Source organism: Limnobacter alexandrii, assembly GCF_005871185.1.
GTDB lineage: Bacteria > Pseudomonadota > Gammaproteobacteria > Burkholderiales > Burkholderiaceae_B > Limnobacter > Limnobacter alexandrii.
The window spans coordinates 346029-461371 of record NZ_SWKN01000007.1; the positions used below are offsets into that span (position 1 = coordinate 346029).

At 52.2% G+C, this 115343-nt stretch carries 114 protein-coding genes, 5 tRNA genes and 1 other RNA gene (1 of these 120 only partly in view); 57 read left to right on the forward strand and 63 right to left on the reverse strand.

The window, feature by feature from the left end; genetic code table 11:
- Positions 1–3 precede the first annotated feature (3 nt).
- The gene (locus FCS97_RS08940; protein WP_138518097.1) at positions 4–1056 is read left to right on the forward strand and encodes an ABC transporter ATP-binding protein; all 1053 of its coding nucleotides are present in this window, start codon (positions 4–6) and stop codon (positions 1054–1056) included.
- A gap of 3 nt (positions 1057–1059) precedes the next feature.
- On the opposite strand, the gene FCS97_RS08945 is transcribed toward FCS97_RS08940, so the two are convergent.
- The 7 genes from FCS97_RS08945 to FCS97_RS08975 all read right to left on the reverse strand — a co-directional run bounded on the left by FCS97_RS08945 (position 1060) and on the right by FCS97_RS08975 (position 9554).
- A complete protein-coding gene (locus FCS97_RS08945; RefSeq protein WP_138518098.1) occupies positions 1060–1893 on the reverse strand; it encodes a hypothetical protein in 834 nt (277 codons plus the stop codon).
- A 94-nt stretch (positions 1894–1987) separates the two neighbouring features.
- Positions 1988–3421 (reverse strand): hypothetical protein, encoded by a 1434-nt coding sequence (locus tag FCS97_RS08950; protein ID WP_138518099.1) that lies wholly within the window; start codon positions 3419–3421, stop codon positions 1988–1990.
- A gap of 133 nt (positions 3422–3554) precedes the next feature.
- Positions 3555–5249 (reverse strand): TolC family protein, encoded by a 1695-nt coding sequence (locus tag FCS97_RS08955; RefSeq protein WP_138518100.1) that lies wholly within the window; start codon positions 5247–5249, stop codon positions 3555–3557.
- An 8-nt stretch (positions 5250–5257) separates the two neighbouring features.
- Positions 5258–6595 carry an HlyD family type I secretion periplasmic adaptor subunit gene (locus tag FCS97_RS08960; RefSeq protein ID WP_171035241.1) on the reverse strand — a complete coding sequence of 446 codons (1338 nt, stop codon included), beginning with the start codon at positions 6593–6595 and terminating at the stop codon, positions 5258–5260.
- Positions 6596–6615: 20 nt separating this feature from the next.
- Positions 6616–8544: a peptidase domain-containing ABC transporter gene (locus FCS97_RS08965; protein ID WP_138518102.1), complete on the reverse strand. Its 1929-nt coding sequence runs from the start codon at positions 8542–8544 to the stop codon at positions 6616–6618.
- A 14-nt stretch (positions 8545–8558) separates the two neighbouring features.
- Positions 8559–8975 (reverse strand): hypothetical protein, encoded by a 417-nt coding sequence (locus tag FCS97_RS08970; RefSeq protein ID WP_138518103.1) that lies wholly within the window; start codon positions 8973–8975, stop codon positions 8559–8561.
- A gap of 9 nt (positions 8976–8984) precedes the next feature.
- Positions 8985–9554 carry an RNA polymerase sigma factor gene (locus FCS97_RS08975; RefSeq protein WP_138518104.1) on the reverse strand — a complete coding sequence of 190 codons (570 nt, stop codon included), beginning with the start codon at positions 9552–9554 and terminating at the stop codon, positions 8985–8987.
- A 486-nt stretch (positions 9555–10040) separates the two neighbouring features.
- On the opposite strand from FCS97_RS08975, the gene FCS97_RS16785 reads away from it, so the two are divergent.
- The 9 genes from FCS97_RS16785 (at position 10041) to FCS97_RS09020 (ending at position 17023) form a co-directional block, all read left to right on the forward strand.
- The gene (locus tag FCS97_RS16785; protein ID WP_171035242.1) at positions 10041–10727 is read left to right on the forward strand and encodes a response regulator transcription factor; all 687 of its coding nucleotides are present in this window, start codon (positions 10041–10043) and stop codon (positions 10725–10727) included.
- Between the two features lie 115 nt (positions 10728–10842).
- Positions 10843–11547, forward strand: a complete 705-nt coding sequence (gene queC / locus FCS97_RS08985; protein WP_138518106.1) for a 7-cyano-7-deazaguanine synthase QueC — start codon at positions 10843–10845, stop codon at positions 11545–11547.
- A gap of 163 nt (positions 11548–11710) precedes the next feature.
- A tRNA-Gly gene (locus FCS97_RS08990) sits at positions 11711–11786 on the forward strand.
- Between the two features lie 66 nt (positions 11787–11852).
- Positions 11853–11926: transfer RNA gene (locus tag FCS97_RS08995), tRNA-Cys, on the forward strand.
- A gap of 16 nt (positions 11927–11942) precedes the next feature.
- A tRNA-Leu gene (locus FCS97_RS09000) sits at positions 11943–12035 on the forward strand.
- A gap of 76 nt (positions 12036–12111) precedes the next feature.
- The gene (metG, locus tag FCS97_RS09005) at positions 12112–14187 is read left to right on the forward strand and encodes a methionine--tRNA ligase (RefSeq protein ID WP_138518107.1); all 2076 of its coding nucleotides are present in this window, start codon (positions 12112–12114) and stop codon (positions 14185–14187) included.
- 10 nt (positions 14188–14197) lie between these two features.
- Positions 14198–15904 (forward strand): SulP family inorganic anion transporter, encoded by a 1707-nt coding sequence (locus FCS97_RS09010; protein ID WP_138518108.1) that lies wholly within the window; start codon positions 14198–14200, stop codon positions 15902–15904.
- A 45-nt stretch (positions 15905–15949) separates the two neighbouring features.
- Positions 15950–16132, forward strand: a complete 183-nt coding sequence (locus tag FCS97_RS09015; protein WP_138518109.1) for a DUF3460 family protein — start codon at positions 15950–15952, stop codon at positions 16130–16132.
- Positions 16133–16144: 12 nt separating this feature from the next.
- Positions 16145–17023 (forward strand): segregation and condensation protein A, encoded by an 879-nt coding sequence (locus FCS97_RS09020; RefSeq protein WP_138518110.1) that lies wholly within the window; start codon positions 16145–16147, stop codon positions 17021–17023.
- A 452-nt stretch (positions 17024–17475) separates the two neighbouring features.
- Here FCS97_RS09020 and dnaJ read toward each other — a convergent pair whose 3' ends face one another.
- The 5 genes from dnaJ to hrcA all read right to left on the reverse strand — a co-directional run bounded on the left by dnaJ (position 17476) and on the right by hrcA (position 23746).
- Complete coding sequence (gene dnaJ, locus FCS97_RS09025; protein WP_138518111.1) at positions 17476–18603, reverse strand: molecular chaperone DnaJ; 1128 nt, start codon at positions 18601–18603, stop codon at positions 17476–17478.
- 143 nt (positions 18604–18746) lie between these two features.
- Positions 18747–20699 (reverse strand): molecular chaperone DnaK, encoded by a 1953-nt coding sequence (dnaK, locus tag FCS97_RS09030; RefSeq protein WP_138518112.1) that lies wholly within the window; start codon positions 20697–20699, stop codon positions 18747–18749.
- Positions 20700–20811: 112 nt separating this feature from the next.
- Entirely contained in the window at positions 20812–21411 is a 600-nt protein-coding gene (gene grpE / locus FCS97_RS09035) for a nucleotide exchange factor GrpE (protein WP_138518113.1), read from the reverse strand.
- 146 nt (positions 21412–21557) lie between these two features.
- On the reverse strand, positions 21558–22664 hold the full coding sequence (hemH, locus tag FCS97_RS09040) for a ferrochelatase (RefSeq protein ID WP_138518114.1): 1107 nt from the start codon (positions 22662–22664) through the stop codon (positions 21558–21560).
- A gap of 65 nt (positions 22665–22729) precedes the next feature.
- Positions 22730–23746: a heat-inducible transcriptional repressor HrcA gene (hrcA, locus tag FCS97_RS09045; protein ID WP_138518230.1), complete on the reverse strand. Its 1017-nt coding sequence runs from the start codon at positions 23744–23746 to the stop codon at positions 22730–22732.
- A 91-nt stretch (positions 23747–23837) separates the two neighbouring features.
- On the opposite strand from hrcA, the gene FCS97_RS09050 reads away from it, so the two are divergent.
- Together FCS97_RS09050 and recN are read left to right on the forward strand one after the other, a co-directional pair.
- A complete protein-coding gene (locus FCS97_RS09050; protein WP_171035243.1) occupies positions 23838–24791 on the forward strand; it encodes an NAD(+)/NADH kinase in 954 nt (317 codons plus the stop codon).
- Positions 24781–26436: a DNA repair protein RecN gene (gene recN / locus FCS97_RS09055; RefSeq protein WP_138518116.1), complete on the forward strand. Its 1656-nt coding sequence runs from the start codon at positions 24781–24783 to the stop codon at positions 26434–26436. Before FCS97_RS09050 ends, recN begins: the two co-directional genes overlap by 11 nt.
- Before the next feature lie 17 nt (positions 26437–26453).
- Here the strand turns inward: recN and fur are convergent, their stop codons facing one another.
- Positions 26454–26882, reverse strand: coding sequence for a ferric iron uptake transcriptional regulator (fur, locus tag FCS97_RS09060; RefSeq protein ID WP_105029386.1), 429 nt, complete (start codon positions 26880–26882; stop codon positions 26454–26456).
- A gap of 122 nt (positions 26883–27004) precedes the next feature.
- Between fur and FCS97_RS09065 the strand changes: the two genes are divergently transcribed.
- From FCS97_RS09065 to FCS97_RS09090, 6 genes are all read left to right on the forward strand, one after another.
- Positions 27005–27496: an outer membrane protein assembly factor BamE gene (locus tag FCS97_RS09065; RefSeq protein WP_138518117.1), complete on the forward strand. Its 492-nt coding sequence runs from the start codon at positions 27005–27007 to the stop codon at positions 27494–27496.
- A 6-nt stretch (positions 27497–27502) separates the two neighbouring features.
- Positions 27503–28321 carry a 4-hydroxy-tetrahydrodipicolinate reductase gene (dapB, locus tag FCS97_RS09070; protein ID WP_138518118.1) on the forward strand — a complete coding sequence of 273 codons (819 nt, stop codon included), beginning with the start codon at positions 27503–27505 and terminating at the stop codon, positions 28319–28321.
- Between the two features lie 104 nt (positions 28322–28425).
- Positions 28426–28653 (forward strand): hypothetical protein, encoded by a 228-nt coding sequence (locus tag FCS97_RS09075; RefSeq protein WP_138518119.1) that lies wholly within the window; start codon positions 28426–28428, stop codon positions 28651–28653.
- Positions 28654–28989 carry a cell division protein ZapA gene (locus FCS97_RS09080; protein ID WP_212746464.1) on the forward strand — a complete coding sequence of 112 codons (336 nt, stop codon included), beginning with the start codon at positions 28654–28656 and terminating at the stop codon, positions 28987–28989.
- Positions 28990–29000: 11 nt separating this feature from the next.
- Positions 29001–29181: non-coding RNA, 6S RNA (ssrS, locus tag FCS97_RS09085), on the forward strand.
- 78 nt (positions 29182–29259) lie between these two features.
- A complete protein-coding gene (locus FCS97_RS09090) occupies positions 29260–30072 on the forward strand; it encodes a sulfite exporter TauE/SafE family protein (protein WP_138518120.1) in 813 nt (270 codons plus the stop codon).
- A gap of 27 nt (positions 30073–30099) precedes the next feature.
- Here FCS97_RS09090 and lgt read toward each other — a convergent pair whose 3' ends face one another.
- Positions 30100–30948, reverse strand: a complete 849-nt coding sequence (gene lgt, locus FCS97_RS09095; protein ID WP_138518232.1) for a prolipoprotein diacylglyceryl transferase — start codon at positions 30946–30948, stop codon at positions 30100–30102.
- 144 nt (positions 30949–31092) lie between these two features.
- Between lgt and ilvD the strand changes: the two genes are divergently transcribed.
- A complete protein-coding gene (gene ilvD, locus FCS97_RS09100; RefSeq protein ID WP_138518121.1) occupies positions 31093–32781 on the forward strand; it encodes a dihydroxy-acid dehydratase in 1689 nt (562 codons plus the stop codon).
- A 13-nt stretch (positions 32782–32794) separates the two neighbouring features.
- Here the strand turns inward: ilvD and FCS97_RS16835 are convergent, their stop codons facing one another.
- Positions 32795–33058 carry a TIGR04438 family Trp-rich protein gene (locus FCS97_RS16835; protein ID WP_138518122.1) on the reverse strand — a complete coding sequence of 88 codons (264 nt, stop codon included), beginning with the start codon at positions 33056–33058 and terminating at the stop codon, positions 32795–32797.
- A gap of 80 nt (positions 33059–33138) precedes the next feature.
- On the opposite strand from FCS97_RS16835, the gene FCS97_RS09110 reads away from it, so the two are divergent.
- Positions 33139–33447, forward strand: coding sequence for a c-type cytochrome (locus tag FCS97_RS09110; RefSeq protein WP_138518123.1), 309 nt, complete (start codon positions 33139–33141; stop codon positions 33445–33447).
- A 67-nt stretch (positions 33448–33514) separates the two neighbouring features.
- Here FCS97_RS09110 and FCS97_RS09115 read toward each other — a convergent pair whose 3' ends face one another.
- The gene (locus tag FCS97_RS09115) at positions 33515–34669 is read right to left on the reverse strand and encodes a branched-chain amino acid ABC transporter substrate-binding protein (RefSeq protein ID WP_425460742.1); all 1155 of its coding nucleotides are present in this window, start codon (positions 34667–34669) and stop codon (positions 33515–33517) included.
- 168 nt (positions 34670–34837) lie between these two features.
- On the opposite strand from FCS97_RS09115, the gene FCS97_RS09120 reads away from it, so the two are divergent.
- The 4 genes from FCS97_RS09120 to FCS97_RS09135 are packed head-to-tail and all read left to right on the forward strand — an operon-like array spanning position 34838 to position 38373.
- Complete coding sequence (locus FCS97_RS09120; protein WP_138518124.1) at positions 34838–35803, forward strand: branched-chain amino acid ABC transporter permease; 966 nt, start codon at positions 34838–34840, stop codon at positions 35801–35803.
- Positions 35800–36873, forward strand: a complete 1074-nt coding sequence (locus tag FCS97_RS09125) for an ABC transporter permease subunit (protein WP_138518125.1) — start codon at positions 35800–35802, stop codon at positions 36871–36873. The genes FCS97_RS09120 and FCS97_RS09125 overlap by 4 nt, the downstream gene beginning before the upstream one ends.
- Positions 36870–37643, forward strand: a complete 774-nt coding sequence (locus FCS97_RS09130) for an ABC transporter ATP-binding protein (protein WP_138518126.1) — start codon at positions 36870–36872, stop codon at positions 37641–37643. The genes FCS97_RS09125 and FCS97_RS09130 overlap by 4 nt, the downstream gene beginning before the upstream one ends.
- Complete coding sequence (locus FCS97_RS09135; RefSeq protein ID WP_138518127.1) at positions 37636–38373, forward strand: ABC transporter ATP-binding protein; 738 nt, start codon at positions 37636–37638, stop codon at positions 38371–38373. The genes FCS97_RS09130 and FCS97_RS09135 overlap by 8 nt, the downstream gene beginning before the upstream one ends.
- 12 nt (positions 38374–38385) lie before the next feature.
- Here the strand turns inward: FCS97_RS09135 and FCS97_RS09140 are convergent, their stop codons facing one another.
- Positions 38386–39408: a CDP-6-deoxy-delta-3,4-glucoseen reductase gene (locus FCS97_RS09140; RefSeq protein ID WP_138518128.1), complete on the reverse strand. Its 1023-nt coding sequence runs from the start codon at positions 39406–39408 to the stop codon at positions 38386–38388.
- Between FCS97_RS09140 and FCS97_RS09145 the strand changes: the two genes are divergently transcribed.
- Positions 39400–40362 carry a Rossmann-fold NAD(P)-binding domain-containing protein gene (locus FCS97_RS09145; RefSeq protein ID WP_138518129.1) on the forward strand — a complete coding sequence of 321 codons (963 nt, stop codon included), beginning with the start codon at positions 39400–39402 and terminating at the stop codon, positions 40360–40362. The two genes, FCS97_RS09140 and FCS97_RS09145, sit on opposite strands and share 9 nt — an antisense overlap.
- A gap of 19 nt (positions 40363–40381) precedes the next feature.
- On the opposite strand, the gene FCS97_RS09150 is transcribed toward FCS97_RS09145, so the two are convergent.
- From FCS97_RS09150 to FCS97_RS09160, 3 genes are read right to left on the reverse strand one after another with little or no spacing between them, the layout of a single operon-like run.
- Positions 40382–40657: a polyhydroxyalkanoic acid system family protein gene (locus FCS97_RS09150; protein WP_138518130.1), complete on the reverse strand. Its 276-nt coding sequence runs from the start codon at positions 40655–40657 to the stop codon at positions 40382–40384.
- A gap of 50 nt (positions 40658–40707) precedes the next feature.
- Entirely contained in the window at positions 40708–41835 is a 1128-nt protein-coding gene (locus FCS97_RS09155; RefSeq protein ID WP_138518131.1) for a TRAP transporter substrate-binding protein, read from the reverse strand.
- Between the two features lie 2 nt (positions 41836–41837).
- The gene (locus FCS97_RS09160; RefSeq protein ID WP_246066204.1) at positions 41838–42524 is read right to left on the reverse strand and encodes a LutC/YkgG family protein; all 687 of its coding nucleotides are present in this window, start codon (positions 42522–42524) and stop codon (positions 41838–41840) included.
- Between the two features lie 167 nt (positions 42525–42691).
- Here FCS97_RS09160 and fdxA point away from each other — a divergent pair, with 167 nt between their 5' ends.
- The 7 genes from fdxA to FCS97_RS09195 all read left to right on the forward strand — a co-directional run bounded on the left by fdxA (position 42692) and on the right by FCS97_RS09195 (position 48014).
- On the forward strand, positions 42692–43015 hold the full coding sequence (gene fdxA, locus FCS97_RS09165) for a ferredoxin FdxA (protein WP_008248660.1): 324 nt from the start codon (positions 42692–42694) through the stop codon (positions 43013–43015).
- A 33-nt stretch (positions 43016–43048) separates the two neighbouring features.
- The gene (locus FCS97_RS09170; protein WP_138518132.1) at positions 43049–43855 is read left to right on the forward strand and encodes a ferredoxin--NADP reductase; all 807 of its coding nucleotides are present in this window, start codon (positions 43049–43051) and stop codon (positions 43853–43855) included.
- Positions 43856–43970: 115 nt separating this feature from the next.
- Positions 43971–45206 (forward strand): polyhydroxyalkanoate depolymerase, encoded by a 1236-nt coding sequence (locus FCS97_RS09175; RefSeq protein WP_138518133.1) that lies wholly within the window; start codon positions 43971–43973, stop codon positions 45204–45206.
- Positions 45199–45840 carry an RnfABCDGE type electron transport complex subunit B gene (locus FCS97_RS09180; RefSeq protein ID WP_138518134.1) on the forward strand — a complete coding sequence of 214 codons (642 nt, stop codon included), beginning with the start codon at positions 45199–45201 and terminating at the stop codon, positions 45838–45840. The genes FCS97_RS09175 and FCS97_RS09180 overlap by 8 nt, the downstream gene beginning before the upstream one ends.
- Entirely contained in the window at positions 45837–46469 is a 633-nt protein-coding gene (nth, locus tag FCS97_RS09185) for an endonuclease III (RefSeq protein WP_138518135.1), read from the forward strand. Before FCS97_RS09180 ends, nth begins: the two co-directional genes overlap by 4 nt.
- A complete protein-coding gene (locus FCS97_RS09190; RefSeq protein WP_138518136.1) occupies positions 46466–47560 on the forward strand; it encodes a hypothetical protein in 1095 nt (364 codons plus the stop codon). Before nth ends, FCS97_RS09190 begins: the two co-directional genes overlap by 4 nt.
- A gap of 19 nt (positions 47561–47579) precedes the next feature.
- On the forward strand, positions 47580–48014 hold the full coding sequence (locus FCS97_RS09195; RefSeq protein WP_138518137.1) for a DUF1841 family protein: 435 nt from the start codon (positions 47580–47582) through the stop codon (positions 48012–48014).
- 94 nt (positions 48015–48108) lie between these two features.
- Here FCS97_RS09195 and FCS97_RS09200 read toward each other — a convergent pair whose 3' ends face one another.
- On the reverse strand, positions 48109–48441 hold the full coding sequence (locus tag FCS97_RS09200) for a c-type cytochrome (protein WP_138518138.1): 333 nt from the start codon (positions 48439–48441) through the stop codon (positions 48109–48111).
- Between the two features lie 22 nt (positions 48442–48463).
- Entirely contained in the window at positions 48464–48805 is a 342-nt protein-coding gene (locus FCS97_RS09205; protein ID WP_138518139.1) for a c-type cytochrome, read from the reverse strand.
- A gap of 210 nt (positions 48806–49015) precedes the next feature.
- Between FCS97_RS09205 and FCS97_RS09210 the strand changes: the two genes are divergently transcribed.
- The 4 genes from FCS97_RS09210 (at position 49016) to FCS97_RS09225 (ending at position 52311) form a co-directional block, all read left to right on the forward strand.
- Complete coding sequence (locus FCS97_RS09210) at positions 49016–49858, forward strand: AAA family ATPase (protein WP_138518140.1); 843 nt, start codon at positions 49016–49018, stop codon at positions 49856–49858.
- 14 nt (positions 49859–49872) lie between these two features.
- Complete coding sequence (locus FCS97_RS09215) at positions 49873–51048, forward strand: vWA domain-containing protein (protein ID WP_138518141.1); 1176 nt, start codon at positions 49873–49875, stop codon at positions 51046–51048.
- A 69-nt stretch (positions 51049–51117) separates the two neighbouring features.
- Positions 51118–51708 carry an outer membrane lipoprotein gene (locus FCS97_RS09220; protein WP_138518142.1) on the forward strand — a complete coding sequence of 197 codons (591 nt, stop codon included), beginning with the start codon at positions 51118–51120 and terminating at the stop codon, positions 51706–51708.
- Between the two features lie 141 nt (positions 51709–51849).
- Entirely contained in the window at positions 51850–52311 is a 462-nt protein-coding gene (locus tag FCS97_RS09225; RefSeq protein ID WP_138518143.1) for a hypothetical protein, read from the forward strand.
- Positions 52312–52323: 12 nt separating this feature from the next.
- Here the strand turns inward: FCS97_RS09225 and htpG are convergent, their stop codons facing one another.
- From htpG to rnr, 4 genes are all read right to left on the reverse strand, one after another.
- Positions 52324–54222 carry a molecular chaperone HtpG gene (gene htpG / locus FCS97_RS09230; RefSeq protein ID WP_138518144.1) on the reverse strand — a complete coding sequence of 633 codons (1899 nt, stop codon included), beginning with the start codon at positions 54220–54222 and terminating at the stop codon, positions 52324–52326.
- A 96-nt stretch (positions 54223–54318) separates the two neighbouring features.
- Positions 54319–56640, reverse strand: coding sequence for a DNA topoisomerase IV subunit A (gene parC, locus FCS97_RS09235; RefSeq protein WP_138518145.1), 2322 nt, complete (start codon positions 56638–56640; stop codon positions 54319–54321).
- 18 nt (positions 56641–56658) lie between these two features.
- Positions 56659–57393, reverse strand: coding sequence for a 23S rRNA (guanosine(2251)-2'-O)-methyltransferase RlmB (rlmB, locus tag FCS97_RS09240; protein ID WP_008248701.1), 735 nt, complete (start codon positions 57391–57393; stop codon positions 56659–56661).
- Between the two features lie 14 nt (positions 57394–57407).
- A complete protein-coding gene (rnr, locus tag FCS97_RS09245) occupies positions 57408–59924 on the reverse strand; it encodes a ribonuclease R (RefSeq protein WP_138518146.1) in 2517 nt (838 codons plus the stop codon).
- A gap of 44 nt (positions 59925–59968) precedes the next feature.
- Here rnr and FCS97_RS09250 point away from each other — a divergent pair.
- A tRNA-Leu gene (locus FCS97_RS09250) sits at positions 59969–60055 on the forward strand.
- 129 nt (positions 60056–60184) lie between these two features.
- On the opposite strand, the gene FCS97_RS09255 is transcribed toward FCS97_RS09250, so the two are convergent.
- The 10 genes from FCS97_RS09255 to FCS97_RS09300 form a co-directional block, all read right to left on the reverse strand.
- On the reverse strand, positions 60185–61240 hold the full coding sequence (locus FCS97_RS09255) for a DUF481 domain-containing protein (protein WP_171035245.1): 1056 nt from the start codon (positions 61238–61240) through the stop codon (positions 60185–60187).
- Positions 61241–61350: 110 nt separating this feature from the next.
- Complete coding sequence (locus tag FCS97_RS09260) at positions 61351–61827, reverse strand: phosphoribosyltransferase (protein WP_138518148.1); 477 nt, start codon at positions 61825–61827, stop codon at positions 61351–61353.
- 17 nt (positions 61828–61844) lie between these two features.
- Positions 61845–63146 carry an adenylosuccinate synthase gene (locus tag FCS97_RS09265; RefSeq protein WP_138518149.1) on the reverse strand — a complete coding sequence of 434 codons (1302 nt, stop codon included), beginning with the start codon at positions 63144–63146 and terminating at the stop codon, positions 61845–61847.
- Complete coding sequence (locus FCS97_RS09270; RefSeq protein ID WP_138518150.1) at positions 63143–64345, reverse strand: ATP phosphoribosyltransferase regulatory subunit; 1203 nt, start codon at positions 64343–64345, stop codon at positions 63143–63145. The genes FCS97_RS09265 and FCS97_RS09270 overlap by 4 nt, the downstream gene beginning before the upstream one ends.
- Positions 64346–64372: 27 nt before the next feature.
- On the reverse strand, positions 64373–64552 hold the full coding sequence (locus FCS97_RS09275; protein ID WP_138518151.1) for a DUF2065 domain-containing protein: 180 nt from the start codon (positions 64550–64552) through the stop codon (positions 64373–64375).
- Positions 64553–64621: 69 nt separating this feature from the next.
- On the reverse strand, positions 64622–65488 hold the full coding sequence (gene hflC, locus FCS97_RS09280) for a protease modulator HflC (RefSeq protein WP_171035246.1): 867 nt from the start codon (positions 65486–65488) through the stop codon (positions 64622–64624).
- A gap of 2 nt (positions 65489–65490) precedes the next feature.
- Positions 65491–66795: an FtsH protease activity modulator HflK gene (gene hflK, locus FCS97_RS09285; RefSeq protein ID WP_138518152.1), complete on the reverse strand. Its 1305-nt coding sequence runs from the start codon at positions 66793–66795 to the stop codon at positions 65491–65493.
- A 36-nt stretch (positions 66796–66831) separates the two neighbouring features.
- On the reverse strand, positions 66832–67953 hold the full coding sequence (gene hflX / locus FCS97_RS09290) for a GTPase HflX (protein ID WP_138518153.1): 1122 nt from the start codon (positions 67951–67953) through the stop codon (positions 66832–66834).
- Between the two features lie 36 nt (positions 67954–67989).
- Entirely contained in the window at positions 67990–68223 is a 234-nt protein-coding gene (gene hfq, locus FCS97_RS09295) for an RNA chaperone Hfq (protein WP_008248719.1), read from the reverse strand.
- A 179-nt stretch (positions 68224–68402) separates the two neighbouring features.
- Positions 68403–69770: a YihY family inner membrane protein gene (locus FCS97_RS09300; protein ID WP_171035247.1), complete on the reverse strand. Its 1368-nt coding sequence runs from the start codon at positions 69768–69770 to the stop codon at positions 68403–68405.
- 50 nt (positions 69771–69820) lie between these two features.
- On the opposite strand from FCS97_RS09300, the gene wrbA reads away from it, so the two are divergent.
- The 3 genes from wrbA to FCS97_RS09315 are packed head-to-tail and all read left to right on the forward strand — an operon-like array spanning position 69821 to position 72244.
- Entirely contained in the window at positions 69821–70426 is a 606-nt protein-coding gene (gene wrbA, locus FCS97_RS09305) for an NAD(P)H:quinone oxidoreductase (RefSeq protein WP_138518155.1), read from the forward strand.
- Positions 70426–70809: a DUF2069 domain-containing protein gene (locus FCS97_RS09310; RefSeq protein ID WP_138518156.1), complete on the forward strand. Its 384-nt coding sequence runs from the start codon at positions 70426–70428 to the stop codon at positions 70807–70809. Before wrbA ends, FCS97_RS09310 begins: the two co-directional genes overlap by 1 nt.
- A gap of 4 nt (positions 70810–70813) precedes the next feature.
- Positions 70814–72244: an FAD-binding oxidoreductase gene (locus FCS97_RS09315; RefSeq protein WP_138518157.1), complete on the forward strand. Its 1431-nt coding sequence runs from the start codon at positions 70814–70816 to the stop codon at positions 72242–72244.
- On the opposite strand, the gene FCS97_RS09320 is transcribed toward FCS97_RS09315, so the two are convergent.
- The 12 genes from FCS97_RS09320 to FCS97_RS09375 form a co-directional block, all read right to left on the reverse strand.
- The gene (locus FCS97_RS09320; protein ID WP_138518158.1) at positions 72241–72720 is read right to left on the reverse strand and encodes a hypothetical protein; all 480 of its coding nucleotides are present in this window, start codon (positions 72718–72720) and stop codon (positions 72241–72243) included. The genes FCS97_RS09315 and FCS97_RS09320 overlap by 4 nt on opposite strands.
- Positions 72721–72770: 50 nt before the next feature.
- Positions 72771–73754: a tRNA dihydrouridine(20/20a) synthase DusA gene (dusA, locus tag FCS97_RS09325; protein ID WP_138518159.1), complete on the reverse strand. Its 984-nt coding sequence runs from the start codon at positions 73752–73754 to the stop codon at positions 72771–72773.
- Between the two features lie 68 nt (positions 73755–73822).
- On the reverse strand, positions 73823–75643 hold the full coding sequence (typA, locus tag FCS97_RS09330; protein ID WP_138518160.1) for a translational GTPase TypA: 1821 nt from the start codon (positions 75641–75643) through the stop codon (positions 73823–73825).
- On the reverse strand, positions 75640–76662 hold the full coding sequence (gene truB, locus FCS97_RS09335; RefSeq protein WP_138518236.1) for a tRNA pseudouridine(55) synthase TruB: 1023 nt from the start codon (positions 76660–76662) through the stop codon (positions 75640–75642). The genes typA and truB overlap by 4 nt, the downstream gene beginning before the upstream one ends.
- A complete protein-coding gene (rbfA, locus tag FCS97_RS09340) occupies positions 76634–77038 on the reverse strand; it encodes a 30S ribosome-binding factor RbfA (RefSeq protein ID WP_138518161.1) in 405 nt (134 codons plus the stop codon). The genes truB and rbfA overlap by 29 nt, the downstream gene beginning before the upstream one ends.
- 27 nt (positions 77039–77065) lie before the next feature.
- Positions 77066–79891, reverse strand: a complete 2826-nt coding sequence (infB, locus tag FCS97_RS09345) for a translation initiation factor IF-2 (protein WP_138518162.1) — start codon at positions 79889–79891, stop codon at positions 77066–77068.
- Between the two features lie 72 nt (positions 79892–79963).
- Entirely contained in the window at positions 79964–81433 is a 1470-nt protein-coding gene (nusA, locus tag FCS97_RS09350; protein ID WP_138518163.1) for a transcription termination factor NusA, read from the reverse strand.
- A 10-nt stretch (positions 81434–81443) separates the two neighbouring features.
- Positions 81444–81947 (reverse strand): ribosome maturation factor RimP, encoded by a 504-nt coding sequence (gene rimP / locus FCS97_RS09355; RefSeq protein ID WP_246066209.1) that lies wholly within the window; start codon positions 81945–81947, stop codon positions 81444–81446.
- A gap of 186 nt (positions 81948–82133) precedes the next feature.
- On the reverse strand, positions 82134–83510 hold the full coding sequence (gene rluB / locus FCS97_RS16810; protein ID WP_342776962.1) for a 23S rRNA pseudouridine(2605) synthase RluB: 1377 nt from the start codon (positions 83508–83510) through the stop codon (positions 82134–82136).
- Positions 83482–84096, reverse strand: a complete 615-nt coding sequence (scpB, locus tag FCS97_RS09365; RefSeq protein ID WP_138518165.1) for an SMC-Scp complex subunit ScpB — start codon at positions 84094–84096, stop codon at positions 83482–83484. The genes rluB and scpB overlap by 29 nt, the downstream gene beginning before the upstream one ends.
- Positions 84097–84557: 461 nt before the next feature.
- Entirely contained in the window at positions 84558–84773 is a 216-nt protein-coding gene (locus FCS97_RS09370; protein WP_138518166.1) for a DUF1289 domain-containing protein, read from the reverse strand.
- 9 nt (positions 84774–84782) lie between these two features.
- Positions 84783–85277 (reverse strand): DUF4442 domain-containing protein, encoded by a 495-nt coding sequence (locus FCS97_RS09375; protein ID WP_212746465.1) that lies wholly within the window; start codon positions 85275–85277, stop codon positions 84783–84785.
- Between the two features lie 127 nt (positions 85278–85404).
- On the opposite strand from FCS97_RS09375, the gene FCS97_RS09380 reads away from it, so the two are divergent.
- A tRNA-Met gene (locus tag FCS97_RS09380) sits at positions 85405–85481 on the forward strand.
- A gap of 253 nt (positions 85482–85734) precedes the next feature.
- On the opposite strand, the gene FCS97_RS09385 is transcribed toward FCS97_RS09380, so the two are convergent.
- From FCS97_RS09385 to FCS97_RS09400, 4 genes are all read right to left on the reverse strand, one after another.
- The gene (locus FCS97_RS09385; protein WP_138518167.1) at positions 85735–86445 is read right to left on the reverse strand and encodes a GIY-YIG nuclease family protein; all 711 of its coding nucleotides are present in this window, start codon (positions 86443–86445) and stop codon (positions 85735–85737) included.
- Positions 86442–87578 (reverse strand): DNA cytosine methyltransferase, encoded by a 1137-nt coding sequence (locus FCS97_RS09390; protein WP_138518168.1) that lies wholly within the window; start codon positions 87576–87578, stop codon positions 86442–86444. Before FCS97_RS09390 ends, FCS97_RS09385 begins: the two co-directional genes overlap by 4 nt.
- A gap of 139 nt (positions 87579–87717) precedes the next feature.
- Entirely contained in the window at positions 87718–88710 is a 993-nt protein-coding gene (locus FCS97_RS09395; RefSeq protein WP_138518169.1) for a tyrosine-type recombinase/integrase, read from the reverse strand.
- A 229-nt stretch (positions 88711–88939) separates the two neighbouring features.
- Complete coding sequence (locus tag FCS97_RS09400) at positions 88940–89875, reverse strand: LysR family transcriptional regulator (RefSeq protein ID WP_138518170.1); 936 nt, start codon at positions 89873–89875, stop codon at positions 88940–88942.
- A 110-nt stretch (positions 89876–89985) separates the two neighbouring features.
- On the opposite strand from FCS97_RS09400, the gene FCS97_RS09405 reads away from it, so the two are divergent.
- Positions 89986–90384 carry a tautomerase family protein gene (locus FCS97_RS09405; RefSeq protein ID WP_138518171.1) on the forward strand — a complete coding sequence of 133 codons (399 nt, stop codon included), beginning with the start codon at positions 89986–89988 and terminating at the stop codon, positions 90382–90384.
- Positions 90385–90446: 62 nt separating this feature from the next.
- Here FCS97_RS09405 and FCS97_RS09410 read toward each other — a convergent pair whose 3' ends face one another.
- Together FCS97_RS09410 and FCS97_RS09415 are read right to left on the reverse strand one after the other, a co-directional pair.
- The gene (locus FCS97_RS09410) at positions 90447–91403 is read right to left on the reverse strand and encodes an alpha/beta fold hydrolase (RefSeq protein ID WP_138518172.1); all 957 of its coding nucleotides are present in this window, start codon (positions 91401–91403) and stop codon (positions 90447–90449) included.
- Positions 91404–91581: 178 nt separating this feature from the next.
- The gene (locus FCS97_RS09415; RefSeq protein WP_138518173.1) at positions 91582–92490 is read right to left on the reverse strand and encodes a LysR substrate-binding domain-containing protein; all 909 of its coding nucleotides are present in this window, start codon (positions 92488–92490) and stop codon (positions 91582–91584) included.
- A gap of 236 nt (positions 92491–92726) precedes the next feature.
- Here FCS97_RS09415 and FCS97_RS09420 point away from each other — a divergent pair, with 236 nt between their 5' ends.
- Positions 92727–93098, forward strand: a complete 372-nt coding sequence (locus FCS97_RS09420) for a LysR substrate-binding domain-containing protein (RefSeq protein ID WP_138518174.1) — start codon at positions 92727–92729, stop codon at positions 93096–93098.
- Between the two features lie 31 nt (positions 93099–93129).
- Here FCS97_RS09420 and FCS97_RS09425 read toward each other — a convergent pair whose 3' ends face one another.
- Complete coding sequence (locus tag FCS97_RS09425; protein WP_138518175.1) at positions 93130–94392, reverse strand: NADH:flavin oxidoreductase/NADH oxidase family protein; 1263 nt, start codon at positions 94390–94392, stop codon at positions 93130–93132.
- The gene (locus FCS97_RS09430) at positions 94389–95210 is read right to left on the reverse strand and encodes an oxidoreductase (protein WP_138518176.1); all 822 of its coding nucleotides are present in this window, start codon (positions 95208–95210) and stop codon (positions 94389–94391) included. The genes FCS97_RS09425 and FCS97_RS09430 overlap by 4 nt, the downstream gene beginning before the upstream one ends.
- Positions 95211–95325: 115 nt before the next feature.
- On the opposite strand from FCS97_RS09430, the gene FCS97_RS09435 reads away from it, so the two are divergent.
- Positions 95326–95769 (forward strand): winged helix-turn-helix transcriptional regulator, encoded by a 444-nt coding sequence (locus FCS97_RS09435; RefSeq protein WP_138518177.1) that lies wholly within the window; start codon positions 95326–95328, stop codon positions 95767–95769.
- Positions 95770–95793: 24 nt separating this feature from the next.
- Here FCS97_RS09435 and FCS97_RS09440 read toward each other — a convergent pair whose 3' ends face one another.
- Positions 95794–96810 (reverse strand): AraC family transcriptional regulator, encoded by a 1017-nt coding sequence (locus tag FCS97_RS09440; RefSeq protein ID WP_138518178.1) that lies wholly within the window; start codon positions 96808–96810, stop codon positions 95794–95796.
- A gap of 111 nt (positions 96811–96921) precedes the next feature.
- Between FCS97_RS09440 and FCS97_RS09445 the strand changes: the two genes are divergently transcribed.
- The gene (locus FCS97_RS09445) at positions 96922–97908 is read left to right on the forward strand and encodes a sterol desaturase family protein (RefSeq protein ID WP_138518179.1); all 987 of its coding nucleotides are present in this window, start codon (positions 96922–96924) and stop codon (positions 97906–97908) included.
- On the opposite strand, the gene FCS97_RS09450 is transcribed toward FCS97_RS09445, so the two are convergent.
- From FCS97_RS09450 to FCS97_RS09470, 5 genes are read right to left on the reverse strand one after another with little or no spacing between them, the layout of a single operon-like run.
- On the reverse strand, positions 97890–98468 hold the full coding sequence (locus FCS97_RS09450; RefSeq protein WP_138518180.1) for an NAD(P)H-dependent oxidoreductase: 579 nt from the start codon (positions 98466–98468) through the stop codon (positions 97890–97892). The two genes, FCS97_RS09445 and FCS97_RS09450, sit on opposite strands and share 19 nt — an antisense overlap.
- Positions 98469–98503: 35 nt before the next feature.
- Entirely contained in the window at positions 98504–98905 is a 402-nt protein-coding gene (locus tag FCS97_RS09455) for a MerR family transcriptional regulator (RefSeq protein ID WP_138518181.1), read from the reverse strand.
- A gap of 14 nt (positions 98906–98919) precedes the next feature.
- The gene (locus FCS97_RS09460) at positions 98920–99420 is read right to left on the reverse strand and encodes a thioredoxin family protein (protein WP_138518182.1); all 501 of its coding nucleotides are present in this window, start codon (positions 99418–99420) and stop codon (positions 98920–98922) included.
- 22 nt (positions 99421–99442) lie between these two features.
- The gene (locus FCS97_RS09465) at positions 99443–100459 is read right to left on the reverse strand and encodes an alpha/beta hydrolase family protein (protein ID WP_246066211.1); all 1017 of its coding nucleotides are present in this window, start codon (positions 100457–100459) and stop codon (positions 99443–99445) included.
- A 31-nt stretch (positions 100460–100490) separates the two neighbouring features.
- Positions 100491–101027, reverse strand: a complete 537-nt coding sequence (locus tag FCS97_RS09470) for an RcnB family protein (protein WP_246066214.1) — start codon at positions 101025–101027, stop codon at positions 100491–100493.
- 44 nt (positions 101028–101071) lie between these two features.
- Here FCS97_RS09470 and senA point away from each other — a divergent pair, with 44 nt between their 5' ends.
- On the forward strand, positions 101072–102367 hold the full coding sequence (gene senA / locus FCS97_RS09475) for a selenoneine synthase SenA (protein WP_138518183.1): 1296 nt from the start codon (positions 101072–101074) through the stop codon (positions 102365–102367).
- A gap of 6 nt (positions 102368–102373) precedes the next feature.
- Positions 102374–103123 (forward strand): putative 4-mercaptohistidine N1-methyltransferase, encoded by a 750-nt coding sequence (locus FCS97_RS09480; protein WP_138518184.1) that lies wholly within the window; start codon positions 102374–102376, stop codon positions 103121–103123.
- 10 nt (positions 103124–103133) lie between these two features.
- Here the strand turns inward: FCS97_RS09480 and FCS97_RS09485 are convergent, their stop codons facing one another.
- Complete coding sequence (locus FCS97_RS09485; protein ID WP_138518185.1) at positions 103134–105248, reverse strand: molybdopterin oxidoreductase family protein; 2115 nt, start codon at positions 105246–105248, stop codon at positions 103134–103136.
- 119 nt (positions 105249–105367) lie between these two features.
- On the opposite strand from FCS97_RS09485, the gene ahr reads away from it, so the two are divergent.
- The 10 genes from ahr to FCS97_RS16545 all read left to right on the forward strand — a co-directional run.
- A complete protein-coding gene (gene ahr, locus FCS97_RS09490) occupies positions 105368–106369 on the forward strand; it encodes an NADPH-dependent aldehyde reductase Ahr (RefSeq protein WP_138518186.1) in 1002 nt (333 codons plus the stop codon).
- Between the two features lie 154 nt (positions 106370–106523).
- On the forward strand, positions 106524–106919 hold the full coding sequence (locus FCS97_RS09495) for a hypothetical protein (protein WP_138518187.1): 396 nt from the start codon (positions 106524–106526) through the stop codon (positions 106917–106919).
- Between the two features lie 146 nt (positions 106920–107065).
- Positions 107066–107773, forward strand: a complete 708-nt coding sequence (locus FCS97_RS09500) for a TcpQ domain-containing protein (protein ID WP_138518188.1) — start codon at positions 107066–107068, stop codon at positions 107771–107773.
- A gap of 3 nt (positions 107774–107776) precedes the next feature.
- A complete protein-coding gene (locus tag FCS97_RS09505) occupies positions 107777–109540 on the forward strand; it encodes a hypothetical protein (RefSeq protein WP_138518189.1) in 1764 nt (587 codons plus the stop codon).
- Positions 109541–109556: 16 nt separating this feature from the next.
- A complete protein-coding gene (locus tag FCS97_RS09510) occupies positions 109557–110846 on the forward strand; it encodes a type IV pilus inner membrane component PilO (protein WP_138518190.1) in 1290 nt (429 codons plus the stop codon).
- Positions 110836–111414, forward strand: coding sequence for a hypothetical protein (locus FCS97_RS09515; protein ID WP_138518191.1), 579 nt, complete (start codon positions 110836–110838; stop codon positions 111412–111414). The genes FCS97_RS09510 and FCS97_RS09515 overlap by 11 nt, the downstream gene beginning before the upstream one ends.
- A 2-nt stretch (positions 111415–111416) precedes the next feature.
- A complete protein-coding gene (locus tag FCS97_RS09520; RefSeq protein WP_138518192.1) occupies positions 111417–113147 on the forward strand; it encodes a GspE/PulE family protein in 1731 nt (576 codons plus the stop codon).
- Between the two features lie 2 nt (positions 113148–113149).
- On the forward strand, positions 113150–114301 hold the full coding sequence (locus FCS97_RS09525) for a type II secretion system F family protein (protein WP_138518193.1): 1152 nt from the start codon (positions 113150–113152) through the stop codon (positions 114299–114301).
- Positions 114302–114320: 19 nt separating this feature from the next.
- Complete coding sequence (locus FCS97_RS09530) at positions 114321–114965, forward strand: type 4 pilus major pilin (RefSeq protein ID WP_138518194.1); 645 nt, start codon at positions 114321–114323, stop codon at positions 114963–114965.
- 70 nt (positions 114966–115035) lie between these two features.
- Positions 115036–115343, forward strand: partial view of a hypothetical protein gene (locus tag FCS97_RS16545; RefSeq protein WP_171035249.1) — the start only. It continues 697 nt past the right edge of the window; 308 of the gene's 1005 nt are visible here — the first part of the coding sequence; it begins with the start codon at positions 115036–115038; its stop codon lies beyond the right edge, outside the window.

Here is a 115343-nt window from a genome sequence, read left to right on the forward strand (position 1 = left end):
AAAATGAAACAAGCCACTGCCTTGAGCATCAATGAACTGAGCATTCTGTACCCCGGCAGCAGTATACCTGCCGTTCGAAATGTCAGTTTTGAACTCGCACAGGGCGAAATCGCTTGTTTGTTGGGCCCGTCTGGATGTGGCAAAACCACCCTTCTGCGCGCAATCGCAGGCTTTCTGATGCCCACGCAAGGCCACATTTTGCTCAAAGGTGAAAAAGCAAGCGAACCTGGCAAAGTACGCAGCCCCGAGAACAGAAATGTGGGTGTGGTGTTTCAAGACTACGCACTGTTCCCCCACCTCACTGTTCGAAAAAACATTGAGTTTGGCTTGCACAAACGCAGTGAACAGGAAAAACGCAATCGCAGTGGCGAGTTACTTGCGCTGATTGGCCTGGAAGCCCTGGCTGACAGGTTCCCCCACGAACTGTCGGGTGGTCAGCAACAGCGTGTGGCACTGGCGCGCGCGCTGGCCCCAAAACCCACGCTCATTTTGCTCGACGAGCCGTTTTCAAACCTCGACGTTGAACTCAAAGAACGACTCACTTTCGAAGTTCGCGAAATTCTAAAGGCCGAAAACATGAGTGCCATTCTGGTCACCCACGACCAACATGAGGCATTCAGCATGGCCGATCGAATCGGGGTGATGCACGCCGGAGAATTGCAGCAGTGGGGCTCGTCTTACAGTCTTTATCATCAGCCCAACTCGCGCATGGTGGCCGATTTTATTGGCCAAGGCGTATTTTTACCCGGCAAGAAAACCGAACAAGGTCTGCAAATCGAGTTGGCCCACCTCCGGCTGACTGAAGACCAACTGCCAGAAAACGACGAGTTTGATGTGCTGATCCGTCCTGATGACATTATTCACGATGACGCCAGCCCGATGCTGGCCAAAGTGGTACGCAAGTCTTTTCGTGGCGCAGACTTTTTGTACACCCTTGAGCTGGAAAGCGGTGTGCATGTGCTGGCACTGGTACCAAGCCACCACAACCACGCAATAGGCGAACCAATCGGAATCAAGCTAGAGCTTGATCACGTCATCACATTCGACAGAATTTGATTATCAGCCCAGGTCGGATGAACCAGTACCACCTGAGGACAAGCCAGCGTCTGTGTCTGAATTGCTCGCAGTAGAACTGATGGACGAGGCACCACCGGCAGACGCAAAAAGCTCGGAAGCCTCTTGAATACTACTGGGGCTGGAAAAATCGAGCGTGAGCGGGAATGCCTCTGGCGAAGTAAACAAGCCTTCCAGAGTAGCCGCATAGGCCAGTGAATGTGCACCCCCAGCCAATTCTGGCTGCGCGAACAGACCAGAGTCAATTTGCATGGACGTCAACAATGAGTCTGCATCAAAGGAAGCCACTTCTTGAATGGCGTTACTTACGTCACCCGACAAATCACCAAACATATCCTGGCTTAGGGTGTTCAAGTCCAGCACTTGGGCTTGAATGTCGGCAATAAGCTGAGTCAATTCCGAATGGCTCAGTTCGCCATCCAAAGCGTGCTTTACACGCGGCATGACATCCAGCAAATCAGAGTTCAGGGCTTCAAATGACACTTGTTCATTCATGGTATTCAGAATTCCTGCAGTGTCTGCATTGGCTAGCAAGGCTGGCTCAACACTGGCCAAACTTGAGGCACTTTCGAATACGCTGACGTCGCTCACGCAAGCTTGGGAAATGCATCGCAACTCACCAAAGCCAAGAGAAGGCGCATTCGAAAATTCTTTGGGATCAAGGCCGTCAGAGGAAGAAAAGGCAATTTTCGATGAACCAGATGAAGGCTCAAAACTGTCAAAAAACTCGATTGTCGCTCTGCTGACAGGGTCGCGCAATTCACCAGCTGCGTAGCTGGAATCGGCCTGCACTGACAATTGAATGACGGAATTTGACATAAAACCAATTTTTTTCGTGACGTACTACCAGTTTATACGATAGGCCACTCAAATTGGATTCAAAACACCCCCCTATCAAAAAAGGGGGTGAGTTTTATTTGTTTTGGTCCAAAGAACCCAACAGACCATCCAAAGCGCCTCCCTCAGAGCCTGCACTGGAAGAAATGCCGCTGCTGAGCGAATCCAGCAAGCCAGCATCGGATTCACTGGGAGAACTACTCAAGCCGGACAACAAGCCACCACCGCCCGCAATCGGATCAAGAATTGGATCCAGAATTGGGTCAACAAGCGGATCAGTGATATCAGTCACAGGATCAAGGATTGGTTCAACGATTGGATCAACCACCGGATCAGTGATATCGGTAATCACATCCACAATTGGGTCAACCACTGGGTCAGTGATGTCGGTAATCACGTCCACAATTGGGTCAACCACTGGGTCAGTGATGTCGGTAATCACGTCCACAATTGGATCAACCACTGGATCAGTAATATCGGTAATCACGTCCACAATTGGATCAACCACTGGGTCAGTGATGTCGGTAATGGTATCGATGATTGGATCAACCACCGGATCAGTAATGTCCGTAATAGTGTCCACGATGCCGGTGACAGGCTCGGTAATCGGGGAAAGATCCAGGTCTGGCAAGGAACCTACCAAAGATACGATCTCATCAAATGTTGAATCCAGATTCAACAAACTGTCCAACTGTGGATTGGCACCTACATTGATTGTGCCCAACAAGTCGGTCAGTACCGTTGATACCTCGCCAGCGTCTTCGAAAATATTCAGTCCCAAATCACCGCTGGGCAAGCCGGTTTGCGCCGCAAACTGGTTCTGGACATCACCACTCAAATTGTCAAACACAGACTCAAAAGTGGTGTTCAGCAGATTAATTTGATCAAGCACAGCATCGATGGCCGTCTGCAAACTCTCTGGACTGGGATTCTGGCCCAAACCGCCGATGAGGCTGTTCAAAGCGTCTTCCGGGTTTATTCCACCACCACCCTCCAGCATCGCCATCAACTGCGCGAACTCAGCAGATACAGGCACCATAGAACCATCCGCGTTGGCCACTGGCTTTAACAAAGGAAAATCAGAAATTTTTGAAAGGTCGGTTGGCTGCGACAAAGCCTTGTTGCCCAAACCGACTAGGCTTGCAGAATCACCCACTGCTGTTTTGCCAAAGGTAACTGGCGCCGCGCTGGCCACTTGGGCTGCCATGCCCATGGCGCTGGATGCACCGCTGATGTCAGCCGCCGCAACAGCACCCAAGAGGCCAGCACCGGAGTATGCGGGCGACAATCCCGAAAAACTGCCGCCTGACTGGTTCGATGAATGCAATTGACTTTTTGCCGCAGCGCCGGGGAAACCGGAATTGGCACTTAAACCTTCGAATTCGGATGTATTCAGAGTGGACTGCAGAAACTGCATATTCAAGGCAGAGGGATCGGCGAGCTGTTGCTCTGCGCGCTCTACAGCCAAGTCTTCGGCCGTGTTCTTGATGTTGTGAATATCGTCACCCATTTTTGTCGTTCCTCTGGGAATCGCCCCGTTCATGCCAGTTTCTCAGGGTTCTTCCCCTCGAAATGGATGAAATAAGGCAGTAAAGTGCCCCTGTTCAATCAGTGTGAGCACTTTACCGACAAAAATCAAGACTTTACCGATAAAACCTGGGGTCCAGTACCGGTGCCGGTTTCAAACTTGGGCGCAGTTCTTTCTCGGCCGCGCTGCCCTGAACCCGGCTTCGTTCCGAGCTTTTTTCAACCTCAAGGCGCTGTGCCGGGGTCAATACGAATCCGGCTGCTTTTTCAACTTCAGTCTGGCTCACGTCCAAACCAAGCTTCTCGGCAATTTTCTGGTCTGCGGGGCTACTGGCAATGTCCGCAGTGTCTTTCAAGCTGCTTTCCAAACGTTCCCGTTCTGGAGTTTGAGAAAAGAACAACTCAAACCAATCCCCTTCCGCGCCCGGCGTGGGCATCATCAGGCCCATGGCATGCATCAGGCGAAAGCTTGCGTCCCTGGCGTCGAACACCGCATTGATGTAAGCAATCAACACGTTGAAATACTCCACCTGCGCATCCAGCATCACGATCACGGTTTCACGGCCAAAGTCGCGAAGCCTTTTGCGGTTTTTAAATACCTGGAGTGAATCTGCGTAAGCGCCACGCAATGTGACTGATCGGGATTGTCCGGCCGACCACTTTCCCCACTGGAAACGAACACTCTCCTCAACCCGCAGACGCGCTGCTGCCAGCTGTGCACGTCGGGTATCAATTGTGGCTGCAGCCTGGTTTACCCTGGCTACCTGTTCGCCGCCTGAAAAGGCGCTGTACTGCAAACGCAGGTTCACAGAGCTGTCGGTTCTGTCGCCGGTAAATGGGTCGGGTTCACCGAAAAATTGCTGAATCCCCACCAGGTTCAAAGACGGGTACAGGCTTGCGTCCTCGGCCGTGTAATTGTGTCGAGCCTTCACGATCTGGCTTTCTGCCACGCGAATTTCCGGATTGGAAAACAGGGCTTTGGTCACCGCCTCATCCACCAACTGAGGCAGCATGTTGCGTTGAATTTCCAGTTCCGGCACGTTGTAACCCTCGGGATAAACTCCGAAGTAGCGGAAGTACGTGGCACGCGCCTCCTCAAACTGCCCTTCAAAATTCACCAGTCTGTCGCGGGTCACCGCCAAACGAGCTTTGGCAAATTGTGCGTCGGTAACACCACTTCCACCGAGCTCAACCCGGCGCTCTTCCAAAGCCAGCAACTGAGCCACTGCAGCTTCGGCTGCACGAGAAGCTTCCACCAACAAGGCATTGCGCGACAAGGTGCTGCTGGCCAGAAAGCTTTCCAGCACCACATCCTGAATGGTTTTTACAAACTGCCCATCGGCAATGGTGCCGTCAGTTTCAGCCGCCTTTACTCTCGCGGTAATTCGACCCGCGGTGTACAGCGGTTGGGTCACAGTAATGTCGGTTGACTGTCGGTTGGTCACCGTTGAACTTGAACTGGCATTTGCGCCCACGGTAATTCTTGGGTAGTAGGCAGCACGGGCACCATCTTCAATAAATTGCGAGGCATTCACATTGATGCGTGAAGTCACAATTTCCGGGTTGGTGCGCAACATGTTCAGGAAGCGAACCTTGGTAAGTTCTTCCTTGCTCATTTTCGCGGCTTCGGCTGGCGCTATGCGTCGGGCACGAAACTCATTGTTGTCGTTGCCCAAAGCAACGGAAGGTACATCGTTTTCGGGTGGCAGGTCCTGCGCACCCACTGGAAATGCAAGAAGGCCCGCAATCAGCACACAAAGTGCTTTGCGAGCCCATACGCCCCCTTGGGTCATGTCCAATTGTGTTGTCATGTGTGGCTTTATGGTTCTCTGAAGGCTTCTTGCTTCAGCTTCAATACAGGTTTTAACAAATAATAAATGAAGGGCTGTGAACCCACGTTAATATCTACTTCGGCAGTCATACCCGGTGAAATACGCAATGGCGCATCAGGCGTGCCAAAAAACGCCTTGTCGGTGCTCACAATCAGCCGGTAATAGGGTCCAGTTTCTTCGGTTCCCGGGTCGGTGTCGGCGGCAATTTGCGTCACCTTGCCGGGCAAGGTGCCATAACGCAAGAAGTCATAAGCGGACACCTTCACTTCCGAGGCCTGGTCCATGCTGACATAGCCGCGGTCGGCGGGAGACAGCCGGGTTTCAACCACCAAAACTTCATCCACAGGCACCACTTCCATAATGGGTTCGCCTTGGCGAACTACGTTGCCCACCGCTTGCAGCTTCAGGTTTTTCACGACACCATCAATCGGCGAACGAATCACAGCACGGTCGCGCTGATCACTGGCTCGGTCAATTTCGTCTTTCAAGCTGGCCAGCTGACGTTCAAGTGTTGTGAGTTCATCAGCGGCCCTGCGGCGGAATTTGCCCTCTTCTTCCACGCGGCGAGCACGACTTTGTCCAACGGAGGCCTGGGCCGAGGCAATGGTTTGGCGCATCGAGGCAATTTCAGCGGTCAAGCTGTCGTAATCGCGCTTCTTGGTGAGGTACTCCAATTGCGACACAAGGCGCTCGCGCACCAGTTCCCGGGTAATTTCCAATTCTCGCAAGGTAGTTACCGAGCGGTTCTCAAGGCCTTCAAGCTTGGCCTGCAACTCGCCTACTTTGCCTTGGTTGCCCAGCATCTGGCTGTCATTCACGCCCAAAATACCGTTCAGTTCTGTCACACGCGCAATGTAGGTGGCTTGTTCCGTGCGGAACAAATCCGGGTAGGTGGCAACAATTTCTGGCGGATATTCAGGTGCTTTGCCCGAGGCTTCACCCAACAAACGCGCACGGCTCATTTCAAGTGCAGCGCGTCGGCTTTTCAATTCTTCGATGTTGATGCCTGATGTGGCCAGGTTCAGTTGAACCAGCATGGCCCCTTCTTTCACCAAATCGCCTTCTTTCACAGCCAAGTCTTGAACAATACCACCTTCCAAGTGCTGAATACTTTTGACTCGGGTTGATGGAATCACCTTGCCCGGTGCGGTTACCACCTGGTCGACGCGAATGAACAAAGAGGCGAACAAGGACAAGGCGATCAAACCCAGTGCGAACCTGCTTTTGGTGTCGAAACCTCCGCCGTTCGGCTTGTACAAGGCCGGAACCTCGTAGGGTTTCAGGTCATTTTTGCCGACTTCGGCCAATGCATTGTTGGACTTCATGATTTCTCGACCTTCACTCATCAGGCTTGAGCAGCCTTGCCGCCGGCATCCTTACTTGCTTGCCCTTCCTGTCCATTGCCGCCCAATGCCTGCTTGGCAGCATCAGCAGAAACCTGAGATGCCGCCTTGGGCGCGGCTGGCACAGGCTTGGGTACAGAAATGCCGTACAACAGTTTCAGCATTTCTGGTGTGGCACCCACATGCAACTTCGAAGCCTTGTCCAGGTAAATAATCTTGTCGCAAATCGACATTAAACGCACCGAATGCGTCACCATGATGATGGTTTTAACTGTGGCCAGGCTTTTGAACACGGCCATCAAGTGAGTTTCAGCGGCAAAATCCAGATCATTGGTTGGCTCATCGAGCAACAGCACCGGAGCATCTGACAAGAAAGCCTGGGTAATGGCCACGCGTCGGCGTTGACCGCCCGACAAGCGGTTACCGCCCTCGCCCACCTGCGTCATGTAACCGTCAGGCATTTTGGCAATAAATTCATGTGCGCCTGAACGCTTGGCGGCCAGCAAAATTTGCTCGTCGCTGGCGTCGGGATTCGAGCGGCGCAAGTTTTCAACAATCGTGCCTTCAAACAATTGCGACGTTTGCGGCAAAAAACCAATCCATTTAGAAAGTTCTTGGCGGGAGAACTGCGACAAATCATATTCGTCCAGCAGTACTCGGCCACTTTGTGGCTCGTAAAGACCACGCAGCAATTTCAACAAGGTTGACTTGCCCGCACCGTTGTCACCGGCCAAGCCGTAAATGCCACGGGGTCCAATTTGAGCTGAAACCGATTTGACCACTTCTTTTTGAGCACCCACGTGCTGATAACTCACGTTTTCCAGGCGCAAAGCGCCTGAAGGCATGGGCAGGTTCAAGCCGGTGTGCTGCTTCTCTTCATCTGCAGCAAACACTTTGTTCAAGCGATCTGTGGCTTCGCGGGAATGTGCAATCGAGCGCCAGTGGCCAGTCAGTGCTGCCAATGGGCCAATCGCCTTGGCTGCCAGCATGTTCGAGGCAATCAAACCACCTACAGTCATCCATTGATTAATCACAGCATAAGCACCAACCGCCGTAATGGCCACGTTCACGCACAACATAATGGAAACAGACAACTCGCGCTGGTCTTCCATTTCACCGTTTTTCTGAAAGGACTCCTGAACCCACGAGTTGTAGCTTGACACCCAGGCTCGTTTGGCAGAATCGTCTTGCACCAAACTTTTAATGGCTTCACGGCCACGGCAAACCTCGGCCAACACTTCATCGCGGCGGCGCGCACGTGAAAACTCTTCCACACGACGCTTTCTGAATTCTCCCGAGCTGTACCAGGACAAAGCCGCCAAACACGCCAAGCCAACCAGCACCACGGGAAGCACGGGCAAGGCGATGGTGGCAATCAAACCAATGGCCAAGATGGCAAACGGCAAATCCAGAATGGTCATGGCGACCGCGCCACTCCATACCACGCGCACGGTATCAACATCTTTGAACAGGGAATACCAAGCCGCAGTTGAGCGTGCCTCAAGCTGTCGCAGTGGAATCGACAGAATTTTGTTCATCAACTTGCTGGCAACTTGTCCGTCGATTTTCACAGCAGCCACGCGCAACACTCGGGCACGGAATGAACGCAGAATAAGGTCGGCTGCGAGCAAAATACCCATGCCAATCAACAAGGCAGTCAGCGTATTCAAGCCCGAGCGGTAAATAACCCGATCGTAAACTTGCAGGGCAAACACGGCAGGAAACAAGGCCACCAGGTTGACGAAGATCGACAACAGGGCTGCACGCTTCAACAGAGGCAAAGCACTGCGAATGACTCCTTCAACTGTTTTGGAGTTGGATGCTTCAACTGCACCACTGGCTTCAGCAGCAGCTTCCCCAGACTTTTCCGGTTTCAAGCCGAAATTCCAGAGTGCTTCGAGTCTTTCTTTGAACAAATATTTAACCGACATTGCGAGTCCCTAGGTTACACAGCGCCCGCTGAACCGGCCATGCGCAACTGTTGCGCTTTGAGTCGTTCAAGCAAAACCAAATAGGAGGCGATCAAGCGGACCACCGCGGGGCGCATGCCTGCCAATTGTTCACGGGTCAATTTGGCCAGCGGATTGTCCAATCGGGTTTTGGCATCAGGCTGAGAATCTATTGCACGGCACACCCGCTCAAATACATTGCTCAGGGCGGCATCCACTTCCGCTTCCGACATGGCTGAATACAGCACTTGCGGCTGTGTATCAATCAAGCTGAGCCGCTCCTGCCAACCCAACACCGACTTGGCCAATACAGGGTCCAGCCTTAACTGGCCTTCAAACGCGGTGCGCTCTGCCCCGCGCATTACACCAAGCACATAGTCGGCAGCCAACCAGTTTTTTTCATCATCAGTCATGGGGCCCCCTTATGCCACAAATCCGGATTGCTCGGCATCTTGCCTGCGCGAACTGCTCGCGGCCATTGCTGCCAAACCTTCGGACTGAAATTCGTCATACACGGTTTTCAATTCGATCAAGCCCCTGCGGACCCAGGTTTTAACCGTTCCCAAAGGCACATTCAGGTGTTCTGAAATTTCCGCATGGCTCATGCCATGGGTATATGCCAAAGTCAGCACCTGGCGATACTTTCCCTCGAGACGCTGCACACAGGCTTGCATCACGCGGCTGGTTTCCTTGTCGTCACTGCTTGCAGAGTGGGCTTCGAACACCAATTCATTGGGTTCATCGTCCTGATCCGAAAACTGGTCCAGTGAAATCGAGTTCACCGTGTGGCTTTGTTGGGCAATCAAATCCAGAGCCCTGTTTCTGACCACTTGGTGCAACCAGGTTTCTGGTGCGGACAATTTGTTGTTGAATGTGTGGGCATACCGCCAAAGACGAATGTAAGCGTCCTGAAGCACGTCCTGAGCCAGACCGGGCTCCCGAACAATGCGCAACGCCACCGCAAACATCTTTCGTGACGTGAGTTGATACAACTCCTCAAACGCCTTTCGATCGCGATTTGCAATTCGTTCAATTAAAGAAGCGAGCTCTTCTCTCAACCTGGCTGTCCCCGAGATGAAGTCATCTGTGTGTGTTTGATACGTCCTGATACTGTTAATTTACAGTCGAGCTGGACTTTGGTTTTGTCAAAAAGGCCAAGTTTTACTGCTCAAACCACTGAATAGGGCCACCCAACAAGGGGGGATGTAACTCTTTAGTATCCCCTAGCTAAGGGATACTAGCAAAAGTTCCGATTCCAGAACAGTACTTGTACTGTCTATTTGCTTACATAGCCGGTCAAAATGCAATCCCCCCCAAAGTGATTAGCTTGCTTGAAATTACCTACACTGCCTTGAATCCAAAATTTATTACCTGAAGTACAAATCGAATAAGCGGTAACCCAAATAAATCCAACAGCGGGGCTAACAACAATGACCTTAATACCGAGCTGGCCAAGCCAGCCACACATGGGTGGGACTATGAAGAATGAAAAGGGCTTGGCAGGTCGACCAGTAACGCCCCGCGAAACGGGCATTCAAAGCACCCCCCCGGGCAGAACAATCAGCCTTCAGCCCATGTTTGTCACCAACCGGACAACCCTGGAAGAAATTGACAACCACCTGGCCAGCGCTGAAACGCGGATCGTGGTGATCACCATCGAAAAAGGCAACCGGCACGGCGAGGCTGTGGTTCAACATATTGGATCGAGCTATTCTGATGTGCGGGTTGTACTGGTGTGCGAGGGCAATGCCCAAGACATTTTGGCCATGGCATTCAAACCGGGCGTGTGGGCTTGCGTGGGTCGGCAGTCCTCGGTGGAAACGCTTCGTGAGGCAATTGACACTGTTGCAGCAGGCGCCCGTTATGTGGCACCTGAGCTGGTGAACAGCAAAGCAAGCACCTCTTATGCTTCTACTGAACAGCAACACCTGAGCAATCAGATGAACACGCTGGCCGAGCAGGATGAAGGCGCGCAGTTGACCCGTCGTGAACGCCAAGTGCTTACCTTGATTGCCCAGGGCCGCCCTCGCCGTGAAATCGCGGAACTGCTCAAAGTTTCTCCGCGCACCATCGACGCTTACCGGGCGCGTCTGCTTCAAAAGCTGAACCTGGACTCCAGTGTTCAACTGGTGAAGTACGCGATCTCGGCGGGCATGGCGAGCTAATCGCCAACTCAGGTATTTTGAAGTCATAACAAGCTTAAAAACCCCGCAGCAACGCGGGGTTTTTTGTTTGTACAGCTAAAATGGCGGTTTAATGCCATCCCACTACTGATCCAATATGAACAAGAAAGCGCTTGTGCTGTTTTCAGGCGGCCAAGACAGCACTGTTTGCCTGGCTTGGGCCTTGAGCAAATTTGAGCATGTTGAAACCGTTGGTTTCGACTATGGGCAACGCCATCGAATTGAACTGCAATGCAGGCTGACAGTACTGGAAAGAATGCGTGAACAGTTTCCCGAATGGGCGCCCAGGTTGGGCGAAGACCGCGTGATTGACCTAAGCTGGCTTGGACAAATTTCTGATTGTGCATTGACCGAAGAACGCGAAATCGAGTTGAGCGAAACCGGCTTGCCCAACACCTTTGTGCCGGGACGTAACCTGGTGTTCTTTTTGATATCGTCTGCGGTGGCCTACCGCAGGGGCTTGTCTACGCTGGTGGGTGGCATGTGCCAAACCGACTTTTCTGGTTATCCCGACTGCCGTGAAGACACCTTGAAGGCTTTGCAAGTGGCCACCAACCTCGGGATGGCCAGTTCATTCCGGTTCGAGACACCGCTGATGTGGATCGACAAAACCGAAACTTTTCAACTGGGCGAGCAACTGGGCGGCAAGAAATTGCTTGAAATCATCGTTCGCGATACCCACACCTGCTACACAGGCGACCGAAGCCACGAACACGAGTGGGGTTTTGGTTGTGGTGAATGCCCAGCCTGTGACTTGCGCAAACGCGGGTGGAAAAACTACATTTCACAACAGAATCAATAGCTTGAAACCAAAAAGGGCAACTTCCCCGAAAGCCGCAACAGGCTTGGGTTTGCACAACTTTTAAGCAGGTAAAAAATAAATGAAATTATTTTGCAAAAACGTTTGACACAAAAAATTTTCTTGCTATAATTTCGTTCTCTCAACGACGACACGTTGTTGAAATGCGGGAATAGCTCAGTTGGTAGAGCGATACCTTGCCAAGGTATAGGTCGCGAGTTCGAGTCTCGTTTCCCGCTCCAAATTCCTAAGGGGAAGTGATACACTTCCCCTTTTCTTTGCCCGCCACATTTTGGTGGAACACCCTTGGCGGGGTGGCAGAGTGGTCATGCAGCGGACTGCAACTCCGTGTACGCCGGTTCGATTCCGACCCCCGCCTCCAAGTTTTCAAGCCATCAGCCCGGGTGGTGAAATTGGTAGACACAACGGACTTAAAATCCGTCGCTTACCGTAAAAGGGGCGTACCGGTTCGATTCCGGTCCCGGGCACCACAGGCAACACTCTCCACACAATCAATCGCGCGTACAATAGCGCATTGCGTCTAGAACAACCCCAAAGAACAACATCGTGACTCGCCGAATTCTTGTTACCTCTGCCTTGCCGTACGCCAACGGCGCCATTCACTTGGGCCACTTGGTTGAATACATTCAAACCGACATCTGGGTTCGCTTTCAGAAAATGCAAAGCAACGAGGTGTACTACGTGTGTGCTGACGACACCCACGGCACCCCTGTTATGTTGCGTGCGCAGGCCGAGGGCATTAGCCCTGAAGAATTGATTGAGCGAGTCAGCACCGAACACCAGCGCGACTTCGCCAGCTTCCATGTGGGCTTTGACAACTACTATTCCACCAACGCGCCCGAGAACAAGGCACACTGCGAAACCATTTACACACGCCTGCGCGATGCAGGTTTGATTCAAACCCGCTCAGTTGAACAGTTCTATGACCCGATCAAAGAAATGTTTTTGCCGGACCGCTTCATCAAGGGCGAATGCCCGAAGTGCGGCGCAAAAGACCAGTACGGCGATTCCTGCGAAGTGTGCGGTGCCACCTATCAACCCACTGAGTTGAAAAACGCTTACTCCACAGTGTCAGGCGCAGCACCTGTGCGCAAAAGTTCAGACCATTATTTCTTCAAGTTGTCCGACCCGCGTTGCGAAAATTTCCTGCGCCAATGGACACAAACCCCCGGGCGATTGCAAGTCGAAGCCAGCCGCAAAATGCAGGAATGGCTGGGTGAAGAAGGCAGCGGCAAACTGGCTGACTGGGACATTTCCCGCGATGCGCCCTACTTTGGTTTCGAGATTCCCGATGCTCCGGGCAAATACTTTTACGTGTGGCTGGATGCACCTGTGGGTTACTTTGCCAGCTTCCAGAACCTGTGCGAACGGATCGGCGTGGACTATCAGGAATTTCTGAAAGCCGACACGAAAACCGAGATGATTCACTTCATCGGCAAAGACATTCTGTACTTCCATGCCCTGTTCTGGCCCGCCATGCTTGAATTCGCAGGTTTGCGCACACCCACCAAAGTGAATGCGCACGGCTTTTTGACAGTTGATGGCGCAAAAATGAGTAAAAGCCGTGGCACCTTCATTACCGCGGAAAGCTTTATCAAGCAGGGTTTGAATCCTGAATGGCTGCGCTATTACTTTGCGGCCAAGCTTAATTCAACCATGGAAGATCTCGACCTGAGTTTTTCAGATTTCACCGCCCGCGTGAACAGCGACTTGGTGGGCAAGTACATCAACATTGCCAGCCGCAGTGCAGGCTTTTTGGTAAAAAACTTTGAAGGCCGCGTGCTTGATTCAGCCATGCAGCACCCCTTGCTTGTGGATATTCGGGCGCAAGCCAATGCAATTGCCACACACTATGATGACCGCGAATATGGCAAGGCCATTCGCGAAGTGATGGCCTGCGCTGACAAAGTGAACGCCTATGTGGACCAGGAAAAACCATGGGAGCTTGCGAAGAACCCGGACAAACAAACTGAGTTGCAAACAGCTTGCTCCATTTGCCTGGAAGCCTTCCGCTTGCTCACCCTGTATTTGAAACCCGTACTGCCCGTGTTGGCTGGCAACGCCGAGAAGATTCTGGGTGTGTCTCCAATGGTTTGGGCTGATGTGAACACACCATTGAGCAGTGCAACACCTGTGCAGGCCTTCAAGCACTTGATGCAACGCGTAGACCAAAAACAAATTGATGCATTGATTGATGCCAACAAGCAATCCTTGGCTTCTGCTTCAGCAGCGCCGGTAAAAACTGATGCCAAAAAACCTGCCAGTGAAGCCGCAAGCACCACGTCAGGCGATTTCATCAGTATTGATGACTTCACCAAGATAGACCTGCGGATCGGCCTGGTGAAAGAATGCAGCGCGGTTGAAGGATCCACCAAGTTGCTTCAGCTCACAGTTGATCTCGGCGAAGAAAAGCCACGCAATATTTTCTCGGGCATTGCTGCGCACTACAAGCCAGAGCAACTGAACGGGCAATATGTGGTGGTGGTGGCCAACCTGGCGCCACGTAAAATGAAGTTTGGCATTTCTGAGGGCATGGTGTTGTGTGCCGCCAGCGACGACGACGCAGCGCTAAGCACCCTGACAGCTTTGGGCAAACTGACGCCAGGAATGAAAATCAGCTAAAAAGGAAACCATGGCCACGCCGCAATTTCTCAAAACGCTCAAGCCATTCAAACCACGCATTGTGGACAGCTTGCAGGGATACAACTCCCAGCGTTTTTTGAAAGACTTGGGCGCCGGCATTACGGTGGGCGTGGTTGCCCTACCACTGGCCATGGCATTTGCAATTGCCAGTGGGCTTGAACCGCAAACTGGCCTGTTTACTGCGATTGTCGCGGGTTTCATCATCTCCGCCTTTGGCGGCTCCAGCGTTCAAATTGGCGGCCCCGCCGGTGCATTCATCGTGGTGGTGTTGGGCATCGTCAACCAGTATGGCGTGGCCAACCTAATTGCCTGCACACTGATGGCGGGCGGCCTTCTGTTCTTAATGGGACTGACCGGGCTTGGAAGCCTTGTCCGCTTAATTCCTGTCAGCATCGTCATTGGCTTCACCAACGGTATTGCCGTACTCATTGCCCTGTCACAAATCAAAGACTTTTTTGGTTTGGATATAGAAGTCACTCAAGGTAACTTTTTTGAAAAAAACTGGGCCCTGCTCCAAGCCATTCCTGGCCTCAATTGGTCAGCATTTATATTGGCCAGCGTAAGCCTGGCATTCCTTTTTCTCTGGCCCAAATTGTTTGCACTGCTCAGCAAGGGGCACACCGAGGGCACGTTCCCGAAAATTCTTCAAAGCGTTCCTGGCTCGGTGCTGCTGTTGGTGGTGGGTACTTTGGTTTCATACAGTCTTGGATTGAATGTTGAAACGATAGGCAGCAAATTTGGTGAAATTCCCCGTATCCTCCCCACTTTGGCACTACCGTCAATTGAGCTTGCCAGCATTCAAACCCTGATTGGCCCAACCTTGACCATTGCGTTTCTGTGCGCCATCGAATCACTGCTGTGTGCACGCGTGGCCGATGGCATCACCCATGAAAAACACGATCCCAACCAGGAACTGATGGCACAAGGTTTGGCCAATATGGCATCTCCCCTGTTTGGTGGCATGCCTGCCACTGGCACCATTGCCCGAACGGTAACCAATATTCGTTCGGGTGGTAACTCTCCGGTTGCCGGAATTGTGCATGCCCTCACCTTGCTCATCATTATGCTGGTGGCTGCACCACTGGCCTTTCATATCCCCTTGGCAGTGCTTTCAGCCGTTCTTATGTTCGTGGCTTACAACATGGGTGAATGGCGAGAGTTTCCAAAATTGAAACAGTACACCACGGTGTACAAGGTCATTATGCTGGCCACTTTTCTGCTCACCGTGATCGTCGACCTCACAGTTGCGGTTCAGGTTGGGCTGGTTTTGGCAGGTGTTTTCTTCATATACAGGGTCTCCACGCTCACAGAATTCATTCCTGTTTACCTGAAAGATGAAGACAGGGCGCGAGGAATTGCGGCCTATAAAATTTACGGTTCCCTGTTTTTTGCAGTGGTGGGAAAAATTGAAAACCTCATCCTGAACACGGGAAAATCCACCAAAGTTTTGATTCTCGACCTTCACCAAACCATTTCAATCGACACCACCGCACTGGAATGTCTTGAAGAACTGAACCTGGAGTTGCAGCGCGCAGGCCACACGCTGATCTTTTGCGGGCTGAACAGCCAAGCCTTGTCCCTGTTCAAACGCAGTGGTTTCGCAGCCCAACTGCAAGCGGGGCAAGTACAGGACGATTTTTCTGCTGCGATGGCACACGCCCATGCAATTTCTATCGAGGATCAGGCTGGTGCCTGATAAAATAAAGAAATTCCTTATAAACCATTTATTTGGCACACCACCATGCAATACGAATCTGAAGCCACCCAATTTCTGGCCCAACTCAAAAATGAGCGCCCTCATCTGGAAAATGAGCAGCAAAAAGGTCGTGCCTTGTTGTGGGACAAGCAACTGGATAGAACGCTTCAAGAAGGATTCAAAGAAGCCAAGGTTGCCCAAAAACCCTATGTGTATCAAAGCAAATAAAGTGCCGTCACTTTGAGCAGCGAACTCGACGACATCAGTGTACTGAACCCGAACGACAGCACACCCGACACGGTGGATGGTGTCGGTTTGGCTCGCCTGTATGGCGCCCCGCTGTTCAACATGCCCAAAGACCTGTACATACCGCCAGACGCGCTGGAGGTGTTTCTAGAGGCATTTGAAGGTCCTTTGGACTTGCTGCTGTACCTGATTCGCAAGCAAAACTTCAACATTCTCGACATTCCCATGGCGGAGCTGACCCGCCAATACCTCACCTACATCGAAGAAATTCGAACCCGCAACCTCGAGCTGGCCGCAGAATACCTGCTGATGGCCGCCATGCTGATCGAGATCAAATCGCGCATGCTGTTGCCAGTAATTCCCAAGGATGGTGAAGAAGAAGCTGAAGACCCGCGTGCCGAATTGGCCCGCCGCCTGATTGAATATGAACAAATGAAGCTGGCAGCCCAGGAACTCGACAAAGTACCGTTGGTCGGCCGAGACTTCTGGATTGCACACGCCTTTCATGACCCCAACACGGTTGAGCGCTTTCCCGATGTCAACCCTGAAGAACTGCGAGATGCCTGGCAAGCAATTTTGCGCCGAGCATCTTTAGTAAAAGCACACACCATTTCTCGAGAAGAATTGTCGGTGCGTGAGCACATGACCATGATATTGCGTCGCCTTCAAACTCAAAAATTCGTTGAGTTTTTCGATATGTTCGATGTTGAGCGCGGCGTACCTGTGGTGGTGGTTAATTTCATTGCAATGCTTGAATTGACCCGCGAGGGTTTGGTGAAGGTCACGCAGGCTGAGCCGTTTGCCCCCATCTATGTGCGGCTCGGCTATGAGGCCACGGGTGGCAGTGGCGCAGACAGTATCGTTCCAGCGTAGGCCATTTGTAAGGGCGTAGGTACCCATTAATTGCTCAGGTACCAGTCCGCTTACATGCCCAGGTGCATACCCTCTGGCACCCGAAAACCTGTATTCCCTTAGCTGAGCAATTACTGGCTAGCGATGTACGCTGCAGGGATTTGCGACTGAAAATATGACCTGAGGTATTCGGCTGTGAGCAAGGTGAGATTTGAGTGCTGCACCGCCTTGCCGGATTTGCAAGTCTTCCCGGCGGCTTCGCAGCGCGGGGCGACCTGAAAGGTCGATGCGAAGACGCGCTCGCGTTTCGCATGCCCCAAGCCAGAAGCACCAAGCCGGATCAGAAGACTTGCTTAGGCAAGGTGATGCGGCATTCAAGTCGAGCACCATGCCCCAACCTAAAATACCCGCGGTCATTGGCACATCCGATTCAAAATCGCGCAGCACCCAAACCTCAGGAGGCCAAGACCGGATTAGCCAAAGAAGTCCTTCACCTTGTCCATCCAGCCCTTGGCACGCGGTGAATGCTTGTCACCATCCGCGGTGCAAGACTGCTCAAACTCCTTGAGCAATTCTTTCTGACGTTCAGACAAACGCACCGGGGTTTCCACCACAATGTGGCAGAACAAATCACCTGGGTAAGATGAACGGACACCCTTGATACCCTTGCCGCGCAAGCGGAAGGTTTTTCCAGTTTGTGTGCCTTCAGGAATATCAAATGAAGCCTTGCCGCCCAAGGTAGGCACTTCAATGGTGCCGCCCAGCGCAGCCGCCGCAAATGAAACCGGCATTTCGCAATGCAAGTCGTCACCGTCACGCTGAAAAACAGCATGTTCTTTCAAGTGCACTTCAACATACAAGTCACCCGCTGGGCCACCGTTCACACCGGGCTCACCCTTGCCGCTTAAGCGAATACGCATGCCATCGTCGATACCGGCAGGTACTTTTACTTCCAGTGTTTTGTTGGTTTTCTTGCGACCCAAGCCCTCACAATCGTGACATGGGTGCGGAATCATTTTGCCAGTGCCGTGGCACTTCGGGCAGGTTTGCTGCACGCTGAAAAAACCTTGGGTCATTCGCACCGCACCCGATCCACCACAGGTGGAGCAGGTTTCAGGCTTGGTGCCTGGCTTGGCACCACTACCCGAACATGTACCGCAGTTGTCCCACACTGGCACGCGAATTTGGGTATCAAATCCTTTGGCAGCCTGCTCCAGGGTAATTTCCATGTTGTACTTCAGGTCTGAACCACGGTACATCTGCGACTGGCGAGAACCACCGCCGCCTGCACGGCCACCAAAAATATCGCCGAAAATATCGCCAAATGCGTCCGAGAAATCCGAAAAGCCACCAGCGCCTGCGCCACCCATGTTGGGGTCAACACCCGCATGACCATGCCGGTCATAGGCAGCGCGTTTCTTGGGGTCGGTCAGCATTTCATAGGCTTCTTTGGCCTCTTTGAATTTGGCCTCCGCATCCTTGCTGTCGGGGTTGCGGTCCGGGTGATACTTCATGGCCATTTTCCGATAGGCTTTCTTCAGCTCATCGTCTGTGGCATTTTTTTGCACACCCAAAATCTCGTAGAAGTCCCGTTTTGCCATGTCAGTCTCAATTCGTGCAGTTGCTGTTTAAACACTGCTTTTATTCGTACAAAAAGGGCTTCACTGAAAAACCGCAAAATGTGCAGCCAGCCAGTGTGCCCTTGGTTTCAAGCGAGACACCGCAAGGTGTCCCGCAACCCACATTACTTGTCCTTCACTTCCTTGAAATCAGCATCCACTACATCGTCTGCATCGTCTTTCTTGGAAGAAGACTGCTGCTCGCCATCACCTGGGTTGGCACCGGCGGCGGCACCTTCAGCAGCTTGTTGAGCCTGCATGTCGGCATACATTTTCTCACCCAGCTTCTGGGCTGATTCGGCCAACTCTTTGGTACGGGCATCAATGGCGTCTTTGTCCTCGCCTTTGGCTGCCTCTTCCAAAGCCTTGCAAGCCGCTTCAATTTTTTCCTTCTCGCCCGCTTCCAGCTTGTCGCCATACTCACCAAGGCTCTTGCGGGTGCTGTGCACCAGCGCATCGGCCTGGTTCTTGGCTTCAGCCAGTTCGCGGCGCTTCGCATCATCAGCCGCATTGGCTTCAGCGTCTTTCACCATTTTCTGAATTTCATCTTCAGACAAACCAGAGTTGGCTTTGATCACAATCTTGTTCTCTTTGCCCGTACCTTTGTCTTTTGCAGACACGTGCAAAATACCGTTGGCATCAATGTCAAAGGTCACTTCAATTTGTGGCACACCGCGTGGTGCGGGTGGAATGCCTTCCAGGTTGAATTCGCCCAGGCTTTTGTTGTCGTTCGCCATTTGGCGCTCACCCTGAAACACCTTGATGGTCACGGCAGGCTGATTGTCATCGGCAGTTGAAAATACCTGGCTGAACTTGGTCGGGATGGTTGTGTTTTTCTCGATCATCTTGGTCATCACGCCGCCCATGGTTTCAATACCCAAGGACAATGGCGACACATCCAACAACAGCACGTCTTTGCGATCACCACTCAGTACGGAACCCTGAATTGCTGCGCCGGCAGCCACAGCTTCATCGGGGTTCACATCTTTGCGCGGTTCTTTGCCAAAGAAGTTCTTCACTGCTTCCTGAACTTTGGGCATGCGGGTCATACCGCCCACCAAAATAATGTCGTCAATTTGCGAGGTGGACACACCAGCGTCTTTCAAGGCCATTTTCATGGGCTCAACAGTGCGGGTAATCAAGTCTTCAACCAATGCTTCCAGTTTGGAGCGGCTCAATTTCGTGGTCAGGTGCACGGGTGCGCCATTGGCCATCGCAATGTAGGGCTCGTTGATTTCAGTTTGCTGTGAAGACGACAATTCAATTTTTGCGCGCTCAGCTGCAGCCTTGATACGCTGCAAAGCGATTGGGTCTTTCGACAAATCAACACCGTTGTTCTTTTTGAACTCGTCGATGATGTGGTCGATAATGCGCTGGTCAAAGTCTTCACCGCCCAGGAAGGTGTCACCGTTGGTCGACAGCACTTCAAACTGCTTCTCGCCGTCGATGTCCGCAATTTCAATAATTGACACGTCGAAAGTACCGCCGCCCAAGTCATACACGGCAATTTTGCGATCGCCCTTCTCGGCCTTGTCCATGCCAAAAGCCAATGCAGCGGCAGTGGGTTCGTTGATAATGCGCTTTACATCCAGGCCTGCAATCCGGCCTGCATCTTTGGTGGCTTGGCGCTGGCTGTCGTTGAAGTAGGCAGGCACGGTAATTACAGCCTCGGTTACTTCTTCGCCCAGATAATCTTCAGCGGTCTTCTTCATCTTGCGCAGCACTTCAGCTGACACCTGTGGGGGCGCCAGTTTTTGATCACGCACGCCAACCCAAGCATCGCCATTGTCGGCTTTCATGATAGTGAAAGGCATCATGTCGATGTCTTTCTGCACTTCTGCGTCTTCAAATTTGCGACCGATCAAGCGCTTCACCGCGTACAGGGTGTTCTTTGGGTTGGTCACAGCCTGGCGCTTGGCGGGTGCGCCCACCAGAATTTCGCCGTCTTCCATGTAGGCGATGATGGAAGGGGTAGTACGCGCACCTTCCGAGTTTTCAATCACCTTGTAGCCACCGCCTTCAAACACTGCAACGCAAGAATTGGTGGTACCCAAGTCAATGCCGATAATCTTTCCCATGAATTTCTCCGTGATTTCTATATTCAGTAATGTTCTGTTATCCCTGATATGGGGCTAAAGCCCTTCAGTTCAAGGGGTTTTTCAACCCACTGTGTGAAATTTATTGCGCCGCTTATTGTGCAACCGAGACCAAAGCGGGTCGCAGCACGCGATCATTGATCAGATAACCCTTTTGCAGCACCGCAACCACGTGGTTGGGCTCCACAGCCGGCTCAACTGAGCTGCCAGGCACCATGGCCACGGCCTGGTGCTGGTTGGGGTTGAATTTTTCGCCGATCGGGTTCAATGCCACAATTTTGCCGCGCTCGAAAGCAGCTTCTAGCTGGCGCAATGTTGCAGCCACGCCGTCTTTCAGGGCTTCCGGGGTTTGATTTTCAACGGCCAGTGCCATTTCAAGACTGTCGCGAACAGGCACCAAGGATTCCGCAAACGATTCAATCGCGTACTTGTGCGCCTTGGCAACGTCCTCTTGCGTGCGGCGGCGCAGGTTTTCCATGTCAGCGGCCAAACGCAGATAAACCTCCTTGGATTTCTCAACCTCATGGTGCGCATTTTCCAGCGCTGCCTTCAAGACAGAAACCTCATCTTGGGGCGCCTCTTGCTGAACAGCCTGCTCGGTTTCATTCTGGGTCTGCGCACCTTGCTGCTGACCTTCTGGTGCCTGGGCAGACGTTTGCTCGTCTGTGGCCGGCTTTCCAGTGGGTTCTGACATGTCTTGTTCCTCCGTTTAAATTCAAATGGGGCGACAAGCTTCAACGCTTCGCCCCTGCTCTGAACGGCAATTGGGGGCTTGAATTCGAATTTCAAGCCCCCAAGCTGCAATATTTACCATTTTCCCAATAGGGATTACTGAAGGGATTATTGAGCACCCATCTCCAAAGCCAGTTTGCGGCTCTCGGCCAGCTCTTGCGCCATGGATTCTTCATACCCCATGTCCACAGGCCAACCCTGCATGTGCTGTGCCGTAATCTCGGACAACATGGCCGCCGCCAATTCACTGTCGTTCAGGCAGGCAATGTAATGAAACTCGCCACCACCAGCATGCTGAAAGTCTTCGCGGCCTTCCTGATTGATTTCCTCAAGTGTTTCAAGGCAATCAGCCATAAAACCCGGGCACATCACATCAATTCGCTTGGTACCCGCTTGGCCCAGGGCTTCCAGTGTTTTGTCAGTGTATGGTTCCAGCCATTTGGCTTTGCCGAATCGGCTTTGGAAAGTAACCCGGTAATTGCCTTTTTGCAGCCCCAACTCCTCACCCAACAGGCGCGCAGTTTTGTAACACTCGCAATGGTAGGGATCGCCTTTCAGCAAAGTCATTTCTGGCACGCCGTGAAAACTGAACAACAGCACATCCCCCTGCTCAAAATTCGGTTTGCCATTGGCTTGCCAGTGTTTGCGCACACTTTCTGCCAAAGCGTGAATGTAGGCCGGGTGGTCGTGGTAATGCTTCACCAAACGCAGCTCGGGAATATTGCGCACTGGTTTTGCCCAGTCAAATACGGCATCAAATACTGAGGCGGTTGTGGCAGCAGCGTATTGTGGGTAAAGCGGAAAAACCAACACCCTGTCGTAGCCGTCTTTGCGAAGCTGATCCATTCGGCTGGCCACAGAGGGGTTGCCGTAGCGCATGGCCAAATCCACCCGAACATCCCAGCGCCGTGCCTTGAACGCCTCGCTGAGTACCTTGACTTGCCGCTTGCCAATCGCCAATAAAGGAGAACCTTCATCAGTCCACACGGTGGCATACTTGGCAGCAGATTTTTTAGGGCGAATCTGCAAAATGATGCAATTCAAAATGATCCACCAAATCAACTTCGGAATCTCGACCACGCGGGGGTCTGATAAAAACTCTTTCAAATAGCGACGCAGGGAGGGGGCATCGGCATTGTCCGGGGTGCCAAGGTTAACGAGTAAAACCGCGGTTTTCTGGGGCGTGCCGTGACGAAATGGAGCTTCGGTGCGCATGGGTACTACCTATTGAACAACAAGCCTGAAAGTATACCCAAAGCTGACTGCCGGGGTGGCTCGCCCTACTCCGGATCGGACAAAGCCGAAGACACCAGCTTCGATGTGATGTCCACAATCGGAATCAATCGCTCGTAAGCCATTCGCGTGGGGCCAATTACGCCCAAAGTGCCCACCACCTCGCCGTTGACCTGGTAAGGCGCCGAAATTACGCTCATCTCCTCCATGGGCACCAGGCTGGAATCGCCACCGATGAAAATTTGCACACCCTCAGCCCTGTTTGAACTTTCGAGCAGGCGCAGCAAGGCGGTGCGCTGTTCAAACACACCGAACATTTTTTTCAACCTTTCCATGTCAGTTGACAAATCCGACACATCCAGCAATTTTCGTTCGCCCGATAACAGCACCCCGTCGGCCTGACTTTCCTCCGCCTCTGTTCCCGCATTCACGGCGGCCTGCATCAGTTTGCTGATGTCTTGGCTAATTTGGTGCAGCTCTTCCGACAACCTTTGTTTGGCCTGCTGAAAACTCAAACCTGCAAAATGCTGGTTGAAAAAGTTTGCGGCCATGGTCAATTCGCTTTGTGTGTAAGGCTTCTCGACAATCAGAATCCTGTTTTGCACATCACCATCGGGCGTGACGATAATCAACAGCACTTTGCGATCGGACAGGCTCAAAAACTCCACATGTCGAAACAGGGCTGCCTTTTTGGGTGCGGTAATTACCCCGGCAAACGACGACAAACTGGACAACAAATTCACCGCTTTGCTCAACACACGGTTGGGGTCTTCCCGTTGAATGCCACCACTCAGTGCGGTTTGAACATCGATGGCCAACGGCTTTACGGTCAACAATGAATCCACAAACATGCGGTAGCCCTGCGGCGTGGGCACTCGGCCTGCCGAAGTGTGTGGCGAAACCACCAAGCGCAACTCTTCAAGATCGGCCATTACATTTCGAATGGTGGCCGGGCTCAAATCCAGCGTCGAATACTTGGACAAAGCCCTGGAACCCACCGGGTTACCCTCAGTGATGTACCTTTCAACCAATGTTTTCAATATGGAACGGGCGCGTTCGTCTATCATCAATGTCACTTCAAATGCGTGTTGCGATACGATTGGGCTTAGGATTGAACCCAAGGCTTCACTTTACGACAAAAACAGGGAATCAAGAATGCCGAAACAGAAAGGGATGTGCATTGCTGTGTTTGCCAAGCATGGCGCCTCCCCAAAACAGGCCATTTGGCGCAGCGTAGTCGATTTGCTCGCCGCCAATGCATTCCAGGTGCTGGTGTGCGATTCCATGTTGAGCAGCAGTTCTACGAAAAAATCAAAACCTGAATGTGATCAAGCCAATTTTGAATTTGCGAATTTGGCACTGATCAAGAAAAAAGCAAAAATTGCGGTGATTATCGGTGGCGACGGCACCTTTCTGGGTACCGCCCGTGAACTGGCAGATTGCAACATTCCTTTGATCGGGATCAATCAGGGTCGCCTGGGCTTTCTCACCGACATTCGACTCGACGACATCAACCCCACCTTGATTGACACCATCAACGGCCAGTCAGTCTCGGAAAATCGGGCGTACCTTGAAGGTCAAATTTTACGACAAGGCAAAGTGGTAGAAAATCATATTGCCCTGAACGACATTGTGATCAGTCGAGGCATTGTGGGCGGCATGGTTGAACTGCGTGTGGAAGTAGACGGCACGTTTATGTATGACCTGCGCGCAGACGGACTGATCATTTCCACCCCCACCGGCTCAACTGCCTATGCCCTGTCAGCGGATGGACCAATTTTGCACCCCAGCCTGGCGGGCCTGCTGATTGTGCCAGTGGCTCCGCATGCGCTGACCAACCGGCCAATTGCGTTGCCCCAACACAGCACCATTGATATTCATGTCACTGGCGGCAAGCAAACTGGGGTTCACTTTGACATGCAGTTCAATGGCCGTGCCAAAGTGGGTGATCAAATACGGATCAAGGTGTCACCACACCCTATCCAGCTTTTGCACCCGGCACGCTATGATTACTTCGCCATGTTGAGGCAAAAACTGCACTGGAGTGCAAGCCCAACAGAAGCCCCCCACAAAACTCGAGGACTCAGAGACAGCGGCCATGCTAAGTAGTTTGACCATTCAGGATTTCGTTATTGTCGACAAACTCGATTTGCATTTCGCACCCGGCATGTCGGTGTTGTCCGGCGAAACCGGTGCTGGCAAATCAATCTTGATTGATGCACTGTCGCTGTGCCTGGGTGCGCGCGCCGATGCCTCACAGGTTCGCGAAGGTTGTGAGCGTGCCAACATCACCGCTGTGTTCGAGATCAACCCTGCGGCCAAAGCCATTCTCGATGAACAATCCATCGACTGCAGCGAAGGTGAAATGCACTTGCGACGCGCCATTGAATCCAATGGCAGATCAAAAGCCTACATCAACGGCACACCGGTACCCGCCAGCACGCTGAAAGAATTGTCTGAAACCTTGATCGATATTCACGGGCAACACGCATTTCAAACGCTGGCAAAGCCGGGGGAGCAGCTGCGTCTGCTCGATGACTTCGGGCAACACAGCGCCTTGGTTCAAGCCACCGGGCAAACTTATTCCGTATTGAAAAATGCGGAAAAGACGCTGAAGCAAGCCCAGAGCAGTCAGGAAGACCGCGCTGCGCGTCTTGAAAACCTGCAGTGGAAACTGGACTCACTGAGCAAAGTGGCCCCCAAGGCTGGCGAATGGGAAACGCTAAGCAGCGACTTCGACCGCTTAAGCCATGGTGCAGAACTGATCGAGGGCACACAACATGCAAGCGATGTGCTGTCGCAAAATGAAAACGCCTTGCTCGACCAACTTACCCATGTCATCGAAAAACTGAGCCACTTAAGCACCCGCGACCCGGCGCTTGAAGGGGTGGTCAAAACGCTGTCTGAGGGTGAAATACTGATTCGGGAGGCCAGTTACGATTTGGGTCATTACCTGAAACACAGCGATCTGGACCCGGACACACTGGCTGAAGTTGAAGCACGCATGTCGCTTTGGCATGAAACCGCCCGCAAACTGCGCATTCAACCCGAAACACTTCACACGGAAATGGAAAGTGTGCAAGCTGAAATCAAAGGGTTTGAGGAAGGTTTTGATGTTGAACGGCTGCAGAAAGAACTTCAATCTGCGCAGCAAAATTATGAAAAACAGGCCAAGCAATTGACCGAAGCGCGCCTGAAAGCAGCCCAGGCTTTGTCAAAACGCGTCACTGAATCCATGCAAACCCTGAGTATGCAAGGTGGTGTGTTTACGGTCGATGTGGCTAGGGGCGAACCTTCAGCCAAAGGCAGTGATTCAATCGAATTTCGGGTGGCCGGGCACCCCGGTGTGACGCCCCAAGCCATTCAGAAGGTAGCCTCGGGCGGTGAACTTGCGCGAATCAGCCTGGCGATCACTGTCAACACTGTCGAAAGCACTCCTGTTCCTACTTTGATTTTTGATGAAGTGGACAGCGGCATTGGGGGTGCAGTGGCAGAGACTGTGGGCAAATACCTTCGTCTTCTTGCGAAAAACAAGCAGGTGCTGTGTGTCACCCACCTGCCGCAAGTTGCGGCACAAGGCCACAATCATTTCCAGGTCAGCAAAGACATCTCAGCGCAAACAACGCGCTCAAAAATTGTGCAACTCGAAGCCAAAGCCCGAGTAGAAGAAATTGCAAGAATGCTGGGAGGGCAAGTGATTACCGAGGCCACGCGCACGGCTGCGCATGAAATGATTGCCTCGGCAAACGCTTAACTTTACTCGCTGCTGACTTATTTGCGTCGGTTCTCGCAGTCTTTTTTGGTGCAGGAACCGTAAAGCGACAAGGCGTGGTCATGAAGTTCGAAGCCGCGGTCTTTGGCAATCATTTTCTGGCGACGCTCAATTTCTTCGTCAAAAAACTCGACCACCTTGCCACACTGCACACACACCAAATGGTCATGGTGTGCACCTTCATTCAGTTCAAACACTGATTTGCCGGTCTCAAAGTGTTGACGGGCGAGTAAACCAGCCTGTTCAAACTGCGTTAAAACCCGGTAAACCGTGGCCAGGCCAATGTCCAGGTCTTCTTGCAGCAACAGTTTATAAACGTCTTCAGCACTCAGGTGGCGATGTTGCCCGCTTTGGAACAATTCCAGAATTTTCATTCTTGGCAGCGTTGCCTTTAAACCAATGCTTTTTAGATCCGTTGCTGTAGTCATGAGTTTGGTACCATTCTGAGGCTTAATCGAGTTCAAGTAGCTTATGATAACGCCTTTGCAGGACATGTTAGCGCACCGATTAAGGTACTCTGTTCCCACTTCACATGCGAATTCACAAAACAATGCGTATTTTACGACTGAATTTGATTCTTTGCTCGGCCTTGGCCCTAGGGGTTTCCGCGTGTTCCATCATTCCGGACAACTATGTGCCCTCCTTTGTCAAACCCTACAAGTTTGACATTCAACAGGGTAACTTCGTCACCCAGCAAGACGTTGCCAGGCTACAAGTGGGCATGACCAAAGAACAGGTTCGCTTCATTCTTGGCACACCGTTGTTGAATGACGCCTTTCACGCCAACCGCTGGGATTACGTGTACCGCTTGCTGCGCGCCGACGGCCAAACCACGCAATCACGTTACACGGTCATTTTCGAGAATGAGCGCCTGGCTCGCCACGGTGGCGAGAACCTGCCCGCCAGCCCCACTGATTTGCTGGGTCCGGACAGCGCCACCAAAGTGCCAACCGAACCTTTGCCATCGGAAAAACCAGCCAAAGACATCCAGGATTCTGAATCTGCAGTGGGCGGCACAGACCGCGCACCCGTACTTAAATAACACGCCATGACTAAGCCAATTCAAATTGCGATTGCCGGCGCCAGCGGGCGTATGGGCAAAACACTGATCGAAGCCATTCTGAACCACCCCGACTGCGAACTCGCTGGTGCTTTTGATCAAGCGGGGTCGCCCAGCATTGGTCGCGATGCAGGTGATTTCATGGGTATTTCCTCGGGTGTGCTGGTCACTGACAATCCAGACACCGCTTTGATCAATGCCGATATCCTGATCGACTTCACCCGCCCTGAAGGCACATTACAACACTTGGCGTTGTGCGAAAAACACGGCGTCAAGGCTGTGATTGGCACCACCGGGTTTGAACCCAAGCAATTGGAAGCATTGAAAAAAGCTTCTGAGAAGGTTGCCATGGTGTGGTCGCCCAATATGGCGGTCGGCGTGAATGCCACATTCAAACTGCTTGAAGTGGCCGCTAAAATTTTGTCACAAGGCTATGACATCGAAGTCATTGAAGCACACCACAGCAAAAAAGTGGACGCTCCTTCAGGTACCGCGCTTCGCATGGGTGAAGTGGTGGCCAAGGGCATGGGAGTTGATCTTCAAGACGTGGGTGTGTTTGCACGCGAGGGCATTACCGGCGAGCGTAAGGCAGGCACCATCGGCTTTTCGACCATCCGCGGTGGCGACATTGTAGGCGACCACACGGTGCTGTTTGCCGGCATCGGGGAGCGCATTGAAATTACGCACAAGTCATCAAGCCGCATGACCTATGCACAGGGCTCAATTCGCGCTGCGAGGTTTTTGATTGAGCACGAAAAAGGTTTGTTTGACATGCAAGACGTGTTGGGCCTGAAAACTTTGTTTTAACCTAAAGCGAAACTGTAGTAGATTGCTGTAAGCAACTGTATAGTCAAGTTAAAATACCAACAACAGCAACCCTCGGGACTATTGCCCGAAGACGGAGCCAGCCAATGACGCAATCACTGCTTGCGAAACTCGACGAACTTCAAGTCAAAGTATCCAGTCTGGCCAAAGCACTTGAGCAAAGCCGGCATGAAGGAAAGTCGGCCAAGGATCAAATTGAAGCCCTGCGCCGAGAAAACGAACAGCTCCACAAGAAAGTGAATCACGCACAGGGTCAAATCAACCAAATGTTGAACCAATGGTTCCCTGAACTTGAATTGAATTCGGAGGAATAATTGGAAGCACTTGACGTCAAAATCATGGGCAGGGAATTTAGAATCGCCTGCAAGCCCGACGAACGCGCTGCCTTGCAGCAGGCGGTCAATATCGTAGAAACAAAAATGTCCAGCATCCGCAACACCGGCAAGGTGGTTGGGCTCGATAAAATCGCGGTCATGGCGGCGTTACAAATTGCGCACGAATCACTCGTAGGAAGTAATCCTTCCAACCCCGTTTTAGGACTGGACATTGAGACGATTGAGCGTAAAATCGAGGCTATTGAACAAATGGTCGATGGCAGCCTGAATAGTTCGGGTGCAAGCAAGCCCAAAAATGCCGATTTGTTCGAGTAAAGAATTTTGTTTTATCTCTGCCGTGTCTGTATTGGCCAGCATTCCGTGAACCAATATTTGTGATCCCGGTTGCGGATTTTTCAGGGTCGGTGTGATTCCCTCTTAGTCAGGGAAACCTAAAGGCCCTAACACTGCGACCCACTTGAACCTTAGGTTCAGGGATCGGGCCAGTATGGCATCGGCAGAGACCCCACACCGGGGCGATTGAACACAGGTTCAATCGCCTCTTTTTTTATTCATTTCAGCCTTAAACCAAACAATTCAATCATCATGTTCGATCCGGTTTTCATAGTTTCACTGCTTGTCTTGGGCGTGGTCAGCGGCGTGTTGGCAGGTCTCTTGGGTATTGGGGGTGGCATGTTGCTGGTGCCCTTTCTTACCTTTCTGATGGTGAGCCAGGGAGTGCCTGTGGAGCATGTGGTGCACTCCTCCATTGCCACTTCACTGGCCATCATCATGTTCACCAGTATTTCCAGCATGCGTGCGCACCACAAAGCGGGCGCAGTGCGGTGGGACATCGTGAAGTTTCTCACACCGGGTATTCTGGTTGGCGGCTTTGTGGGGTCCAAAGTGGTGTCATATTTGCCTACCAAAGAACTGGCCTTGGTTTTTGGTGCATTCGTCATTTTCTCTGCCTACCAAATGTACGCCGACAAAAAACCAAAACCAACACGCACATTGCCAGGCAAAGCAGGCTTGGCGGGCGTGGGCAGTGTTATCGGGGCGGCGTCAGCCATTGTGGGTGCCGGGGGCGGTTTCTTGTCCGTGCCCTTCATGGTGTGGAGCAACATCAATTTGCGCAATGCGGTGGCAACTTCCGCCGCACTGGGCTTTCCAATTGCGGTTTTTTCAAGTGTTGCCTATGTGATCAATGGTCAACATTTGCAAGGCATGCCCACCGGCTCACTGGGCTATGTGTACTTGCCTGCAGTGGCCTGCGTGGCGGCAATGAGTGTGTTGTTCGCACCCTATGGCGCAAGGCTGGCACACACACTGCCGGTTAAAAAGATCAAGCGCATTTTCGCCCTGCTGCTGTCCTTTATTGCCTTGTCGATGATTTACAAGGCCGTTACGGGCTTCTGAAGCAGAGTCGAGCCCACAAGCGTGGCTTTATTTGCCACGCTTGCTGCCCTTGCCAGCTTTCGCTTGGGCAGCTTCCAGAGCGGTCATCGTCTCGAAACCAGTCGGCTTGTTCCTCGACCAGGCCAACAAAGCGAACCCGCCCAGAATCATCGGCACGCACAGCCATTGGCCCATGGAAAGACCCAGTGACAGTGTTCCCAAAAAGCGGTCTGGTTCGCGGGCATACTCCACTACAAACCGGGCTGCGCCGTAGCCAATCAAGAACCAGGCAGACACTGCCGCGCGTGGGCGCGGCTTGCTGGCAAACCACCACAGGCCGATAAACAGCGCAATGCCTTCCAGGCTCATTTGGTACAACTGCGAAGGGTGGCGCGCAATGGCATCCCCGGCTTGCGGAAACACCACGCCCCACCAACCTTCTGTGGGCCTGCCCCACAGTTCACCATTGATAAAATTACCCAAGCGCCCCAGTGCCAAACCTATTGGTACGGCTGGCGCCACAAAATCCATCACATCAAAAAATTTCCAGCCTTTGTATTTGCCATAGATAAAACACACCAGCAACACGCCCAGAAAGCCACCGTGGAACGACATGCCGCCTTCCCAAATTGCGAGAATTTCGCCCGGGTTGACCATGTAATAGTCGGGTTTGTAAAAAAACACATAACCGAGGCGCCCACCCAGAATTACCCCCAAGACAGCCCAGGTCAGCATATTGTCGACATCGCTCATCTTGATGGCGGGAAACAGGTGTAATCGACGTTTGGCCAACATGATGAAGGCCACAAAGGCCAGCAAATACATCAAACCGTACCAGCGAATGGCGACAGGGCCGATCGAGATGGCAATGGGGTCGAATTCAGGATGTACAAACATGGAAAGCCCGGAATGTAAAAAACCGTTCAATTGTACTGCCCTAGGGACTACCCTTTGATGAATGAGCACCTTCCTGCGTCCAGTGGAGCATCATAAAATGGTAAATTCTCGTTTTGAATCCAATTCCACCTGCGAGCTTTTGCAATGAGCATCAATCGACGTTCCAAGAACATCACCCAGGGCGTGGCCCGTTCGCCCAACCGTGCAATGTACTTTGCCATGGGCTACAAAGACGAAGACTTCAACAACCCCATGATTGGCATTGCCAACGGGCACTCCACCATCACGCCATGCAACAGCGGCTTGCAGCCCTTGGCCGATGCTGCAGTGAAAGCGGTGAAAGACGCGGGTGGCAACCCACAAATTTTCGGCACCCCCACCATTTCTGATGGTATGAGCATGGGCACCGAGGGCATGAAGTACTCGCTGGTTAGCCGTGAGGTCATCGCAGACTGTATCGAAACTGCAGTGCAAGGCCAGTGGATGGATGGCGTGCTGGTGATCGGAGGCTGCGACAAGAACATGCCCGGCGGCATGATTGGCATGGCCCGAATGAACGTGCCCGGTATTTACGTGTACGGCGGCACCATCAAGCCCGGGCGCTACAAAGGCAAAGACCTGACCATCGTGTCTGCCTTTGAAGCCGTGGGCGAATTCACGGCTGGCCGCATGAGCGAGGAAGACTTCAAGGGCATTGAAAAAAATGCCTGCCCAAGCTCTGGTTCCTGTGGTGGCATGTACACAGCCAACACCATGAGTTCAGCGTTTGAGGCTTTGGGCATGAGCCTGCCCTATTCCAGCACCATGTCGAACATTGATGCGGAAAAGGTGACTTCAACAGAAGAATCAGCCCGCGTGCTGATCGAAGCGGTTCGCAATGACTTGAAACCCCGCGACATCATCACCAAAAAGTCGATTGAAAATGCAGTGGCTGTGCTGATGGCCACGGGTGGATCAACCAACGCAGTGCTTCACTTCCTGGCCATTGCGAAAGCAGCAGACGTCGCCTGGAGTTACGAAGACTTCGAACGCGTGCGCCTGCGTACACCTGTCATTTGCAACCTGAAGCCTTCCGGCCAGTATGTTGCAACCGACCTGCACGATGCTGGCGGCATTCCCCAGGTTATGAAAGTATTGCTGGATGCAGGCCTGCTGCACGGCGATTGCATCACCATTACCGGCAAAACCATTGCGGAAACACTGGCCGATATTCCTTCTGTGCCCCGCGCCGATCAAAACGTGATCATGCCGATTGAAAAAGCCCTGTACAAGCAAGGCCACTTGGCAATTCTGAAGGGCAACCTAGCCCCCGAAGGTGCTGTGGCCAAAATTACCGGCTTGAAAAACCCGGTGATTACCGGCCCAGCCAAAGTATTCGACGACGAACAAAGCGCGATGGACGCAATTTTGGGCGACAAGATCAAAGACGGCGATGTGATTATTCTTCGTTACCTGGGCCCCAAAGGCGGCCCCGGCATGCCTGAAATGTTGGCACCCACCTCTGCCATTATTGGCAAAGGTTTGGGCGAGACAGTGGGCCTGATTACTGACGGTCGTTTCTCCGGCGGCACTTGGGGTATGGTGGTTGGTCACGTTGCACCGGAAGCCTACGTGGGCGGCCCGATCGCACTGATCAAGGAAGGCGATTCCATTACCATGGATGCACACCAAAAGTTGCTACAAATCAATGTAAGCGATGAAGAATTGGCGAAGCGCCGCGAAAGCTGGGTGAAGCCGAAGCCACGCTACACCACCGGTGTACTGGCCAAATTCGCAGCCTTGGCCAGCAGTGCCAGCAAAGGCGCAGTAACCGATGGCGATCTCGACCTGTAAACCTGCGAATGCGTTACCTCAATGGAAAACCCTGGCGCTGGCGTCGGGGTTTTTTGTTGTTGAAATTTCGAATTCGTACCTCTAGCTGGCGCTTTCTAAATTGCTGCCGACGAACATCCAAACCAAGCCAGGGCTCGAAAAGCTCGAACCAGCAAACGGCCAAGAGAAAAGGCAAAGCGATAGAAAACCATTCCCAGTTGGTCACGGGATGCACACCGCCAAGTTTCATTGAAAGCAAAAGGATGCCCAGAAGGATAAAAATCATGCTGTTTAACATGACAAACAACCGGGTTGTCTGCCAAAATGACGCCCGAGACGTTATTAATGTGATAACTGTAACAAAGTGAGGAGTTCAGTATGATCAAGCAAATGGGTGTCTTGGCGATTGCAGCCACCATGGTTGCTCTACCGTTGTCTGCCAGCGCCGACGAAGCATTGGCCAAGAGCAAAGCCTGCTTGGCCTGCCACCAGGTTCAGAAAAAAGTAGTTGGCCCAGCCTTTAAAGACGTGGCTGCCAAGTACAAAGGTCAAGCAGGTGCGGAAGCCATGCTGGCCGGAAAAATCAAAAACGGTTCGAAAGGCAACTGGGGCCCAGTGCCCATGCCAGCCCAAAACGTGACCGAAGAAGAAGCCAAGAAATTGGCAGCTTGGGTGCTGGCTCTGTAATCACAGCCTGCAAACGAGTGAAAAAGCCAAGGTGTTGCGCCTTGGCTTTTTTTTCGTCAAGTACTCGCTAATTCACCACTTTCACCGGAAATTTGCCTTGAGGTCCATAGGAATTCAAGGTGACCGCTGCATTCAGTACATCGCCCACTTCGTCAAAGGCAATGGTCCCGATCACGCCTTCATATCGAATGTCTTTTAGCTTCGGAAGATACTTCTTGGGGTCTGCCGACTTTGCGTTTTTCATGGCTGTGCCCATGGCCATCACCGCGTCGTAAACAAAAGGTGCATAAACCTGAATGTCTGTCTTGAACTGGGCTTTGTACCTTTTCTCAAATGCAGGTCCGCCCGGCATTTTACTCAAAGCCATACCGCCCTCAGCGCAAAGTACGTTCGAGCCTACATTGTCGCCACCCAAACGCATCAACTCTGCCGTGCAAATACCATCACCGCCAATCAGCTTTGCCCTGATACCCAACTGCTTCATCTGGCGCAACATAGGCCCTGCTTGCGCGTCCATGCCCCCGTAAAACACGAGATCAGGATTCACCCGCTTGACCGAGGTCAGAATAGCTGCAAAGTCGGTGGCCTTGTCGTTGGTGTAGTGTCGTTCCAGCACCTTGACGCCTTTGGCTTCCAACTGCTTTGTGAAAATATCGGCCAATGGTTGACCATACCCAGTGCGGTCGTCGATGACCACCACACGCTTGGCTTTCATTTCATCGACTGCGTACCTGGCCAAAGCAACGCCCAGGACGCCATCGTGCGCAATCACCCTGAACACCGACTCGAACCCCTGCCTGGTCACTTTCGGTGTAGTGGCTGATGGAGTAATTTGAGGAATGCCGCAATCGTAATAAATACGCGAAGCGGGAATGGTGGTGCCGCTGTTCAAATGCCCCACAATGCCATTGACCTTCATGTCGCACAATTTTTGCGCAACGATTGCCCCGGTTTTCGGGTCGGCTGCATCGTCCTCTGAAATCAGCTGGAATTTTGCGGTGCCACCATCCAGTTGAATTTTCATTTTATTCAAATCATCAATGGCCAGCTTTGCACCCGATTCATTGTCTTTGCCATAGTGGGCCTGCGGACCTGAAAGGGGCGCAATGTGCCCAATTTTTACCAACACGTCCTTGGCGCTCGCCGCACCGCTTGACAAGAACATCGACACTGACGCACACAACAGTGCATGTTTCAAAGGTCGAGAACGAGAAAAGCTCATGACCACCTCCAACTTGTTTTTATGATTAATTTGCTCAATGTAGCATCTAAACCGGTAATGGGTTTGCCTGTCAATTAACTGACTTCTTTGTGAATCAATGCACGGTACTGGCTTGCGAATTGCTCTATTCTTTTTCCGACACACCTTATTTCAATTGCATCGGCGTACATGGATATATTTGCGCAACAACTGATCAACGGCTTGGTACTGGGCAGTATTTATGCTTTGGTGGCACTTGGGTACACCATGGTCTACGGTGTTTTGGGGTTGATCAACTTTGCACATGGCGAAGTCGTGATGATTGGTGCCATGGTTGCCTTCAGCGCCATCACCTTGTTCCTGGGCCTGTTCCCGGAAACCCCGGGCTGGATACTTTTCCTGGTGGGCGTACTGTGCGCTGTACCTGTGTGCATGCTGGTCAGTTTCTCCATTGAACGCTTTGCCTATCGTCCTCTAAGAAATGCACCCCGGCTTGCCCCCCTGATCTCAGCAATCGGTGTTTCAATTATTCTGCAAACCCTGGCCATGATCATTTGGGGGCGCAATTACCTGATCTTCCCCACCACCCTGCCGACAGACCCCATCATTTTGCACACCTTTTCCCCAAGTCTTGATCACGATTACGAAAGAATTGTTTCCATCACGCCGGTGCAACTTCTCATCGTGGTGGTATCGGCAATGCTTATGTTGAGCCTTACCTACATGGTCAATCAAACGCGGCTGGGCAAGGCCATGCGCGCCACCTCTGAAAACCCGAAATTGGCCGGGCTCATGGGTATCAATGCAAATTCCGTGATCGCCGCCACATTCGTCATTGGCGCAGCGCTGGCCGGAGTGGCTGGTGTGATGGTGGCCGCAAACTATTCAGTGGCTCATTTTTACATGGGGTTTTTGCCGGGACTCAAAGCGTTTACTGCTGCAGTGCTGGGTGGTATTGGCAACATTTACGGCGCCATGTTGGGTGGTCTACTCTTGGGCATTGTCGAAAGCCTGGGGGCTGGTTATTTGGGGCAGTTGACCGGCGGTTTTTTGGGCTCGCACTATCAGGATATATTTGCATTCGCTGTGTTGATTCTGGTGCTTACCCTTCGGCCATCCGGCCTGTTGGGTGAAAGGGTATCGGACCGCGCATGAACAAGCTTGCAAACCGCCATCAACAAATTATCGGCTTCCTCTTGGTCGCAGTTGCGCTGGCCGCCCTGCCCTGGGTTGCAGGTTTGATTGGCAACAGCTGGGTTCGAATTTTGAACATCGCCTTGCTTTACGTGATGTTGGCGCTGGGCCTCAACATAGTAGTGGGCTTTGCCGGTTTGCTCGATCTGGGTTACATCGCCTTTTATGCAGTAGGCGCTTATGTTTATGGTTTGCTGGCCTCTCCCCATTTAACAGACAACTTCGAAATCATTGCCACGCTGTTTCCCGACGGCCTGCATCTTTCGATCTGGCTGATGATTCCCTTGGGTGCATTGATCGCTGCAATTTTCGGTGTGTTGCTCGGTGCACCTACCCTTCGGTTAAGGGGCGACTACCTGGCCATTGTCACCTTGGGGTTTGGTGAAATCATTCGACTGTTTTTGAACAACCTGAATGCGCCAGTCAACATCACCAATGGCCCCCAAGGCATCAACATGATCGAGCCTGTACAAATTGCAGGGGTTCGTTTTTCACGCACGGTCGATATTCTCGGCATCGAAATTTCTGCACTTCACCTTTACTACTACCTGTTCCTGGCGCTCACACTCATCATGATTCTGGTGTGTATGCGCTTGCAAAACAGTCGGATCGGCCGTGCATGGACAGCCCTGCGAGACGACGAAACTGCCGCAAAATCCATGGGCATAAACACCCGCAACATGAAGCTGCTCGCCTTCGCGCTGGGCGCCTCTTTTGGTGGTGTTGCGGGTGCCATGTTCTCTGCATTTCAGGGTTTTGTCAGTCCGGAATCCTTTGGTTTGATGGAATCAATTATTGTGCTTTGCATGGTGGTGCTGGGTGGCATGGGTCATATTCCCGGTGTCATTTTGGGCGCACTTTTGCTGGCTGGCTTTCCTGAAGTATTGCGGCAAGTTGTTACGCCAGTTCAGGAGTTTTTGTTTGGTGCCGTGCTGGTGGATGCAGAAATACTTCGATCATTGATCTACGGGCTCACCATGGTCTTGGTGATGCTGTATCGCCCCAAGGGGCTTTGGCCACAACACAAATGAATACACCCCTGTTTAGCGCCTCGCATCTGAAAAAAAGCTTCGGTGGCATCGCAGCTGTGGATGATGTCAGCCTGAGTATTCAGGCTGGGCAAGTCATCGGTTTGATTGGCCCGAATGGTGCAGGCAAAACCACCTGTTTCAATTTGATCACCGGTTTGTACACGCCCGATGCAGGTCAGCTTTCCTTTCAGGGCAAAACCTATAAACCAGACTCGCCACACGAAGTAGCCAAAATGGGGCTGGCGCGTACCTTTCAGAATATCCGTCTGTTCAAAAGCATGACTGCGCTTGAAAATGTAGCCGTGGGCATGCACAGCAAAACCCGGCAAGGCGTACTGGGTGCCATACTTCGAACCCCGGCACAGCGCCGCGAGGAACAAGGTGTTTGGCAGCAGGCCATGCATTGGCTGAATTACGTGGGCATTGGTGCTTACAGCCAACACCTGGCGGGGCAACTTTCCTATGGCGATCAACGACGCCTGGAAATTGCACGGGCCCTGGCCAGCCAACCTGCACTGCTGGCGCTTGATGAGCCGGCCGCAGGCATGAATGCCACCGAAAAATTAAAGCTTCGAGAATTGCTACTTCAAATTCGACGGGATGGAAAATCGATCTTGCTGATTGAACACGATGTCAAGCTGGTGATGGGTATTTGTGACGAAGTTACCGTGCTGGACTATGGCAAAGTGATCGCCCAAGGCACACCAGTACAAGTTCAGCAAAACCCCGCCGTGATTGAAGCCTATCTTGGGGGGCTGCACCATGGTTAATGCAATGCTCAATGTGCAAGGGCTAACCGTGACCTACGGTGGCATACAAGCGGTAAAGGACTTGAGTTTTCATGTGCAGCCAAGGGAACTGGTGTGCCTGATTGGCTGCAATGGTGCAGGTAAAACATCAACCATGAATGCAATTGCAGGCTTGTTGCCTTTTCAGGCTCATGCCGCAACCTTCAAAGGTGTAATCGACTTGACTGCCCTGCCCGCGCACCAACGATTATCCAATGGCTTGGCCCTGGTGCCCGAGGGACGCGGAATTTTTACCCGAATGAGCGTGCTGGAAAACCTTGAGTTGGGCGCAAACGTACGATTACAAAAGGGTTGTTCACAAGCCGAGATTCGCGTTGATCTCGACAAAATGCTGGCGCTGTTTCCTCGCATCAAAGAACGACTGAAACAACTTGCTGGAACGCTAAGCGGCGGAGAACAACAAATGTTGGCCATGGCGCGTGCGCTGATGGGCAAACCCGACATGCTGCTGGATGAACCCAGCATGGGTTTGGCTCCACTGATGGTCGAGAAAATTTTTGAGGTGATTCAACAAGTGCACCACGAAGGAATGACCATCTTGCTGGTGGAGCAAAATGCACACATTGCCTTGCAGCTGGCCAGTCGTGCCTATGTCATGGACTCGGGCCTGATTGATTACGAAGGCAAGGCCTGTGAACTGATCAACGACCCGAGAATTCGTGAAACTTACCTGGGGCAAATACCGCAATAAAATGAATCCGCTTTATTGCGCATCGGCCATGGACGTGAATGAGTCCGCAAAAAACTCGTCTTCTGGCAAACCACATTGCGCAGTAAAGTCGCGCTGGGCTGATTCAATCACAATGGGTGCACCACAGGCATAAACCTGATGCCCGCTCAAATCCGGGAAATCTTGCATTACGGCCTGGTGTACAAAACCTGTTCGACCTGTCCAGTTGCATTCGGCTGTGGCCTCGGAAAGCACAGGGACAAATTTGAAATTTGCATGCTCGGCAACCCACTGTTTTGGCAAGTCCAGCATGTACAAATCAGCCTTGGTTCGCGCACCCCAATACAATACAAACTCGCGGTTGTTGTTTTTGAAGAAGGCCTGCTCCAGCAGCGATTTAATGGGCGCAAAACCAGTACCACTGGCCAATAACACCACAGGTTTTGTCGAGTCATCCCGCAAGAAAAAAGTACCGAACGGTCCTTCAAAGCGTAAAATTTCGCGTTCTTTCATGCTGCTGAATACATGATCGGTGAACAAACCGCCCGGCATGTGACGAATGTGCAACTCAATTCCACCTTCCTGATAAGGTGCATTGGCAAGCGAGTAACTGCGGCGAGAACCGTCACGCAACATAAACTCAATGTACTGCCCGGCATTGAATTGCAGCACCTCATTGGCAGGCAATTGCAATTTGAGAACTGCCACATCGGCAGCAGGCTTTTCGATACTTTGCAAACGACAAGGCATTTTCTTGATTGGAATATCACCCAAACCTGACAGTTCGCGAACCTTCAACTTCACCGGGCTTAGCGGCTTTGCGCAGCATGTGAGTACTTTTCCGCGCACACGTTCTTCTTCACTTAAAGCACGCGACTGGTAGGTGCCGTAATCCACTTGGCCTTCAATCAAGTCGGCCTTGCACGATCCACATGCACCGTCTTTGCAGCCGTATGGCAAAATAACATTTGCGCGCAGCGCTGCCGACAACAAGGTATCGTCAGGCTCGCATTCAAACTGTTTTTGACTGGGAAGAATTTCTACGTTGTGAATCATCAAACTACTTTCCGTGACATCGACAAACCCGACGGGCTATTTTTCAAACGCAGTTTGCCCCGTCGCTTCAGGCAAAGCAAATTAAGCATTGCTGGATGCGGGCAAGTGGGCTTGGTCTTGTTGCAAACCTATCCAGGTCAATATTTTACAGCGACTTACCGCCCCGGGGCGGACTCAGCGGCAAAGCGCGCTGCCATCGTGGCATGCAAGGCTCGCCCACTGGCCATTGATCTGAATTCAAAACCGGATTTGCTACGCCTTATCTCGCTGGGCCACCGAATAGTCTGGATGGCACCTCCCAACTCGAATGTTCACACAGACAACACCCTGAAAAAACTGATTTTGTGGGCGGCCACGCGCGCCAAGGCACACGACAAACCAGCGCCGCGCATCAGCTATGTGTCCACCACAGGTGTGTATGGCAATGCGCAGGGCCAGTGGATTAACGAATACACACCATTGAATGCGCAATCGGACAGGGCCAAACGGCGTGTACATGCTGAAACCCAATTGCGCCTGGGCTTAAAACATGGGGTACACGTACACCTGCTGCGCGCGCCCGGCATATACGGCGACAACCGCCTGCCAATTGAGCGCATAAAAAATGGCACACCTGCTTTGCTGCCCGAGGAAGACGCCTGGTCAAATCACATTCACGAACTGGATTTGGGCCGCCTAAGCCGCTGGGTGAATTACAAAGGCGGCGCCTTTGAAGTACTCAACGCATGTGATGCCAAGCCCAGCAAAATGGGCGACTATTTTGATTTGGTGGCCGATGCATTTCAGCTGGCCCGCCCGCCCCGTTTTTCACGGGAAGAGGTGAAGCAAATGGTCAGCCCCATGATGTGGAGCTTTATGTCGGAATCTCGGCGGATTGAATCGCTTAATCAGAAAAAGCTGGGATTTCGTCTTCGCTATCCCAGCGTGGCCGACTTTCTGGCAGTGAAGTCCTGATCGAATACCGGTTTGTTGTTCAGGCAAACATTTTGTCGATGTTTTTGTCGATTTCGGCCTGAATTTTTCCCTTGAATGCTTTCAACATAAAGCCCAAGGAAATGTCGACGGTGACGTCTTTGTCGGTCACATCCAGCTTGCCCTTCACGCCAGAACGCGTGAAGTTCAGGGTGTTACCTTGCCACTGGCTATCCAACTGGAATTCTTTTTGCAATTGATCCGCCAGTTTTTGCGCAGTTTGCTTGGCTTCTTCCAGGGACAAATTGTGTGCTTTGCGGGCATGAATATCAGACATATTGGCTCACTCTTGAAGGTGTTATGACTGCATATTAACCCAGTGCGACATCACACGGTAGAGAACCAAAAATCGAAGGCCATTTTAGAAGAAGGTGTCAGGTCATTCTCAAAGCCCACCACACGTTTGGCAAAGCGCATTTGGGAATCAATAATGCGCTTGAAAATTCGGCTGTTCGCCGATTCACGTGCAATGATTTTGCGCCAAGCGGTCAACTGCGCCTTCAAAATATCGTCGGGGGTTACGTAATAACGAACACCCTGTTTGCGGCGCATTTCCTCGTAATCGGTTGAAAACCGGTCGGAGGCCTTCCAGCTTAAATCAGCTGATGAGGCCTGCAAGGCATATCGAATAATCGAGCGCAAAGCGAAGGGCAAGCTGTCAAAACGCTGCTTGTTGAAAATAACTTCAAATACCTCGCTGCTTTGATGAAAGCTGCGAATCATGCACACCGACGACACACTGGGAAAACCCAACGCACGGTCTGAGCTGGGGTTGTTAAACTCCGCAGCATCGATCAAGCCTTTGTCGAGCCACGGCACAATGTCCGCAGGCTGCAAAGCTGTGGTGGTCAAACCCAGCTCCTTGAACACTTCGGCTGCCAAACCCACCGCACGGAAACGCATTTTGTCGAGATCCTTGATGCTCTCGATTCGATTCTTAAACCACCCCAAAGGTTGTGGCGTCAAAGGCCCGTACATGAAGCCCTGAATATTCAGGTTCATTTCTTTTTGAACCAGCTCGTCGTACAACTGCTGACCACCACCGTACTGAAACCACGCCAAAATCTGGTTTGAACTCATGCCAAAACTGGGACCACTGCCAAACAGTGAAAACGCCGCATGGCGATCATGCCAATAGGTGGGAACACCATGGCCCCCATCTAGCTGCCCCTTGTGCACGGCGTTCTGAATACCGAAAGCCTTCACAATACTGTTGGTGGGGTACACGTCGATGCGCAACTCGCCGCCCGACATGTCATTGACCTTCTTGGCAAAGTCTTGGGCAAATTCATTGAAAATGTCTTTGGTGGGCCAAGTGCTTTGAAACTTGAACACGATCGGCTTGGCTGTTTTGACCACCGCAGCTGACTGGGTAAGCGCGGGGGTCGCAATGGCTCCCGCAGCACCTGCCACCAAAGCCTTTTGTACAAAGCGTCGCCGGGAGTCGTCGCGCATGCTTATTTGCCAACCAGAATTAAATGCACCCGATACGGGCCATGAGCACCCAACACAATGGTTTGCTCAATGTCGGCCGTGCGCGATGGGCCAGATACAAAATTCAATGCACGTGGCATCACACGCCCTTCCTTTCTTAAAAGCTGAAAAGCGTCTTCCATGGTATGCACCACCTGGTCTTCCCGGACAATTGCAATGTGTGTTTCGGGCAGCAGGTGCGTGCTGGCGGGCTCATCGGCTTTGCTGGCAAACACCAGGGTACCGGTTTCGGCCACTGCGCAGGCTACAGCGCTAATGCCAATCAGATCATCGCCTGTCGGGGCACCCAAGCGCACTGGGTGTGGCAACACCGACCAGTCCAACTGGCCTAAAGCTGGCCAAATGGCCACGGTTCCCGCCAATTCATTCTCGGCAAGGTATGCGGCACAGGCTTGGGGCACATCAGAAGCGGACTTGACCCGTTGCACGGTACACAGCATCGCTTTCGATTTCTCTTCAAACAAAGCCACCACATTTTTAACCGGGCTTGGTGCCGGGCCGCGGGTTTTCCTGGCCAGGTAACCTTTGGCCAAAGTCATTTCATTGTCGTGCATCGTTTCAGGCCGGGATTGTAGGCTGCGAATCCGATTCAGAATTTCTGACCTCGCCACTGAAGTGTCCAGGTCGTCGTCGTTGAAAGATTGGCTCAAAGTGCACCCTTGGCAGATATTCGTAGCGACCATTATAGAAAAACCACGCCACTGCCGCCCCTAGGGTATGCCCCATGGCAGTTGCTTATTTCGAGCGGAGTTTCAAGTGCAAGGTGGCCCAATCGATTACAATGTCACGTTATCTTGCTTAACCCATCATTTTCACCATGACACACGTAGTTACCGAGTCTTGCATCAAGTGCAAATACACCGATTGTGTGGATGTATGCCCAGTCGACTGCTTTCGCGAAGGCCCCAACTTTCTGGTGATCGATCCAGACGAGTGCATCGATTGCGCCGTTTGCATTCCCGAATGCCCTGTCAACGCAATTTACGCTGAAGAAGACGTGCCAGCCGACCAGGTCAAGTTCATCGACATGAACGTGGAACTGGCCAAAGATTGGCCGAGCATCACGCGCATGAAAGCGCACCTGCCCGACGCCGATGACTGGAAGGACGTCAAAGACAAGCTGCAATACCTTGAAAAGTAATCCAGTTCAAGGCAGTTCCAATCGAGTAGTTGCATGAGTGAAGTTGAAGACAAATACACCCGGGAAACCATCACCAGCGTACGCGTTTGGGTACCAGGCAAATTGTTTTCCTTCACCTGCACCCGTCCAACAGGCTTTCGCTTCACGGCCGGGCAATTTGCAAGGCTGGGCGTGGACAACACACTACAATTGCCCGACGAGCCCGAAATTATCTGGCGCGCCTATTCCATGGTGTCAGGCCCGTTTGATGAGCATCTCGAATTTTTCTCAATTGTCGTTCCCGACGGTGCCTTCACGAGCCACCTAAGTCAGCTTCAGGTGGGTTCTCCTGTCTACATCGACAAAACCAACTTTGGTTTCCTCACCACGGCTCGTTTTGAAACCGGCAAAGACCTCTGGCTATTGGGTTCAGGAACCGGTTTAGCACCCTTTCTCTCAATTCTTCATGACCCACACACCTGGGAGCAGTTTGAAAACATCGTGCTGGTGCACAGTGCCCGCACTGCAGAGGAACTGGTTTACCAAGACATGATTAAAGGTTTTGTTGAGCATCCCGTGCTGAGCGAACTGATTGAGAACGTCAAAAAGAGATTTCTCTATGTACCTGTGGTAACCCGGGAGAAAGTGCCCAATTGCTTGGGCGAGCGGATAACGACACTGCTTGAGCAAGGCACCCTGGCTGAACACACGGGCTTGCCCATGAATGTTGAACGCAGTCGATTCATGATTTGCGGCAACCCTGACATGGTGAGCGATATTCGCAAAGTATTGAAATCAAAAGGTTATGCACCCGCCCGCCGAAACAGTCCAGGTGAAATCGCAGTTGAAAACTATTGGTGATCGAAGAATCATTCAAACATGTTGCAATGCAGCAATGTTTGCAAGATAATCGTCAGGAACCTGACACATAATTGTCAAAACATGACAATCGCCTAATCAAGCCGGAGGCACCCCCATGCTGTATCAAATGCACGAATTTCAACGAGCACTGCTTAACCCGATGACCATTTGGGCAGAGGCTGGCTCCAAGCTTTACAGCAACCCGTTCAGTCCCTTGGCCCACTTGCCCATGGCGCGCCGTATTTCAGCGGGTTTCGAGCTGATGTACCGCTTGGGCAAGGAGTATGAAAAACCTGAATTCGGCATCACCACCGTGAAGTGTGGTGACCGTGAAGTATCGATTGCTCAGGAAATTGTTGAAACCAAGCCATTTTGCAAACTGATTCATTTCCGCAAAATGATCCCTGCGGAATCCAAGCCGCTAAAAGCCCAGCCCAAGGTTTTGGTGTTTGCGCCCTTGTCGGGACACCATGCAACCTTGCTGCGCGATACAGTCAAAACCCTGCTTCAAGACCATGATGTATTCATCACCGATTGGGTCGATGCGCGCATGGTACCCCTGTCCGAAGGCGAGTTCCACCTCGACGACTACGTGCATTACTGCATCGAGTTCATTCAGCTGCTGGGACCCGATGTACATTTGATTTCAGTTTGCCAGCCCACCGTACCCGTAATGGCGGCAGTGTCGCTGATGGCCTCGAACAAAGACCCGAAACAGGCCAAAAGCATGACCATGATGGGCGGCCCCATCGACACCCGTGAAAGCCCCACCGAGGTGAACAACCTGGCCACCAAAAAGCCCTATTCATGGTTTGAAAACAATGTCATTTACAGTGTGCCACACACCTACCCAGGCTACCTGCGCCGTGTATACCCCGGCTTTTTGCAGCACCTTGGCTTCGTCAGTATGAATCCGGACAAGCACGCTCAAAGCCACTACGACTTCTACATGCACTTGGTTGAGGGTGATGGCGAAAGCGCCGAAAGCCACCGCCAGTTTTACGATGAATACAATGCTGTGCTGGACATGCCCGCAGAGTATTATCTGGACACGATTAAAACCGTGTTTCAAGACCATGCCCTGCCCATGGGCACCTGGGAAGTTCGCGGCCAGCGTGTCAAGCCCGAAGATGTAAAAACCGTCGCGCTGCTCACCATTGAAGGTGAGCTTGATGATATTTCCGGCCCAGGCCAAACCAAAGCCGCCCTCAAGCTTTGCAAAAACCTGCCAGCTGACAAGAAAGAGCATTACGAAGCCATGGAATGCGGACACTATGGTATCTTCAGCGGTCGCCGTTGGCGCGAGAAGGTATACCCGAAAATCCGTGAATTCATTGCCAAGAATGCATGAGCAACTTGTACAACAAATAGATGATCTACTTCCTCAAACCCAATGCACACAGTGTGGGTTTGAGGGTTGTTTGCCATACGCCAAGGCCTTGGCCCGACAAGAGGCCGACCTGAACCGTTGCCCCCCAGGCGGCGAGACCACAATTGCGGCATTGTCTGCACTTCTCAATCTTCCGAGAAAACCTGTAGACCCCGACTGCGGCACCACCATTGAACGGCACATTGCCAGCATCAACCCCCAGCATTGCATTGGCTGCACACTGTGCATCAAAGCCTGCCCGGTGGATGCAATTGTGGGCAGCAGCAAACGCAGGCATGCTGTGCTGGCCGAGCTTTGCACTGGCTGTGAACTTTGTATTCCTCCCTGCCCGGTTGACTGCATCGACATGGTGTTCATGCCTGAATTCAGCGACTGGGATCAAACCCAGGCGCATGCGGCCCGCGCGCGAATGCAGCTTCGGGAAACACGCTTGATGCGGCAAAAACAAGAGCAGGCCGAAAGACTCGAGGCCAAGGCCATCCACAAACTGGACGAGCTTGATGACACCCCGAGCCCCGATGCCGCAGCCAAAAAAGCAGTAGTGCAGGCTGCACTGGCCAGGGCAAGGGCACGGCGACAGGCACAAACACCATGAACAAAGAAAAACGGACCGAAATTTTCAAACGCTTTCAGCAAGCCAACCCGGAACCAAAAACCGAACTGGAGTATTCAACGCCGTTTGAACTGTTGGCTGCAGTCTTGCTCAGCGCGCAGGCCACCGACAAAGGCGTGAACATCGCCACGCGCAAATTGTTCGCAGTGGCCAATACGCCGGCGGCCATTGCCGCGCTGGGTGTTGCCGGGGTTGAGGACTACATCAAGACAATTGGCCTGTTTCGATCCAAAGCCAAGCACCTTGTTCAAACCGCCGAAATTCTGCGCGACCAATACAAGGGCGAGGTTCCCGCCGACCGCGAAGCACTGGAAAGCCTGCCCGGCGTGGGTCGAAAAACTGCCAACGTGGTACTGAATACTGCATTTGGGCAACCCACCATGGCTGTCGATACGCATATTTTCCGGATCAGCAACCGCACCGGCATTGCCCCGGGGAAAGATGTGCTCGAGGTTGAGAAACGCCTTCTGAAACTGGTGCCGCAAGAGTTTATGTTAAACGCGCATCATTGGCTGATTTTGCATGGTCGCTATGTGTGCAAAGCACGCAAACCGGAATGCACTCGTTGTAGTATCGTGGACTTGTGCGAATTCAAAAAGAAAACAACATGAGCCACGCAATTTGCGTTCAAGTGTTTGCAGAGCCCAGGTTTGAAGACGCGAGCACGCTGATTGAAAGTGCCGTGGAGAAGGCCGGGCTTCGGCGCCACTCCGACTACATCAGCCGGGTCATTCTGTTGTGCACGCCGCATTTCGCCCCTTTGTTACAAGACCTTGCGCAACTGTGCGTCAGCAAAACCAATTGCATGAATGTATGGGGTGGCTGTGTCTCTGGCCTGTTGGGCCAAGGCCAGGTTTTCAGCAACGAGCCCACCGTGTTGATCGCCGTGTTTGGTGAAGAGTATGAAACCCCACAAGACAAGCCGCCCGCAGGGCATTCCGCCTTGAACCTTTGCATGGTTGAGCACGAGCAGGTACTGGCAGATCACTGGACACTGGCCGATTGCGAGCCCAACTCAAGCGTGGTGCAAGCCGATACGCTAGGTTTATTGTCTTATGGCGCAAATTACGCAAAAATGCCGCGAGTTGAGCACGGTCGACTCAGTGGCGAGGCCATTTGCTCAACCCAACTCTTGGTACAAAACCCATTGGTTCTGAATTCTGAGGGGCTCACGTTTCTGGGACCCTATCAAACAGTGACAGAAAGCAATGGTCTGTTTCTGATCCGAGTAGGCAATGAGAAAGCCGCTGCTGCCCTTCAATGCCCCAGTGAACAGCCCCGCCCAGTGGGCATGCGTTTGCAGGTGGTGCACGACAAGGGCGAAAGCTGGATACCCGTAATGGAAATTCATGCCGATGGCACCTTGGGACTGGCCGCACCTGTGCTGAAAGGGCAAAAGGTGCGCCTGGCCCACCGAACACCCAAGGCAATTGATCGTGAAATTCACGAATGGATGCCCGCTGTCGGCGCTCATTTCAATGGCAAAGCGCCCCAAGTGGGTGTTCTTTTCGCGGGCTTCGAACGCAGCCAAATGTGCCATGCCGATGACAACGACATCGCCACTGTACTGGCCAATTTCCCGAATACCGAATGGATCGGCGTTTTTGGTCAAGCTGCATGGCTTAACCAAGGTGGCACAGTAGTAACGCCCCCTAGAAACAATCGACTCAGCCTGTGCCTGTTTGACACGCCACAGGTGTAACACACGAGGTAAGTTCTTTATGTTCAACCCCACGCGAGACCAAGCACGACTGTTTTTCCTGAACAGCTGGAAGAAATATCACAAAGAAGAGCCATTGAGCGAAGCGGAAAGCCTTGCCCTGCAATGGATGACCAAACACCCCGAGTATTTTGAAATTTTTGATGCCGAACCAGAATCGATTCTTGCGGCCGACTTCTCGGTGGAAGCGGGCCAAAGCAATCCTTTTCTGCACTTGTCCATGCACTTGGCAGTGGCTGAACAGGTCAGTATCGATCAGCCACCCGGCATTCGGGCTGCTTTCTCAAAACTGTGCGAAAAAATGGGCGATGACCACAAAGCGGCCCATCAGGTGTTTGAATGTTTGGCCGAGCAAATTTATCAGCAACAGAAAAACGGTGTTGCTTTCAGCAGCGAGAACTACATTCAATGCATTCTGGAACACAGCGGGGTTTGATTCACCCCTGCTTTCACCATAAAAAACCCGCTTCAGCAACAAGGCTTCAAGCGGGTTTTTTATTAAGCTCAGTCCACCAAGACTGACAATCAATTTACTTCTTCAAGTACAAATCGCCTTCAAGCGATGCAAAAAATGCGGACAAGTCCTTGATGTCTTGCTGGCTTAGACCCGCGGACATTCCCGCCATGATCGCATTGTTGCGGCCGCCCTTCTGGTACTGCTTCAAGGTATTGGCGATATAGTCTGCATGCTGACCAGCCAGCTTGGGGTATGAGGGGTCCATGGTCTTGTTCCAGTTGCCTTCAACAGCGTGGCAAGCCGCACACTGGGCTTCGGCCTTGGCCTTGCCTGCTGCAATGTCAGCAGCCTGGACTGAGAATGATGCGGCAAACAAGGCTGCAGCGATAGCGAATGTAGTTTTCATATTGAGATGTCCTTTTTGCTATTTACTTGGCTTGCGCGTAGTACGCGGCCAGGTCAGCGATGTCTTGTTCGGTTAGCGTTTCAGCAATACCGCGCATAGTGGGGTGCTTGCGATCGCCCTTTTTGTAGGCGTTCAGCGCTGCCTCAATGTACTTGGCATTCTGGCCGGCAATATAGGGTACGTTGTACACCTCGGGGAAGCTGGCTTTGTAACCGGGAATACCATGGCAACCGATGCACATGGACTTCTTCGATGCCGCTGCCTCGGCGTTGCCTTCAACAGCCATTGCGGGGGTGGCAAAAGCCACCGCAGCCAACAGGCCGATAGCGCTCATTGCGCGAACAGTCAAACCGATACGTTTCATCTCGCTCTCTCGTCAACAAATGTAATTGGAGGTCAGCCGCGCCATTTTGTGTAAGAGGTGGCGCTGGGCAAAAACCTTGCTATTTTACGGTCGATCTGCCGCTTAGTCTATGTACAGCTTGCCGAAAGCGCCAAATTGGATGAAAAATTCAGCAAATAAGCCCTGAAAAGCCCTTACACTGGCGATATTGAATTACAAGGAATTACAAAAATGCGTTTTGAAGGTAGCAAAACCTACGTCGCAACCGACGATCTCAAATTGGCTGTGAACGCAGCCATTACACTGCAGCGTCCCTTGCTCATCAAGGGTGAACCCGGTACTGGTAAAACATTGCTGGCCGAAGAAGTGGCGGCCTCACTCGGGCTTGAACTGATGCAGTGGCACATCAAATCAACCACCAAAGCCCAACAGGGCCTTTACGAGTATGATGCGGTGAGCCGACTGCGAGACTCGCAACTGGGTGAAGAACGTGTCAAGGACATTGCAAATTACATCGTAAAGGGCGTGCTTTGGCAGGCATTCGAGAGCGACAAGCCCGTTGTGCTGCTGATCGACGAAATCGACAAAGCCGACATTGAATTCCCGAACGACTTGCTGCGTGAAATCGATCGCATGGAATTCTTTTGCTACGAAACCAAGCAATTGATCAAGGCCAAGCACCGCCCCATCGTCATCATCACTTCGAACAACGAGAAAGAGTTGCCCGATGCATTCCTGCGTCGCTGCTTCTTCCATTACATTCAGTTTCCTGACAAGGCCACCATGGAAAGCATCGTGGCTGTTCACTTCAAGAACCTGAAAAAAGAACTGCTTGATGCGGCCATGGCCAGCTTTTTTGGCATTCGCGCCCTGCCCGGCTTGAAGAAAAAACCCACCACATCCGAGCTGATCGACTGGCTGCGCTTGCTGCTGGCTGAAGACATTCCCGCCAGCGCACTGCAAGCCAAAGACGGCAAAGAAGCCATACCGCCCATGCACGGCACCCTGCTTAAAAATGAGCAAGATGTAGAACTGTTCAACCGCTTGGTGTTCATGGCCCGCCAGGGTCGCTGATAAAGGCTTTTGCTGTGTTACTGGATTTTTTCTTTCAACTTCGCGATGCCAAAATTCCCGTCACAGTGCGGGAATACCTCACCCTGCTTGAAGGGATGAAGGCACAGTTCATGACGCCAAGCCTGGACAACTTCTACCATTTGTCCCGCCTCACGCTAGTAAAAGATGAACGCTTTTTCGATCGGTTTGATCAAGTGTTTGGCAGCTATTTCAAAGGGCTGGAAAAGAACATGGATTTGTTCGCCCAGTTGCCGAAAGACTGGCTGGAAAAGCGATTCAACCGCGAATTCACACCTGAAGAAATGGCAGCCATTGAAGCCATGGGTGGGCTGGACAAGCTGATGGAACGCTTGAAAGAACTGCTGAAAGAGCAAAAAGAACGGCACGAAGGTGGCAGCAAGTGGATTGGCTCGGGCGGCACCTCGCCTTTCGGTAACAACGGCTTCAATCCTGAAGGCGTTCGGATTGGACAAGACGAGAGCCGCAACCGCCGTGCCGTGAAAGTGTGGGATCAGCGCCTGTACCAGGATTACGACGACGAACTGGAAATCGGTACCCGCAACATCAAAATAGCACTTCGGCGGTTGCGCCGGTTCGCGCGCGAAGGTGCACAAGAAGAACTGGATTTGGACAACACCATTGAGTCCACGGCGCGCAATGCAGGCTGGCTGGATTTGAAAATGCGCCCTGAACGGCACAATTCGGTGAAGGTATTGATGCTGCTGGATGTGGGCGGTTCCATGGACGACCACATTCGCCGCACCGAAGAATTATTCAGCGCCGCCAAAAGCGAGTTCAAACACCTTGAGTTTTACTACTTCCACAACTGCGTCTACGACTTTCTGTGGAAAAAGAACCACCGCCGCCACAGTGAACGCTTTCAGACCCACGACATACTGCGCACCTACAACAGCGACTATCGACTGATATTCGTGGGCGACGCCACCATGAGCCCCTATGAAATTCTCCAGCCGGGTGGCTCGGTCGAGTACAACAACAAGGAAGCTGGCGCAGTGTGGTTGCGTCGTTTTCTTGATCGCTTTCCGAAAGCCGTGTGGCTCAATCCGGAACCCGAAGGGCTTTGGCAATATCGCCAAAGCGTTGAAATCATTCAAAATATTATGGAACACCGCATGCACCCCCTCACGGTGGCCGGGCTTGAAACTGCGATGCGATACCTTAGTAAGTAATCCTTGTATTCCTTTTTCTGACCCTCCCCGTTATTAGCAACACAAACACATTTCGTGTGGAGAAAGAAAATGGAAACCAAACGTACCCATCCCCTGATTATTACTGCCGCTGTCGCCGTAATTTTGGCCGCGGGCATTGCAATTGCCTCCATGACGGGCCTGCTGCCCAGCAGTAACGCCAACATGAGTGATCAAGAAATCGCCCAGATGGAAGAAGAAGCGCGTCTGGAAGAAGAGGCAAAAGCCAAAGAAGCCGCGGCCGCCAAGAAAGCCGCTTCGAAGCCTGTGGCCTCCAAGCCAGCACCCGTTCAAACTGCCGCTACATGCAGCACCTGCGGTCGGGTTGTTGAAATTCGTCAACGTACCATTCAAGGTGAAGGCTCCGGTATCGGTGCTGTGGCTGGTGGCGTCGTAGGCGGCTTGCTGGGCAACCAGATTGGCGGCGGTAGCGGCAAGAAAGTAGCCACAGCAGCCGGTGTGGTTGGTGGTGCAGTATTGGGTAACAAAATCGAAAAAGACCGCAATTCATCGACACAGTACGACGTGGTTGTTCAGTACGACGCTGGCGGCTCAGACGTATTCAGCTTCAGCAGCCCACCCAGCTGGCAGTCTGGCGACCGCGTAAAAGTTGTGAACGGTCAGATCACCTCTAGCCTGTAAACCCGCTCATCTGTTTACAGGATTTGTTTGGTCACCCAGCAATGGGTGGCCTTTTTCATTTGTAGTTGCTGGCATTGGAACCAGTTCAGTGGCACAGGCACTCAATTCAAATGCCCTCTTTTTGAATTCAAGGCTTGAAACATGACTGCACTGAACAACCAGGATTTACTGAACGCATTGGCCAACTGGGTCGGGCAACAAAAATGCCCCTATCGCGAGGACAACAAAGTGAAGCAAACTTCAGTCAAACTGGTTTCCAATTCGCCAAATGCATGGCTGGAAATCAAAGAAACGGACAAGGGGCTGATGGAAGTCACATGCATTCACCGACTCATGGAACAAGACGAACACAGCAACCTTGAAGAAATTCGCAAAGAATGCACACAATTCAATGCCTTGATGGAACGCGTGCGTTTGCCGGTTTACATGTGGGAAGACAGCGATAAGTCCGAGTTTCAGTTGCGCTGGCAGGAAACCCTGCTAACGCATGCAGACTTGAAATATGTACAAAGATTTTTTGAGCAATCGCTTTATTTGGCCAACGCCCTGCAAAGCCGATTGGGCTGGGCTTTGAATGATCAAGCCCAGCCACTCAGCCATTAATAATTGCCAGCCTCAGGCTTTGACGGTCAGCAGCAACATGTTCAAGCGTCGAACAAAACCAGCCGGGTCTTCCAGCTGCCCGCCTTCTGCCAGCACCGCCTGATCAAACAACACATTGACCCATTCATCGAAGTGATTTTTTTCAATTTTCAAGCGCTGAACAAAAGGATGTTCAGGGTTTAGCTCAAGAATGGGTTTTGTATCGGGTGCATTCTGCCCAGCCTGCTTCAGCATGCGCTTCAAATGCTCGCTCATGCCCGTTTCGTCGGCCACTATACATGCAGGGCTGTCGGTCAAACGCAATGTAACACGAGCCTCTTTGATGCGGTCTTTCAGCAGGTCTTCAACCTTCTTCAGCACATCCTTGAACTCGTCCTCAACCTTCTTCTTGGTTTCCTTGTCTTTTTCATCTTCAAGGGCACCCAGGTCAAGACCGCCTTTCGCGCAGCTTTGCAACTCCTTACCCTCAAATTCTTGCAGATAGGAAAGCATCCATTCGTCCACGCGGTCGCTCAGCAGCAGCACTTCCACACCCTTCTTCTTGAACACTTCCAGGTGCGGGCTGTACTTGGCAGCGGCATAGGTGTCGGCAGTCACGTAGTAAATCTTGTCCTGCCCTTCTTTCATGCGGCCCACGTAATCAGCCAATGAGACAGTTTGCGCTTCGCCTTCACTTTGAGTGCTTGCAAACCGCAGCAACTTGGCGATGCGTTCCTTGTTGGCTGGGTCATCGCCCATGCCTTCTTTCAGCACCTGGCCAAACTCTGTCCAGAAATTCGCGTACTTCTCTGCCTCGTTCGCAGCCATGTCTTCCAGCAGGCCGAGCACTTTTTTGACAGAACCTTCACGAATGGCTTTCACATCGCGGCTTTCCTGCAAAATTTCACGCGACACGTTCAATGGCAGGTCAGAAGAATCAATCACGCCTTTCACAAAACGCATGTAAGGGGGCATTAACTGCTCGGCATCGTCCATGATGAACACGCGCTTTACATACAGTTTGATGCCTTTTTGCTGGTTGCGATCCCACAGGTCGTAGGGCGCTTTGGCTGGAATGTACAACAGCGAAGTGTATTCAGACCGGCCACCCTCAACACGATTGTGGGTGTAGGCCAGCGGGTCAGCAAAGTCGAAGCTGATGGTTTTGTAAAACTCGTTGTATTGCTCGGCAGTGATGTCACTTTTTGAACGGGCCCACAAGGCATTGGCCTTGTTCACGTTTTCCCATTCGCCTGTGGCCTTCATGCCTCCGGCTTCTTCGTCCCATTCCTCTTTCAGCATTTGAATGGGCAAGGAAATGTGGTCGGAATATTTGGTCAGGATGCTCTTCAATTTCCAGCCAGAAAGCAGCTCGTCCTCATCGGCTTTCAGGTGCAGAATAATCTGGGTTCCACGGTCTGCTTTCTCAATGGCTTCCACGCTGAATTCGCCATCGCCTTTGGATTCCCATTCCACGCCCTCGGCTGCTGGCAAACCCGCCTTGCGTGAACGCACAGTTACCTTGTCGGCCACAATAAAAGCTGAATAAAAACCCACGCCAAACTGGCCAATCAAGGCCGCGTCTTTTTGCTGATCGCCGCTCAACTTGCCGAAAAATTCCTTGGTGCCACTTTTTGCGATGGTACCTAGGTGCTCGATTGCGTCTTCCCGGCTTAAGCCAATGCCATTGTCTTCAATCGTGATGGTGCGGGCTTCTTTGTCAAAGCTCACGCGGATTTTAAGTTCGCTGTCGTTTTCAAACAGCCCCGCGTTATTGATGGCTTCGAAGCGCAGTTTGTCGCAAGCGTCCGAGGCATTGGATACCAGCTCGCGCAGAAAAATTTCCTTGTTGGAATACAGCGAATGAATCATCAAATGCAGAAGTTGCTTCACCTCTGTTTGAAAACCCATTGTTTCCTTCATTGCACCCATGTTATTTGCTCCCTTCATCTTCTTGGTTTGGATGCGGGGGATATGGGGGTAAAGTTTAAAATTTCAAGACGAAAAAAAAGCCCCGAAGGGCTTTTTTTAACTGGCCTTGCGCAAGGTATCCGCCTTGAACTTGATGTCGAGCTCCCTGCCTTTTCGACCACGCTTGCCCAGGCGCTCGGCCAGCAAGCCAGGTTTCAAAACCTCCTCGCGGTCTTTGCCGCCACGGCCTGTGCCAGCAACCACCAGGCTGTCAGCAGGGCCAAAAGCAACAGCCGCCACCAAGGAATCTTTGTCATCCAGAGGCAACAACTGCACACCACGCCCTCCGCCGGAAAGCTGTTTCAACTCCTCAAGCATGAATACGTGGAATCGCCCGCTTTCAGCCAATACGGCCACGCGGTCGTCTGTGGGCTGCAACAACACAGGTTGCAACAACTTCTCGCCTGGGTTCAGGCTGATAAACTGCTTGCCGGCCTTCATGCGGCTTTCCATATTGCCAGCAGTGGCCACAAAGCCGTAGGCCGCACTGCAAGCCAGGAACACTGGCTGGGTAGCAGGTGCCGCAAGCGCATGGCTCAGCGTACCCCCATTCAACTCCACCAGGCTTTGGGCAGGAATGCCATCGCCCCTGCCGCCCGGCCAGGCTGAAACCGGCACGCTGAACACCTTGCCCAGCGCATTGCCGGCACCGAACAAATAAGTGATGTCGGTGGTTTTGCATTCGAACGAAGCATACAGCGCATCGCCCACCTTGAAGGTGAATTGGGCGGCGTCGTGGCCGTGGCCCTGGCGGTTTCGAATCCAGAATTTCTGGGAAACAATCACCGTGGTAGGCTCTTCCACCACTTTCACTTCCACGCTGGCTTTCTCGGCTTCTTCAATCAGGGTGCGGCGGTCGTCGCCATAGGTGTCGGTGTCTTTGCGAATTTCACCAATAATTCGGGTTTTCAGTTTGCCTTCGTCGGCCAACAAGGCTTCCAAATCGGCTTTCTCTTCGCCCAGTTTGGCCAACTCCTGCTCAATCTTGATTTTTTCAAGGCGAGCCAACTGACGCAGTCGAATTTCAAGAATGTCTTCGGCCTGGCGATCACTCAGCTTGAACGCCTCGATCAACGCGGGCTTGGGCTCATCGCTTTCACGAATCACCTTGATCACTTCATCAATGTTCAACCAAGCGATCAGGCGGCCTTCCAGCACGTGAATTCGGTCATTCACCTGCGCCAAGCGGTGCTGGCTGCGGCGGGTTACGCACACTTTGCGGAATTCAATCCAGTCCAGCAACATGGCAATCAAACCACGCTGGCCCGGGCGGCCGGCATTGTCGATGCTCACCAGGTTGATCGAGGTGTTGGTTTCAAGGCTGGTGTGGCTTAACAGCAGGTTGGAAAACTCCTCAACCGACACATTGCGGCTTTTGGGCTCGAACACCAAACGCACCGCGTTTTCCTTGCCCGACTCATCCCGCACGGCATCCAGCATGGCCAAAACCTGTGCCTTCAGGTTTTGCTGCTCAGTACTCAGCCCCTTCTTGCCAGCCTTTACCTTGGGGTTGGTCAACTCTTCAATTTCTTCCAGCACTTTGGCAGTGCTGGTGTTGGGTGGCAGTTCTTTCACCACCAACTGCCACTGGCCACGGGCCATTTCTTCAATGTCCCAACGGGCACGTACCTTGATTGAACCCCGGCCACCCGCGTAAATCTCTTTCATCGCGCTGGCGGGCGAAATAATTTGCGCACCACCCGGGAAATCGGGCGCCGGCAAATGACCCATGATGGTGTCCAAATCAGCATTCGGATGCTTGATCAGGTGGATGGTTGCCGCCGCCACTTCCCGAATGTTGTGCGGCGGAATGTCAGTGGCCATGCCCACTGCAATGCCAGAAGCGCCATTCAACAGCACGAAAGGCAAGCGCGCTGGCAACAGCTTGGGTTCCTGAAAACTGCCATCGTAGTTCGGAATGAAATCGACGGTGCCCATGTCCACTTCATCGAGTAGCAGCTTGGCGATTGGCGTTAAGCGGGCCTCGGTGTATCGCATCGCGGCTGCGCCGTCGCCGTCGCGGCTACCAAAGTTGCCCTGACCGTCAATTAATGGGTAACGCAAGGTGAAGTTTTGCGCCATGCGCACCAGCGCATCATAGGCGGCCTGGTCACCATGCGGGTGGTACTTACCCAGCACATCACCGACCACACGGGCCGATTTCACAGGCTTGGCGTTGTTGCCCAAGCCCATTTCATTCATGGCGTACAGAATGCGGCGCTGCACAGGCTTTTGTCCGTCTGCGCACTCGGGCAGCGCCCTGCCCTTCACCACAGAAATGGCGTAATCCAGGTAAGCGCGCTCGGCATACAGGCCAAGGGTAATCGTTTCAGAATCGTCGCCAGAAGGAGGCGTTGCATCCAGGGTAAGTTGTTCCATGCGGTGCTTCGAGGTTTCTTATTTTGAGAATTGACGTTGACGAAGGGTTTCAAACAGGCAAACCGAACTGGCCACCGACACGTTCAGGCTTTCAACACTGCCTATCATCGGGATTTGCACCAACTGGTCGCATTTTTCACGGGTCAGGCGGCGCATGCCATCGCCTTCAGCACCCAGTACCCATGCAATAGGGCCATTCAAATCGGCATCGTACAGGGTATCTGTGGCCTCACCAGCCGTGCCGATACACCACACGCCGGCGTCCTGAATTTCTTCCAACGTTCGGGCCAAGTTCGTGACTGTAATTACAGGGATTGTTTCAGCCGCACCGCAGGCCACTTTGGACACCACCGGCGTAATGCCCACCGATTTGTCTTTGGGCAATACCACAGCATGCACACCAGCTGCATCGGCACTGCGCAGGCAAGCACCCAGGTTGTGGGGGTCGGTCACGCCATCCAGCACCAACAACAAAGTATTTTTGCCGTGGGTGTCAATGATTTCGAACAGGTCGTTGCTTTTCACCAATTCTTTGGCAAATGCAACCACGCCTTGGTGCTGTTTGTGACCTGCAGCTTTTTCCAGACGATCGGAATCGGCGGCACTTACTTTCACGCCAGCAGCTTTCACCTTGTCGATGAATTGCTGCATGCGCTTGTCTTTGCGGTGTTGGTCTACCAACACCTCTTCCACGCTGGCCGGGGCTGTTTTAACCCGGGCTGACACGGCATGAAAACCATACAAAATGGCCAATTGAGTCGCTCCGCTTATCTAGGTTTTTTCGCTGCAGTGCGCATTTTAGACCCAGTGGCAGGCTTGGTACGGCTGACACGCTTGGCTTTTTGAATTTCTTCCTTGCGTTTTTTCTCGGCAGCCGCCTTGCTGCGCGATTCATCGGCAGCCCGCTTCTTGTTCACACCACGTGTGGAGGCACCTTCTTCAGGTGGCAACACAGGGGCGGTTTTGCCTGCGTCTTGAACAGCTTGCTGCAGTTGCGAGGTGTTGGTACGGCGGCCTTGCTGACGCTGGGGCCGATTGCCTGCTTTGCCACTTGGCTTGGCTGAACCAGGGTCACGCATCAGGCTTTCAAACTTCACGCCCTGCACCAGGCGGAATTCAATTCGGCGTGCATCCAGGTCAACTCTGGACACCTGCACATTGATTGGATCGGTCAGGCGGTAGCGAATACCACTGCGCTCGCCTCGCAATTCATGCAGGCTGTCGCTGTACTGGAAATACTCGGTACCCAGTTCAGACACATGCACCAAACCCTCCACATACAAGGCATCCAGCGTAATGAACAAACCAAAGCTGGTCACGCCCGACACATGGCCCTGGAAGGTATCACCGACGCGCTCTTTCATGAAGAAGCACTTCAGCCACGACATCACATCACGAGAAGCCTCGTCTGCACGTCGCTCAGTGGATGAAAACCAGTTGCCGGATTGATCCCAACGGGCAATCTCCTCGGCCTTGTCCACCCGGCGTTTGGGGTCGAAATCTTCGAACTCACGCTCATCCAGCGGCAGTGGCACATAACGCTTGCCAGCCAACAAGGCCTTGATGCTTCGGTGAACCATCAAATCGGGATAACGGCGAATGGGCGACGTAAAGTGTGCATAAGCCGGGTAAGCCAAGCCAAAGTGGCCACTGTTGTGCGGTGTGTAAATGGCCTGCTGCATCGAGCGCAGCATCATGGTTTGCAACAAAGCCTGATCAGGGCGGCCCTGAATTTTTTTCATGAGGTTGGCGTAATCGATACTGGTGGGATCATCGCCGCCGTCCAGCGTCAAACCCACTGAGCGCAAAAAGGCACGCAAATTTTGCAGTTTCTCAACTGTTGGCCCTTCGTGCACGCGGTACAAGCTTGGGTGTTTGCTGCGCTCCAGGAAATCAGCAGCGCACACATTGGCAGCCAACATGCACTCTTCAATCAAGCGGTGCGCATCGTTGCGGCGTTTGGGTACAATTTTGTCGATCTTGCCATCGGGGTCGAGCATCACCTGCGTTTCGACTGTGTCAATTTCCATGGCCCCACGGCGCTGGCGCGACTCAAACAGCACCTTGAACAAGGTGTACAGGTTTTCAATGTCGCCATACACATGGCCCATGGCCTTGGCAGCCATGCTTTGCGGATCAGTCAGTGCGTCCCACACCTGGTTGTAGGTTAAGCGGGCCGCAGAGTGGATCACCGCGTTGTAAAACTGGTAAGCCTTGATTGCGCCTTTGGGGCCGATGATCATGTCGCACACCAGCACCAAGCGGTCCACGCCAGGGTTCAGCGAACACAAACCGTTCGACAACTTCTCGGGCAACATGGGAATGACCCGGCGCGGGAAATACACGGAGGTACCACGCTTGGTGGCCTCTTGATCGATGGGGGTGCCAGGCAACACATAATGGCTTACATCAGCAATCGCCACCAGCAAACGCCAGCCACCCTTGGTGTCGCTAGACGGGGTGCAGTACACGGCATCATCGAAGTCGCGGGCATCCTCACCGTCAATGGTCACGAATGGCACGTCGCGCAAATCCACACGGCCTTTCAGGTCTTTGTGTTCAACCTCATTTGGAATGCTTTCCGCCTGATTCATGGTCATCAAATTGAATTCATGCGGCACATCGAATTTACGCACGGCAATTTCGATTTCCATGCCGGGGTCGTCCAGCTCGCCCAGTACCTCGGCCACTTTGCCGATTGGCTGGGAATGGCGTGTGGGTTGCTCGATAATTTCAACCGTAACCACTTTGCCCGGTGTGGCATTGCCCACGTCTTTGGGCGACACCAGAATGTCGTGCTTGATTCGCTGGTCTTCAGGGATCACCAGCAAAATGCCACGTTCAGACACCAATCGCCCAACCAGGCGGTTGGTTTTGCGTTCTGTCACTTCGACAATTGTGCCTTCTGGCTTGCCACGGTGGTCCGTGCCGGTGATGCGCACCAACACGCGGTCGCCGTGCAACACCTTTTGCATCTCACGCGGTGAAAGGAAGGCGTCTGGCCCGCGATCGTCGCGAACCAGAAAACCAAAGCCGTCACGGTGGCCCGCCACACGGCCTGCTACAAAATCAAGTTTGGTAGAAAGCAACAACATGCCTTTTCTGTTGGGCATTAATTGGCCATCACGCTCCATGGCGTTCAGGCGTTTTTCAATTATGGGAATTTGGTCTTCAGTGAGTTTGAGGTGCTCAAAAACCTGTTCGCGGGTTAAGGGGGCTTGCGCTTGGCGCAGTACAGCCAGGATGTCTTCACGACTTGGAATTTTTATTTCTGTTTTATGCATTGACAAATTTATTTATTTCATTAGAATTCACGGCTCGCACCTGTGCCCAGGTGGCGGAATTGGTAGACGCGCTAGGTTCAGGTCCTAGTGGTGGTAACACTGTGGAGGTTCGAGTCCTCTCCTGGGCACCAGCAGTTTCTTCTCTATGCGTTCAAACGCAGTGTACAGCACTTTCCCGGCTTTAAATTCGAATTTCCCAGGCGCTTTGCGAATTTGCATTGCCACTGGTGTTTGCAACACAAATTCGCCAAAAAATTCACCTAGAAACCATAGCCCACGCTGAAAATCAGACTACTGTCGGTTTTCTTCACGCCGGGTGGTGGCATGTTGTCGTAGTCCACATTCAACTGTGTGGCCACGTTCACGTTTTCAACAATGGGAACACGCAAACCAATTTTGGTCTTAAACAACGCATCGGCTGTGTCTTCAAGACTGATCGACAAGTCATTGTTGTTGAAAAACACCAAGCGCTTGTCCCAGAATTTGCGCTCATAATTCAAGCCAAGGCTTAGGGAAGGGAAAGACTCGTCAGGCGCAACAATGTAGTCTTCATTCACGTAAGCCAAACCATATTCAGTCGACAATTTGGCAAGTTCGGTTTCAAAAAACTGATAACCGTAACCTGCGCCCAGCGAAGTTCTCAAATTCAAATCGGCAAGTTCGTCCTGCTCGCCTTTGGCATTCACAAACAGGTAATCCTTTTCGCTTAAAAAGGCATCGTACTGCGTCAGTAGATAACGGTTTGACGTGGTAGTAACACCTGCGGACTCGGCCTCATTCACCTCCGCCGCCACGGTGTACCTGCTCTCGGGTGTCCGGGCGATCAGCTCGGCGTCAAAATTCAAGGCATCGTCTTCAGAATTGCCTCGATTGAACACACCACCCAAATTCGCCCTGCCCGTGTATTTCACCGAGTTATCTACCACGGGCGGGTTAAACATCGCGATGTCTGCCCTTTGAAGGGGCCTTGAGCGACCCAGATCGCCCTGATCAATGATCAGCTCGCCTTGCTGGCTTAAAGTCACCTTGCCCTTGGCTGTACTGCCATCCTTGAGCTTGACCGTGACACCTTCGTCAGACTGCAATTCAAGCACCTGCTTCCAGGGCAACTGGACTTCACCAAACAATGGCGACTTGAGGGTGAGAATGTTGTCACTCAGTTTGATGACTTCACCGCTCAGGCGATCGCCGTTTTTTAGCAGCACATTGGCCGCATTAACCGGGTTGCTGAACAGAGAAAGTGCTAGCGCACAAGCGGAGGTGAATTTGAACACAGGGGGGAAATTTTTTGCGGCTACTTCTTGTAAGACAGGCATTGTCCCGAGGTCTCCTTGGCAGGTAAATGGACCCATAGGATACCACACCGGGCTTTAGTGCCTTTTAAGCGGGAAATAAGGCTTTTTTACAGGAAGTTAATGCGAGATTTTCAGAGAAAATCGCGGGTTTCGAAAGGCTGCACAATCCAGACATCGGATTCGAGATACTCGGCAGCAAAATCCGGTTTGAAAACAGAAGCAGGCTTGACCCAAACCACTGCCGTTTTCAGTTCGGTGATACTTGGACAAATCTTGTGCAAATGCCCACAGAGGGCTTGCATTGTGTGCCCGGTGTCCGCGAGATCATCGACCAGCAGCACCTTGCCTCCGACTGGGGAAACCGACGCAATGCTGGCCGAGAGCTGCAAGTCGCCTTGGCTGGTGCCCTCTTCGTCTCGATAGGACGAGGCGGCAATCACGGCCATGGGTTTTCTCAGCGAACGGGACAAACCATCGGCCAGAAACAAACCACCACGGGATACGCCCAAGATGCAATCGGGATGAAAGCCAGAATTTTTAACGGCGTTCACCACCTGATCAATCAGGTGGTGGTATTGCGCATAATCAATATGCAGCTTGCCGTTCATGCGCGAAAGCTTTTGACTCAGGCTTTGTAAGGGTGACGAAGCACAATGGTTTCGTCGCGGTCAGGGCCAGTCGAAATCATGTCAACCGGCACACCGCACACAGCTTCCATGCGTTTCAGGTAGGTTTTCGCCTCTTCCGGCAAGTCATCAAACTTCTTCACGCCAAAAGTAGTCCCTTTCCAGCCCGGGAAAGTTTCGTAAATTGGTTTACAACCCTCAACTTTGTCGCTGCCGAAAGGCAGAAAGTCTGTTTTGCTGCCATCGGCCAATTCGTAGCCCACACACATCTGAATGGTTTCCATGCCATCGAGCACATCAAGCTTGGTGATACACAGGCCCGATACACCGTTCAACTGAATGGTACGGCGCAAGGCGGCCGCATCGAACCAGCCACAGCGACGTGGGCGACCTGTTACCGAGCCGAACTCGTTGCCCTTCTTGGCAAGGTACATACCTTTCTCGCAAAACAGCTCGGTAGGGAATGGGCCGGAGCCCACGCGCGTGGCGTAGGCCTTGGTAATGCCCAATACATACTGCAAACGCTGCGGACCCACGCCAGCACCGGGCGAAGCCGCACCAGCGATGCAGTTGGAGCTGGTTACAAACGGGAAAGTACCGTGATCGATGTCGAGCAAAGCACCCTGCGCACCTTCAAACAGCAGGTTTTGACCTTCGTCATTGGCCTTCTGAAGCAAGGTGGGTACATCTGCCACCATGTTCTTGATTCGGGGCGCCAGTGCCATGGCCTTGTCAAACACCACCTGGGCATCCACAGGTTCGGCACCCAAATACTGGGTCAACACAAAGTTGTGGTAATCCAGCACTTCATCCAGCTTGGCACGGAATTTTTCGGGGTTGAACAAGTCTTGAACACGCAAAGCCCGGCGCGCGGCCTTGTCTTCATAGGCTGGGCCAATGCCACGGCCAGTGGTACCAATTTTTGCATCGCCGCGCTTGGCTTCACGGGCTTTGTCCAGCGCCACATGGTGATCAAGGATCAATGGGCAGGTTTCGCTGATTTTCAAGCGGCTTTCAACTGAAATGCCACCGGCTTGCAGCTCATCGATCTCACTGAGCAAAGCCTCAGGCGACAGCACAACACCGTTGCCGATGTAGACCTGCACATCCGGGCGCAAAATACCGGAAGGAATCAATCGCAAAATGGTTTTCTTGCCGCCAATTACCAGCGTATGACCCGCATTGTGACCACCCTGGAAGCGAACAACGCCTTGGGCATGGTCAGTCAACCAGTCCACCACCTTGCCCTTGCCTTCGTCACCCCACTGGGTACCAATCACAACCACATTTCGAAAACTCATTTCAATTTCTCCTGATTCATGCCAATCGGCACCACTTTCCACACGGCGTTGGCCTGTACAAGCTGCCGATCACATACAAACTCTTCTTCCTCTTGGGCGGTATTGGGTAGCGACTGCAGCACCACCTCGCCCTGGCCGCGCAATTCGCGAATGACAGCCATCAATTCAGTGTCATAAACCCAAGGTGCACGAATGGCGGTTTTGGGCCTGGAATGCACAGCTTGCAATGAAACCAGCTCGCGCAAATCCACGGAAAAACCAGTGGCTGGGCGAGCACGGCCATACACAGCACCCACATCGTCATAGCGACCACCACGCAGAATAGCGTTGGGGCAACCTTCCACATAGGCCGAAAAAATAAGACCGCTGTGGTAATCAAAACTGGCCAAGTCTGCCAAATCCAGAATAAGCGCTGGCATGGCCGACACTGTTTCCTGCAAACGAGCAATCAAGGTGCGCAATTCATTCAATACTGCGCCCACCTTGGGGTTGCGCGGCAAAGTTTCGGCTGCCCGGTTCAACACACACTTGCTTCCACCCACCGAGCCATACAAACTCAACAAAGCCAACACATTGGCCTTGCAAGCGGCTGAAACACCGCCCAGCAAGGCCTCTAAGGCAGGTCGGTCTTTTTGTGCCAAGCAATTGTGCAAGCTGCGAATCAGGTTGTCGCTCAAACCTTCCCCATCTACCACAGCGGCCAACAAGCCTGCATGCGAGAGGGCAAGGCGATACCCTTTCAATCCCGACAAGTTCAGGGTATCCACCGCCAAATTCAGAATTTCCAGGTCGGCCTCAATACCACCGCAACCATAAAGCTCAGCACCACACTGCAAGGGCTCCCGGGTGTTGTGCAAACCCAAAGCCTGTGTGTGCAACACTGGCCCGCAATAGCACAGGCGGGTTACGCCTTTGCGGTTCAAAATGTGTGCGTCGATGCGGGCCACTTGCGGCGTTGTATCAGCCCGCAAGCCCAACATGCGCCCACTGGCTTGATCCAACAACTTAAACGTTTGAAGGTTCAACGAAGCGTCCGCATTGCCGAGCAGAGACTCGGTGTACTCCAGCATGGGAGGCATCACGAGCTCGTAGCCGTAAACGCGAAAGCGGTCCAGCAAGGACCGACGCAATTCTTCAATGCGCCGAGCCTCGGAAGGCAAAACATCGGCGACAGACTCTGGCAAAAGCCAAGCAGACATGACTATTCCAACTCTTTAAAGAGTGTTCTAAAACAAAAAAAGCGTGATACCGATGAGAATCGCCACCAGCCCCACAAACCGTATTTGTCCTTCTGTGAGCGAGGCGATCTTGAGAAAGGTCTCTTTCCACTGTTTTGGAAAAAGAAAAGGCATAAGACCCTCGAGAATAAACACGAGGGCCAAAGCCAGCCACAAGGTCTCGCTCATATCAGTTTTCCCAGAGCCAGACCTTTCAAGCGAAAGCGATTAAGCCACGCAAGCGCACGAAACCCCAAGTTATTGCGTTTTCTGCAAAAACTTGAAGAAATCGGACTGCGGATCAACCACCATTACATCAGACTTGGATGTCAAAGACTGCTTGTAGGCATCCAGACTGCGGTAAAAGGAATAGAACTCAGGATTGCGACCAAAAGCGGCATTATAAATCGAACCGGCCTTTGCATCACCCTGCCCTTTGACAGTTTGTGCTTCTCTGTAGGCTTCAGCCAAAATCACAACCACCTGACGGTCGGCATCCGCGCGAATTTGCTCAGCTTCAGCAGCACCAGTGGCTCGCAGATCGTTGGCCACTCGCTTGCGCTCGGCTTCCATACGACGGAACACCGATTCGCTGACTTCCGGCAGCAAATCAACACGCTTTAAGCGTACATCCACGATTTCCACGCCAATCTCGGTGGCTTCGTCTTTTACCTTTTCCACCACTGTGTTCATCACGGTGGTGCGCTCTCCAGAGACCATTTGAGGCACTGTACGCTTGGTAATTTCCTCGTTCAGGGCCGATTTGACGACCTGCGACATCCGGCTTTGTGCCAAGCGGGAGTCGCCGCTCAAACGAACAAAGTACAAGCGCGGATCGACAATACGCCACTTGATGTATGAGTCGATCAACAGGTTTTTCTTCTCAGAGGTGATGAAGCGCTCTGGTTCGGGTGTATCAATGGTTTGAAGCCTCTTGTCCAGAAAAATCACGTTCTGGAAAGGCGCTGGCAACTTGAAATACAAGCCAGGCTCCTGGCGAACCTCTTCAACCTGCCCCAAAGCAAACACAATGGCGTACTGGCGCTGATCCACCACATAAAGGCAAGTGTTGGCCACAAAAAAGCCAATCAACGCAGCCGCTACTACTACAAAAATCTTAGGCATGATTAACGAGCTCCCCGGTCGCGATTGCGCATGGCATCGCGAATACTAGTGTCAAATCCGTCGTTTGCAGCGCGTGGTGCAGAAGGACTGGTTTCAGCCGCTTTGGCTGCTGCGGCCGCTGAGGCAGCACTGCTGCCATTTGCGCCTGTTGCGCCGGTTTTTTCAATCAGTTTGTCCAGCGGCAAATACAGCAGTTGGCTGTTGCCCTTGGAATCAACAATGACCTTGGTCACGTTGGTGTAAATTTCCTGCATTGCGTCGATGTACAAACGGTCTTTGGTGACTTTGGGTGCCTTTTCATACTCGGTCAAAATAGCCTTGAAACGGGCTGAATCACCTTCAGACTGTGCAACCACACGCGCCTGGTAACCATTGGCTTCTTCAAGCAAGCGGGCGGCATTGCCTCGCGCACGCGGAATGACGTCGTTGGCATACGCTTCACCGTCGTTTTTCAAACGCTCACGATCCTGACCGGCCTTCACTGCATCATCGAACGCAGCCTGAACCTGTTCAGGAGGCTGAACGCCCTGCACGGTTACGCTGGACACCAAAATGCCCGTGCCATACTTGTCCAGAATTTCCTGCATCACTTCGGCGGTATTCAGGGCGATTTGCTCACGGCCCTCGTACAGCACAAAGTCCATCTTGCTTCGGCCCACCACCTCGCGAATAGCGGTTTCAGCCGCCATTTTCACCGACTCATCCGGGTCAATGGTGTTGAAAAGGTAGTCACCTGCGTCTTTAAGGCGGTATTGGACCGCGAACTGGATATCAATGATGTTTTCGTCTTCCGTCAGCATCAGCGCTTCGCGCAGCACTTTGCTTTTCACGTCGTTGCGATAACCCACCTCAACAATGCGCACCTGGGAAGAATTCACCACTTCATGCGACTGAATGGGATAAGGCAAGCGCCATTGAAAGCCGGGCATAGAAGTGTGATGGTATTTGCCAAACTGCAATACCACGCCTTCACGACCTTCCTGAACAATGTAGAAACCGCTGGCCAGCCAGACCAGCACCGCAACCACGACTACCGCGGTAAAGCCTTTGCCCGCATTCTCCATGCTGGGGCCGCCACTGCCGCCGCCACCCAAAGGGCCGCGTGGACCACCGTTGTTTCCACCCTTCTTGCCGAACAGGCGATTCAACCTGTTGTTGAAGTCGCGCCACAGTTCATCAAGGTCAGGCGGACCGTCCTGACGGCCACCACCAGGACGACGATTGTCTTGATCTTGAGGCTTTCCGGGTTCATCGTTGTTTTGATTACCCGATGAATTTCTGCCCCAATCCGGATCATTCATTGACATGCTTGTTCCTACTGCTGAAAAATTAATTGTTGACGTTCAGGCCCACTGCAACTGATCTGACTGAGTGTCTGCACCTCTGCTTTGAGCGTAGAAGTTGCCAGCAAGTTCAGTCAGACATTCTCGCAATTCAGGAATGCCCAGCCCATAGCGTGCACTCACCGCCACGGACAAAATCTTACCATCGCCGTTGCGCTCGACTTCCACAGAACGCTCGCAGGCGTCTATTTTGTTCCAGATGATCACCTGTGGAACATCTCCCGCTTCGATCTCGTGAAGCACTTTGTTGACCTCATCGATCTGGCTGTGCCGCACGGGCGAACTCACATCAACCACATGCAACAACACATCGGCATGCACCGCGCTTTCCAAAGTGGCCTTGAAAGCATCAACCAGTGAATGTGAAAGGTCGCGAATAAACCCAACCGTGTCAGACAAGGCCATATCGACCTTGGGCGCAAGCCACACGCGACGCGTGGTTGTGTCCAAGGTGGCAAAAAGCTGGTCGGCCGCATAAGCCTTGTCGCTTGCAATCGCATTGAACAAAGTACTTTTACCCGCGTTGGTGTACCCCACGATGGCAACAGTGAATTGACCTCTGCGTTCACGCTGCCTGCGTTGGGTTTGGCGCTGTTTCTGCAGCTTCTCAAGTCGGGTTTTTAGCTGCTTGACCTTCACCCCGATCAAACGGCGATCTGTTTCAAGCTGGGTTTCACCCGGCCCACGCATGCCGATACCGCCCTGCTGACCGTACAAATTTGCGTTGCCACGCACCAAGCGGGAAGCCATGTATTGAAGTTGGGCCAGCTCAACCTGTAACTTGCCCTCAAAACTGCGTGCGCGAATGGCAAAAATGTCGAGAATTAAGCCAGTGCGGTCGATCACGCGCCGGCCAAGCGCGTTTTCCAGATTTCGTTGTTGTGCGGGGCTTAGACTGTGATTGAAAATCACAAGCTCGACATCTTCGGCGTCACAGTGTGCGAGTATTTCCTGCACCTTGCCTGAACCAATGAAAGTAGCGGAGTCGGGCGAACGCCGTTTAGACACAAAAACGCCGATCACCTCTGCACCTGCAGAGGTGGCCAGTAGAGCCAGCTCATCGACACTTTCGCGGAACTCGTGTTGACCTAGGTCAAGTGCAACCAGGGAACTACGCGTCATTTCAAACCGCGGAAAAAATGGAAAGTGAAGATAAGTTTACTCCTTCACCTCGGGGGTGAATGTAACGGAACGGCCTGGCACGACAGTCGAAATAGCGTGCTTGTAGACCATTTGGGTTACGGTATTACGCAGCAAAACCACGTATTGATCAAAAGACTCGATTTGGCCCTGAAGCTTGATGCCGTTGACCAGGTAAATGGACACGGGCACATGCTCTTTGCGCAGCAAATTGAGGAAGGGGTCTTGTAGTAATTGCCCTTTGTTACTCATAACAGCTCCAGACTGTGTTGATATTATTAAATGTCAGAGCTTTTGGCTCGTCACGCTTAGTTTACAGAAAGCGCTTATGGGTGCCAAACGTAAGCCCTTCTTTTGTTGATATGGACACTCTTTTTTCACAAAAAGTTCAAATCCAACGCGGAAGAGTGATGAAGGTTGACACCACCTGGTTAGCAGGGGGTTAACTCAAGCCATTGAGACAAACGAGGACGCCGAATAAATTCCTCCTGAAATTCAGTCAGTTTCGCGGTGGATTGAGGCAGGCGGGCCGCCCACTCTGCGGTCAAAGCCGGGTCGTACCACAAAGCCTTGGCCACCACCTCCGCGCTAATGTTGGCGGGGTCGCAAATCAGGGCGAAGCGATCGTCGCCCCGGACAATCGCCAACAAACCAATGACACCGTGGTCGATCAAGGCACTGAGAATTTCATCGAGTTGATCCGGTGGCACCTTGGCAAATACCCGTAGTTCTTCCATGGTCATGCCGGGCTTGTCCTGCTGACGCGATTTTTCCAGCTCGACCAATACACTCAACCCCTGTAACCAACGCTCTCCAGGGCGATTGCTAGGGTTCCAGTACCCAGTGCGGGCCACCGGCAAAGCTGCCACAGTGCTTGCGCCCAGCAGCACGATGATCCAGCTGACGTAAATCCACAGCAAAAAGATGGGAAATGCAGCCAAAGCACCGTACAAAGCGGTGTAGCTGGGGAAATGCGTGATGTAGGCCGCAAAAGCCCGTTTGGAGATTTCGAACAACACCGCTGCCAGAAGTCCGCCTACCAATGCATCTTTCCAGTGCACGGCCCGATTGGGCACAATTCGGTAAATGAAAGCAAAGGCCAACACGGTCAAGGTTAGCGGTATCAGGTTCAGGGCTGGGAACATGCCTCCCAAGACAGGATTGACGCCTGCCATGGTTTCTCCGATCAAGGCAGTAGACACGCTGATGCTCAGACCAATCAGCACAGGGGCCAGCGACAACACCGCCCAATACAACACCACCTTGTTCATGGTTGAGCGCTGGCGTTTCACGTTCCAGATTTGATTGAACACCCGGTCTACCGTGAACATGGTGGTTAAGGCAGTGATAACCAGAAAAACAATACCAATTGCAGTGAGGCCCTTGGCTTTGTCAGAGAACTGTGTGACGTAAGTCAATATGGTTTCCGACAGGGTTTCAGGGAAAAAACTCTCGATCAAATACCCCTGCAGGGAGGACTGCAGACGATCGAACATTGGAAACGCCGTGAATATGGCCAACACCACGGTGGCCAGAGGCACCAGCGAAAGCACAGTGGTGAAAGTGAGGCTGGCCGCCACCTGGGGCAGGCGTTGTTCGCTGATGCGCTGGCTAACCAAACGCGTGAACGCAATCCACCAGCGCAGATTCAGCGGTGACAATTCCACGTCTTCCACGCTGAATGCACGGCGGGCACCACGCATGAAACGTGCAGTGCGGGTTTGGCTTTCTCCGCCGGGCTTGCCAACGGCTTTGAAACTCTTGGTCTCAGTTGTTTCGGAAGGTGCGGCTGAACTCATGCGCTTCGATACAATAGGGGTTCCAACAGCCCCCATGATAACCCTTAAGCATGATTGAAGTATTGGTCTTGTACTACAGCCGGCATGGTGCAACCATGCAATTGGCCCGTGAAATTGCACATGGTATTGATTCAGTGAAGGGTGTTTCGGCACGAATTCGCACTGTGCCCGCGGTGTCTGCGAACACCGAGGCGACCGAATCAGATATTCCAGAACAGGGCCCTCCGTACGCAGAACCCAATGATTTGAAAGAATGCGCAGGCCTTGCAATGGGCTCGCCCACACGGTTTGGCAACATGGCAGCACCCATGAAGTATTTTCTGGATGGTACCGTGGGTGCCTGGCTGGCTGGCGACTTGATCAACAAACCCTTTTGCGTATTCACCAGCACCGGCAGCTTGCACGGTGGCCAGGAAACCACACTGACCAGCATGGCTTTGCCTTTGATTCACCATGGCATGCTGTGGCTGGGCATTCCCTATTCCGAGCAGGCGCTGAATGACACCACCACGGGAGGAACGCCCTACGGCGTTACCCATTGGGCCGGTGGCCAGGGCCAGAACCCGGTTTCCGACCATGAAAAAGCGCTGGCCCGCGCTCAAGGTGTACGCTTGGCCAAGGCCGCGTTGGCCCTACAACACATGGACAAATCTTGATGAGCAGCACCCCTGAAATTGATTCAACCCGCAAAAAGGCCTACTGGGCAACAGTCAGCAGCTTGTTGGCCCTGATCGCCCTGTGCGTGGCCTGGGAGCTTTTTATTGCACCCATTCGCCCCGGTGGCAGTTGGCTGGTGCTCAAGGTGTTGCCCTTGCTGCTCGTGGTACCCGGTATATTCAAACAGCGCGTGCGCACTTATCAAGCCACCTCACTCCTGGTGTGGCTATACTTTGCAGAAGGTGCCACACGCGCGAGTTCCGACCCGGCGCTGGCTTCACAACTCATGGCCGGTCTGGAGGTGCTACTGACCATTGCGCTGTTTGCCAGTGTCAGCGTGTTTGCACGCACCTACAAAGTACCGAAAACCAAGGCAGCTTGAACGCATGAATGAATTTCTTGAACAGTTGCGCAAACAGGTGCCAGGGCTGCTGATCAACACCGATGCAGCTGTTATTGCCCAAGCCTGTACCGACTGGCGCAAACGCTACCGCACCAGTGCGTTGGCTGTTCTGGAACCCATGAATACCCGACAGGTACAGGCCATTGTAAAAACATGCGATGCATTCAATGTGGCCATTTCAACCCAGGGCGGAAACACCGGGCTTGTGGGTGGGGCGGTACCCGCAGCAGAGGGACATGCTGCCACACGCGCGCATGTGGTGTTGAAAACATCACGAATTCGGGAAGTGCTCAAACTGGACGAGAGCAACATGACGTTGACGGCCAGCGCTGGCTACACGCTGCATGAGATTCAGGAGTTTGCGGACGCCCACGGGTTTCTGTTCCCGCTCAGTCTTGCCTCCGAAGGCACTTGTACACTGGGTGGCAATCTGGCGAGCAACGCTGGTGGCGTGGCGGTGCTGCGTTATGGCAACACCCGCGAATTGTGTCTTGGACTGGAGTTTATCAATGCGCAAGGTGAGCTGTGCGGTGATTTGCGCGGATTGCGCAAGAACAACACAGGCTACGATTTGCGACATCTGCTGATTGGCTCTGAAGGCACCCTAGGATTGATTACCACAGCCTGCATGAAGGTGTACCCTCGGCCGCAAAGTCGCTGTGTGGCCTGGCTGAACGTGGAAAACATTCATGCTGCCACAGAAGCGTTGGGATACATCCAGAAGAGACTTTATTCCGAACTGTCCAGTTACGAATGGATGAATGCTCAAGCCATTGATGTGGTTGAAGGCCAATTTCCAGCCCGTGCACCCAAACATGGCCAGCAAGGTGACCACGTGTTGGCTGAATTCACCTCGCTCGGCACGGAGTTCGAGCTAAGGGACCGAGTACAGACGGCACTGGCCGAGTTGCTGGACGATCTGGCCAGTGTGCAAAATGTGACCCTTGCCCAAAATGGCCGTGAGATTGAACTGTTCTGGGCTCTCAGGGAGAACATCTCGGAAGCACAGGCAAAGCATGGCTTGAACGTCAAGCACGATGTGGCCTGCCCGGTATCCGCCTTGCCAAGATTCCATGACATGGCTCTGCAAAGCATCGAGGAGCACGGTATTGACGTTTGCCCGGTTTTGTTTGGACACCTCGGTGATGGCAACCTGCACTTCAATTTGTCAGCACCGGCGGGCAAGGATGCTGCCACGTTTCTGGATCAACACCAGAGCACTTTGAATTCGCTTGTCCACGAAGCCATCCTGAACTGCGGAGGTACCATCTCGGCAGAACACGGCATCGGACAACTTAAGGCAAGCTTGTTGCAGCAAGTGACCTCCACCAGCAACTACAACATGTTCAAAGCCCTTAAGCAGGCCATGGACCCCGCCGACCTGTTCAATCCGGGCAAGGTGATCATCGTTTAACGTTGTTCATTTTCTGTGTGAATATGCTCATCCACCAAGATACGCGTTGAGTCGTCAAGACTGCTCAACAAATTCTGATTGCATTCCTCGTCCAGATCAAAGCGTTGCATGAGTTCTCCTTCCTTCCGAACAAGCTCGGTGGCTTCATCGAGACTGGCAGGTGAAACAATTGAAATGAACATGGAACTCAAAAGCCGCTCAGTCTGAAACTTCAGCAGACCGCACTCTCTCTGCAACAACGAATACTTCGGCAGTGCCTGCTCAAGTGTCTCTCGAATCTGCATCAATTCCTCAGTCGGTTTCAAGTTCGGAATCAAGGACAACAACTCTTGATGGCGAGCCAGACTGCCACTGATGCGTTGCATGGCCAGTGGAATTTCAGTGGATAGTCCATGGAGCGTTTCCCGAGCATTCAGGACTTGGTCTTGCATGAACAAAGCGTAATTAAATCGTACAGACTGAACCGGGTTACTCATGACACAACCTCTTGATCAAAGCCACTTGGTAACTGACTGAGTTCAAGAGTTCAGACGATCGCGCTTACTTTTTGCAAGGCTTCCTGCACCACACCCCAAGAATTTGATTTGAGTTTGACTGAATCAGACAAGACCTGCCGGTACAAACGCCCGCCGGGTTGACCATGAAACAAACCCAACCAAGATTTTGTGAGGTTGCGAACAGACTCACCCCGAGTCAACTGATCCTCCACATAAACCTGCAACTCGGTCAGCACATCGAATCGGGTTTTGACATTCACCCCATCGGACTTTTGCTGAATGATTCGGTCAAACCCTGCCAATAGCCATGGGTTGGAATAGGCCTCTCGACCAATCATGCAGCCGTCTGCCCACTCAAGGTGGGTTTGAATTTCCTTCAGGGTGGTAATGCCCCCGTTCAAAATAATCTGAAGATGAGGAAAATGCTGTTTCAAACGTTTTACAACTTCATAACGCAAAGGAGGAATATCCCGGTTTTCCTTCGGTGACAGGCCTTTCAATACCGCATTGCGGGCATGCACAATAAAGGTTTGACAACCCGCCTCGCTGACCTTGCCCACAAAGTCGTAAAGCATGGTTTCAGTTTCGTCATAGTCCAGTCCAATTCTGTGCTTCACCGTCACGTCGATTGAACAGGAATCCCGCATGGCTTTAACGCAATCTGCCACCAAATCGGGTTCAGCCATCAGGCAAGCACCAAAAGCGCCTTTCTGTACACGTTCTGAAGGGCAGCCCACATTCATATTCAATTCGTCATAGCCCGCAGCTTCAATCCACTTGGCACACTGCGCCATTTGAGCCGGATCACTGCCGCCGATCTGAAAAGCGACTGGGTGTTCTTCCTCGTTGAATGCCAAAAACCGATTGCGGTCGCCGAACACCAAGGCACCGGTGGTGATCATTTCGGTGTAAAGCCAGGTGTGCTGGCTGATCGCGCGGTGAAACCGTCGGCAATGCCGATCGGTCCAGTCAATCATCGGGGCGACAGAAAGGGTTCTGGGTTTGAATGTCATGTCTTGGATTCTACAAACAAAAAGGGCGAGGCCAAAGCCACGCCCCTTCGAAGATTCAACCTTGCATCTTATGCAGCGTCGCGGCTTGCCTTCTTGCGTTCATGTTCTTTCAGGAAACGCTTGCGAATACGAATGTTCTTCGGCGTAATTTCCACCAGTTCGTCTTCGGCAATAAATTCAACCGCGTATTCCAGGTTCATCTGGATGGGTGGAACCAGGCGAACGGCTTCGTCAGTGCCCGATGAACGAACGTTGGTCAATTGCTTGCCCTTGATCGGGTTTACAACCAGGTCGTTGTCACGGCTGTGAATACCAATCACCATGCCTTCGTACAGGGCTTCGCCCGGGGACACAAACATGCGGCCACGGTCTTGCAGTTTCCACAAAGCGTAGGCCACAGCGTCGCCATCGTCTTGGGAAATCAACACGCCGTTGTGGCGCTCGGCTGAACCACCTTCGCGAACGGGTGCATATTGATCGAACACGTGACTGATCAAGCCAGTACCGCGTGTCAAAGTCATGAAGTCGCCCTGGAAGCCGATCAAACCACGCGCGGGAATCTTGTATTCCAGACGCACACGGCCTTTGCCATCGGGTTGCATGTCGAGCAAGTCACCTTTACGACGACCCAATTCTTCCATCACGCCGCCCTGGTGTGAGTCTTCCACATCCACGGTCAGCATTTCATAGGGCTCACACTTTACGCCGTCAATTTCCTTGAACACCACACGTGGGCGGGACACCGCCAGCTCGTAGCCTTCACGGCGCATGTTTTCCAGCAAAATGGTCAGGTGCAATTCACCACGGCCAGACACTTCAAACACGGTGTCGTCGTCGGTGTCTTTGACGCGCAAGGCCACGTTGGCTTTCAATTCACGTTGCAAACGATCGCGCAACTGGCGGCTGGTCACAAACTTGCCTTCACGGCCAGCCAGCGGCGAGGTGTTCACCATGAAGTTCATGGTCAATGTGGGCTCGTCAATCGCCGGAATTTCCAGACCTTCCACAGCGTCTGGTGAGCAGATGGTAGTGCCGATGCCAATTTCTTCAATGCCGTTGATCAGGCAAATATCGCCAGCTTGGGCTTCTTCTTCCTGAATGCGCTCCAAACCGCGGAATTTCAACACCTGGTTGATGCGGCCGTTGAAAGGCACGCCGTCGGGACCGTTGATACAAGTAACTTGCTGACCCACACGAACAGTACCGCGCTTGATACGGCCAATGCCGATTTTACCCACGTAGCTGTTGTAATCGAGCGATGTAATCTGGAACTGCAAGGGACCATTTGGGTCGTCATCACGCACGGGCACGTACTTCAAAATGGCTTCAAACAGGGGGCGCATGGTGCCTTCACGTACATCGGGTGTGTCGCCAGCAAAACCGTTCAAACCGGAAGCGTAAACAATCGGGAAATCCAGCTGTTCATCGGTTGCACCCAACTTGTCGAACAGGTCGAAAGTTTGGTCGATGACCCAGTCAATGCGCGCACCGGGACGGTCTACCTTGTTCACCACCACGATTGGCTTCAAACCCAGGGCCAAGGCCTTGCGGGTCACAAAACGTGTTTGTGGCATGGGGCCTTCTACGGCATCCACCAACAACAACACAGAGTCAACCATCGACAACACTCGCTCCACTTCACCGCCAAAGTCGGCGTGTCCTGGGGTGTCAACGATGTTGATGTGGGTGCCTTCGTATTCAACTGCGCAGTTCTTGGAAAGGATCGTGATACCACGTTCTTTTTCAATGTCGTTGCTGTCCATGACGCGTTCTTCGAGCTTTTCGTTCTCGCGGAATGTGCCGGACTGGCGAAGAAGTTGGTCAACCAGCGTGGTTTTGCCGTGGTCCACGTGGGCGATAATTGCAACGTTACGTAATGCGCGTGTCATAGATTTACCTGAATCAATCTGTCGGGTCGAAGCAAGGCGCCCTTCCCATCCGTTTCTAAAATGCCTGTGCCCATAAACTGGGGCTCGCCTTTGAAGGCCATGTTGTTCACATCCTGCGCGGGGGCTTCTCCGTACACCCGCACTCGCCCTGGCTTGGCATCAACCAAACTCAGTGGCAACCGCTGCCCGTGCGAGAACCGCCGGGCAAACTCATTGTTCAATTCAACTTTACCCAGGCTGCCCAATAATGCATCAACCGGGAAAAGCACCGCATCCAAAGCGTCAAAGGGGGTTTCCGATTCACCGAGCACTTTGAGTGCATCCAGGGTGTACGCGCGTTCCACTTTCAAGTCACCGATTGCGGTTCTGCGCAATTCCGTGAGATAGCCCGCTGTGCCCAAGGCCTTGGCGATGTCTTCGCCCAAGGTGCGCACGTAGGTGCCTTTGCTGCAATTTACTTCCAATTCAATGGTGCAACTGCTTTCACCATTGTGTGTATTGTGCTCAACTTTGATGACATCCAATTGATGGATCAAAAGGGTTCGAGCAGGTCTGTCCAATTCAATGCCTTCGCGAGCATACTCGTACAAAGGCTTGCCGTCTTTCTTTAATGCAGAAAACATGGGTGGAACCTGTTGAATTTCCCCAACAAATTTCGCACACACCTGTTTTACTTCATTCTCTGAAATGCTTTCAAGGGCGCGTGTGCTGACTTTCGTCAATTCGCCCTCCGCATCCCCTGTGTTGCTTGAAAACCCAAGCCGCACAGTGGTTCGGTAAGTTTTGCTGGCATCAATCAAATCGGCAGCAAACTTGGTGGCCTCGCCGAACATCAATGGCAGCAACCCACTGGCAAGCGGGTCCAGCGTACCTGTGTGGCCGGTTTTTTCAGCCCTGTACAAGCGCTTCACGATTTGCAGGGCTTGATTGGACGAGAAACCAGTTGATTTGTCGAACAACAGCACACCCGACAAGGCGCGCTTTTGTTTCTTAGTCTCCGCCACCGTCGCCACCACCATCCGAATCTGTGGCACCACCACCCTCGCCTTTCAGCGCCCGGTCGATCATCTGGGACATTTCCGCCCCTCGCTCCACCGATTGGTCGTGTTTGAAACGCAAGGTAGGCACGGTGTGAATGTGCAGCTTCTTGAAAATCAAATTGCGCAAGTAACCCGAAGAGTCATTCAAGGCCTCCTCAGTGGTTTCGGCTGAACCTGTCAGCACCGAGAAATACACAGTTGCGTAGGCATAGTCGGGCGTCAGTTCCACATCCGTGATCGTGACAAACCCAAGCCGTGGGTCTCTCAACTCACGGGGAATCAGCTCAGCCAGGTCTTTCTGGATTTGCTCGGCAACCCGAATACCTCTGGCTGGTGCTTTTTTCTTGTGACGCATACTTTCCTTTTCAAACCCGCTTAAGCCTTACAGCTGCGTGCGGGCCACTTCCTTCACTTCAAATGCTTCCAGAATGTCGCCAACCTGGATGTCGTCGTAGTTGTGCAGCTGCAAGCCGCACTCAAAGTTCTGGCGCACTTCCTTGGCGTCGTCTTTGAATCGCTTCAGCGAAGCCAACTGGCCTGTCCACACCACCACGTTGTCGCGCAGCAAGCGAACGCCCGCACCACGACGAATTACACCGTCGGTCACCATACAACCTGCGACAGAACCCACTTTGGAGATCTTGTACACTTCGCGGATTTCAACGTTGCCGATGATTTCTTCTTTCTTGTCTGGCGTCAACATGCCGGTCATGGCGGCTTTGATTTCGTCCACAGCGTCATAAATGATGTTGTAGTAGCGAATATCCACGCCGTTGTTCTCGGCAGTTTTGCGGGCGCCTTGGTCGGCACGCACGTTAAAGCCGATGATGACCGCCTTGGAAGCCACCGCCAGGTTCACATCCGATTCACTGATGCCACCCACTGCGGCGTGCACAACCTGCACCTTGACCTCGTCGGTCGACAGTTTTTGCAAGGCATGCGACAAGGCTTCTTGTGAACCCTGTACATCGGCCTTCAAAATAACGGCCAGACTCTTGACTTCGCCTTCGGCCATTTGCTCAAACATGTTTTCCAGCTTGGCGGCTTGTTGCTTGGCCAGCTTCACATCGCGGAACTTGCCTTGACGGAACAAGGCAATTTCACGGGCTTTGCGCTCGTCTGGCAACACAATCACTTCTTCGCCTGCAGCAGGTACGTCGCTCAAACCCTGAATTTCTACGGGAATGGAGGGACCAGCCGATTCGATTGAACGGCCATTTTCATCCACCATGGCGCGCACACGGCCAAAGGCAGAACCTGCAAGTACCACATCACCTTTCTTCAAGGTGCCGCTTTGTACCAGCACGGTGGCCACAGGACCACGGCCTTTGTCCAGGCGGGATTCAACCACCAAGCCTTTGGCTGGGGCTTCGATCTGGGCTTTCAGTTCCATCACTTCGGCCTGCAAAAGCACTTGCTCCAGAAGGTCGTCGATACCTTGGCCGGTTTTGGCCGACACTGGCACCATGGGTGAGTCGCCACCATATTCTTCCGGCACAACTGAATGGCTGATCAGTTCCTGCTTCACACGTTCAGGATTCGAATCAGGCTTGTCCACTTTGTTAATGGCAACCACCAAGGGCACGCCTGCCGCTTTGGCATGGTGAATCGCTTCAATGGTTTGTGGCATGACACCGTCATCGGCCGACACCACCAAAATAACAATGTCGGTCGCCTTGGCACCGCGAGCACGCATGGCGGTAAACGCCTCGTGACCTGGTGTGTCAAGGAAAGTGATCATGCCGCGTTCAGTTTCAACGTGGTAAGCACCAATGTGCTGCGTAATGCCGCCTGCTTCACCAGATGCCACTTTTGCGCTGCGAATGTAATCGAGCAGCGAGGTTTTACCGTGGTCAACGTGACCCATCACGGTAACCACCGGTGCGCGAGCCACTGAAGGTGCCTCGGAATGCGCCACGCCGGCTTCTTCGATCATGGCTTCTGGATCATCCAGCTTGGCAGCGATCGCCTTGTGACCCAGTTCTTCGGTCACGATCATGGCAGTGTCTTGATCCAGCACTTGGTTAATGGTCACCATTTGACCCATTTTCATCAGGCACTTGATCACCTCTGCGGCCTTCACGGACATTTTGTGCGCAAGCTCCGCCACTGTGATGGTTTCGGGCACATGAACGTCACGAACCACAGGCTCGGTGGGCTGATTGAAGTTGCTTTGTTCCTGGCTGTGGCGGTTGTTCTTGCCCTTGGGGCCCTTCCAGCCACCCGCACCTGTGCGGCCAACACCGGTTTCACCGCGTGTTTTCAAGCCACCACGGCGACGGCCTGGTTCTTCCTTGGCACCGGGTGCACGAACGCCTTTGCGACCGCGCTCTGAGGAATCATCATCCCCGGCTGCAGCCAGTTTCTCGGGCTTTTTGATTGTTGCGGCTGGCTTGGCAGGCTCAACAGGCTCTTCGGCCTTCATGACCTTGGCTGGCTGAGACATCATGCGGTTAATTGCCGCAACCTCGGCTTCAGCCGCTTTGCGAGCACGTTCCTGATTGGCGCTGGCCTTTGCAGCGTCTTCCGCCGCCTTTTTGGCCTTCTGTTCGGCCTTCAGGGCATCGGCCGCGCGCTGTTCGCGAGCCTTGGCTTCCTGGGCGCGTGCTGCTTGCGCTGCTTCATCTTTGGCATCGGCTTCTTCATCTGCTTTGGCAGGCTGTGCACTTTCAGCCTTGGCTTGTTCTACGGCTTCGTGGGCAAGGCGCTCTTCTTCGGCGCGCTGGCGGGCTTCTTCCTGAAGCTTCAGTTCACGTTCACGCTCTTGCTCAAGTTTGGCCTGTTTTTCTTTCAGCTCCGCCTCTTGGCGGGCTTTCAATTCAGCCTGACGTTGGGCTTCAGCATCGCGACGAGCCTGTTCGGCGGGATCAAGCTGGGCCTCCATGACCGGCTCGCTTTCGCCTGCCTTTTCAGCACGCTGAACAAACACGCGCTTTTTACGCACTTCAACCTGAACTGTGCGCGCACGGCCGCCTGGGCCTGCTTGCTTGATTTCACTGGTCTGCTTGCGGGTGAGGGTAATTTTCTTCTGACCGCTTTCAGATCCGTGCGCCTTTCTCAGGCTTTCCAAAAGCTTTCCCTTGTCCGCTTCAGTAACTGCATCTGCCTCAGAGGTTTTGCTTACGCCAGCAGACTTCAGCTGCTCCAAAAGAACATCGGCGGGCATTTTCAACTCTGCTGCAAACTGTGCGACTGTGGTACTGGTCATCTACTATTCCTTCAAATTCCCTTGCTGACCGGGCCGAGTGGCCCGATTCGACTCTACTCAATGCGGTTTGATTTATTCAAACCAGTGTGCGCGCGCTTTCATAATGATGTCGCGTGCACGTTCTTCTTCAATTCCTGCAATTTCAACCAATTCATCAACCGCCAATTCGGCCAGGCCTTCCCGGTCTGAAATCTCAGCGGCGGCCAGTTTGCCGACCAAATCGGCGTCTACGCCTTCGATGGACATCAAATCGCCTGCGCCTTCAACAATTTCCTCGCGTGCAATGGCTTCGGTCAACAAGGCATTGCGGGCGCGGGTTCGAAGTTCTTCGACAGTATCGGCATCAAATGCTTCAATTTCCTGCATTTCGGCGATAGGCACGTAGGCTACTTCTTCAAGGCCGGTGAAGCCTTCTTCGATCAAGATGTTGGCCACTTCTTCGTCCACATCCAGCTTGCTGGTGAACAGTTCACGTAACTTACCGACTTCTTCTTCGGAACGCTTGGCTGATTCTTCAGGCGTCATGATGTTGATTTGCCAGCCGGTGAGGTCGGAAGCCAGACGCACGTTTTGACCACTGCGGCCGATGGCTTGCGCCAACTCGGCTTCGTCAACCACCACTTCCATCACATGCTGGTCTTCATCAACCACGATGGATTGAACGGTGGCTGGCGACAAGGCACCAATCACAAACTGGGCCGGGTCTTCAGACCACAACACGATATCAACACGCTCGCCACCCAATTCTTGGGTCACTGCCTGAACGCGGGAACCACGAACACCTACACAGGTGCCGATTGGATCAATACGGCGATCGTGAGCCAGTACGGCAATTTTGGCGCGCATGCCAGGATCACGGGCAGCACCCTTGATTTCCAGGTGGCCTTGTTCAATTTCAGGCACTTCCATGGCGAACAGCGCTTTGATGAAGTCGGGCGAAGTGCGTGACAAAATAACTTGCTGACCACGCGCCATGCGGTCTACCTTCCAAAGGTAGGCACGCACACGGTCGCCAGGGCGCAGGCTTTCGCGGGGAATCATTTGATCGCGCGGCAAACGGGCTTCAATGCGACCGCTTTCAACGATGGCGTCACCACGCTCCATGCGCTTGACCTGACCGATCACGATTTTGTCGCCACGGTCCAGGAAGTCTTGCAGAATTTGCTCACGCTCAGCGTCGCGAACGCGCTGCAAAATAACCTGCTTGGCTGCTTGTGCACCAATTCGGCCAAATTCAACGGGCTCCAGTTCTTCTTCGATGAAGTCGCCCATTTCGGCTTCTTCGTCGTGCTTCAAGGCCTGGTCGAGAACCATTTGATAAGCGGGGTCGTAGAAGTCTTCTTCCGTGACCACTTCCCAGCGACGGAATGTGTCGTAGTCGCCCGTGTCGCGGTCGATGGACACGCGAACATCCACTTCTTCATCGAAGCGCTTCTTGGTTGCGGAAGCCAATGCCAATTCGAGCGCACCAAAGACGATGTCTTTGTCCACGTTTTTTTCGCGCGCCAACGCATCAACTAATAAAAGCAACTCACGGCTCATTCCAGGGCTCCTAAAACTTTAGATGGGGGACCAGACGGGCACCCGCCAAATCAGTAATTTCAAAATCAAGCAAGTAAGGTTCGGCGTTTTTACCATCGGGTGTCACCAAGACCCCCCAGGTTTGCTCTTTGCCTTTTTGCAATACACCTTTGAACTGTTTTTGATTGTTGATGGCCCGCTTGAACTTCAGGGACACCTCTTGCTCTAAAAACCGTTCGAAATCTTTTTTGCGACGTAACACGCGATCGACGCCCGGCGAGGAAATCTCGAGCCGCTCGTAGTTGACGTTTTCGACAGTGAACAGATGGGTAAGCTGGTGACTGACTTTTTCGCAGTCTTCCACTGTGACACCTGTTGGCGAATCAATCATGATGCGCAACAGGCCATTGCCTTCGCGCTCAATGTCGGCCACTTCCAGGCCCAGCGAGGCAATCACGGCGTCGGCTTCTGTTACCCAGGACTCTGACCACACGCCAGACCATGAATTGCCAACAAACTCTTCAGGATTGATCACTTCGCTTCTTCGCCTTTACTAATTCGCTTGCTTCGTCTTCTAAAATGCTTCAAAACCGCCTTACCAAAAAAAAATGGGCCTGTAAGCCCACTTCATTTGAGACACCCTTTTTGGAGTGGGCGCTCAGGCAGCCTCAGAGAATAACCGAAACTGCCTTTATTTTCAAGTAATTTCCAGCTTGTGGAACTACATGGTTGGGGCTTTCCTGCGTCTGCGCTGCTGTGGTTTCTGGGCTGCACCATTTCCACCTTCACTGCCGCGGCCGGGACCTCTACCGGCAGAAGGTCCACCTGTTCGCGGTCCAGCATTGCGTGGACCCGCGGGGCGCTTGCCTGCACCGGCAAACTTTCCAGCCGGGGCGTTGCCATTGCCGTTGCCGTTGGCACCAGACCTGTTGCCATTGCGGTCACCACCATTTCCACGGCGCGCAGAACCGCCAGCCGATGACAGGTTGTTCTGGTTGCTCAATGCGGCAGCAGCGGCGGCACCCGAGACAGTGAGGTAGGTTTGTGTTGGCGTGGTAAAAGCCAAGCCGGGATCGATCAAAGGCTGACCATTGCGGCGCTTGTTGTTTTTCGAGCCAATGTTTTTCTTGTCGCGGCGAATGGCACCCTCTTGGGCGGACTCATCAACTTTCAAACCCAGAGACTGCATGTACGACATGGCCTCCAGCGCTTCCATCTCCATGTGGCGACCACGCTTAAGCGTGGAAGGCATCATGATATCGCCAAACCGGGTACGAATCAGGCGGCTGACCGTGAGGTTACATGCCTCGAACATGCGGCGAACCTCTCGGTTACGGCCTTCTTTCAAACCCACTTTGTACCAGCGGTTGGCGCCCTCGCCGCCAGCGGCATCGACGTAAAGAAACTTGGCTGGGCCATCATCAAGCTGAATACCGGTCAGCAATTGCTGGCGCTGCTCCTCGGTCAGCTCGCCCAAAATGCGCACAGCGTACTCGCGCTGCACTTCGTAGCGGGGGTGCATCAAACGGTTGGCCAACTCGCCGGAAGAGGTGAACAACAACAAACCTTCGGTGTTGAAGTCGAGACGGCCCACGGCGATCCACTTCCCGTTTGAAATCTTCGGCAATTTCTGAAATACGGTGGTGCGCCCCTGAGGGTCGTCCATTGAGACAATTTCACCTGCGGGCTTGTGGTAGATCAGTACACGCGGAGGTTTGGATTTGTTTTTGCGCTGAATCAGCTTGCCATTGACACGCACCTGGTCAGTGGGCAACACGCGCTGGCCCAGGTGGGCGGGTTCAGCATTCACGGAGACACGACCAGCAACAATCAGTTCTTCCATCTCGCGGCGTGAGCCCATGCCTGAATCGGCCAACACTTTGTGTAATTTGGGGGCCAGTTCGGGGTCGAGCCGTACATTCAATTTGCTGCGATTTTTTCCAGCGCCACCGCCCTCTTCAGACTTCAGCCCCTCAACCTGATTGACGACCTCGCCCCACTCCATGTCTTGGCTCTCACTGTCGACACTGACAATCAGTGGCTCAGAAATCGGATTGGTTTCGGGTGTTTCAGTTGCTTTGCGCTTGTTGGTTCTCATCGTTTTCCGCTGTATCGCTGTCATCCACATCAAATGGAATGACCTTTTGTAATTCATCAGCCAGCTGCTGGTCTTTTTCATCATCCAGTGCAGGCAATTCGCTGAGGCTGGCCAAATTCAGGTCAGCCAAAAACTGGGCCGTTGTTGCCCATAGTGCTGGGCGTCCCGGTGCATCACGGTGGCCGATTGACTCGATCCAGCCGCGATCTTCAAGTGCCTTCATGACCTGGGTAGACACAGTGACACCACGAATGGATTCAATGTCGCCCCGGGTAACCGGCTGCTTGTAGGCAATAATTGCCAAAGTTTCCATGGTAGCCCTTGAGTATTTCGGGGGCTTTTCCGGATTCATTTGCTCGAGGTAACGCTTGACGTCGTCTCGGGTTTGAAAGCGCCAACCGGTTTTTACCTGTACCAATTCCAAACCCTTGTGGGTCCAGTCGCGGCGCAGGTCTTCCAGCAAGGTGGTGACTACCGAGGCGTCAATGGCATCGTCGAACAAACGCATCAATTCTTTGATCGCAATAGGTTCGACCGAGCACAGCAAAGCTGCTTCTAATATGTTTTTAGCGCGCTGGGGATCCATCCAGGCGGACTCACTTTAAGAAATTCAGGTGTTGATAGGGAAATAGTGCCGATTGGTCCTGCAGGCCGGAGTGGCTGTTGCCAGCGGGGTGCAGGGGCGCAGCGTGAAACGAGTTGCGCGACGGGCATTTTATAAACCGATGGCGCATTGTAACCACGTTATCCACCGATCAGCAACCACTTGATCACACAATTAATTTCAAAAAAAACGGCCCACCGAGGCGAGCCGTATCTGAAAGTAACCCTTGGAGGGTCGGAGACATTCACAGTGTGCCCAAGTAAAGTGCACTGAACATCCCCATCCTGGCTTACCCCAAGTGTTATGGAACTTATCCACAGTGGGCGGGGAAAACCTTCCCTATTCGCTGTGGATAAAATTTTCAGCCCCTTGATTTTGTGTAGTTTTTGGTTGGTTGATTAAAAACTGAGCATGCGCTCTAACCGCGATCAGGACTGGCTATTTCAGCTTTCCCAGCGATAGCCAACGCCCGCTTGGCGGATGCGCTTCCAGACAGCCTCTTTTTCTTCATCGCTTTTAAACAGCCAACCATCGACTTCATCCAGGGTGCGACCACAGCCCATGCAAATGTCGTCTCCGAGGTTGGTTGAACAAAAACCCACGCAGGGGGTATCGGCTTCGGGCCACACGGGCAGATTGGCGTATTCAGGTTTTGACATGTTGCTGCTTTAGTTGGGGTTGGGACGGTACTGTTTCTTCAAGCGAATATAGAGCACTTTGGCGACATGTGCGACCACCGAGCCGTCGGCGTGGGTAATGTCGACCTCGAATGTGTGCAACACCTTGTCGCCTGTGGCCGCTTTGGATTTGATTTCATCCAGTGTTTGATCATCGACTTGGTACACCCCCTTGACCAGGCCTTTGCCCGGCGCAATAAAACGGATGTTGGCCTCTTGATCCCACACGTGGTAGCGACTGCCCAAACGCTTCATGAGCACCAGCATGAAGAAGGGATCGGCCATGGCATAGAGCGAGCCGCCAAAATGAGTGCCCATGATGTTTTTATTGCGACGCGTGAGCGGCATGTGCACTTCAACTTTTTCGAAATTGGCGCTGATGTGATGCACATGAATACTGGCACCGCGCAAAGGCGCGTAAAAATTCATGGCCCTGCGCATGAATTCGGGTTTGTTTGAGAGGTTTTTCAGAAATTTTTTAAACATTTTTTGCTGCGAATTTTTCTTGTGGTTTCAGTAGGATAAAGGTTTTTGAGGGGATGTTTGTGGGTTGAACAGCGTTTGTGCACTTGCACACAAGGCGGAAACCCGCTATAGTTTCGTTCTTACCAGACGCGGGGTGGAGCAGTCTGGCAGCTCGTCGGGCTCATAACCCGAAGGTCGTAGGTTCAAATCCTGCCCCCGCAACCAAATACTCAGAAAGGTCAATCACTTAGCGGTGGTTGGCCTTTTTGTTTTGTGACATTAAATGCCGGTTTCGGGCGGGGTGTTTGTCATCTAGTGTGAAATTTCAGCTTGAGCGAGTGCCAAAACAAATTCGGGCGATCGACACAACGACCAGCTTAGACTGGTATCGTAGCTTCATAATAACTCACTATCAAAATTTGAAAGGTAGTCGAAGGCACTCCCCTGCTAAGGGAGGTAACGCAACAGACCCGGACAATCAATCATCGTCAGCATCGTCCCCTGACACTGAGTTAACGCGGCGAGTGGCTAGCGCGACTATTCGGTTCGCCTGAGTAAGAAGCGTCTGCCTGAGACCCTTTTGAACCTTGCGCTCTGCGATAACCCGAGCTAGGTTAGCCAAAGTTGCCGCTCGTCGTGCCAGTCTTAGATCCGGATGATCTCGAAGCGCACTTACACTGTCAGACACAACCTTGGCCCGATAAGATTGCGGCAGGGATACGACTGCGGAACCTGGGGTTGGAATTTTCTCATTCAGCACTGCGTTGAAGGTAGACCTTTGAAGCACCTCTTGGTAAACCGCGTATTCAATCGAATTGAGAATATCCTTTGCATTCTTGGGAGGGTTTATCTCGAATTCAGGCTTAGGCCAAACTTCGATATAACAAACCTCATACGGATCAAGAACACTCATAGCAACGGCATCAGTTCTTTGATTGGTCAAATGCCGTCTTATACGAGTGGATAGCTTTTCGTTCGTCTGACCCACGTAAATTGGCTCTTTGTCGTAATCAAAAAAGGCATACACCCCCCATTTGTAAGAGCCAATTTGCTTGTTCTTCCCGGTAGTTGGATCGATCCAAGTGTGCCGAAGAAACTTATCCAATTGATCACGCAATTCTGCGGTTTCAAAAGGCAGCTCGCTCGTTCCATCTGATGGTAAAGAACTGGGCGTGTCTGGGAGCGTCACGCGACCTCCTGCAAATTATGATCCGCTAAGTTGGCCAAAATTATCGGTTCAAAAACCTGTCGTGAAAGATGCTGGACCACTGGCACCACAACACCGTCACCAGCCAAATGGTATGCATCGTTGTATCTTTCGGGCAGTTTATAGCTGTCCGGGAGCCCCATTAGACGAGCTGCCTCTCGCGGTGAGAGAAGCCTGCTCCTGATTGTCTCTCCCTGAACAAATAATAGTGTCTGCCGACTGGAACCTCCGGAAGGGGTTCTTAAACAGCCTGCAATACCATCAAAGCGAACTTCAGCTCTAGGCACACCATTACGAGTCCTTATGTAAACTCCACCGACATTCAATTTGCCAGAGGCCTGGGCACCCATTACTTTTCGCCGATTATTTGAATCCATAAATTGCATTAACTTCGAGGTGTAGTCCGGCTCATGCCACTTAACACCTATTGGATCACACTCAACTACATCGATTAATCGAGGCACAGGTTGATTGGGCTCAGATAGATTCCACCAAACCCAACGATCTCTCTGCTTTTCATGCAATGAATTGTAAGCACGTAGTATTGATGCGGGATGCCAAGCTGCCGAAGGCCCACCAGACGTTATCTCTGGCGGCAGTTCAATTTCGCTTGATGCTGCCACAATAAACAAACGTGGGCGCGATTGCGGGACAAAATGCACGCTGTCTATTACAACAGCTCCAACCAAGTAACCCAAGGAGGTCAACGCATCGACGATCAACGAGAAGTCTTTTCCATCACCGGAAGTTAGCGTCCCAACAACATTTTCCACACAGATAAGCCTTGGCTGGTCTCCCCGACGCTTGAGACGCTTCATCACTTTCACGAAGCCCCAAAAAGCGCTACTTTTCTCACCACTGAGTCCCGCACCATTGCCCGCCAGGGAAAGATCCTGACAAGGAAAAGACGCCCATGCCAAATCAGCGCGAGGAAAAGCAACCGGAATCTTCAGTTTTGAAATATCTTCAACCACTAGTTCGGCATCGCCCCAATTTGCTATGTAGGCGTCTGCCTTCTTTTGACAAAAATCATTTGAAAGCAAACAGTTCCATGTAGGCCCAAGCGCTTCTCGCACCATTCCCCCACCCGCAAAGAACTCATAAAAAAAAGCCATCAACTACCTCTTTGTTTGTTGTTGGACAACTTTACCAAAATATCGTCAGAGTTACCCCAAAAAGCGATCGAATAGTGAAATCCCGCCACATAGGGCGAATCAATTACCTAGTCCATTGAAACGCCCAAGCGACATCCCGTTAATCAAGCTTCTTCAAAAGGTCATCCCTCCTCAGATGCGTATAACGCTCAACAATCGTGGTTGTGAGTTGTCCTGTGATTTCTTTGACCTCGAACACAGAAAGACCACGTTCAATCAAGCGTGAAACCGCCTCATGCCGCAGATCATGCAAACGGAAGTCAACAATGCGAGCTCGCTTCACCGCAGTGCCGAACGCACCCGTGATCGCGTCAATTTGCACGGGGAAGACACGCTCCCCAAACGACAGCCCTTTCAGGTAATCGAGTTGTTCCAGCGCCTTTCTCGACAACGGCACAAAACGCCGCTTCCCATTCTTGGTTGCATCCAGGCGTGCCCACCGCTGCTCAAAATCAACATCAACCCACTTCAGGTTACCCAGCTCACCACGACGCATGGCAGTTTCAACGGCAAGAACAACATACGGGCGCAACCAGTAGCTTGGATGCTCATCACATGATGCCAACAAGACCTGAAATTCTTGTGGGGTTAATCGACGAGACCTGGCGTTTTGAATACTGGGCATTCGCACACCTTCGGTTGGGTCGAGCAGTTTGCGGAAACCCCATTCATACTTCGCGGTTTTGAACACTGCTTTGATCACTTCCATGTATCTCTTCACGGTGGCGGGCGCATAACCACTACCGACCAAAGCATCGCGAAAATCAGCAATGTGCATACCCTCAATTTCTTCAAGGTTGCGATTAACGAGTGTGGGATAGAACCTGATGATCAAATCGATCCTACTGCGCTCGGTAACGTGCCCTTTCTTGGTGGGAGTCACTACCTCCCGGTAACGGAGCATCGCAGCCTTCAGGGTAGCAACTTCGAGCAAGCGCTGACGTTCGGGCGTAGCTCGCCTGAACTCAGCTTCCATTTGCAAACCCCATTTCAGGGCTTCATGGTATGAGTCAAAGGTAGATGAGATTCCTTTGTGCCCTGCGATGCGGACACGTGACAAATAACGGTTGTTTTTTTGAACGATAGTGGGCATGAGGCCTCCTTAAAAGTTGTCAATCAAAGCGGAGAAGCTTGATTTGTTAAGGAAGCGCTAAAGCTTTTAATTCACCGGGAGACGAGCCACAGCCATTGCTCGCGGCGGCTCATAACCCGAAGGTCGTAGGTTCAAATCCTGCCCCCGCAACCAAATACTCAGAAAGGCCGATCATCTAGGTGATTGGCCTTTTTGTTTTCTCATTCTTAAACTCGGTTTGCTGATTACCTCAGCGCTGGATTGAATGTGCCTGTTCCAGAACATAGTCAATAAACGCTCTCATCGCCAGTGGCATTGTAATTTGAGGCAGCCATAACATCCACGCGGTCTGACCGAAAGGTCCCTGCACATCCCACTCCGTGCACAATGGAACGAGTTTCTTTTCGCGTAGCTCTTCATCGATCAGAAAATCGGGAAGTAGTCCAACACCTTGATCACTCAACACCATTTTTCGGATGACTTCGCTGCTGTTGACCACCAGTGGACCTTTTACGTGAATATCCAGTGACTCCTGATCTTTTCTGAACTGCCAAGTTGCCTTCTCTCGTCTTGCCAGCGAATGAAACGCCATGCACGGCACCTGCGCCAAATCGCTTGGATGATGGATGGGATGCTTACTCAAGTAACCAGGTGAACCAGCGACAACAAAAGAAAACGTGTGAAAAGGTCTACCTACGAGATTGCCCGGGGGATTGTCGGTTAACCGAATGGCAATATCGATTTCCTCATGCAGCAAATCTACATGACGATCAGTCAATATCAATTCAGTTTCCACCAAAGGATATCGTTCAACAAACCCAGGCAACAACCTGCCGATGACGCTTTGCCCGAATGCATTTGAGGCACTGAGAGACAAACGACCAGAGACATTATGAGCATAAGTATTTGCCGCCAGCGCAGCCTTACTCGCTGACTGCACCAAGACTTTAGCATGCTGAAGTACAGATAAACCGGCCTGCGTAGCGGTCATTTGTCTGGTGGTTCGATGTAGAAGTGTCACTCCTAAATTCGTTTCCAACCGGCGTACCTGCTTGGTGACCTGACTCTTGGACAAACCCAAGGATGAAGCTGCCGCAGTAAAGCTTGCACCTTCAACAACATGCGCAAAGACAAGCAGGTCGCCAGCAAACTGGGCAAGGGAAATATGACGATCAATTATTCGCATATAGAAACAATCTTTTCATAATTTGTTAGATTGTTTCATTTAATTAGTAGAAATACAATCAATGTCAAGCTTAAGTACCCAACACTGAACGACACAAGGAACAACACAAAATGCCATTACTTCAACTTAACTTGACGCAAACTCGACTGGACAGTCAACAATGCGAAGCTTTATCAAGCGGACTCACGCAATTGATGTCGGAGATATTGAGAAAACGAAAAGATTTGACAGTTCTGAGCATTCATGAAAGCACTCCTGTGAACTGGACTGTCGGAGCACGAACGCTTTCGATGAATCAATGGTGCGCAAGTCTAATTGTCTACATTACAGATGGAACGAACACCGATGAAGAAATCTCAGAGTTCATCAGTTCAGCCGATAGCTTGATCAAAGAAGTCATGACGACTCCAGCGTCTGCACCGGTCTACATTGTGATCAATCAGATTGACTCTAATTGCTGGGGATACGATGGACAAACACAACGGGCAAGAAAGCTTGGCTCAGCTTAGGGTTGTTCGATTCTGCGGCAGACGAGTTGAGCAAACAGAACAAGAGTTTTCACTGGACACAATTACTGTTGATTAAATGGTTCAGGGTGAATTTCCATCTCGATATTTTCCAGTAACACCACAAGGTTGGCATTAAACTTTTCCGCTTCGGTTACAAAGGGAGCATGGCTTGACTCATCGTAAATGTTGACTTTCGAACCCTTGACTATGGCAGCCATGTCAATCGAAGAACTCACCAGCACGGCCCGATCAAACTGACCATGGCTGAAAAGTACGGGCACCTGAATAGATCTTAAAGTGGCAGCGTGGTCAACCTGACGAGAAATGGTATAACGGCGAACGTAGTATGGGGTCAACATGCTTGCAGCAACCCCCCGAGCATAGTTGTCTCGATGGATGGTGTCGCCGTAATTGGCCTTGGCGAGCGCTAAAACACCTTCAATTTGCTCATTGAAGCGCTCACTAGTCGCCAATTTGATTCGTTCGAAGTCAGGGCCAATATAGCCTTTCACAAACTCGTCGCCCACGCCCTTTAGAGCACCCACAAAGTTGATCGCCTTAAGATTCTTGTCACCATAAAGACTCAAGTAATCCATCAAAACAGTTGCTCCGTAGGAATGAGCGACAACTGTGATGTTCTGCAAGCCTAACTTGCGGATGACAGCGCTGAGATCGTCTGCCCAATTGTTTCCCGACACGTATTCGGCAGGATTCATCGATTTAGTGGACTGGCCATGCCCCCTCAAATCGAAGGCAATCAATCGGTAATCTTGCAATTCTGGCGCTGTCAGTTGTTGTTGCCAAATTTCCTTACTTTGAGACCAGCCATGAATAAACAACACTGGCTGGCCATTCGGATTCCCGTATTCACTGAACGAAATCTTCGCACCGTCAGTGGAGTAAACGTGTTCAGACTTAATCTTTTCAGCCTGGCACGCGCTCAATAGAACAGCCATTGGCAGCGCAACAAACATCAAAAACAAATGCGGAAAAAGTCCTCGATTTGAAACACTGATCATGATCGTCCCCGTTGATTTGACAAATCAACGTTAGCTGCTAACGGTTAACCAGTAGATGAATTTGATGAATGGGGCCATCAAATAATTGATTGATGATCGAATGCATGATGTGGCACACCAACTACCTATTACTCTTCCTCGTGCCGCCGGCCAGGAAACAAGCGAGAGTAGACCTGACTCATGATGGTGACGCCTGCAAAACCAGCCAGTCATATAATCGTTGCACTTGGGTTTGTTCTAGTGCGTGAGGAGAAGAACAGATATAGAAACTTTTATCAGTCAAGAACTCATAGTGGACTGGCGATACAAGCTTGCGATCATGAATTTTGTGCTCAACCAAAGCCTTGGGCAAAAGGGCTATTCCTTGTGATAACTCGCAAGCCTGAAGAAGCAAATGGATATCACTGTAGTAGGGCCCCCGCCGTGGTTCATCACACTCAAAGCCTTGCGCCAAAAACCATTCCTTCCAGCTGAAAATACTTTGCCGAAGTAGCGTGGCTTTCAACATGTTCTCCGGACTAACAATCCATGGATTGGCCTTTAAATAAGCTGGGCTACAAACTGAAACCAAAGCAACTTCAAAGAATCTGGCTTTAACCAAGCCCTGCCAGTCATCATCACAACCCATCCGCACCCCCAGATCCGCTTCCCCACCCCTCAAATTGGCAAGGGATGCAGTAATGGTGATTTCAAGGTCGATATCGGGATTGTCGCGCTGAAAAGCGGTCAAATAGTGACTGACCAAATGCGACCCTACGAGCGGTGACAAACTCAAGCGAACACGTTTGATGGCCTTGGCATTGAGCGCTGTGATCGCGTTCTCTAATGAAGACAGGATCTGTTGAACATGAGGCAAAAACAGTTCGCCAGCCTCAGTAAGCTCGGTTTGCAACTGTTGCCGGTGGAACAGGGTAATGCCAAGCCTTGCCTCGAGCTGTTGAATCCTGTGACTGATTGCACTTTGTGTCACCGAGAGCTCATCGGCCGCTTTGGAGAAATTCTTGTACCTCGCGATAGCTTCAAATGCAATCAACTCGGGAACACTAGGCACCTGACCGGTCGAGTATTTGGGTATGCGTCCGTTCATCAAAAACTCACTCTCAATTTCTGCCTGTAGGGTTAAATTAGAACGATGTGCAATTTTCTTTCCAAAAACCCCAAGAATACGCCAATGGGTTTAGCCTAACGATTCGGAAAACAGGGTTGTACTGACAGAATACGATAGTTACCAAAAACTTTAGTGTAGACCGTCGTGAAGCTTGATGCGTTTGCTAAGTCTCGTTCAGTCAATGTCATACCTGCAGTAAATAATCACTTCAGTCGCTGGCTAGACGCGCCAAACTTCTAACTGGACATCGAATTGTTCGCTATCGCTGGTCGGATGAATTTCCTTACTCGATGCACAGGGATGGAGAAAGCCACGGAATCAACGGACACACAATTGTTGAAATTGACGATGGCAACACTTACCTGACAGCGGGACTGGTCGGGCTTGGTGTGCAATGGTTGCCAGAGTACATGGCCAAGAAGCATCTCGAGAACGGCGCACTTGTTCAACTTTTCAAAGACTGGAAGTTCGAGCCCATGCCGCTCTATGTCGCCTACTCACCCAACCGATATGCCAGTAAACAGCTTAGGGTTTTCATCGAATGGGTGACTGAATTGATGGCGCAGCATGCGCAAGGCACTGAGTAAGGAATTGTGATGTTTACCGCATCATTTTCATTCAAGCCCGCAACCTCCTGGTTCTGTTCGTTCCCCACATGCTTTTGATGATAGACGCAAGAAACGCCCACAAGCCGCTTTCATTGGGTCGTGGATTTCCACCTTCAGAAATACGCTTTAGTTGACGGGAATACCAAAGAATCTCCATGATGCCCATTTTGTCGATTGCCTTGATTCCCGTCGAAATGGGACGTACCTGGTAATTGCAGTCCTGGCCATTGAGCAGCGCCTTGGGTGCATCAGGATCAATGGCCAGCAAACGTGCCAAACCCACAATATCGAGAGCACCCGATTGCAATGCCGAGTTCATCCCGGCGTAGCTTCTAAAACCACCCGTTACCATCAGTGGCGTTTTAACTTGGGCGCGTACCTTCTCCGCAAAGCTCAGAAAGTACGCCTCGCGATTGGAGGAGGACACCTTTTTGGTTTGTTCAACCACACCGCTCATGGCGGGTGCCTCGTAGGTACCACCAGAGATTTCGATCAAGTCGATTCCAGCGGCTGCAAGGCTCTGAATAGTGACTATCGACTCTTCTTCAGTAAATCCACCTTTTTGAAAGTCGGCGGAATTCAGCTTAATGCCCACCGGGAACTCTGGGCCAACCTGGCGGCGAATTTCGGCGTAAACCGCCATAACGAACCGGCGACGATTTTCTGCGCTACCACCCCACTGGTCTGTTCGCTGATTGTGATGTGGTGACAGAAACTGGCTGATCAAATAGCCGTGCGCACCATGAATTTGTACGCCACCAAATCCAGCTTTTTTGCATATCGCTGCACTGCGCCCGAAACGTTGAATGATGTCTTGAATTTCAGCTTCAGTGGCTTCGCGCGGAGTGAGAAAAAATGCAGCCATATCCTGCCGAAAGGGAATGGCGGATGGTGCCAAATTGAATTGGTTCAATCCCTTGGGCGACTGCTTGCCCGGGTGGTTTAACTGCACCCACAATGAAACGCCCTCTTCCCTGGCGGCATTGGCCCATTGCTTCAATATTGGAAGATCAGATTCATCTTCGATCACGATATTTCCAGGCTCGCCCAAGGCTTTGCGATCAATCATGACATTGCCTGTGAACATCAGGCCAATGCCAGACTTTGCCCAACGGCGATACAGCTCAACTATTTTTGATGTGGCATGGTTGTCATAGGTTCCAAGTGCCTCACTCATGGCCGCTTTGGCCAAGCGATTGGGTAACTCGACTCCATTGGGCAATACAAATGGGCGATTCAACAAATTGGTTTCGGGTTGGGCAAATGGTTTCATCGTGTTCTCAGTCCTAAATTTTTACGAATTCCAGCATCCAGAAAACGTGAGGGCAACACATTGCTCATCATTTTCAGGCGGGCGGCGGCTGTACCTGCTGTGTAAGCCAGGCGGGGTTTGGGTTCTTGTGCAGCTTTCAGAATTGCATCAGCCACCACTGAAGGGTTTTCTGCGGTATCAACCATTCTGGCCAAGCGCTGCTGAAGTTCAATTCGAATGTCTTGATATTCATCCATGGGAAATTCGGCCTGAGTAGAATTCGCTTCAATGGCGGTTTTCATAAAGGCTGGCTCGATTACCGATACACGTATGCCCATGGTCCGAAGCTCGTGGTCAAGTGATTCGGAATACCCCTTCAGGGCATACTTGCTTGCCGCATAAAAAGCCATGTAAGGCATGGGCAAAAAGCCCAACACCGAACCGATATTGATGATGCGGCCACTTTGCTGACTGCGCATATGTGGCAACACAGCGTTGGTGGTGCGCACCACACCGAAAAAATTGGTGTTGAAAATTGCTTGAGCCTGCTCGAGAGAAAACTCTTCCGCACCGGCTGGCGACAAACCTCGGCCAGCGTTATTCACCAACAAATCTATTCGGCCTGTTGAATCAATGATTTGATTGACCAGCGCCGCAACGGATTCGTCTTTGTCGACATCGAGCGGCAGCATTTCAAACGAGTGCTGCATGTCGGCACCTGGGTGCCTGCTGGTGCCAAATACACGATAACCCGCTGCTACAAGTTTTTGAGCGGTGACCAGCCCTATGCCGGAAGACGCACCTGTTACCAGTGCAACCGGTTTTTTGTTTTTGTTCATGATTTAAATCTCCCGTGGGTGCGAAATGTCAGTGGATTTCTGATCAGCAACTTGTTACTATCAAAACGAAACTCACTTTACCTGCAATTTCAAACAAAGTCACTATCAAATTAGTATGGACAGTAAAAATATTTCGGAAAACCCCTGCCCGATCGCACGAAGCCTTGCTTTTGTAGGCGATGCATGGAGCATTTTGATTTTGCGGGACGCGCATGCGGGCATCACCCGCTTTGACAATTTCCGCAAAAGCCTGGGTATAGCGCCCACCATGCTGACCAAGCGTTTGTCGGTGTTAACCGAAGAAGGATTGTTGGAAAAACACCGCTACTCCGAACACCCACCGCGAGAAGAATATTTATTAACCGAGGCGGGGCGAGACTTTTTGCCGGTACTCTTCATGATTGGAGCCTGGGGACGCAAGCACAGGGGCGGCGGAAAACTGACAAAATTTTTTGATGCGGAAGCAGGAACAGAAATTGAACCGGTGGCAATTGACGAAGCGACAGGTGCAAAAATTGGAACCCGTCCGATTCGGATGAGTTCCAGTGTTGAGGGGTGAGAGCACTTACTTCAAAGCTCAGGGTCACTTCACACAATAAAATTCCCTTCTGTGTTTCAAAGGTGTGCTGCCCGTCCATTGCCGAAAAGCACGATTGAAAGCACTTTGCTCCGAATACCCCAGCAGCAATGCTATTTCACTGAGGGACAGGGTTTCATCAGCAAGGTATTGCTGTGCAAGTGTTTGCCTCAATTCATCAAGCTGACCTTTGAAAGTTTTACCGCGTTCATTCAATGCCCGATAAACAGAACGTACAGACATGTTTAATTGAACCGCCACCCAAGGCATCGAAGCATTTCTTTCCAGCAACCCCCTGCTCATTGCTTTTTGAAGTTGAATCAAAAATTCATCAGAATGCTCAAGCCCTTTCAGCGCCGTTGCGGCCTGCTGCTCAAGCAGCTGCATCAGGTGCGTGTCACGGCTGTTGATTGGTAGCATTAAATTGTCTGCGCGCAGCCTGACTGCCAATTGTGGTCGGGCAAATTGCACTGGGCAGCCAAGCATGGCTTCATAAGTGGCCAAACCCGAGCCGCTCTTTCGCGGAAATTCGACACAGACGGGTTTAATGCGATGTGGGGCTATCAAAATTCCCAACACAGTGAGCAAGCCGCTGATCAGCACTTCGTTCGACAAGTCTGTGGAGTGTCCATTCTCATTGGTCCAGGCCAAACGGATGCAATCCCCGTCCACCGCAACCGAGGAGGCGGCTAGCTGCTGCAACAGCCCTTCGAATCGCTGCAAGCGCTGCATGGCTTGCCCCAGGGTTTCACACGAGGCGGCCAAATACCCCAAAACACCGACATCTTGAATCTGGGTCAATTTGCCGATTCGCAATCCGACATGGGGGTCGTTGCTGACCTGTGCCACGCGCTCAAGCAGAGCCCACCATTGCCCTATCGGCAATCGCTCGGATCCGGAAGAGGCCACATTCGTGTACTCATTCAACAAATCAAGACTCAGCCCTTCCGCTTCCATGAAGCGGCGAACAATGTGTGTAAGCCTCGCGAGAATGAGTGCGTGCTGATTGCTGGATGTGCTCATTGGCACATTATGTCAAAAACTAAAGGCCAGAAGTCAATATTCAGCGCACGTGCCTATGGATAATTCTTTTGAATCAAAACCGATTCACGAGTTCAACCCAAAGGTGTTGCGATGGATTTTTTGTACCAAACCGTTACTGAAGCATTGATCAATGTATTTGGCCGAGCGCCAGGTTTAAGCGAATTGATCCTGATCCTGATGCTTCCTTTGTTTGTCACTGCTTTTTTGCTCGAGTGGATCCATGTGCGATATCGCTCGGGAAACTGGAACATTGCCCGGAACCAGACTTTTTGGCTACGCGAAGTTGCAGCAAATTACGCCTTGGGCTTTGGCTTCTACATCTCCAGCGCCCTGATGAATGTCAGTTATCTGCTTGCATTGTGGGCGCTGCTTTGGGAGCACAGACTATTCACCATTCCCGTCAATGTGTTCACAGTAATTGCAGCCTTTTTCGTTCAGGAACTTTGCTACTACTGGTATCACCGAACTGCACACCGGGTTCGATGGTTTTGGGCTCAGCATGTGTCGCACCACACCGGCGAGATCATGAACATGTCAACTGCGGCCAGACAAAGTATTCTCAATGGAATAATAGGCACCTGGATTTTCTTTGTCCCTGCTGTTTTATTGGGCTTTTCACCCGATCTGATTCTCGGTTTACTGGCAGCCAACCTGGCCTACCAATGGTTTGTGCACACCGAGTCGATTGGGAAGTTTCACCCAGCCATTGAGTGGTTGTTCAACACACCGTCCAACCATCGAGTTCACCACGGCCGCAACGCGCAGTACATTGACAAAAATTACGGCGGCGTGGTCATGCTTTTTGATCATTTGTTTGGAACCTACGAACCAGAGCAGGAAAAAGTGCTTTACGGCACACCCCAGCAGATCAAAAGCCACAACTGGTTTGTACTGAATTTGCATGAATTGGTGGACATGATGCGTGATGTGACGGCGCCAGGTCCTGTATTGGAAAGGTTAAAACATTTGTGGAAGCCCCCGGGCTGGGTGCGCGAGGGACACGAGCCTATTCACACCTGGACCGTGGAAAGACAGCAAACGGCCAGCCAAGAAACCATTCAAGCCTTAAAACCATAAGAATAGGCACGCGACAGCCATTTCTCACGAGTTGTTGCGTGCGAATTCTTGACCGGCCCAAAACTGGTCACAGCAACAGGTTTAACGCCGCAAAACTCGAGAATCGTTCGCTTCATTTGATTGTGTCCCGGCATGCGATACACCAATCGGTAATACCAAGGGGGTGTGTCCATGGTTGCAATCAAATGGGCTGTGCGCCCGGCCAACAGGCCATCTGCCATCAAGGCGCCTTCTTTGAATTTAAAGCCGAACCCTGGCAACAAAATGCGGTCGAAAAATCCCTTGAGAATAGCGGGAATTGAACCCCACCAAATTGGATAAACAAAAACCAGGTGCTCGGCCCAAACAATGGATTTCTGCGCCTCCACCAGGTCGGGTTCCAACGCTTGAATGGTGTTGTAACCGTCGTGAAGAATCGGATCAAATTTCAAGCTGGGGAGGCTGAGCAATCGAACGTCGTGACCCGCAGCTTGCGCACCCCTCGTGTATGAACTGGAAATTGCGCCACACAAGCTGTTCTCGGAAGAATGTCCAAGAACCACCAGAATCCTTTTGCTCATTGTGAGCTCCTTTTGTCTGAACCAGAAAAAGGAGCTTAAAGCTTGCCCTTAGGGGCAGAGTCAACTGAAAGATCACAGTGCATCGAATCAGGGGAACTACGCAATTGCTGGTCAAACTGTTCCAGCAGTTCAAGTTGTGCCTGCGCTGCAGAAATTTCAGTTTGAATGGCCAGCCGCTTTCGCTGTATTTGTTCAAGCATGTAGTTAAGGCCAGAGTGAGAGCCGGGGGTGTTGTTGGCCAGTGCCTCAACAAGCTCCTTGAGCCTGAAACCAAGCAACTGGGCGCATTTGATGGTTTTTACTTGATCCACAGTTTCGGGGGCGTACACCCTGTAACTGCCCTTTCGAAGTGGCGCTTGTATCAAACCCAATTCTTCATACAAATAAATCGCCTTGCGGGAAGCGCCAGCGCTTTTTGCGAGTTCACCAATATACATGTCAGGCTCGCAGGTTAATGTGCATTGAAGCCCAAGAGGCTCATGAACTCCCCAGGCTTTTTGTAACCCATAATCTTTTTGGTCACTTCGGGTTTTGGCCCCATTGTCAATACAGCGGGCGTTGCAAAAACGCCCAGCTTTCTGGCCAACTGCTTTTCAGTGTAGACAGTGCCGTCGATCCAGTTCACAGGCAAATCACCCCGCACATTGATTGCAATCACATCGAACTTGCCTTCGATCTTCTCGCGATTGGTCCCCTCAGTGAAGTTCTCTTGAAGCAAATGGGCGCAGTAGGGGCAATCATCCAGATGAAAGAAAATGAGCAGCTTCTTTCCACGGGTTTGGGCGTCTTGAACATCCACGGGAATTTCAAGAAAGGTTTGTTTGAACCAGCTTGGCAATTCGTAATGCATGGGCTTGGGTTCAATGTCGCGGGCAAAACCCTGTGAGGAAAAAAGAAAAAAGAGAGCCAGCAACCACAATCTGTAGGCTATGAGGTGTGTTGAACGCTTCATGTCATTGGGATCGGCAATAGAATTAGCCAATCTTAGCGTAAGGAGCAAGTTCTGCAATAATTTGCGGCCAAATGCTGTCGCATCGTTCCCGGAAAATGTCGATGTGGCCCACTTTGCCCAACTTGAATGTTTCAGGCTTGATTTCAAGCCGTTTTTTGCTGGCCGTGGTGAACAGGCGCATGATGTCTTCGACATTGGGCAGGGTTGCAATTTCATCATCGCTGGCGTGTACAAAAGTAATTGGCGAATTGAACTGTTCAAACCAGTGTTGTTGAACACCCTTACCAAATTCATTTTCAACATACCCGGGGTTTGAACACCACCTGGCCCATTGCAAACCGACTCCCTTGGGCAAATTTTCACCCCAGCCGAAACGCTTGGCAGGCACGTACCCCAACAAAGCAGAACTGATTGGAATAACCCAACGCAGCATGAACTTCGCGCCATTGCGTTTGTCTTTGCGGATATTCTTCACATGCCCGGAAGAAGCCGCCACCGCCAATACGCCACGTACTTTGGCGTGGTTGTGCATCAAGCCGAACAACTGGCCCCCCGCACTGTGGCCAATCAAATAGGCACTTTCCTGCCCGGTCAACTCAAGCAGAAAATCCAAAGCAGCGGGCATGTCATACAAGCCCCAATCCTGCTTCTTCACCTCGCAATGCTTTACATGCGATTCCTGCAAAGACTTCCCGATGCCGCGGTAATCAAACACCAATACAGAAAACCCTTGCCCGGCCAACCAACGCGCGAAGGGGAAGTAAAACTTTTGAGTAATTCCAGTGGCGGGGCAAATCAAGACGGGCTTGTCATGCTCGCCACTTGCAGCAGGAAAAAAAGTGCCCGCGAGTGGCTGCCCAGCAGCCAAAATGCTGACTTCAAATGATTTGCTCATGCTGCTTGCCGTTTCCTGAAACTTGTCGATTGAATAAATACGCTCGAACAGTGTATTTGCAATATCGAAAGTGATCATCCAGGCAATGTGCAATTTATTGTTTCTGGTGAAGCAATAATCACGAATGAACAGATGGATCCGCATGTGTTCATTGCCGTGGCGAAACAGCTAAGTTTTAAAAAATACCGTCAATCGCATCCACCACAATGGCTGTGCCCACTGCAATCAACAGCAGATCAGTGCCCAGTTGAACATATTTGTGGTTCAGGGGCGGTGCAGGCAATCGAATGCGCAATTCATTGGGAATGTCGTAGTAACGAACATCGCTACCCAAGGCGCGGCCCTTTTGCCACTGCTTGGCCTGGCCTGGGGGCTGGCAGCCGTTGCCTTTTTTGGCCAGCCCGGGAGGGCACTTGCCTTTGGCAACCTGACCACCGTAGTAATCCCGCACAATGCGGGTTTCAGCACTGCCAAAGTTAAATGAAACCGACACCCCACCGTCTCGGCCTGAATCACGGCCCTCCGCACGCAGGCCCTTCTCGTTGCCACCGCCTTTGCGGCTTTCCTTTTGCCCACGTTGCTCGCTTTGTACTTTGTTTTTCCCCTGGTTGCCGTTTCCTTTTTCTGGCTTTTCGGCGTAGGCACTACCACTGGCAATTAACAAAGCGGCGGATGCAACAGTCAGGGTGCGCAGTATCGATTTAATGGACATGGGTGGCCTATAATTGCTTGTAACTTATTAGTAGTACCACCACGATGAATAACAAGCAATCCTTACTCGCTTCTTTGCAACAAAGCCGCGAGCGCGTTCTTGAATTGCTCAACAGCTTGAGTTCACAGCAAACCAAAGTGCCCTATTTGCCAGGCATCAACCCGCCAATTTGGGAGGTTGGGCATACCGCTTTTTTCTTCGAACGGTTTATTTTGCAGAACCTGGACAAAGCCCCCTCGTACAACCCGGCGCTCGACGACATCTGGGATTCCTTCGAACTGGCCCATGAGGATCGCTGGCAGGAAGGACTTTTTCCTGACAAGCCCGACACCCTGCATTACTTTGACGACACCTTTGACAAGGTGGCACAGCGCATTGAAAAAAAGCCGCTGACCGACAGCGATTTGTACTTGTACAAATACGCCATTTTTCACCTGAACATGCACATTGAGTCGATGGTGTGGGCGCGCCAAAGCCTGGGTTATGCACCACCGCCCTACTCGAACCAGTCCGTGAAAAGCCAGGTGGTGCTTACGTTTGAACCCACAGACGTTGAAGTACCCGCAGGGCGCTACCGAATTGGCATGCCGCCCGAGTCTGAACATTTTGCGACTGAAGACTTCTGCTTCGACAATGAAAAGCCGGGATTCGTCGTTGAAATGAAAGCGTTCAAAATCTCGAAAACCCTGGTCAGCAATGCCGAGTACCTTGCATTTATTCAGGCTGGTGGATACGAGAATGACCAACACTGGAGCATGGCAGGCCTGAAGTGGCGCAACAGCACCGGTGCAAGGCACCCTTTGTTCTGGAAAAAAGAAAACGGTGTTTGGCTTGAACGCCACTTCGACCAATGGCTACCCGTTCAAGGCGAACTGCCCGTGAAACACGTCAGCTATTGGGAAGCGCAAGCCTATTGCAAATTCGCCGGGCGACGCCTGCCGTCTGAATTTGAATGGGAAGTGGCCGCTTTGGGCAATCGAGAACAAGGTGCCTTCAACAAGTTTCCATGGGGCAACACCATGGAAGCACATCGGGTAGATATGGACAGCACTCAGCTGGCCAGGCTGCCGGTGACGGCCCTTCCCGAAGGTGACAGCCCGTTTGGATGCCGGCAAATGATAGGCACCGTGTGGGAGTGGACCGACAGCCTGTTTTTCCCCTACGACGGATTCACCATGGACATGTACCCCTTCATGTCGACTTTGCAATTTGGCGACCACAAGGTGGTGCGCGGTGGCTCGTGTGCCACTTCGTCCATACTCATTCGCGGTACCTACCGCCAAGCCTACACACCCGACCGCAACGATGTGTTCGTCGGCTTTAGAACCTGCGCCCAATAAGGCCCTATGTACAATCCATACGAAACTGACGAATTATTAAACCAGTACCTGGCCTTTCATTACGGCGTCGATTACTTTGAGGTGCCGAATTACCCGGTTCGCTGTGCCCAGCTGTGCCTGGAATTCATGGAAAATCGACCACGCCGCAAGGCGCTCGATTTGGGCTGCGCCGTGGGCCGAAGCACTTTCGAGTTGGCCTTGGGTTTCGATACCGCTGTGGGTGTAGACCTTTCCGCCCGATTTATCCACGCTGCACAAGAACTGCAACAAGGCAAGACGCTGAATTACTTTTTGCACGACGAGGGGGATTTGGGCAGGGACATGCAAGTATCGCTTGGCAATTTTGATTATGGTAGCTGTGACCAACGCGTTGCGTTTTCGCAAGGCGACGCCTGCAAGTTGGGGGCAGAACACACCGGCTACGACCTGATATTTGCCGGCAACCTGATAGACCGGGTGAACAACCCCACCGAATTTTTAAACGACATGCCCCACCGTATTGTGCCCGGTGGTTTGTTGGTTATCAGCTCGCCTTATACACTGCTGACCGAGTACACGCCCAAGGAAAACTGGCTTGGCGGCATTGAAGAAAATGGCAAACCAAAAACCATGCTTGAAGGCATGCAAGCCGTGCTTGCACCCCATTTCAAGCTGGTTCGCAAACCATTGAATGTTCCGTTTGTAATTCGCGAAACAGCCCGCAAGTACCAACACAGCATTGCGGAAATGACTGTGTGGGAAAGAAGGTCTGCTTAACCCCGGGTTGTTAAACCACGGGGAAAAGTGTCACGGGTACGCCGTTGACTGCGGCGTTGCCACTGGGCTCATCCAGCCATTGTTCATCGGTCAAATCGTTGCAACTAACACCCGCATGCGCTGCGGCCACTTGCAAACGAACCCCCGATTTGTCGTGCCCCCAACCATGCGGAATACTCACCACACAGGGCATTACATCGTCTGAAATTTCTACAGGCAATGTAATTTCACCCACGCGGCTGCGCACACGCACGCTGTGCCCTTCCTGCAAATTCAAACGCGCTGCATCCGCCGGGTTCACCATGGCGGTACAGCGGTTTTTGCCCTTCACCAGGCGTTCTGAATTGTGCATCCAGGAATTGTTGCTGCGAATGTGGCGCCTTCCAATCAGCATCATTTCCGTGCCTGCGCGCTTGCCGGCGTCCAGCAAATCAGTCACATAATTTGCTGCGGCCTGAAGTACCTCGGCGGGTGCCAGTTGAATTTTTTTGTCGGCGGTTTGCAAGCGGCCTGGAAAGCTGGGGCGCAGCGGCCCCAAGTCAATGCCTTCAGGGTGCAACTTCAATTTCTCCAAACTCAGCTTGTGCTCGCTACCCATGCCGTAGGGGCCCATTTGCAAACCCATGTCGAGAATCATTTGCGGCGGCATGGAAGGCCGGGCTGGCTTTCCAAGCTTGGCGCTGTAACAGGCAGCCAACTTGTCCATCAATTCCCAATCATCCAGGCTACCTTCCGGCTTGGGCAGTGTGGCTGCGCTGTATTTGGCCTGATTGCGTATACCAAAAATATTGAAAATCAAATCATAGTGATCATGCTCAAGGGGCGATGTCGTGGGCAAAATCACATTGGCGTGGCGATTGGTTTCATTGATGTACAAATCCACTGACACCATGAATTCAAGACCAGCCATGGCCTTGTCAAGCTGTTGGCCATTGGGTGTGGACAACACCGGGTTGCCTGCAATGGTCACCATCGCTTTGATTTGCCCCTCGCCCTCTGTTTGAATTTCCTCGGCCATGATGGCGCTGGGAAACTCGCCCAAGGCTTCAGGCTTTTGGCTAACCCGGCTGTGCCAACGGCCATAACTGCCTGGCTTGCTGTTGGGTGCAGCGATCAGGTCGAGCGCAGGGTTGGCCACCAGGCTTCCACCCACCCGGTCGGTGTTGCCTGTTACAAAATTAAGCAACTGAATACCCCACTGCGCCAAGGTGCCATGGCGCTGCGTGCAGGCACCCATGCGTCCATACGCAACGGCTTTCCCGGCATTGGCAAAATCACGCGCAATTTGGCGAATGGTTTCAGCCTCAATACCGCACTCGGCTTGTGCCACTTCAGGCGTTACCTTCGAAATGGCACCCAAAGCGGCATACAGGCCTTCACTGTGATGCGCCAAACGATCCATGCGGGTAAGCCCTTCGTCAACAATTGTGTTGATCAGTGCAAACACAAAGGCAGCGTCGCTGGCTGGCCTGATGAAGTGATGCGCATCGGCCACCTCGGCGGTCTCGGTTTTGCGAGGATCAATCACGATCAACTTTCCTCCGCGCGCCTGCAAGGCCTTGATGCGTTTGGCCACATCGGGCACGGTCATCAAGCTGCCATTCGATGCAATGGGGTTTGCACCCAGCATGAGGAAATAATTGGTGTGGTCAATGTCGGGAATGGTGATGAGCAACTGGTGCCCGAACATCCAGTAACCCAACAACTGCATGGGCAACTGGTCGACCGAAGTTGCAGAGAAACGATTGCGTGTTTTCAGCAAACCCAAAAAATTCGAGCTGTGGGTCATCAAGCCCCAGTTGTGCACGTTCGGGTTGCCCTGATACACGCCCACCGCATTGGCGCCGTATTTTTGTTGCACCTGGAACAAGCCCTCACAGGCCAGCTCGATTGCATCTTCCCAGGTGGTTTCTACCCACTGCCCGTTCACTTTTTTAACAGGCATTTTCAAACGGTCGGGGTCTTCCTGAATGTCCTTCAATGCCACTGCTTTTGGGCAAATGTGCCCACGGCTAAAGGGGTCTTGCTCATCGCCTTTGATGGACACAAGTTGATTGTTTTCAACCTCGATTTTCAAGCCACAGATGGCTTCACACAAATGGCAGGCGCGGCGATGAGTTTGCAAGTTTGTCTCCTGGCAGGTTCTCGGGTGGAACCCTGTTCTCGAAAGGCCAAGCTTTGTTGGCGCGTGCCTCATATTACTTGCGAAGGTGTAATACCATCAAGAGATCAACAGGAGACAACATGATCAACGCATACGCAGCTTTCGAGGCCAAAGGCCCTTTGAAACCCTTTCAATACGATCCCGGCGAATTAAGCGCATTTGACATTGAGATCGATGTTGACCATTGCGGCATTTGCCACAGCGACGTCAGCATGCTGGACAACGACTGGGGCCGAGCCAAATACCCCATGGTGGCGGGCCACGAAATTATCGGTCGCGTGAGCAAGGTGGGTAGTCATGTAAGCCACTTGGCCATTGGCGATGTAGTGGGTCTGGGTTGGCACGCAGGTTATTGCGAAAGCTGCAAAATGTGTATGGGCGGCGACCACAACCTGTGTAGCGCCGCCAAGGGCACCATTGTTGGCCGGCACGGCGGTTTTGCCGACAAAGTACGCGCACAGGCCATCAGTGCCGTAAAAATTCCGGCCAGTGTTAACCCGGCAACGGCTGGCCCATTGCTGTGCGGCGGCATCACTGTTTACAACCCGCTGGTGCAATTCAATGTTTCACCGCAAAGCAAAGTGGCAGTCATTGGTGTGGGTGGCTTGGGCCACATGGCAGTGATGTTTTTGAAGGCTTGGGGATGCGAAGTAACCGCTTTTAGCAGCAACGCCTCCAAAACCGACGAGCTACTGGGTATGGGTGCACACCATGTACTGAACAGCAAAGACCCGGATGCCTTGAAAAAAGCCGCCGGATCGTTCGACCTGATTTTGTCGACTGTGAATGTGAAGCTGGACTGGAACGCCTACATTGCCACATTGGCTCCCAAAGGCCGCCTGCATTTTCTGGGGGCTGTGCTTGAGCCTTTGGACATTGGCGTGTTTGGCTTGATGGGCCAACAGCGAACCATTTCTTCCTCACCCGTGGGCAGCCCACGCGTAATCGCCGACATGTTGAACTTTGCAGGCCGGCACAACATAGAGCCGATTGTTGAAACCTACGCATTTGATCAAATTAACGAGGCCTTGGACAAAGTACGCCATGGAAGCCCCCGCTTTAGAGTGGTGCTGTCGCGTTAATCCCCCTCCTTTTACCCCCCACCCCCACCCTTTGATGTGATTGTTTCAAAAGAACATTCGGAGGAATCTGGGTGGGAGGGTTCTGAATACACCAATAGAGAGTACAGCAGCAACGCTCGCAGGACTTTCCTCAGGCAATTCAATCGCCAACAACATGGCGTATTTCAGGGCACACCATCCAGTCGATCCATTCGACTGTGAATACAGCGAGTTGGCTGCGCACATCGAAGACACCGGTCTTTTGAACTTGAGCTTGCCATTTATCCTTCAAGGCCTCGCCGAGACTGAAGGCACCACCTGGCACTACTTTCGGGGCCTGATGAAAGCCCATGCCGAACTTCGGCCCAAGGTTAAAACCATCGAATCCACGCCTCGGCTGATTGGCGAACTGTTGAAAGTTTGTATTCACGAATACGACGCCATCAACCAGGAAGCTTTCGATGAAAGCCAGGCTTGCAGTCTGGCTGTGCTTGAAACTGCGGCCTATCTATTGGTTCACTACAGCCCGCATGAAGGCAATCAATGGCTTGATGCAATCTATCAAGATTGATTTGACACATTTAACAACCCCCTGAGACAACTGAATAACCGGGGGATTGCTGCAAAAGAAATTATTTCGTATATTGATGTATATTCGAATTAATAAAATTTGCAAAATCGCTGAATACCGATCCATACGAAGAAGGTAAAACGAATATGGAATTTGCTCTTGGTCTTGTCATTGTGCTGATGGCATGGAACACAAACGGCGAAACAGGTGCGGAGACTAGCGCCACTGCGGCCATTGAAGCACCCGCTTACGCAACTGTGACTGAAAAACGTGAGGAGCAACTCCCGTATTTCGCTGATGAGCTGTTGTCACGCAATGTCGAATTGGCGCGATACGATGCACCCGCCCCCTTGCCACAAGCCCGCAGCTATGAAGTACTTGCGCAGCCAAGCCTCGAACCCAAGTCGCCAAACGCAGCTTCAAGCAAAGCCAACAATATTCAGCTGGCCATGCAATCGCCCTCCTCGGATGTATTCATTGTTGACATTCCACCCAAAATTATTCGCGAAGCTGAACAGCTGGCTGCCCTGCCTGTGAAGCAGGAAAGCGCAAGGCTGGTTTTAACGCCACGTGCCATTCAATGGGAATTGCGTGTTGAGGACGGCCGATTGGACAAAGCCATTCGCCGTTGGGCCAAAGAAGCAGGCTACACATTCCGCTGGGACGCCGACCGCTACGTGATGATTGCAGCGGGCACTACCTTCTCTGGCACATTCGAATACGCCGTGGAACAGGTGCTTGAAACACCTGGAATCAAGAACAGCGAATACCCGCTGGAAGCCTGTGTTTACAACAACGAGCCCCCACTGCTGCGAATTACCCGCTTGGGCGATCAAAAAGAAGAGTGCCGATAAAACATGAAGACACCACTGAACAGAACACTGGTTTTCACTGCAATTGCAGCATTGATCGGCCTGGGAACAGCTGGTTGTACCGGCCCGCAGATCAAGGCAGAAGTGCAAGCCGACAACGACAACGGTTTGCGCAAGGTTGACCAGGTCAATACCACACTGCAAACCAACGGTTCGTTTCGTGGTGGCCGGCAATACGCCGATGAACAGGCCAAACAACAGCAGAATGCCAAGGTATTGAAGCGCGCCAGCAAAAGCTGGATCGGTGGCACCTTCGTGCATGTGAATGACGACGACAAACTGCCTGCAATTTTTCATGAAACCTACAAAATGAATTTTGCGGACAAAGGCCGCCCTGTGGACTTGAACACGGTGGCAGCCCGCTTGACCCAAATGGTCGGCATACCCGTGCGAATTCAGCAAGACGTATTCAACGCGCCAGTGAGCGCCGAACCTCGCCGTGGCGCACGGCAGTTGCCACCAGTCAACGCCCCCGCTGAAGCGGCGCCACCCCCATCAGGCCCTGTTGCAATCGACAGTGTGGCACTGGCACCCCGAACCACAGTGGGTTCAGTGGCCATGAATTGGGACGGGACCCTGATTGATTTTTTGAACAACACCACCGACAAACTGGGTTTGTCGTGGGAGTACCGCGACAACTCGATTGTCATCATGCGCTACACCACTGCCATGTACGAACTGGCCTCTTTCCCCAACGGTTATGAATACGCCATGAGCAGCGGCACGCAAGGCCGTGTGCGCGGCAATGAAGTGCAAAGCAATTCGAATTTGAGTGTGTCTGAGAAAGGAAAAATTGACGGCCAGGCCAGCATTTTGGAAGTGATCAATCGCATGGTGGCCTCGGTACCGGGTTCTGAGGTCATTGTGGCCGAGGGCACAGGCCGTGTGATGGTGAAAACAAGCCGTGACATGCAAACCCAGGTGCGCACTTTGATCCGCGCCGAAAATGCGAACATGCTCAAACAGGTGCATGTGCAACTGGACATTTACTCGGTGATGTCCAAAAAAGACGATCAACAGGGCGTGAACTGGGATGTATTTTTCAGAAGCCTTTCTCAGCGCTATGGCATTGGTGTGCTGTCGCCTGAATCGCTGGTTGCACCAGAAGCAGGCCTGATTGCACTGACCATTCCTGAAGCCTTACAAGGTTTCATTCCTGGTCAAAACCCGCCCAACAGCCCGACCAACCAACGTTTTGGTGCAAGTTCTGCCATCCTGCAGGCACTCAATGAAATTGGCGACAACGTACAACACCGCCCTATTTCACTTGTGGCTTTGAACAGGCAATGGGCGCGCAAAGCACGGCTTACAACCACTGGCTACCTGGCTGAAACCAAGCCTGCGTCATCTGGCGCGCTGGGTGGCGGTACTGGTGTGCCAGGTTTGACCACAGACGAAATTACAACTGGCGATCAATTTGCGGCCATGCCGTTCATTCTGGACAACAACACCATCATGCTGAAAATGGGCATTAGTTTGTCCGACCTGACCAGCCTGCTTGAAATTACCACCGGGGCAGGCGAAACCCTGCAACGTGTTCAAACCCCCAACACCAGCAGCATTTCTGACCAGTACACGATTGCGCTTCGCCCCGGTGAAGTGATGGCTATTACTGGCTTGTCACGCGATGTATCCGGTTTCACCGAACGCAAGCTGACTGAACAGGCACCGCTGTTGGCTGGTGGTTCGCGCAACTTGTCCACCATGCGAGAGAACTTCATCGTTCTGGTTCGCGCGGTGGTGCTGTAAAACGCGAGGATGCGCCATGGCTGAACAATCTGCAGTCGTTCACCAGCTTGGAAAAAAAGCTTACATTGCCGGCTTGAACTGGCAGCCCCTGGCGCACTCGGGCTACAGCAAACGCATTGCCGACATTCGGGAATATGCAGACCGCATTGATGCGACCAAGCATATTCTACTCAAAGGCAGTCAAAACGAATACCTGGGCCTTTACAATTTCGACCCCGACATTTCCGATGAGGAACGCACGGGGCAGGTGTACAGCCTTGCTGCAATGCTGGCCACACAGAATGAGCAGGAACATGCGATCTATGCCATTCGCATAGAGGCAGGCAGCAAAAAAGGCCAAATGGCCTTGGTGGTGATTGAACAGGGTGCACCCACCATGGACATGATCGGCAGCGATGCCGAGGTGGCCAGCACGGTGAACACCTACACCAATGGGTCGATCGAAAGTTCGGAATACCATGTGTACAGCAATGCGCCAGAACTGTTTCCGAGCGCCCTGCCCCTGGACATTGCAGCCCGCTTGGGCAGCTTTAACAATAAACATGCGCTGATTGGTTTACCCACCGATTTGATCAAAGCCTCTGGAGTTCTGGCTGTCGTTTTGCTGTTGGCCGGTGGCGCATATGGCGGCAATGAATACCTGGAGGCCAGTGCACGCGAAGCACGCATGAAGCAGGCGCAGTCCAGCATTCAAACCCCGCAGTACCTGAAAAAACTGGCCACCGACCAACGCAGTGTGGGCCTGGCCAATGCCGATGTGATTGAGATGCTGAACCTGTTGAGCGAACAGCCTTTCATGGCTCGCGGCTGGTTGCTGGAGGGCATTCAATGCAACTTGGGCAAGTGCGTGAGTGAATGGCAATCACAAGGCGGTTACACGCAAGAGTTGGTCAGCTTTTTGTACAACCAGCAAAGCAGCCCGAACCCCAAAGATGTCAACAAGCTGAAGTTCTCCTTTGCCTACGACATGGCGCCCAAGGGAATTCAGCAACTTCAAGACTTGCCCAAGAAACAGGAGGCCAGCGAACTGCTTTACCTGGAACAACAAGCCTGGCAAAAAGCCGGCATTCAATTCAAGGTAGATACGCAAGGCCAAACCTGGCCTACCGGTTTCAAAAGCATTCCACCCAATGTGTCGGTGAACCGGCATGCCACTGAGGTGACCGGCAGCCTGACGCTCATGAAAGACTTTCTGGACCGGTACCCTTCCGGCATTTACTGGAATCAGATTTCAATGAAGATTGAACCCAAAAACCTGGATGCCGCCGTCATGGTGACATTGAAGGGAGCACTGTATGCGTATTAATTGTTTGATTCGACCCCTTATTGCCATGACAGGTCTGCTGGTTTCAAGCGGATTGCATGCGCAAGACAATACCGCGGCGAAAGTTGAAACGAAGGCCGAGAATGTATCGGCAGTTACACCGGTTGAGAACATCAAGCTCAACGGGGTTACGGTGCCGTTGAACATCAAAACACTGGCGGAAATCCAAAGGCTGCAGGAAGAACAAGCCATGCGCGAAGAGCTGCAAGCTGCGCTGAAAATTGGTGGCAGCGTAAGCAGCACAAGCAGCAAACCACAGGCACCCGCCCCAGCAGCAGTTGTAGCAAGCAAACCTGCTGCCGCTACACCCGTGCGAACCGCCAGCAAAGCAGCACCCGCAATTTCAGCCAACACCCTGCTGGGTGTGTATGGCACCACAGGCGCAATGACCGCTGAAATTCAAACTGCAAGCCGAAGTGTGCGCACGCTTCGCGAAGGCGAACAGCTTGGCAAATTCAATATCAAGAGAATCACCCAAAACGGACTGGAACTGGTCGCAAGTAACGGCAACACGCAGCATGTCTCCGTGGGTGCGCAAGTGAGGTTTTGATCATGAAGAGAGACCCGGCACTGAATGTGTTGGCCACGCAGGCGGAGAAGTCGCTGAGGGTTGAAAAACTCAGTGAGCTGCCCGCGTTTTCGCGCGTGCTGACCGACGGCAGTGCGGGGGCTTTGTTGAAGCTGCCCGCAGTGGTGGAAAAACATGTGTGCGCCATTGAAACTGGCGTGAAGCGCGCAATCATTTTGTACGACGCAGAAAAACTCGCGCAAATTCGCCCTTTCATTTCACACCTGCGCGGCAAACTGATTGCTGAAAAATTCACATTCGAACGGCCGGAAATTGGTTGTGGTGGCGGCGTAATTGAGCATCTGATCGAGAACTCCCGAACCAAGATCGACAGCAATGAAGGTGAAGAAGATCCAGCCCTTGCGCAGTCCAAAGCAAAAGAAATTTTTGAATCCTGGGTGGCCTTGGCGGTACAGGAACGCGCAACCGACATTCACGTGCAAGTGGTCAACAACATTGCGGAAGTGAAATTGCGTGTGGATGGTGAACTTGAATTTCTGCGCGACCAGCAAGGTGGTGTGTACACGCCACTACAGGCTGAACGTGCCGTGGCTTGGGCCTACAACAACGCCTCGGGCAAGGGCTCGAACAGCAACAGCCAGTTTTCGGTTGGCGAGAACCTGTACTGCATGATTGCAGCCCGCGAAGTGGGTGGCAAACGCGTGGCCATGCGCTATCAGTCCATGCGGGGTTGGGCGGGTATCAAAGTGGTGTGCCGCTTGTTGTACGTGGACATTGATGCACCCACACTCAGCTATGAGCAGTTGGGTTATGCCCCCTCGCACATGAAGCAGTTAAAGAGTGCATCCAACACACCCTCAGGCACTATTATTTTTGCAGGTGTTACTGGATCCGGTAAAACCACCACGCTGAAAACTTTTATTGAAACGCACCCGGGCAATGGAACAGATGCGTTTTACTCCATTGAAGACCCCGTGGAATACCCACTGCGCGGCGTGCACCAAATTCCGATTCAGCGTGATTTGCTGGACCGCAAAGGCTCAGCTGCCAAATACGCGGAAGTTGTGGCGGGCTTGATGCGTGCCGACCCCGGCTGCGTGTTGATGGGTGAAATTCGCGACCCGGCCACTGCAATTTCAGCACAGCAAATTGTTGAAACCGGTCACATGGCTTGCGGTACAGTACACGCGCATTTGATCTCGGGCATTGTGCCGCGCCTGACCAATGAAGAAATCGGGATGAGCAGGGATGTGCTGACCAACCCGAATATTTTGACACTGCTGGTGTACCAGGCCTTGGTGCCCAAACTGTGCCCACACTGCAAAATTGGCGGCCGCCTGTATCAACATGGCATGCCCGATTCTGAGCATGTGTTTGAAGTACTCGACACGCTGGAAAACCGGTTTGAACTGGAACGTGAGCTGTTTTACTTCAAGAGACATGGCGGTTGCCCAAAGTGCAAACACCGCGGCACTGCGGGTCTAAGCGTGGTTGCTGAAATTTTGACACCCGACCGCAAGTGGCTGAACCTGATTCGCCAGGGCAAAGACTATGAAGCCATGATGTACTACCGCTCGAAATCAGATGGCAATTTCCGGTCAGAAAACATGGACGGCAAAACCGTGTTTGAACACACCTTGTTCAAAGCACTGCTTGGCGAAGTAGACCCACGACACTGCGAACGTTTTGACAGCTTTGACCGGTTCGAGATTATGAACGACGCAGACCGCGCCGAAACTGCTGCTTACACCTGAACATGACATTCAAAAAGAAACTCACCAGCTTTTTCAATGCCATCAACTTGATGGACTTTCGCGGCAAGCGCGAGGCATTTTACGAACAGCTTGCCAAATCGATTGAGAACAAGGAACAGTTCAAAACCTTTCTAGAAGAAGAACTGAAAATTGCGCGCCACAAGCGAACACGCAACAGCAGCCGGGAGGCGGCCTTGAAGCTGATGGTTCGAAAACTGAGTTTGGGCGACGACTTTTTGATCAGCCAAATTCTGGGCACAGTGATGCCACAAAACGACCGCATGATGCTGGCCGCCGTGGACGAAGCCAAAGACAAACCGGGTACTTTGCGTGCCTTGGCTGCGGCGATTAAATCCCAGAAAGAAGCCAAAAGCGTGATTTGGAAAGCCATTTTCCCGCCCATGGTATTGATACCCGGCGTGGCGGGATTCAGCTATGTGCTGGCCACTCAGTCCATTCCGATTATTGTGAAAGTTGCACCGCCTGAAGTATGGACACCGTTCAATATGTCGGTGCGCATGGTGGCAGAAATACTCGCCTCGCATGGCGGATTAATTGTGGCTTGCGTTATTGGGTCTATTGCAGCGTTCACCTATTCCCTGCCCCGCTGGAAAGGCAATATGCGCAGCAAGCTGGAGCAGGTGCCGCAGGGCTGGGGCTTCTTGCTGTTTCCAGTTGCCCCGTTTTTATTGCCGCTTTCAATTTACCGCGACTTTCAAGTCAGCTTGCTGGTGACCTCGCTCGCGGTGTTGTTAAAAAGTGGTGCCACCTTGTCTTCTGCGCTGGACACACTGAAACGCAATGCCGACCCTTGGATGCGTTGGCATCTGAAAAAGATCATGAACCACTTGAACGTGGCCCCCACCGACTACATACCCGCATTCAGCAAAGGGCTGATGAGCCCGAAATTATTGGCACGCCTGGCCACCACCATTCGCAACAATCCGCAGTTCGACAAAATTCTGATTCAACTGGGTACTGAAGGTGGCGAAGACATTCGCAATGAAATTGGCAATACCGCCAAGGGCTTGAATGCCGTGTTACTGAGCGCTGCTGCGGCTGTCGTGGTGTTTTTGTATGTGGGGCAGCTGTCGATCAGCCAAAGCATGACCGAAGAACTGGACCCTGTGAAAAGAATGCAACGCATGCGTTGAAATAAGTGCTTGACACAGCATGCATTTAATCTACAATAAATTCGTCTGTTGGTATATATACGGAATGCTTGGGCCAACATGTACTACACAATATCCCTTCGGAGAGGAATCAAAAATGATGACATCGCACACAATTAATGCCCGCCGCAAACAAAGCGGTATTACCCTGATTGAAGTATCAATCGGCCTGATCATTGCAGCGATTGTTGCTGCTGCAGCTTTTATCGCATTCCAGAACAATGCACGCCGTACTGAAGTGCAGGACAACATCAAGTTGATCACAGAAGTGATCAGCGAGACCAAGCAGAAGGTTGGTTCAACTTCGGGTTACACAGGGTTAACCAATGCTGTTGCTGCCCAGTTGGCTATTTTGAAGGTTGATAGTGCCGGTGCAGTATTGCCAAACAGCTACAACGGTACCATCACTATTGCAGAAGTCGATGCAAACAATGCATCTTTGACATGGTCTGATATTGAAGGTGATCAATGTACCGACATCATGCTGGCCGTGGCGAGCGGAATTACTGGGGTAGCAACTGATCCAGCAGCGACTGCGCCAACAGAACTAACTGCAAACGGTGCTTTTGGTTTGGATCAGTCCACCACAATTTGTGGCACAGGCGACACCCCCGTTGACCTGGTTATGTTCTTCGGCCGTCGTTAATCACATCATATGAAGTACATCAAGGGGGCAACATTGCCCCCTTGTTCATTTGAATCAAGGCGAGTTTCTTATGCTTGACTCACTGAAACACAGCAACACCAGGCACACCGGCTTTCTCAGCATCGAGTTGGCGCTGGTGCTGATCATCAGTGCAATCATTGCTTTCGCGGTGGTTCAACAGCAAGCCCGTTCTGCAAAAACCTCTGTCGCAAAAATTCAAGCTGACCAACTTAACCAGGTTGGCGATGCGCTGAATTCTTACACCGATTTGTACCGGCGCGGCATTTCTGCCCCCGGCGATTTGCAAGTTGACTTGAACAACGATGGCATCACCGACGTCACCATTCCCGAAACACCGGTTACTGGCAACGAGGGCAG

Coding starts and splice junctions, on each gene's coding strand:
- FCS97_RS09300 (WP_171035247.1), bottom strand. CDS start 69,770: ATGAGTTCAGCCGCACCTTCCGAAACAACTGAGACCAAGAGTTTCAAA.
- FCS97_RS09460 (WP_138518182.1), bottom strand. CDS start 99,420: ATGAAGCGTTCAACACACCTCATAGCCTACAGATTGTGGTTGCTGGCT.
- ilvD (WP_138518121.1), top strand. CDS start 31,093: ATGAGCATCAATCGACGTTCCAAGAACATCACCCAGGGCGTGGCCCGT.
- FCS97_RS09455 (WP_138518181.1), bottom strand. CDS start 98,905: ATGTATATTGGTGAACTCGCAAAAAGCGCTGGCGCTTCCCGCAAGGCG.
- FCS97_RS09320 (WP_138518158.1), bottom strand. CDS start 72,720: ATGAGTAACCCGGTTCAGTCTGTACGATTTAATTACGCTTTGTTCATG.
- dusA (WP_138518159.1), bottom strand. CDS start 73,754: ATGACATTCAAACCCAGAACCCTTTCTGTCGCCCCGATGATTGACTGG.
- FCS97_RS09495 (WP_138518187.1), top strand. CDS start 106,524: ATGGCGTATTTCAGGGCACACCATCCAGTCGATCCATTCGACTGTGAA.
- nusA (WP_138518163.1), bottom strand. CDS start 81,433: ATGAGCCGTGAGTTGCTTTTATTAGTTGATGCGTTGGCGCGCGAAAAA.
- FCS97_RS09505 (WP_138518189.1), top strand. CDS start 107,777: ATGAAGACACCACTGAACAGAACACTGGTTTTCACTGCAATTGCAGCA.
- truB (WP_138518236.1), bottom strand. CDS start 76,662: ATGGTGGTGGCGACGGTGGCGGAGACTAAGAAACAAAAGCGCGCCTTG.
- FCS97_RS09445 (WP_138518179.1), top strand. CDS start 96,922: ATGGATTTTTTGTACCAAACCGTTACTGAAGCATTGATCAATGTATTT.
- FCS97_RS09200 (WP_138518138.1), bottom strand. CDS start 48,441: ATGAAAACTACATTCGCTATCGCTGCAGCCTTGTTTGCCGCATCATTC.
- FCS97_RS09500 (WP_138518188.1), top strand. CDS start 107,066: ATGGAATTTGCTCTTGGTCTTGTCATTGTGCTGATGGCATGGAACACA.
- typA (WP_138518160.1), bottom strand. CDS start 75,643: ATGACACGCGCATTACGTAACGTTGCAATTATCGCCCACGTGGACCAC.
- FCS97_RS09410 (WP_138518172.1), bottom strand. CDS start 91,403: ATGATCAGTGTTTCAAATCGAGGACTTTTTCCGCATTTGTTTTTGATG.
- FCS97_RS09480 (WP_138518184.1), top strand. CDS start 102,374: ATGTACAATCCATACGAAACTGACGAATTATTAAACCAGTACCTGGCC.
- queC (WP_138518106.1), top strand. CDS start 10,843: ATGAACAAGAAAGCGCTTGTGCTGTTTTCAGGCGGCCAAGACAGCACT.
- FCS97_RS09125 (WP_138518125.1), top strand. CDS start 35,800: ATGAACAAGCTTGCAAACCGCCATCAACAAATTATCGGCTTCCTCTTG.
- FCS97_RS09150 (WP_138518130.1), bottom strand. CDS start 40,657: ATGTCTGATATTCATGCCCGCAAAGCACACAATTTGTCCCTGGAAGAA.
- FCS97_RS09510 (WP_138518190.1), top strand. CDS start 109,557: ATGGCTGAACAATCTGCAGTCGTTCACCAGCTTGGAAAAAAAGCTTAC.
- FCS97_RS09435 (WP_138518177.1), top strand. CDS start 95,326: ATGGACAGTAAAAATATTTCGGAAAACCCCTGCCCGATCGCACGAAGC.
- hflX (WP_138518153.1), bottom strand. CDS start 67,953: ATGACGCGTAGTTCCCTGGTTGCACTTGACCTAGGTCAACACGAGTTC.
- FCS97_RS09140 (WP_138518128.1), bottom strand. CDS start 39,408: ATGATTCACAACGTAGAAATTCTTCCCAGTCAAAAACAGTTTGAATGC.
- fur (WP_105029386.1), bottom strand. CDS start 26,882: ATGACTACAGCAACGGATCTAAAAAGCATTGGTTTAAAGGCAACGCTG.
- FCS97_RS09110 (WP_138518123.1), top strand. CDS start 33,139: ATGATCAAGCAAATGGGTGTCTTGGCGATTGCAGCCACCATGGTTGCT.
- FCS97_RS09405 (WP_138518171.1), top strand. CDS start 89,986: ATGCCATTACTTCAACTTAACTTGACGCAAACTCGACTGGACAGTCAA.
- senA (WP_138518183.1), top strand. CDS start 101,072: ATGAATAACAAGCAATCCTTACTCGCTTCTTTGCAACAAAGCCGCGAG.
- FCS97_RS09210 (WP_138518140.1), top strand. CDS start 49,016: ATGCGTTTTGAAGGTAGCAAAACCTACGTCGCAACCGACGATCTCAAA.
- dnaK (WP_138518112.1), bottom strand. CDS start 20,699: ATGGGAAAGATTATCGGCATTGACTTGGGTACCACCAATTCTTGCGTT.
- lgt (WP_138518232.1), bottom strand. CDS start 30,948: ATGTTTGTACATCCTGAATTCGACCCCATTGCCATCTCGATCGGCCCT.
- FCS97_RS09190 (WP_138518136.1), top strand. CDS start 46,466: ATGAGCCACGCAATTTGCGTTCAAGTGTTTGCAGAGCCCAGGTTTGAA.
- FCS97_RS09375 (WP_212746465.1), bottom strand. CDS start 85,277: ATGTTTAAAAAATTTCTGAAAAACCTCTCAAACAAACCCGAATTCATG.
- FCS97_RS09370 (WP_138518166.1), bottom strand. CDS start 84,773: ATGTCAAAACCTGAATACGCCAATCTGCCCGTGTGGCCCGAAGCCGAT.
- FCS97_RS09090 (WP_138518120.1), top strand. CDS start 29,260: ATGTTCGATCCGGTTTTCATAGTTTCACTGCTTGTCTTGGGCGTGGTC.
- FCS97_RS09225 (WP_138518143.1), top strand. CDS start 51,850: ATGACTGCACTGAACAACCAGGATTTACTGAACGCATTGGCCAACTGG.
- FCS97_RS08970 (WP_138518103.1), bottom strand. CDS start 8,975: ATGACTGATGATGAAAAAAACTGGTTGGCTGCCGACTATGTGCTTGGT.
- FCS97_RS09180 (WP_138518134.1), top strand. CDS start 45,199: ATGCATGAGCAACTTGTACAACAAATAGATGATCTACTTCCTCAAACC.
- FCS97_RS09265 (WP_138518149.1), bottom strand. CDS start 63,146: ATGAGTTTTCGAAATGTGGTTGTGATTGGTACCCAGTGGGGTGACGAA.
- ahr (WP_138518186.1), top strand. CDS start 105,368: ATGATCAACGCATACGCAGCTTTCGAGGCCAAAGGCCCTTTGAAACCC.
- hflC (WP_171035246.1), bottom strand. CDS start 65,488: ATGCCTAAGATTTTTGTAGTAGTAGCGGCTGCGTTGATTGGCTTTTTT.
- FCS97_RS09010 (WP_138518108.1), top strand. CDS start 14,198: ATGGCCACGCCGCAATTTCTCAAAACGCTCAAGCCATTCAAACCACGC.
- FCS97_RS09415 (WP_138518173.1), bottom strand. CDS start 92,490: ATGAACGGACGCATACCCAAATACTCGACCGGTCAGGTGCCTAGTGTT.
- FCS97_RS08940 (WP_138518097.1), top strand. CDS start 4: ATGAAACAAGCCACTGCCTTGAGCATCAATGAACTGAGCATTCTGTAC.
- hemH (WP_138518114.1), bottom strand. CDS start 22,664: ATGCGCACCGAAGCTCCATTTCGTCACGGCACGCCCCAGAAAACCGCG.
- FCS97_RS09390 (WP_138518168.1), bottom strand. CDS start 87,578: ATGGCTTTTTTTTATGAGTTCTTTGCGGGTGGGGGAATGGTGCGAGAA.
- FCS97_RS09130 (WP_138518126.1), top strand. CDS start 36,870: ATGAATACACCCCTGTTTAGCGCCTCGCATCTGAAAAAAAGCTTCGGT.
- FCS97_RS09260 (WP_138518148.1), bottom strand. CDS start 61,827: ATGAACGGCAAGCTGCATATTGATTATGCGCAATACCACCACCTGATT.
- FCS97_RS09015 (WP_138518109.1), top strand. CDS start 15,950: ATGCAATACGAATCTGAAGCCACCCAATTTCTGGCCCAACTCAAAAAT.
- FCS97_RS09115 (WP_425460742.1), bottom strand. CDS start 34,669: ATGAGCTTTTCTCGTTCTCGACCTTTGAAACATGCACTGTTGTGTGCG.
- FCS97_RS08955 (WP_138518100.1), bottom strand. CDS start 5,249: ATGACAACACAATTGGACATGACCCAAGGGGGCGTATGGGCTCGCAAA.
- FCS97_RS09430 (WP_138518176.1), bottom strand. CDS start 95,210: ATGAACAAAAACAAAAAACCGGTTGCACTGGTAACAGGTGCGTCTTCC.
- FCS97_RS09465 (WP_246066211.1), bottom strand. CDS start 100,459: ATGCGGATCCATCTGTTCATTCGTGATTATTGCTTCACCAGAAACAAT.
- FCS97_RS09175 (WP_138518133.1), top strand. CDS start 43,971: ATGCTGTATCAAATGCACGAATTTCAACGAGCACTGCTTAACCCGATG.
- nth (WP_138518135.1), top strand. CDS start 45,837: ATGAACAAAGAAAAACGGACCGAAATTTTCAAACGCTTTCAGCAAGCC.
- rbfA (WP_138518161.1), bottom strand. CDS start 77,038: ATGCGTCACAAGAAAAAAGCACCAGCCAGAGGTATTCGGGTTGCCGAG.
- fdxA (WP_008248660.1), top strand. CDS start 42,692: ATGACACACGTAGTTACCGAGTCTTGCATCAAGTGCAAATACACCGAT.
- dapB (WP_138518118.1), top strand. CDS start 27,503: ATGACTAAGCCAATTCAAATTGCGATTGCCGGCGCCAGCGGGCGTATG.
- FCS97_RS09120 (WP_138518124.1), top strand. CDS start 34,838: ATGGATATATTTGCGCAACAACTGATCAACGGCTTGGTACTGGGCAGT.
- FCS97_RS09270 (WP_138518150.1), bottom strand. CDS start 64,345: ATGTCTGCTTGGCTTTTGCCAGAGTCTGTCGCCGATGTTTTGCCTTCC.
- FCS97_RS09395 (WP_138518169.1), bottom strand. CDS start 88,710: ATGCCCACTATCGTTCAAAAAAACAACCGTTATTTGTCACGTGTCCGC.
- parC (WP_138518145.1), bottom strand. CDS start 56,640: ATGGAACAACTTACCCTGGATGCAACGCCTCCTTCTGGCGACGATTCT.
- FCS97_RS09155 (WP_138518131.1), bottom strand. CDS start 41,835: ATGCGCGACGACTCCCGGCGACGCTTTGTACAAAAGGCTTTGGTGGCA.
- infB (WP_138518162.1), bottom strand. CDS start 79,891: ATGACCAGTACCACAGTCGCACAGTTTGCAGCAGAGTTGAAAATGCCC.
- FCS97_RS09065 (WP_138518117.1), top strand. CDS start 27,005: ATGCGTATTTTACGACTGAATTTGATTCTTTGCTCGGCCTTGGCCCTA.
- FCS97_RS09050 (WP_171035243.1), top strand. CDS start 23,838: ATGCCGAAACAGAAAGGGATGTGCATTGCTGTGTTTGCCAAGCATGGC.
- FCS97_RS09275 (WP_138518151.1), bottom strand. CDS start 64,552: ATGAGCGAGACCTTGTGGCTGGCTTTGGCCCTCGTGTTTATTCTCGAG.
- FCS97_RS09075 (WP_138518119.1), top strand. CDS start 28,426: ATGACGCAATCACTGCTTGCGAAACTCGACGAACTTCAAGTCAAAGTA.
- hfq (WP_008248719.1), bottom strand. CDS start 68,223: ATGAGTAACAAAGGGCAATTACTACAAGACCCCTTCCTCAATTTGCTG.
- FCS97_RS08950 (WP_138518099.1), bottom strand. CDS start 3,421: ATGGGTGACGATATTCACAACATCAAGAACACGGCCGAAGACTTGGCT.
- FCS97_RS09520 (WP_138518192.1), top strand. CDS start 111,417: ATGAAGAGAGACCCGGCACTGAATGTGTTGGCCACGCAGGCGGAGAAG.
- FCS97_RS09515 (WP_138518191.1), top strand. CDS start 110,836: ATGCGTATTAATTGTTTGATTCGACCCCTTATTGCCATGACAGGTCTG.
- FCS97_RS08960 (WP_171035241.1), bottom strand. CDS start 6,595: ATGAAGTCCAACAATGCATTGGCCGAAGTCGGCAAAAATGACCTGAAA.
- FCS97_RS09135 (WP_138518127.1), top strand. CDS start 37,636: ATGGTTAATGCAATGCTCAATGTGCAAGGGCTAACCGTGACCTACGGT.
- FCS97_RS09205 (WP_138518139.1), bottom strand. CDS start 48,805: ATGAAACGTATCGGTTTGACTGTTCGCGCAATGAGCGCTATCGGCCTG.
- FCS97_RS09220 (WP_138518142.1), top strand. CDS start 51,118: ATGGAAACCAAACGTACCCATCCCCTGATTATTACTGCCGCTGTCGCC.
- FCS97_RS09310 (WP_138518156.1), top strand. CDS start 70,426: ATGAGCAGCACCCCTGAAATTGATTCAACCCGCAAAAAGGCCTACTGG.
- FCS97_RS09440 (WP_138518178.1), bottom strand. CDS start 96,810: ATGAGCACATCCAGCAATCAGCACGCACTCATTCTCGCGAGGCTTACA.
- scpB (WP_138518165.1), bottom strand. CDS start 84,096: ATGGATCCCCAGCGCGCTAAAAACATATTAGAAGCAGCTTTGCTGTGC.
- FCS97_RS09425 (WP_138518175.1), bottom strand. CDS start 94,392: ATGAAACCATTTGCCCAACCCGAAACCAATTTGTTGAATCGCCCATTT.
- FCS97_RS08965 (WP_138518102.1), bottom strand. CDS start 8,544: ATGTCGGTTAAATATTTGTTCAAAGAAAGACTCGAAGCACTCTGGAAT.
- FCS97_RS09195 (WP_138518137.1), top strand. CDS start 47,580: ATGTTCAACCCCACGCGAGACCAAGCACGACTGTTTTTCCTGAACAGC.
- rnr (WP_138518146.1), bottom strand. CDS start 59,924: ATGCATAAAACAGAAATAAAAATTCCAAGTCGTGAAGACATCCTGGCT.
- FCS97_RS09255 (WP_171035245.1), bottom strand. CDS start 61,240: ATGCCTGTCTTACAAGAAGTAGCCGCAAAAAATTTCCCCCCTGTGTTC.
- FCS97_RS16785 (WP_171035242.1), top strand. CDS start 10,041: ATGAAGAATGAAAAGGGCTTGGCAGGTCGACCAGTAACGCCCCGCGAA.
- hflK (WP_138518152.1), bottom strand. CDS start 66,795: ATGTCAATGAATGATCCGGATTGGGGCAGAAATTCATCGGGTAATCAA.
- recN (WP_138518116.1), top strand. CDS start 24,781: ATGCTAAGTAGTTTGACCATTCAGGATTTCGTTATTGTCGACAAACTC.
- wrbA (WP_138518155.1), top strand. CDS start 69,821: ATGATTGAAGTATTGGTCTTGTACTACAGCCGGCATGGTGCAACCATG.
- FCS97_RS09450 (WP_138518180.1), bottom strand. CDS start 98,468: ATGAGCAAAAGGATTCTGGTGGTTCTTGGACATTCTTCCGAGAACAGC.
- FCS97_RS09315 (WP_138518157.1), top strand. CDS start 70,814: ATGAATGAATTTCTTGAACAGTTGCGCAAACAGGTGCCAGGGCTGCTG.
- FCS97_RS16835 (WP_138518122.1), bottom strand. CDS start 33,058: ATGTTAAACAGCATGATTTTTATCCTTCTGGGCATCCTTTTGCTTTCA.
- FCS97_RS08945 (WP_138518098.1), bottom strand. CDS start 1,893: ATGTCAAATTCCGTCATTCAATTGTCAGTGCAGGCCGATTCCAGCTAC.
- FCS97_RS09525 (WP_138518193.1), top strand. CDS start 113,150: ATGACATTCAAAAAGAAACTCACCAGCTTTTTCAATGCCATCAACTTG.
- htpG (WP_138518144.1), bottom strand. CDS start 54,222: ATGGGTGCAATGAAGGAAACAATGGGTTTTCAAACAGAGGTGAAGCAA.
- FCS97_RS09470 (WP_246066214.1), bottom strand. CDS start 101,027: ATGTCCATTAAATCGATACTGCGCACCCTGACTGTTGCATCCGCCGCT.
- rluB (WP_342776962.1), bottom strand. CDS start 83,510: ATGAGAACCAACAAGCGCAAAGCAACTGAAACACCCGAAACCAATCCG.
- FCS97_RS09400 (WP_138518170.1), bottom strand. CDS start 89,875: ATGCGAATAATTGATCGTCATATTTCCCTTGCCCAGTTTGCTGGCGAC.
- FCS97_RS09170 (WP_138518132.1), top strand. CDS start 43,049: ATGAGTGAAGTTGAAGACAAATACACCCGGGAAACCATCACCAGCGTA.
- FCS97_RS09530 (WP_138518194.1), top strand. CDS start 114,321: ATGCATTTAATCTACAATAAATTCGTCTGTTGGTATATATACGGAATG.
- dnaJ (WP_138518111.1), bottom strand. CDS start 18,603: ATGGCAAAACGGGACTTCTACGAGATTTTGGGTGTGCAAAAAAATGCC.
- grpE (WP_138518113.1), bottom strand. CDS start 21,411: ATGTCAGAACCCACTGGAAAGCCGGCCACAGACGAGCAAACGTCTGCC.